100 protein-coding genes, 1 tRNA gene and 2 pseudogenes are annotated in these 95,310 nt (G+C 67.5%); 52 read left to right on the plus strand and 51 right to left on the minus strand.

The features are described 5' to 3' along the window. A partial coding sequence (locus tag A5740_RS20565) for an adenylate/guanylate cyclase domain-containing protein (RefSeq protein WP_254849269.1) occupies positions 1-1,650 on the plus strand: 1,650 nt, incomplete at its 5' end. A 5-nt stretch (positions 1,651-1,655) separates the two neighbouring features. Here the strand turns inward: A5740_RS20565 and topA are convergent. The 3 genes from topA to A5740_RS20580 all read right to left on the minus strand — a co-directional run bounded on the left by topA (position 1,656) and on the right by A5740_RS20580 (position 5,483). Further along, complete coding sequence (gene topA / locus A5740_RS20570) at positions 1,656-4,484, minus strand: type I DNA topoisomerase (protein ID WP_076197085.1); 2,829 nt, start codon at positions 4,482-4,484, stop codon at positions 1,656-1,658. Positions 4,485-4,587: 103 nt separating this feature from the next. Further along, the gene (locus A5740_RS20575) at positions 4,588-5,181 is read right to left on the minus strand and encodes a hypothetical protein (protein ID WP_076197086.1); all 594 of its coding nucleotides are present in this window, start codon (positions 5,179-5,181) and stop codon (positions 4,588-4,590) included. A gap of 98 nt (positions 5,182-5,279) precedes the next feature. After that, positions 5,280-5,483, minus strand: coding sequence for a cold-shock protein (locus A5740_RS20580; RefSeq protein ID WP_003882601.1), 204 nt, complete (start codon positions 5,481-5,483; stop codon positions 5,280-5,282). A 297-nt stretch (positions 5,484-5,780) separates the two neighbouring features. On the opposite strand from A5740_RS20580, the gene A5740_RS20585 reads away from it, so the two are divergent. Beyond that, positions 5,781-8,135 (plus strand): DEAD/DEAH box helicase, encoded by a 2,355-nt coding sequence (locus A5740_RS20585; protein ID WP_076197087.1) that lies wholly within the window; start codon positions 5,781-5,783, stop codon positions 8,133-8,135. A 277-nt stretch (positions 8,136-8,412) separates the two neighbouring features. Further along, positions 8,413-9,438, plus strand: coding sequence for a PAS domain-containing protein (locus A5740_RS20590; protein WP_076197239.1), 1,026 nt, complete (start codon positions 8,413-8,415; stop codon positions 9,436-9,438). Here the strand turns inward: A5740_RS20590 and A5740_RS29180 are convergent. The 7 genes and pseudogenes from A5740_RS29180 to ssd form a co-directional block, all read right to left on the minus strand. Continuing rightward, a complete protein-coding gene (locus tag A5740_RS29180; RefSeq protein WP_254849270.1) occupies positions 9,435-9,761 on the minus strand; it encodes an Rv3654c family TadE-like protein in 327 nt (108 codons plus the stop codon). The genes A5740_RS20590 and A5740_RS29180 overlap by 4 nt on opposite strands. Positions 9,762-9,777: 16 nt before the next feature. Next, entirely contained in the window at positions 9,778-10,044 is a 267-nt protein-coding gene (locus A5740_RS29185; protein ID WP_305800104.1) for a TadE family type IV pilus minor pilin, read from the minus strand. A 56-nt stretch (positions 10,045-10,100) separates the two neighbouring features. Next, entirely contained in the window at positions 10,101-10,304 is a 204-nt protein-coding gene (locus tag A5740_RS20600; protein WP_076197088.1) for a DUF4244 domain-containing protein, read from the minus strand. 27 nt (positions 10,305-10,331) lie between these two features. Next, the gene (locus A5740_RS20605) at positions 10,332-10,913 is read right to left on the minus strand and encodes a type II secretion system F family protein (RefSeq protein WP_076197089.1); all 582 of its coding nucleotides are present in this window, start codon (positions 10,911-10,913) and stop codon (positions 10,332-10,334) included. Then, positions 10,910-11,695, minus strand: a complete 786-nt coding sequence (locus A5740_RS29190; protein ID WP_175616308.1) for a type II secretion system F family protein — start codon at positions 11,693-11,695, stop codon at positions 10,910-10,912. The genes A5740_RS20605 and A5740_RS29190 overlap by 4 nt, the downstream gene beginning before the upstream one ends. Beyond that, a pseudogene (locus A5740_RS29195) lies at positions 11,692-12,862 on the minus strand (TadA family conjugal transfer-associated ATPase). The gene A5740_RS29190 and the pseudogene A5740_RS29195 overlap by 4 nt, the downstream one beginning before the upstream one ends. Further along, positions 12,859-13,938 carry a septum site-determining protein Ssd gene (ssd, locus tag A5740_RS20620; RefSeq protein ID WP_076197090.1) on the minus strand — a complete coding sequence of 360 codons (1,080 nt, stop codon included), beginning with the start codon at positions 13,936-13,938 and terminating at the stop codon, positions 12,859-12,861. Before ssd ends, A5740_RS29195 begins: the two are co-directional and overlap by 4 nt. Before the next feature lie 424 nt (positions 13,939-14,362). Here ssd and A5740_RS20630 point away from each other — a divergent pair, with 424 nt between their 5' ends. Then, a complete protein-coding gene (locus A5740_RS20630; protein ID WP_197508277.1) occupies positions 14,363-15,220 on the plus strand; it encodes an HAD-IB family hydrolase in 858 nt (285 codons plus the stop codon). 427 nt (positions 15,221-15,647) lie between these two features. On the opposite strand, the gene A5740_RS20635 is transcribed toward A5740_RS20630, so the two are convergent. Beyond that, the gene (locus A5740_RS20635) at positions 15,648-16,424 is read right to left on the minus strand and encodes an oxidoreductase (RefSeq protein WP_076197092.1); all 777 of its coding nucleotides are present in this window, start codon (positions 16,422-16,424) and stop codon (positions 15,648-15,650) included. A gap of 126 nt (positions 16,425-16,550) precedes the next feature. Here A5740_RS20635 and acs point away from each other — a divergent pair, with 126 nt between their 5' ends. Further along, the gene (acs, locus tag A5740_RS20640; protein ID WP_076197093.1) at positions 16,551-18,512 is read left to right on the plus strand and encodes an acetate--CoA ligase; all 1,962 of its coding nucleotides are present in this window, start codon (positions 16,551-16,553) and stop codon (positions 18,510-18,512) included. Between the two features lie 72 nt (positions 18,513-18,584). Here acs and A5740_RS20645 read toward each other — a convergent pair whose 3' ends face one another. Continuing rightward, positions 18,585-19,292 carry a S1 family peptidase gene (locus tag A5740_RS20645; RefSeq protein WP_175616304.1) on the minus strand — a complete coding sequence of 236 codons (708 nt, stop codon included), beginning with the start codon at positions 19,290-19,292 and terminating at the stop codon, positions 18,585-18,587. Between the two features lie 114 nt (positions 19,293-19,406). Here A5740_RS20645 and A5740_RS20650 point away from each other — a divergent pair, with 114 nt between their 5' ends. Together A5740_RS20650 and A5740_RS20655 are read left to right on the plus strand one after the other, a co-directional pair. Next, positions 19,407-19,913: a phage holin family protein gene (locus tag A5740_RS20650; RefSeq protein ID WP_076197243.1), complete on the plus strand. Its 507-nt coding sequence runs from the start codon at positions 19,407-19,409 to the stop codon at positions 19,911-19,913. Further along, a complete protein-coding gene (locus tag A5740_RS20655; RefSeq protein WP_076197094.1) occupies positions 19,913-20,893 on the plus strand; it encodes an alpha/beta fold hydrolase in 981 nt (326 codons plus the stop codon). Before A5740_RS20650 ends, A5740_RS20655 begins: the two co-directional genes overlap by 1 nt. On the opposite strand, the gene marP is transcribed toward A5740_RS20655, so the two are convergent. From marP to nth, 4 genes are read right to left on the minus strand one after another with little or no spacing between them, the layout of a single operon-like run. Further along, complete coding sequence (gene marP, locus A5740_RS20660; RefSeq protein WP_076197095.1) at positions 20,894-22,084, minus strand: acid resistance serine protease MarP; 1,191 nt, start codon at positions 22,082-22,084, stop codon at positions 20,894-20,896. 11 nt (positions 22,085-22,095) lie between these two features. Continuing rightward, positions 22,096-22,872 carry a CoA pyrophosphatase gene (locus tag A5740_RS20665; RefSeq protein ID WP_076197097.1) on the minus strand — a complete coding sequence of 259 codons (777 nt, stop codon included), beginning with the start codon at positions 22,870-22,872 and terminating at the stop codon, positions 22,096-22,098. Then, on the minus strand, positions 22,869-23,531 hold the full coding sequence (locus A5740_RS20670) for a TlpA disulfide reductase family protein (protein WP_076197099.1): 663 nt from the start codon (positions 23,529-23,531) through the stop codon (positions 22,869-22,871). The genes A5740_RS20665 and A5740_RS20670 overlap by 4 nt, the downstream gene beginning before the upstream one ends. A gap of 19 nt (positions 23,532-23,550) precedes the next feature. Further along, complete coding sequence (nth, locus tag A5740_RS20675) at positions 23,551-24,231, minus strand: endonuclease III (RefSeq protein WP_175616309.1); 681 nt, start codon at positions 24,229-24,231, stop codon at positions 23,551-23,553. 204 nt (positions 24,232-24,435) lie between these two features. Here nth and A5740_RS20680 point away from each other — a divergent pair, with 204 nt between their 5' ends. Together A5740_RS20680 and crp are read left to right on the plus strand one after the other, a co-directional pair. Next, positions 24,436-24,648, plus strand: a complete 213-nt coding sequence (locus A5740_RS20680; protein ID WP_254849271.1) for a hypothetical protein — start codon at positions 24,436-24,438, stop codon at positions 24,646-24,648. Positions 24,649-24,735: 87 nt separating this feature from the next. Then, on the plus strand, positions 24,736-25,410 hold the full coding sequence (gene crp, locus A5740_RS20685) for a cAMP-activated global transcriptional regulator CRP (RefSeq protein ID WP_003883807.1): 675 nt from the start codon (positions 24,736-24,738) through the stop codon (positions 25,408-25,410). A gap of 71 nt (positions 25,411-25,481) precedes the next feature. Here crp and A5740_RS20690 read toward each other — a convergent pair whose 3' ends face one another. Genes A5740_RS20690 through A5740_RS28525 form a run of 3 tightly spaced genes read right to left on the minus strand, consistent with a single transcriptional unit; the run spans position 25,482 to position 26,907 of the window. Further along, positions 25,482-26,297 (minus strand): MBL fold metallo-hydrolase, encoded by an 816-nt coding sequence (locus tag A5740_RS20690; protein WP_076197103.1) that lies wholly within the window; start codon positions 26,295-26,297, stop codon positions 25,482-25,484. Then, on the minus strand, positions 26,294-26,749 hold the full coding sequence (locus A5740_RS20695; protein WP_076197105.1) for a RidA family protein: 456 nt from the start codon (positions 26,747-26,749) through the stop codon (positions 26,294-26,296). The genes A5740_RS20690 and A5740_RS20695 overlap by 4 nt, the downstream gene beginning before the upstream one ends. Then, positions 26,746-26,907: a DUF4177 domain-containing protein gene (locus A5740_RS28525; RefSeq protein ID WP_076197247.1), complete on the minus strand. Its 162-nt coding sequence runs from the start codon at positions 26,905-26,907 to the stop codon at positions 26,746-26,748. The genes A5740_RS20695 and A5740_RS28525 overlap by 4 nt, the downstream gene beginning before the upstream one ends. Before the next feature lie 71 nt (positions 26,908-26,978). Here A5740_RS28525 and A5740_RS20705 point away from each other — a divergent pair, with 71 nt between their 5' ends. Together A5740_RS20705 and A5740_RS20710 are read left to right on the plus strand one after the other, a co-directional pair. Next, positions 26,979-28,010 (plus strand): ArsA family ATPase, encoded by a 1,032-nt coding sequence (locus tag A5740_RS20705; RefSeq protein ID WP_175616310.1) that lies wholly within the window; start codon positions 26,979-26,981, stop codon positions 28,008-28,010. Positions 28,011-28,012: 2 nt separating this feature from the next. Then, positions 28,013-29,143 carry an ArsA family ATPase gene (locus A5740_RS20710; protein ID WP_076197109.1) on the plus strand — a complete coding sequence of 377 codons (1,131 nt, stop codon included), beginning with the start codon at positions 28,013-28,015 and terminating at the stop codon, positions 29,141-29,143. 255 nt (positions 29,144-29,398) lie between these two features. On the opposite strand, the gene A5740_RS20715 is transcribed toward A5740_RS20710, so the two are convergent. After that, complete coding sequence (locus tag A5740_RS20715) at positions 29,399-29,725, minus strand: WhiB family transcriptional regulator (protein WP_067769721.1); 327 nt, start codon at positions 29,723-29,725, stop codon at positions 29,399-29,401. Positions 29,726-30,050: 325 nt separating this feature from the next. Between A5740_RS20715 and ponA2 the strand changes: the two genes are divergently transcribed. The 6 genes from ponA2 (at position 30,051) to A5740_RS20745 (ending at position 35,668) form a co-directional block, all read left to right on the plus strand. Beyond that, a complete protein-coding gene (ponA2, locus tag A5740_RS20720; protein ID WP_076197111.1) occupies positions 30,051-32,504 on the plus strand; it encodes a transglycosylase/D,D-transpeptidase PonA2 in 2,454 nt (817 codons plus the stop codon). 27 nt (positions 32,505-32,531) lie between these two features. Then, positions 32,532-33,476 carry a metallophosphoesterase gene (locus A5740_RS20725; protein WP_076197113.1) on the plus strand — a complete coding sequence of 315 codons (945 nt, stop codon included), beginning with the start codon at positions 32,532-32,534 and terminating at the stop codon, positions 33,474-33,476. A gap of 6 nt (positions 33,477-33,482) precedes the next feature. Continuing rightward, positions 33,483-34,577, plus strand: coding sequence for a PLP-dependent cysteine synthase family protein (locus A5740_RS20730; protein WP_076197115.1), 1,095 nt, complete (start codon positions 33,483-33,485; stop codon positions 34,575-34,577). Positions 34,578-34,846: 269 nt separating this feature from the next. Beyond that, positions 34,847-34,920 (plus strand) — tRNA-Pro (locus A5740_RS20735). Between the two features lie 104 nt (positions 34,921-35,024). Then, positions 35,025-35,276, plus strand: a complete 252-nt coding sequence (locus A5740_RS29200; RefSeq protein WP_076197117.1) for a type II toxin-antitoxin system Phd/YefM family antitoxin — start codon at positions 35,025-35,027, stop codon at positions 35,274-35,276. Next, on the plus strand, positions 35,273-35,668 hold the full coding sequence (locus tag A5740_RS20745; protein ID WP_217696705.1) for a PIN domain-containing protein: 396 nt from the start codon (positions 35,273-35,275) through the stop codon (positions 35,666-35,668). The genes A5740_RS29200 and A5740_RS20745 overlap by 4 nt, the downstream gene beginning before the upstream one ends. A gap of 5 nt (positions 35,669-35,673) precedes the next feature. On the opposite strand, the gene A5740_RS20750 is transcribed toward A5740_RS20745, so the two are convergent. After that, the gene (locus A5740_RS20750) at positions 35,674-36,804 is read right to left on the minus strand and encodes a serine/threonine-protein kinase (protein WP_076197121.1); all 1,131 of its coding nucleotides are present in this window, start codon (positions 36,802-36,804) and stop codon (positions 35,674-35,676) included. Between the two features lie 50 nt (positions 36,805-36,854). Beyond that, positions 36,855-38,228, minus strand: coding sequence for an aldehyde dehydrogenase family protein (locus tag A5740_RS20755; protein ID WP_254849272.1), 1,374 nt, complete (start codon positions 38,226-38,228; stop codon positions 36,855-36,857). Positions 38,229-38,304: 76 nt separating this feature from the next. Between A5740_RS20755 and A5740_RS20760 the strand changes: the two genes are divergently transcribed. Both A5740_RS20760 and A5740_RS20765 read left to right on the plus strand, forming a co-directional pair. After that, positions 38,305-39,102 (plus strand): acyl-CoA thioesterase II, encoded by a 798-nt coding sequence (locus tag A5740_RS20760; protein ID WP_076197123.1) that lies wholly within the window; start codon positions 38,305-38,307, stop codon positions 39,100-39,102. A 42-nt stretch (positions 39,103-39,144) separates the two neighbouring features. After that, positions 39,145-39,807, plus strand: coding sequence for a phosphodiesterase (locus tag A5740_RS20765; RefSeq protein WP_076197125.1), 663 nt, complete (start codon positions 39,145-39,147; stop codon positions 39,805-39,807). Positions 39,808-39,834: 27 nt separating this feature from the next. Here the strand turns inward: A5740_RS20765 and A5740_RS28810 are convergent, their stop codons facing one another. After that, on the minus strand, positions 39,835-39,972 hold the full coding sequence (locus A5740_RS28810; protein ID WP_175616306.1) for a hypothetical protein: 138 nt from the start codon (positions 39,970-39,972) through the stop codon (positions 39,835-39,837). An 80-nt stretch (positions 39,973-40,052) separates the two neighbouring features. Between A5740_RS28810 and A5740_RS20770 the strand changes: the two genes are divergently transcribed. Next, the gene (locus tag A5740_RS20770) at positions 40,053-40,637 is read left to right on the plus strand and encodes a hemerythrin domain-containing protein (RefSeq protein ID WP_076197127.1); all 585 of its coding nucleotides are present in this window, start codon (positions 40,053-40,055) and stop codon (positions 40,635-40,637) included. An 81-nt stretch (positions 40,638-40,718) separates the two neighbouring features. On the opposite strand, the gene A5740_RS20775 is transcribed toward A5740_RS20770, so the two are convergent. The 3 genes from A5740_RS20775 to A5740_RS20785 all read right to left on the minus strand — a co-directional run bounded on the left by A5740_RS20775 (position 40,719) and on the right by A5740_RS20785 (position 42,849). Next, positions 40,719-41,612, minus strand: coding sequence for a manganese catalase family protein (locus A5740_RS20775; protein WP_076197129.1), 894 nt, complete (start codon positions 41,610-41,612; stop codon positions 40,719-40,721). Positions 41,613-41,686: 74 nt separating this feature from the next. After that, entirely contained in the window at positions 41,687-42,151 is a 465-nt protein-coding gene (locus A5740_RS20780) for a GatB/YqeY domain-containing protein (protein ID WP_076197131.1), read from the minus strand. A gap of 20 nt (positions 42,152-42,171) precedes the next feature. Beyond that, entirely contained in the window at positions 42,172-42,849 is a 678-nt protein-coding gene (locus A5740_RS20785; RefSeq protein ID WP_076197251.1) for an SIMPL domain-containing protein, read from the minus strand. Positions 42,850-42,888: 39 nt separating this feature from the next. Between A5740_RS20785 and A5740_RS20790 the strand changes: the two genes are divergently transcribed. From A5740_RS20790 to A5740_RS20810, 5 genes are read left to right on the plus strand one after another with little or no spacing between them, the layout of a single operon-like run. Beyond that, positions 42,889-43,869 (plus strand): hypothetical protein, encoded by a 981-nt coding sequence (locus tag A5740_RS20790; protein WP_076197133.1) that lies wholly within the window; start codon positions 42,889-42,891, stop codon positions 43,867-43,869. Positions 43,870-43,876: 7 nt separating this feature from the next. Continuing rightward, positions 43,877-44,464 (plus strand): DUF4129 domain-containing protein, encoded by a 588-nt coding sequence (locus A5740_RS20795; RefSeq protein ID WP_076197135.1) that lies wholly within the window; start codon positions 43,877-43,879, stop codon positions 44,462-44,464. Then, positions 44,461-45,570, plus strand: coding sequence for a DUF4350 domain-containing protein (locus A5740_RS20800; RefSeq protein WP_076197137.1), 1,110 nt, complete (start codon positions 44,461-44,463; stop codon positions 45,568-45,570). Before A5740_RS20795 ends, A5740_RS20800 begins: the two co-directional genes overlap by 4 nt. A gap of 44 nt (positions 45,571-45,614) precedes the next feature. Beyond that, a complete protein-coding gene (locus A5740_RS20805) occupies positions 45,615-46,535 on the plus strand; it encodes a MoxR family ATPase (RefSeq protein WP_254849276.1) in 921 nt (306 codons plus the stop codon). After that, the gene (locus A5740_RS20810) at positions 46,535-47,857 is read left to right on the plus strand and encodes a DUF58 domain-containing protein (RefSeq protein WP_076197141.1); all 1,323 of its coding nucleotides are present in this window, start codon (positions 46,535-46,537) and stop codon (positions 47,855-47,857) included. The genes A5740_RS20805 and A5740_RS20810 overlap by 1 nt, the downstream gene beginning before the upstream one ends. A gap of 89 nt (positions 47,858-47,946) precedes the next feature. Here A5740_RS20810 and A5740_RS20815 read toward each other — a convergent pair whose 3' ends face one another. Further along, on the minus strand, positions 47,947-48,939 hold the full coding sequence (locus A5740_RS20815; protein WP_076197143.1) for a stage II sporulation protein M: 993 nt from the start codon (positions 48,937-48,939) through the stop codon (positions 47,947-47,949). Positions 48,940-48,970: 31 nt separating this feature from the next. Between A5740_RS20815 and A5740_RS20820 the strand changes: the two genes are divergently transcribed. From A5740_RS20820 to A5740_RS20850, 7 genes are all read left to right on the plus strand, one after another. Further along, complete coding sequence (locus A5740_RS20820) at positions 48,971-49,810, plus strand: RDD family protein (protein WP_076197145.1); 840 nt, start codon at positions 48,971-48,973, stop codon at positions 49,808-49,810. A 53-nt stretch (positions 49,811-49,863) separates the two neighbouring features. Continuing rightward, positions 49,864-50,448 carry a TetR/AcrR family transcriptional regulator gene (locus tag A5740_RS20825; RefSeq protein ID WP_076197147.1) on the plus strand — a complete coding sequence of 195 codons (585 nt, stop codon included), beginning with the start codon at positions 49,864-49,866 and terminating at the stop codon, positions 50,446-50,448. A gap of 24 nt (positions 50,449-50,472) precedes the next feature. After that, positions 50,473-51,981 carry an efflux MFS transporter LfrA gene (gene lfrA / locus A5740_RS20830; RefSeq protein WP_076197149.1) on the plus strand — a complete coding sequence of 503 codons (1,509 nt, stop codon included), beginning with the start codon at positions 50,473-50,475 and terminating at the stop codon, positions 51,979-51,981. Between the two features lie 67 nt (positions 51,982-52,048). Next, complete coding sequence (locus A5740_RS20835; protein WP_254849273.1) at positions 52,049-52,999, plus strand: oxygenase MpaB family protein; 951 nt, start codon at positions 52,049-52,051, stop codon at positions 52,997-52,999. A gap of 20 nt (positions 53,000-53,019) precedes the next feature. Then, positions 53,020-53,247, plus strand: coding sequence for a hypothetical protein (locus tag A5740_RS20840; RefSeq protein WP_076197151.1), 228 nt, complete (start codon positions 53,020-53,022; stop codon positions 53,245-53,247). Between the two features lie 12 nt (positions 53,248-53,259). Further along, positions 53,260-53,451 (plus strand): hypothetical protein, encoded by a 192-nt coding sequence (locus A5740_RS20845; RefSeq protein WP_076197153.1) that lies wholly within the window; start codon positions 53,260-53,262, stop codon positions 53,449-53,451. Between the two features lie 3 nt (positions 53,452-53,454). Beyond that, positions 53,455-53,673: a hypothetical protein gene (locus tag A5740_RS20850; RefSeq protein ID WP_076197155.1), complete on the plus strand. Its 219-nt coding sequence runs from the start codon at positions 53,455-53,457 to the stop codon at positions 53,671-53,673. A 76-nt stretch (positions 53,674-53,749) separates the two neighbouring features. On the opposite strand, the gene A5740_RS20855 is transcribed toward A5740_RS20850, so the two are convergent. After that, complete coding sequence (locus tag A5740_RS20855; protein WP_076197157.1) at positions 53,750-55,063, minus strand: carotenoid oxygenase family protein; 1,314 nt, start codon at positions 55,061-55,063, stop codon at positions 53,750-53,752. Positions 55,064-55,120: 57 nt separating this feature from the next. On the opposite strand from A5740_RS20855, the gene A5740_RS20860 reads away from it, so the two are divergent. From A5740_RS20860 to A5740_RS20870, 3 genes are all read left to right on the plus strand, one after another. Further along, on the plus strand, positions 55,121-55,636 hold the full coding sequence (locus A5740_RS20860) for a PadR family transcriptional regulator (protein WP_076197159.1): 516 nt from the start codon (positions 55,121-55,123) through the stop codon (positions 55,634-55,636). 70 nt (positions 55,637-55,706) lie between these two features. Then, the gene (locus A5740_RS20865) at positions 55,707-56,444 is read left to right on the plus strand and encodes a PadR family transcriptional regulator (RefSeq protein ID WP_076197161.1); all 738 of its coding nucleotides are present in this window, start codon (positions 55,707-55,709) and stop codon (positions 56,442-56,444) included. A 20-nt stretch (positions 56,445-56,464) separates the two neighbouring features. Beyond that, the gene (locus A5740_RS20870; protein WP_076197163.1) at positions 56,465-57,148 is read left to right on the plus strand and encodes a hypothetical protein; all 684 of its coding nucleotides are present in this window, start codon (positions 56,465-56,467) and stop codon (positions 57,146-57,148) included. Here A5740_RS20870 and glpK read toward each other — a convergent pair. Beyond that, positions 57,145-58,659: a glycerol kinase GlpK gene (glpK, locus tag A5740_RS20875; protein ID WP_076197165.1), complete on the minus strand. Its 1,515-nt coding sequence runs from the start codon at positions 58,657-58,659 to the stop codon at positions 57,145-57,147. The two genes, A5740_RS20870 and glpK, sit on opposite strands and share 4 nt — an antisense overlap. Positions 58,660-58,717: 58 nt before the next feature. On the opposite strand from glpK, the gene A5740_RS20880 reads away from it, so the two are divergent. From A5740_RS20880 to A5740_RS20895, 4 genes are read left to right on the plus strand one after another with little or no spacing between them, the layout of a single operon-like run. Continuing rightward, positions 58,718-59,482 carry a class I SAM-dependent methyltransferase gene (locus tag A5740_RS20880; protein ID WP_076197255.1) on the plus strand — a complete coding sequence of 255 codons (765 nt, stop codon included), beginning with the start codon at positions 58,718-58,720 and terminating at the stop codon, positions 59,480-59,482. A gap of 1 nt (position 59,483) precedes the next feature. Continuing rightward, positions 59,484-60,065, plus strand: a complete 582-nt coding sequence (locus A5740_RS20885) for a CDP-alcohol phosphatidyltransferase family protein (RefSeq protein ID WP_076197167.1) — start codon at positions 59,484-59,486, stop codon at positions 60,063-60,065. Beyond that, the gene (locus A5740_RS20890) at positions 60,065-60,970 is read left to right on the plus strand and encodes a phosphatidate cytidylyltransferase (RefSeq protein WP_076197169.1); all 906 of its coding nucleotides are present in this window, start codon (positions 60,065-60,067) and stop codon (positions 60,968-60,970) included. Before A5740_RS20885 ends, A5740_RS20890 begins: the two co-directional genes overlap by 1 nt. Positions 60,971-60,981: 11 nt before the next feature. Then, the gene (locus tag A5740_RS20895; protein ID WP_254849274.1) at positions 60,982-62,163 is read left to right on the plus strand and encodes a lysophospholipid acyltransferase family protein; all 1,182 of its coding nucleotides are present in this window, start codon (positions 60,982-60,984) and stop codon (positions 62,161-62,163) included. Here the strand turns inward: A5740_RS20895 and A5740_RS20900 are convergent. Both A5740_RS20900 and A5740_RS20905 read right to left on the minus strand, forming a co-directional pair. Continuing rightward, positions 62,135-63,289, minus strand: a complete 1,155-nt coding sequence (locus tag A5740_RS20900) for an acyltransferase (protein ID WP_076197173.1) — start codon at positions 63,287-63,289, stop codon at positions 62,135-62,137. The two genes, A5740_RS20895 and A5740_RS20900, sit on opposite strands and share 29 nt — an antisense overlap. A gap of 4 nt (positions 63,290-63,293) precedes the next feature. Next, entirely contained in the window at positions 63,294-64,091 is a 798-nt protein-coding gene (locus A5740_RS20905) for an MBL fold metallo-hydrolase (protein ID WP_076197175.1), read from the minus strand. A 77-nt stretch (positions 64,092-64,168) separates the two neighbouring features. On the opposite strand from A5740_RS20905, the gene A5740_RS20910 reads away from it, so the two are divergent. Both A5740_RS20910 and A5740_RS20915 read left to right on the plus strand, forming a co-directional pair. Beyond that, complete coding sequence (locus A5740_RS20910) at positions 64,169-65,638, plus strand: glutamate--cysteine ligase (protein ID WP_076197257.1); 1,470 nt, start codon at positions 64,169-64,171, stop codon at positions 65,636-65,638. 18 nt (positions 65,639-65,656) lie between these two features. Further along, the gene (locus tag A5740_RS20915; protein ID WP_076197177.1) at positions 65,657-66,340 is read left to right on the plus strand and encodes a class I SAM-dependent methyltransferase; all 684 of its coding nucleotides are present in this window, start codon (positions 65,657-65,659) and stop codon (positions 66,338-66,340) included. A 302-nt stretch (positions 66,341-66,642) separates the two neighbouring features. Here the strand turns inward: A5740_RS20915 and A5740_RS20920 are convergent, their stop codons facing one another. From A5740_RS20920 to A5740_RS20980, 13 genes are all read right to left on the minus strand, one after another. Then, entirely contained in the window at positions 66,643-66,822 is a 180-nt protein-coding gene (locus A5740_RS20920) for a hypothetical protein (RefSeq protein ID WP_076197179.1), read from the minus strand. 35 nt (positions 66,823-66,857) lie between these two features. Then, positions 66,858-67,973, minus strand: coding sequence for an ergothioneine biosynthesis PLP-dependent enzyme EgtE (egtE, locus tag A5740_RS20925; protein WP_076197181.1), 1,116 nt, complete (start codon positions 67,971-67,973; stop codon positions 66,858-66,860). Continuing rightward, positions 67,970-68,935, minus strand: coding sequence for an L-histidine N(alpha)-methyltransferase (egtD, locus tag A5740_RS20930; protein ID WP_076197183.1), 966 nt, complete (start codon positions 68,933-68,935; stop codon positions 67,970-67,972). Before egtD ends, egtE begins: the two co-directional genes overlap by 4 nt. Then, positions 68,932-69,636: an ergothioneine biosynthesis protein EgtC gene (gene egtC / locus A5740_RS20935; protein ID WP_076197185.1), complete on the minus strand. Its 705-nt coding sequence runs from the start codon at positions 69,634-69,636 to the stop codon at positions 68,932-68,934. Before egtC ends, egtD begins: the two co-directional genes overlap by 4 nt. Then, the gene (gene egtB / locus A5740_RS20940; RefSeq protein ID WP_371454782.1) at positions 69,636-70,940 is read right to left on the minus strand and encodes an ergothioneine biosynthesis protein EgtB; all 1,305 of its coding nucleotides are present in this window, start codon (positions 70,938-70,940) and stop codon (positions 69,636-69,638) included. Before egtB ends, egtC begins: the two co-directional genes overlap by 1 nt. Before the next feature lie 11 nt (positions 70,941-70,951). Beyond that, a complete protein-coding gene (gene egtA / locus A5740_RS20945) occupies positions 70,952-72,223 on the minus strand; it encodes an ergothioneine biosynthesis glutamate--cysteine ligase EgtA (RefSeq protein ID WP_076197189.1) in 1,272 nt (423 codons plus the stop codon). Between the two features lie 74 nt (positions 72,224-72,297). After that, complete coding sequence (locus A5740_RS20950; RefSeq protein WP_254849275.1) at positions 72,298-72,939, minus strand: sensor domain-containing protein; 642 nt, start codon at positions 72,937-72,939, stop codon at positions 72,298-72,300. A 17-nt stretch (positions 72,940-72,956) separates the two neighbouring features. After that, positions 72,957-73,478, minus strand: a complete 522-nt coding sequence (locus A5740_RS20955) for a hypothetical protein (RefSeq protein ID WP_076197193.1) — start codon at positions 73,476-73,478, stop codon at positions 72,957-72,959. Between the two features lie 123 nt (positions 73,479-73,601). Further along, a complete protein-coding gene (locus A5740_RS20960) occupies positions 73,602-74,042 on the minus strand; it encodes a Fur family transcriptional regulator (protein WP_076197195.1) in 441 nt (146 codons plus the stop codon). Between the two features lie 51 nt (positions 74,043-74,093). Beyond that, the gene (locus tag A5740_RS20965) at positions 74,094-74,558 is read right to left on the minus strand and encodes a hypothetical protein (RefSeq protein WP_076197198.1); all 465 of its coding nucleotides are present in this window, start codon (positions 74,556-74,558) and stop codon (positions 74,094-74,096) included. Positions 74,559-74,736: 178 nt separating this feature from the next. Next, entirely contained in the window at positions 74,737-75,849 is a 1,113-nt protein-coding gene (locus A5740_RS20970) for a DUF4185 domain-containing protein (RefSeq protein WP_139335263.1), read from the minus strand. Between the two features lie 6 nt (positions 75,850-75,855). After that, the gene (locus A5740_RS20975; protein ID WP_076197202.1) at positions 75,856-76,899 is read right to left on the minus strand and encodes an aspartate-semialdehyde dehydrogenase; all 1,044 of its coding nucleotides are present in this window, start codon (positions 76,897-76,899) and stop codon (positions 75,856-75,858) included. A 1-nt stretch (position 76,900) separates the two neighbouring features. Then, positions 76,901-78,166 carry an aspartate kinase gene (locus A5740_RS20980; RefSeq protein WP_076197204.1) on the minus strand — a complete coding sequence of 422 codons (1,266 nt, stop codon included), beginning with the start codon at positions 78,164-78,166 and terminating at the stop codon, positions 76,901-76,903. An 87-nt stretch (positions 78,167-78,253) separates the two neighbouring features. Here A5740_RS20980 and A5740_RS20985 point away from each other — a divergent pair, with 87 nt between their 5' ends. Both A5740_RS20985 and mgtE read left to right on the plus strand, forming a co-directional pair. Beyond that, positions 78,254-78,880: a nitroreductase family protein gene (locus tag A5740_RS20985; RefSeq protein ID WP_076197206.1), complete on the plus strand. Its 627-nt coding sequence runs from the start codon at positions 78,254-78,256 to the stop codon at positions 78,878-78,880. A 49-nt stretch (positions 78,881-78,929) separates the two neighbouring features. Further along, complete coding sequence (gene mgtE / locus A5740_RS20990) at positions 78,930-80,234, plus strand: magnesium transporter (RefSeq protein ID WP_076197207.1); 1,305 nt, start codon at positions 78,930-78,932, stop codon at positions 80,232-80,234. A 6-nt stretch (positions 80,235-80,240) separates the two neighbouring features. Here mgtE and A5740_RS20995 read toward each other — a convergent pair whose 3' ends face one another. Then, positions 80,241-80,459, minus strand: a complete 219-nt coding sequence (locus tag A5740_RS20995) for a hypothetical protein (protein WP_076197209.1) — start codon at positions 80,457-80,459, stop codon at positions 80,241-80,243. Between the two features lie 225 nt (positions 80,460-80,684). Here A5740_RS20995 and A5740_RS21000 point away from each other — a divergent pair, with 225 nt between their 5' ends. The 3 genes from A5740_RS21000 (at position 80,685) to A5740_RS21010 (ending at position 84,183) form a co-directional block, all read left to right on the plus strand. Next, the gene (locus tag A5740_RS21000) at positions 80,685-81,758 is read left to right on the plus strand and encodes a lytic transglycosylase domain-containing protein (RefSeq protein WP_139335264.1); all 1,074 of its coding nucleotides are present in this window, start codon (positions 80,685-80,687) and stop codon (positions 81,756-81,758) included. Positions 81,759-81,927: 169 nt separating this feature from the next. Next, complete coding sequence (gene leuA, locus A5740_RS21005) at positions 81,928-83,745, plus strand: 2-isopropylmalate synthase (protein WP_076197213.1); 1,818 nt, start codon at positions 81,928-81,930, stop codon at positions 83,743-83,745. Between the two features lie 51 nt (positions 83,746-83,796). Beyond that, entirely contained in the window at positions 83,797-84,183 is a 387-nt protein-coding gene (locus A5740_RS21010; RefSeq protein WP_076197215.1) for an SHOCT domain-containing protein, read from the plus strand. Between the two features lie 21 nt (positions 84,184-84,204). Here A5740_RS21010 and A5740_RS21015 read toward each other — a convergent pair whose 3' ends face one another. After that, positions 84,205-85,194: a DEDDh family exonuclease gene (locus tag A5740_RS21015; protein WP_076197217.1), complete on the minus strand. Its 990-nt coding sequence runs from the start codon at positions 85,192-85,194 to the stop codon at positions 84,205-84,207. Positions 85,195-85,268: 74 nt separating this feature from the next. Between A5740_RS21015 and A5740_RS21020 the strand changes: the two genes are divergently transcribed. The 3 genes from A5740_RS21020 to A5740_RS21030 all read left to right on the plus strand — a co-directional run bounded on the left by A5740_RS21020 (position 85,269) and on the right by A5740_RS21030 (position 89,157). Further along, complete coding sequence (locus A5740_RS21020; RefSeq protein WP_076197219.1) at positions 85,269-86,489, plus strand: Mur ligase family protein; 1,221 nt, start codon at positions 85,269-85,271, stop codon at positions 86,487-86,489. A gap of 5 nt (positions 86,490-86,494) precedes the next feature. Next, positions 86,495-87,196: a type 1 glutamine amidotransferase gene (locus A5740_RS21025; protein ID WP_076197259.1), complete on the plus strand. Its 702-nt coding sequence runs from the start codon at positions 86,495-86,497 to the stop codon at positions 87,194-87,196. Positions 87,197-87,765: 569 nt separating this feature from the next. Further along, positions 87,766-89,157: a hypothetical protein gene (locus tag A5740_RS21030; RefSeq protein WP_076197221.1), complete on the plus strand. Its 1,392-nt coding sequence runs from the start codon at positions 87,766-87,768 to the stop codon at positions 89,155-89,157. Between the two features lie 54 nt (positions 89,158-89,211). Here the strand turns inward: A5740_RS21030 and A5740_RS21035 are convergent, their stop codons facing one another. The 3 genes from A5740_RS21035 to A5740_RS21045 are packed head-to-tail and all read right to left on the minus strand — an operon-like array spanning position 89,212 to position 90,925. Continuing rightward, the gene (locus tag A5740_RS21035; RefSeq protein WP_175616314.1) at positions 89,212-89,928 is read right to left on the minus strand and encodes an MBL fold metallo-hydrolase; all 717 of its coding nucleotides are present in this window, start codon (positions 89,926-89,928) and stop codon (positions 89,212-89,214) included. Between the two features lie 53 nt (positions 89,929-89,981). After that, positions 89,982-90,593 carry a recombination mediator RecR gene (gene recR, locus A5740_RS21040; protein ID WP_076197225.1) on the minus strand — a complete coding sequence of 204 codons (612 nt, stop codon included), beginning with the start codon at positions 90,591-90,593 and terminating at the stop codon, positions 89,982-89,984. After that, positions 90,593-90,925: a YbaB/EbfC family nucleoid-associated protein gene (locus A5740_RS21045; RefSeq protein ID WP_067766127.1), complete on the minus strand. Its 333-nt coding sequence runs from the start codon at positions 90,923-90,925 to the stop codon at positions 90,593-90,595. Before A5740_RS21045 ends, recR begins: the two co-directional genes overlap by 1 nt. Positions 90,926-91,037: 112 nt before the next feature. On the opposite strand from A5740_RS21045, the gene A5740_RS21050 reads away from it, so the two are divergent. Beyond that, positions 91,038-91,793: an Rv3717 family N-acetylmuramoyl-L-alanine amidase gene (locus A5740_RS21050; RefSeq protein ID WP_371454781.1), complete on the plus strand. Its 756-nt coding sequence runs from the start codon at positions 91,038-91,040 to the stop codon at positions 91,791-91,793. Between the two features lie 22 nt (positions 91,794-91,815). Here A5740_RS21050 and A5740_RS21055 read toward each other — a convergent pair whose 3' ends face one another. After that, positions 91,816-92,256: an SRPBCC family protein gene (locus tag A5740_RS21055; RefSeq protein ID WP_076197229.1), complete on the minus strand. Its 441-nt coding sequence runs from the start codon at positions 92,254-92,256 to the stop codon at positions 91,816-91,818. 65 nt (positions 92,257-92,321) lie between these two features. On the opposite strand from A5740_RS21055, the gene A5740_RS21060 reads away from it, so the two are divergent. Continuing rightward, positions 92,322-93,713: an FAD-binding oxidoreductase gene (locus tag A5740_RS21060; protein WP_076197231.1), complete on the plus strand. Its 1,392-nt coding sequence runs from the start codon at positions 92,322-92,324 to the stop codon at positions 93,711-93,713. A 13-nt stretch (positions 93,714-93,726) separates the two neighbouring features. Next, entirely contained in the window at positions 93,727-95,040 is a 1,314-nt protein-coding gene (locus A5740_RS21065) for a class I SAM-dependent methyltransferase (RefSeq protein WP_076197233.1), read from the plus strand. Between the two features lie 45 nt (positions 95,041-95,085). Here A5740_RS21065 and A5740_RS21070 read toward each other — a convergent pair. Next, positions 95,086-95,310 (minus strand): annotated as a pseudogene (locus A5740_RS21070) (DNA polymerase III subunit gamma/tau); the annotation flags it as partial.

Here is a 95,310-nt window from a genome sequence, read left to right on the forward strand (position 1 = left end):
TCACACCGGCACCTCAACGTCCCCGCGGCCCGATACGGTAAACGGGTGACCACGCAGCCCATCCCCATCGCGCGAATCGGTGCATTCGCGCGATGGGTGGCGCGTACCCCGTGGCCGGTGTTCACGCTGGGCATGCTGCAGGCCGACATCATCGGCGCCCTGTTCGTGCTGGGCTTCCTGCGCTTCGGCTTGCCGCCGGAGGATCGCATCCAGCTCCAGGACCTTCCGGTGTTCAACCTGGCGATCTTCCTGGCTTACCTGTTCGTGTCGTTCACCGTCGGCGCCTACCTGGCCCTGCGGTTGCTGATCCCGGTGATCCGCTGGCAGCGTCGCGACACCCTGGTGTCCCAGTCCGACCCCCGCATCACCGAGCTGGCCCGGGTGCGGGCACTGAAGATGCCGTTCTACCGGACCTTGATCAGCGTCACGAACTGGTTCCTCGGCTCGATCGTGTTCATCGTGGCCAGCTGGCCGGTGGCCAGCAAGTCCGCGCCGGTCGTCCTGGTCGCCACCGCGCTGGGCGCCACGGCCACCGCGATCATCGGCTATCTGCAGTCCGAGCGGGTGCTGCGACCCGTTGCCGTGGCCGCGCTGCGCGGCGGTGTGCCGGAGAACTTCCGTGCCCCCGGCGTGATCCTGCGGCAGGTGTTGACCTGGGTGCTCTCGACGGGCGTGCCGGTGCTGGCGATCGTGCTGGCCCTGGTGGCCAGCAAGTTCTCGATCCTGACGGCATCCGCCGACCGGCTCATCACCCCGCTGTTGCTGCTGGCGATCGCCGCGCTGGTGATCGGGCTGTCCAGCACGTTGCTGGTGGCGATGTCGATCGCCGACCCGCTGCGTCAGCTGCGCTGGGCGCTGGGCGAGGTGCAGCGCGGTAACTACAACGCGCACATGCAGATCTACGACGCCAGCGAGCTGGGCCTGCTGCAGGCCGGATTCAACGACATGGTGCGCGAGCTCGCCGAGCGGCAACGGCTACGTGACCTGTTCGGCCGCTACGTGGGTGAGGATGTGGCCCGCCGCGCCCTGGAGCGCGGCACCGAGTTGGGCGGCCAGGAACGCGACGTGGCGGTGCTGTTCGTGGACCTGGTTGGGTCGACGCATCTGGCCTCGACCATTCCGGCCGCCGACGTGGTGAACCTGCTCAACGAGTTCTTCCGCGTCATCGTCGATACCGTCAACCGCCACGGCGGGTTCGTCAACAAGTTCCAGGGCGACGCGGCCCTGGCCATCTTCGGCGCCCCCATCGAGCATCCCGACGCCTCCGGCGGTGCGCTGGCGGCCTCCCGCGAGCTGCATGACGAGCTGCTGAGCGTCCTGGGAACCGACATCGAGTTCGGCATCGGGGTATCAGCCGGCCGCGCGATCGCCGGCCACATCGGTGCTCAGGCCCGCTTCGAGTACACCGTGATCGGTGACCCGGTCAACGAGGCCGCCCGGCTCACCGAGCTGGCCAAACTGGAAGAAGGCCATGTGCTGGCCTCGGCGATCGCGGTCAGCGGCGCACTCGATGCCGAGGCGTTGAGCTGGGACGTCGGCGAGATCGTCGAACTGCGCGGACGTACCGTGCCCACTCAGCTGGCCCGCCCGATGAACCTGGTCCTGCCACGGGATCTGGCGCGCGACGTCGAAAGCGACGTCTCCAGCTAGGTAGTTCAGGCCTTCTTGGCCGCAGCCTTCTTCGCCGGAGCCTTCTTGGCCGCCGTTTTCTTGGCGGCAGCCTTCTTCGCCGGGGCTTTCTTGGCGGCCTTCTTGACCGGCCCACGGGCCCGGCGATCGGCCAGCAGCTCCGAGGCCCGCTCGTCGGTGATCGACTGAACGTCATCGCCCTTGCGCAGGCTGGCGTTGGTCTCACCGTCGGTGACGTACGGGCCGAACCGGCCGTCCTTGATCACCATCGGCTTGCCCGACGCCGGGTCGGTGCCCAGCTCACGCAGCGGCGGGGCCGCGGCAGCCTGTCGGCCACGGCGTTTCGGCTCGGCGTAGATCTTCAACGCCTCGTCGAGGGTGATGGTGAACATCTGCTCTTCGGTGGCCAGCGAGCGTGAGTCGGTGCCGCGCTTCAGGTACGGGCCGTAGCGGCCGTTCTGCGCGGTGATCTCCTCGTTGTTCGACGGGTCGACCCCCACCACGCGCGGCAACGACAGCAGCTTGAGCGCATCGTCGAGCGTGACGGTCTCCAGATCCATTGTGCGCAGCAGTGATCCGGTGCGCGGCTTGGGTCCGGTCGGCTTCTTGCCCTTCTTGGCCGTCGTTCCCGCATCAGGATCTTCGGGAGGCTCGGGCAGGATCTCGGTGACGTACGGACCGAATCGTCCATCCTTCGCGACGATTTCGTGGCCGGTCGCCGGATCGACGCCCAGCACCCGACCCTCTTGCGGTGTGGCGAAAGCCTTTTCGGCCAACTCGAGGGTCAGCTCATCGGGGGTCAGCTCGTCCTTGAGGTTGGCGCGCTGGGGCTTGAGCTCCCCCGGATTGTCCGGGTCGGCGATCATCCGCTCCAGGTACGGGCCGTTGCGGCCCACCCGGACCACCACCGCGCGGCCTTCGTCATCATCAAAGAGCTTGATGGAGTTGACTTCTCGCGCATCGATGCCTTCGAGGTTTCCACCGACGAGGTGCTTGAGCCCACCGGCGCGAGCGATCGAGCCCTCGACTCCGTGCTCACCACCGAAGTAGAAGTTCGACAGCCAGTTGGTGCGCTGCTCCTGGCCGTTGGCGATCTCGTCGAGCTCGTCTTCCATGGCCGCGGTGAAGTCGTAGTCGACCAACCGGCCGAAGTGCTGCTCAAGCAGGCCGACGACGGCGAAGGCGACCCAGGACGGGACCAGCGCACTACCCTTTTTGACCACGTAACCGCGGTCCTGGATGGTCTTGATGATCGACGAGTACGTCGACGGACGGCCGATGCCGAGTTCTTCCAGCGCCTTGATCAGCGAAGCCTCGGTGTAGCGCGCCGGCGGGCTGGTGGTGTGCCCGTCGGCGGTCAGGTCGGCGGCGTCGACGCGCTGGCCCTGGGTCAGGTTCGGCAGCCGGCTCTCGGCGTCGTCAGCCTCGCCGCCGGCCTGCTCGTCGAGGCTCTCGACGTAAGCCTTGAGGAAGCCGGCGAACGTGATGGTGCGGCCCGACGCGTTGAAGACCACCTGTTCACCGCCAGCGGCGGTACCGGCGATCCGGAGCGACAGCGTGGTGCCGCGCGCGTCGGCCATCTGTGAGGCCACGGTGCGCTGCCAGATCAACTCGTAGAGCCGGAACTCGTCGGTGTCGAGCTGGGCGTGCAGCTGCCCCGGCGTCTGGAACACGTCGCCGGAGGGGCGGATCGCCTCGTGTGCCTCTTGAGCGTTCTTGACCTTGCGGGTGTACTGCCGCGGCGACGGGTGCACGTATTCGTCGCCGTAGAGCTGACGGGCCTGGTTGCGTGCGGCGTTGATGGCCGACTCGGACAGCGTCGTCGAGTCGGTACGCATGTAGGTGATGTAGCCGTTCTCGTACAGTCGCTGCGCGATGCTCATGGTGCGCTCGGAGGAAAACCGCAGTTTGCGGGCGGCTTCCTGCTGCAGCGTCGACGTCATGAAGGGCGCGTAGGGCTTGCGGGTGTACGGCTTCTGCTCGACGGAGCTGACGGCCAGCTGCGCTCCGCGCAGCCCCGCGGCCAGCGCTCCGGCGCTGGCCTCGTCGAGGACCAGCACCTCGTCGGGCTTCTTCAACTGGCCGAGCGAATCGAAGTCACGCCCGGCGGCGACCCGGCGGCCGTCGACGGTGTTGAGCTTGGCGGTGAACCTGGGCGGCGAAGCGCTGGGGTCCGACACGGATGCATCGAGCTCGGCGCTGACGTCCCAGTACCCGGCGCTGCGGAACGCCATGCGCTCCCGCTCGCGCTGCACGATGATGCGCGTGGCCACCGACTGCACCCGGCCCGCCGACAGCTTCGGCGCGACCTTCTTCCACAGCACGGGCGAAACCTCGTAGCCGTAGAGCCGGTCGAGGATGCGGCGGGTTTCCTGCGCGTCCACCAGGGCGATGTCGAGGTCGCGGGGGCTCTCCGCGGCGGCCCGGATGGCCGGTTCGGTGATCTCGTGGAACACCATCCGCTTGACCGGCACCTTGGGCTTGAGCGTCTCCAGCAGGTGCCAGGCGATCGCCTCGCCCTCGCGGTCACCGTCTGTCGCGAGGTAGAGCTCGTCGACGCCTTTGAGCAGGTCCTTGAGCTCGGTGACCGTGCTCTTCTTGTCGGGGCTGACGATGTAGAGCGGCTCGAAGTTGTCGTCGACATTCACCCCGAGGCGGGCCCAGGGTTCGGATTTGTACTTGGCGGGCACGTCGGCGGCATTGCGGGGAAGGTCGCGGATGTGCCCGCGGGAGGACTCGACAACGTAATTGGACCCGAGGTAACCGGCGATCTTGCGCGCCTTCGTCGGCGACTCGACAATCACGAGTCGCCGGACATTCCCCTTGCTTCCGCTGCCGCCATTATCGCCAGCCAACTGTGCCTACGCTCCACTTCTATAGTTGCCGCGCCACGCCCGGCAACTGACAATTTCGCATTACGCGCGAGCCTACGCAAACCGGCTCTCCGCGTGAACACCATTAAATATGCGGCCAGTGCGCCAACGCGGCGGCGTCATCCGGTGGTTCCCCGACGTTCTCTACCAGGCGAGACAGGCGTCGCCGGCCACTGATCCGCAGCGCCGGATGCGAACCTCTGGTCCCGATCAGGGTTGGTGCAATCCCCACCCGCATCATCGCCGCGGCCAGCGCCGCGTGGGTGTCGGGCGCATGCGGGTCCAGTGCAAGCAGATAGCGGTCCTCAGCCTCCGGAGTGCCCCCGGCCAGCGTCCAGGCCCGCAGCTCACGTGAGCCGGGCAACCACGTCGTGGGAACCGTCTTGACCGCCCCACGGGTCCATTGCCCAGCGATCAGCATCAATTGAGAGTCCAGTGCCGTACGCACCAGCGGGGTGTTCTCGTCGGTGCGCGCGATTTCGGGCACCAGGCCGGCTTCGGTGATCATCTCGGCCAGACCCTGCGCCCGCCACAATTCGTCGACGACCACTGAGATGCGGGCCGCCTGCTGCCCGCGGGAGCTGCCCAGCACAATCTGTCCGGGCCCGGCGAGCACCCCGGTCAGGTCCGACGCCGCGGGCGGCACCGACTCGGCCGAGAAGAAGGACAGCTGGCTCACGAATCGACACTAGGCCAGCCTGGCCCGCAAAAACGAGAACACCCCCGCGGTGTCCGGTCCGGACTCACACGGGGGTGTTCACTTTGGGTTTGTGTGGCTCAGATGGCCCGTACACCCGTGGCCTGCGGCCCCTTGGGGCTCTGGCCGACCTCGAACTCAACCTTCTGGTTCTCCTCCAGGGTGCGGAATCCGCTGCCCTGAATTTCCGTGTAGTGGACAAACACGTCGGCAGAGCCGTCCTCCGGAGCGATGAAGCCGAAGCCCTTCTCCGCGTTGAACCACTTCACAGTTCCCTGTGGCATCTTTTGTTCTTTCCTTCTCTTTCAACCGGGTGCGGTCCACCGACTTCCGGTGCACCGGGCCCGTTCCGACCGCCATCCTTCGTGGAGTCGCCCGGAACTGACCCGACCTACAACCCTCGCAGGAACCGCGATCGCAACGACGATCCTGCGAGTGCGAGTACAAACACAGAAGCTGCGACCGTGATCAGTCAACCATGTTCGGGTCGACTGCGACAGTCTTGGCGTGCGGCGCGTGGTGAACAATTTGTTTACAAATCCGGGCCGAGGTCGACGGGGTAGATCGAAGGAGGACACGCAGTGCTGGATCAGGGGTCGGATTTCGGCCGTGAGCTGCTCGCTTGCGCTGTCGAGGGCACCCCAGCCGACGAAGATCCGCTACGCCATGTCGCGGATATCCCGCCGCGGCACGGCAAACCGCGCCAATGGCCGCAATGGGCCCATCCGGAGGTGGTGCAGGCGTTGGGCGAGCGCGGTATCACCGCGCCGTGGTCGCATCAGCTCGAAACCGCCGAATTGGCCCATGCCGGACGGCATGTCGTGGTATCGACCGGAACAGCGTCGGGGAAGTCCCTGGCCTACCAGTTGCCGATCCTGTCGGCCCTGGCCCACGATCCCCGCGCCCGGGTGCTCTACCTGTCCCCGACCAAGGCACTCGGACACGATCAGCTGCGTACCGCGCAGGAGCTGAGCGAGTCCGTCGGCGCGTTGCGCGACGTGGCACCCGCGCCGTATGACGGTGACAGCGCGACGGAAGTACGCCGGTTCGCCCGGGAACGGTCACGGTGGATCTTCTCCAACCCGGACATGATCCACCTGTCACTGCTGCGCAACCATGCCCGCTGGGCGGTGTTCCTGCGCCACCTCAAGTTCATCGTCGTCGACGAATGCCATTATTACCGCGGCATTTTCGGTTCGAACGTGGCCCTCGTGCTGCGTCGGCTGCTGCGGTTGTGTGCGCGCTACTCCCCCGATGGCGTAAGCCCTACGGTCATATTCGCCAGCGCCACCACCGCCTCCCCCGCCGAGACCGCCGCGGAGCTGATCGGCCAGACGGTCGCCGAGGTGACCGAGGACGGGTCACCGCAAGGTGCGCGCACCATCGCGCTGTGGGAGCCGGCTCTGCTCGACGATCTCACGGGCGAGAACGGCGCCCCGGTGCGACGTTCGGCCGGCGCCGAAGCCGCCCGGGTGATGGCCGATCTGATGATCGAGGGGGCGCGCACGTTGACGTTCGTGCGGTCCCGCCGCGGTGCCGAGCTCACCGCGCTGGGCACCCGCGCCCGCTTGGAGGACACCGCTCCCGAGCTGGCGGATCTGGTGGCGTCCTACCGGGCCGGTTACCTGGCCGAAGATCGCCGCGAGCTGGAACATGCCCTGACCGACGGTCGCCTGCGGGGGCTGGCGACCACCAACGCGCTCGAGCTCGGCATCGACATCGCCGGCCTGGATGCGGTGGTGCTGGCCGGTTTTCCCGGCACCGTCACCTCGTTCTGGCAGCAGGCCGGACGTTCCGGCCGCCGCGGGCAGGGCGCGCTGATCGTGTTGATCGCCCGCGACGATCCGCTGGACACCTACCTGGTGCACCATCCGGCGGCCCTGTTGGACAAGCCGATCGAGCGGGTGGTCATCGACCCGACGAATCCGCATGTGCTTGGACCGCAATTGCTCTGCGCGGCAGCCGAATTGCCACTCACCGCGGCCGAGGTCCGGTTGTGGAACGCCGAGGCGGTGGCCGAGACGCTCGTCGACGACGGCCTGTTGCGCAAGCGTCCGGGCGGCTACTTTCCCGCTCCCGGCGTGGATCCGCATCCGGCCGTGGACATCCGCGGTTCCAGCGGCGGCCAGATCGCGATCCTTGAGGTCGATACCGGCCGGATGCTGGGCAGCACCGGCGCCGGCCAGGCCGCAGCGTCACTACATCCGGGCGCGGTGTATCTGCACCAGGGCGAGACCTATCTGGTGGAATCGCTGTCGTTCGAGGACGGAGTCGCGTTCGTGTCCGCCGGCGATCCCGGCTACACCACATTCGCCCGAGAACTGACCGACATCTCGGTCACCGGCCCCGGCGAGCGCCGACAGTTCGGCCCGGTCACGGTGGGTCTGGTGCCGGTGTCGGTGACCAACACCGTGGTCGGGTATCTACGGCGCCGGATGGACGGCGAGGTGATCGACTTCATCGAACTGGAGATGCCACCGAGCACGCTGGACACCATGGCCGCGATGTGCACCATCAGCCCGGAGGCGTTGCAGGACAGCGGAATCGACCCGCTGGCAGTCCCGGGAAGTCTGCATGCGGCCGAACACGCGGCGATCGGACTGTTGCCGCTGGTGGCCAGCTGCGACCGCGGCGACATCGGCGGGGTGTCCACGGCCGTCGGGCCAGTGGATGGGTTGCCGTCCATTTTCGTCTACGACGGTTATCCCGGCGGGGCCGGTTTCGCCGAGCGGGGATACCACAATCTGAGTACGTGGTGGGGTGCGACGGCCGAGGCGATCGAGGCTTGCGAGTGCCCGAACGGTTGCCCCTCGTGTGTGCAGTCACCGAAATGCGGCAACGGCAACGATCCCTTGGACAAGAGGGGCGCGGTGCGCGTATTACGTCTGGTGCTCGGCGCGCTGAGTACTTCCTCAGCGATCCCCCGACCGTGTTGACGACCGACCCCTCGACGGCCGACGACACGGATCGACAACTACGTGGCTGCAATCGGCCACGCCGAACACACAGACGTTGCGACGAACGGTCGGACAACGCGATCCGTTCCCAATCCCGGACGCCGGGCGCAGTGGCAAATTACGTGAACTCACTCATGTTTGCAACCCTCCCGATCATCCAATCCACTGCCACTCCCGGGATCCACAGTGTTCGGGCGCGGATTCCGTCGTCAATTGGCGCGATGACGAAGGTCTACCCACCGGTAAAATGCTGGCCATGACCCACGACTGGCTGCTCGTGGAGACGCTGGGTAGCGAGCCTGTGGTGGTCGCGCGAGGTCTGCAGACCAAGAACCTCGTCCCGATCAGTGTGTTCCTGCGACGAAATCCGCACCTGATGGCAATACACAGCGCGATCAGGGAAACTGTCCAAGCCGGCCAGGGCTTGACGAGCATCACAACCAAGAACGACCGCGTGATCCGCACCGAGGTGGTGCGGATGTCCGACGGGCACATCCACGGTGTACATGTGTGGATCGGGCCGATCGACGTCGATCCGCCACCACGACCGGTTCCGGGCCCGCTGCTGTGGGACCTGACCGCCGGCGTCGCCACGGACACCGCCGAGTCTCTGCGCAACAGCGGCATGGATCCGGAAACCGAACCCACGCATGACCGCGCGTTCGCCGACGATCTGCCGGCCAGAGACCTCAACGGCACTGAGGCCAAGGTGCTGGCGATGACGATCAAACCGGTGGTGGGCAACACCTTGTGCACGACCTGGGATGTCACCGACCACCGTGGAGAGCTCATCACCGTCGGCTTCGTGGCCCGGGTGACCAGCGAACCGCAGGACGACGGCTCCGAGCGCATGATCTGCCGGGCGATGAACTGGCGCAGCGAACGGGAGACCGCGTTGGTGCGTGAGGACACGTTGGCCCAGCGCATCCTCAACGGGCTGGCACAACCCGGCGTGCACCGGGTCTTGGTCGACCTCGACAACTGGAAGTTGTTGAAATGGCTCGACGAACCCGCCCCGTTCTTCGACTGGCGCAACCGCAACGGTGGGCCGGCCCGCATCCATCCCGTCGACGCGCGGCACATGGCGCGGATGACCACCGAGTTCGACACCGGCGTCACCACCGCCGTGCTGCGCATGCGCGCCGAGAATGGCAACTGGCAGCCCGTGCACATGACCGTGAACCGGATCGAGCTCGACGAGGACACCTTCGTCGGCCTGATCGCCCTTCGGCTCCCGACCGATGGCGAGGTCACCGCCGCCGACCTCGACCGGATCGACTAGTCGGCCGAGTTCACCGGTCCGGCCCGAGCCGAGGCTCTCGCCGGCCCGAATCCCCAGCGGCCGAGCCGGACCGGCACCGAGACGTCGAGCACCACGTCGAGCCCCTCGACGCGGCATCCGGCGATCACCGAGCGCATCCGTGCGGCAATCTGGCCGGCCAGCCCGCAGGCCGCCTCCGGACCGGCCGCCACCGCGCCGGCGGCACCCAGCGCGGCGAGGTCGGCTGCGGTCTGGGCCCGGTGCCGCGCCGTCACCGCCGCCCCGAGGTAGGCGCCGGCGGAGGCGAATGCGACCACGATCGCGATCATCGCTGCGGCCAGCACCGTGGCCGAGCCCCGCTCATCCGACGCCGGGCTCGGGAACCGCGACCGCCTCGGCGGACACCGTGAACCCCGGTAGCGCCGTGGTTGCGCTGACCCGGGCGACCACCATCGCGCCGTCCGGGCCGACGTGAACCACCGCGCCGGACGGGGCGATCCGTCGAGCCGCCGCAGTGGCCGTGTCGTTGTCGCCCCGGGCCGCCAACCGGGCGGCTTCCCGGGCGGCGTCGATGCATCGAATCTGCATCCCCACCGCGCTGATACCGCCCACGCACAACACCAGCATCGCCACCAGTGTCGCGATCGCAAAGGCCGCCTCGACGGTGACCGCGCCCCGGTCATCTAGACGTTGGTGTTCAGGGCCCGGCTGATGATGTTGGTCAGGGCACTGACGATCGAATCGCCGGTGACCACCGTGTACAGGATCGCCCCGAACGCGGCGGCGGCAATCGTACCGATGGCGTATTCCACAGTGGACATGCCCGATTCGTCCAGCATCACCAGCGTCGCTCTGGCGGTCAACCGCTGAATCATGTTTCCTCCCATACATTTTCCTCCCTTTGCACGACGTGCTCACAACAACCCTGAACCCAGCACGTCACCGGCCAGACCGGCGACCACGGGAATGACACCGAGACACACGAACGCCGGCAGGAAACACAGCCCCAGCGGGCCGGCGACCAGCACTGCGGCGCGTTCGGCCACCGCGTCGGCGGCGGTGGACGCGTCGTGGCGCGATTGCGCCGCCAACTCGGCGACCCCGTCGGCCAGCGCACTGCCCGAGGCCGCCGACCGTCGGGCCAGCCGCAGCAGGGCCTCGACGTTGTCGTCCCGAGGTGACGCGTCATTGCTCGGCGCCCAGGCCCGCTCCGGGTCGGCGCCGAGCGCCAACAGTTCGGCCGCCCGGCGCAACACCGGTGCCAGCGTCGGCGGTGCCGACGCGGTGGCCGCGGCCGCCGCAGTCGAGACCGCCATCCCGGCAGACAGACACGCGGCAAGGAGATCGAACGTGGAAGCAGCGGCGAGCGGATCGTCGGCCGGGCCCGGTTGCCGGCCTCCAGACGGCGCCGGGGCCGGTACCGCCCGGTTGCGTACGCGGGACGGATCCGCGCCGACCAGCAGTGCTGCGGCGAGAAACAGTGCCGCCCAGATCATCTCAACACCCGATCGGTGATCCGGTCCGACCACGTCAGACCGGCGCAGGCCAGCAGGACGCCGACGACCAGCAACCAGCCCCCGATTCCCGGGCCGCACAGGAACGCCAACGGCTTCGCACCGATCAACTGACCGAGCGCCAGCCCCGCCACCGGCAACCCGGCGAGGACCGCCGCTGTGGCCCGAGGACCCGCCATGGCGGCCTGGACATGCGCCGAGAAGCGCTCACGTTCGACGATGTCGCGCTGCGCCGTGCGCATGAGGGTGGCAATCGAGAGGCCATATGCGTGGGCCAGGCGCCAACAGGCGGCGAGCCGGTGCCAGTGCATCGGCAGTCGCGAGTCTGCCGCGGCGTCGGCCAACCCGGCCGCGACGTCAGCACCCAGTCGCGCCCTGGCCGCGACGGCACTCAAACCCTGACTCACCGGTCCAGACGCCTCGGCCGCAGCGGTGTCGAACGCGTTGACGGGATGGACGCCGGTGCGTAGCTCACCGACGAGCACGTCCAGGGCAGCCTGCAGCGCAGCCGATTCCTCCTGCCGTCGCCGTCGGGTCGACCCACGCCGGCGACGCAGCGCCACGGTGGTGGCGATCGCGGTCACGGCCAACGCGGCAGGAAACGAAACCAGCACCGCCACAACCACTCCCAGAACCGCGACCACCGGTACCGCCCGCACGCAACGGCGCTCCGCGCCCCGGTTCCGGCGGAACACCGCCGCGCGGCGGGGAGTGACCGGCCAGAGTAGAAGCGCGGCCGCCAATGCCAGGGCGCTGACCGTCATGACGACATCCGCTGCCGGAGCAACGCGTCGAGAGCGTCCGCGCCACAACCCCCACCCGTCATCGGCATGCCAGGCCGTCATCACCTCGAGGTCGTGCCGCCCAGCCCGGTGCAGGACGGCGATCTCGGCGAGCCTGCGGCGCCCGTTCCGGTCCCGGCCCACGTGCAGCAGCACCTGCACGGCGGCGGCCAACTGGCTGATCAGGGCGGCACGGTCCAGGCCGCCGAGCGCGCCGAGTGCCTCCAATCGAGCCGGCACCTCAGCCGGATTGTTGGCATGCACCGTGCCTGCACCGCCGTCGTGGCCGGTGTTGAGCGCGGCGAGCAAGTCCACGACCTCCGCCCCACGAACCTCGCCCACGACGATCCGATCCGGACGCATCCGCAGCGCCTGGCGCACCAGATCCCGCACAGTCACCTCGCCGACCCCCTCGACGTTGGCGGCCCGGGCCACGAGTCTGACCAGATGCGGGTGCGGCGGAGCCAATTCGGCTGCGTCCTCGACACACACGATGCGTTCGCACCCGTCGACGGCGCCGAGCGCGGCGGCCAACAAAGTGGTCTTGCCGCATCCGGTTCCGCCGGAGATCAGGAATGCCAACCTGGCCCGGATGATCGCCCGCAGCAGATCTGCCGCCTCCGGCGGGATCGCCCCCGACCGGATGAGGCTGTCGAGGTTCTGGGTGGCCGGGCGCAGCACCCGCAACGACAGGCAGGTGCCCGCGGACGCCACCGGAGGCAGCACTGCGTGCAGGCGCACGGTGAACGGACCGATGCCGGTGAGTTGACCGTCCACCCACGGCTGCGCCTCGTCGAGTCGGCGTCCGGCCAACAGCGCCAACCGCTGCGCCAGCCGACGGACGGCGTCCTCGTCGGTGAAACACACTGTGCTGCGGCGTAATCCGTTCCCGTCGTCCACCCACACCGCATCAGGGGCGGTCACCAGCACATCGGTGGTCGTCGGTGCGCACAGCAGCGGCTCCAGCAGGCCCGCACCGGTCAGCTCTGTTTCCAAGAGCCGCAGATTGCTCAGTACCTCGGTGTCGCCGAGCAGGCCACCGGACTCGGCCCGGATCGCCGCGGCCACCACACCAGGGCTCAGCGTGCCCCTCGATGATGTCTCGGCCACCAGGCGTTCGCGGACCCGGTCGATCAGCGAGGAACTCATGCCGCCGCCTGGGCAGGATGCCGGGCCAGGACCGAGAGCACCCGGCGAGCCGCGGATCCCAGCGGTGAGCGGGGCCGCACGCGTAACCCGCCACGCTCCAACGCCTCGGCGATACCGGCCTGGGGTCGCATCGCGGCCAGCAATGGCAGCTCCACGATGCGGGCCACCTCGGCTGCGCGTAGGCCGCCCGGCGACGGGCCCCGAACCACTACGCCCGCGTTCGGATTGCAGGCCAGCAGCCACGGGCGGGCCGCGGCCGCCGCAGTGCACGCGCGCACGTCGGCCGGTGTCACCACCACGACGAGATCAGCGGCGTCCAGAGCGGTTTCGGCCGCCGCGGTGGGTTGCCGGGGCACGTCGCAGACGACGGTGACACCGCCGCGACACCCGGCCTCGACGACTGCACCCAGCGGCCCGGCCTCGATCTCGGCGCCCGAACGCCCGCTGGCAAGCACGCTGACCCCGTTCCGGCGGGGCAGCGCGTCGCGCAACGCCGGGTAGGCCAACCGACCGCCCTGCAAGGCCAGGTCCGGCCACCGCAGCCCGGGCAGCTCCTCGCTGCCGGCCACCAGGTCGATGCCTCCGCTCCACGGGTCCGCCTCGACCAGCAGCGCTTCGGGCGCCGACTGCGCCAGCGCCACGGCGAACACCGACGCACCGGCACCTCCTCGAGCGCCCAGCACCGCCACGGCCGGACCGCGGCCGGCGTCGTCGCGGCACGCGGCCTCGGACAGGGCGGCGACCAGATCGGCATCCTCGGCCGGCAGGGTGACCAGCTGCTGCGCGCCGACCGAGATCGCGGCCTGCCAGTCTTCCGGCTGTGGTTGAGCACGGCCGACGAGGATCACCCGGGTGCGGCGGGGCAGCGCGCGGGCTGCGCAGCGCAGCGCCCCCGGGCCGTCGAGCAGCACCGCGACAGCCGCTGTCCAGGCCTTGCGACCAGAGGGTTCGTCTACCAGGACCAGACCCACGCCCGCCGCGGCGGCCACCCGGGACACGTCTTCACGCAGAAGCGGATCGCCGATGAGGGCCAGCACGGTGCCCGGTGGGCTGGTCGAGGACTTCGAGGTGGCCATGCCCCCAGCCTGTGGGCAACCACGGCCTGCACACCATCACCAATTCGCCGATTGGGGATGAACTCGACGCTGGGGATGAAACCGCGGTCCGCGAACGTACCGCGAACGGCGCACTGAAAATACGGTTCCGCAACTACAGCGGCCGAACCGGTGAGGATTCTTCCCCGGAAAAAGAGACGACCCCCGCCAGGGGGGGAGGAGGCGGAGGTCGTCGTGTATCAGCCCCGGGGGGTCGGGCTGATACACCCTCGGCATAAGCCGAGTAATGCTCACTATACACACGGAACTGCCAAAACACGCAAGGGACATCTGCGCGGGCTATCGACTGTCGCACCGGGGCCGCCACGCGAAAGAATGTGTCGTGAACTGCCATTTTGTGTCGCCGGCCGGATAGGGCGGGGCACCTGCCTCTATGCTTGCGCCTGTGACCGCAACCGATCGGGCTGCCGGGGAGTCGATCGCACAGCAATCCGCACCGCACGGTGACCGGCCGGTGCGCACCGCCGCCTTCTTCGACCTCGACAAGACCGTCATCGCAAAGTCCAGCACGCTCGCTTTCAGCAAACCTTTCTTCAATCAGGGCCTGCTGAACCGTCGCACCGTTCTCAAGTCGACTTATGCTCAGTTTCTGTTCCTGATGTCGGGCGCCGACCACGACCAGATGGACCGGATGCGCAGCTACATCACCAACATGTGCACCGGCTGGGATGTCGAACAGGTCAAGTCGATCGTCGGCGAAACACTGCACGACATCGTCGATCCCCTGGTGTTCGCCGAGGCGGCCGAACTGATCGCCGACCACAAACTGTGCGGTCGCGACGTCGTCGTGGTGTCGGCCTCGGGTGAGGAGATCGTGGCCCCGATCGCGCGGGCGCTGGGCGCGACCCATGCGATGGCCACCCGAATGGTGGTCGAAGATGGGCGCTACACCGGCGAGATCGCGTTCTACTGCTACGGCGAAGGCAAAGTCGAGGCAATTCGCGCCCTGGCCGCCCGCGAGGGCTACGCGTTGGACCACTGCTACGCCTATTCGGACTCGATCACCGACATTCCGATGCTGGAAAGCGTCGGCCATCCCACCGCCGTCAACCCCGACCGGGGGTTACGTAAAGAAGCCGCCGCCCGTGGGTGGCCGGTGCTGACGTTCAGCCGGCCGGTGTCGCTGCGGGATCGGATTCCGGCCCCGTCGGGGGCGGCGGTCGCCACCAGCGCGGCCGTCGGGATCAGCGCCCTGGCGGCCGGTGCGCTGACCTATTCACTGCTCCGGCGCTTCACTTCCTGACCTACCGCATGTAGTAGCTGAGGCCCTCGGCGTAACGATCGGAACTCGGCCCCGTTTCACCCTTGCTGTGACCGTGGTCACGTAGTACAAAGGAACCACGGAAGCTTGGATGAGGCCAAGGCTTAGCCAGAAGAGAAGGCTAAATCTCCCGAACCAGGCTCCCTAGCACGGGTCCCGGCACCCACGCGGAGCACATGCCGCGGAATAGGCAAAAGTGTTGCGGGCCTGCGTGATTGCGAGGAGCGGACGGCCACGACGGCTCTTTGGGTAGAGCTGCAGCCGAAGCGCATCGCAAGGACGCCGAGGCCACCCACGCATCCCACGTTGGCACGCTTGGTAACCGGTATCCGTGCTAGCGGGCGGCGAGCCGAACATCGTTCGGAGCGCCGCCCGCTTTCGTTTGCTGAGGGCGCGCGCTGAACCAAGTTCAGCCAGCCGCCGACTGAGCGATCTGCAACGCCTCTCGCGCCCCGCCCTTCAACGCTTCACTGCTGAACAGCAGCCAGGCCGTCAACCCGTCGTGCGTGCCGGAGGCGAATCCCCGTGCGGCAGCCCGGTACTCCCCCGACTTGCGCATCCAATACACCTCGGGCACCCCGAGGCCGTGTGGATCCAACCCGCTGGCGATCGTCACCAGGCGCGACACCGCACGCGCCACCACCCCGTCGGCGGTCCCGAACGGAGCCAGGCTGAGGAGTTCGCCGTGGGCGACGGCGGCGAGCACGGGGGCCGGAACCTTGGAGCCGCCGGCCAGGATGTCGGTCAGCAGTTCGAGGCGACGCCCCACATCGGGATCGGTTCGGGGCCGGCCCAGATGCTCGTCGTCGGCCAGATCGGCGGCGGCCAACGCGTGCAATCGGGCCAAGGCCTGCATCGGCGCCCGCTGCCACACTCCGACCAGCGCGGTGGCGCCACCCTCGAGCGCTTCGGCCACCCGGATGGCGCCCGCGGTCACCGGATCGGGCTCACCGTCGGCGGACAGCTGCACCGCCCCGCCGTCGAGGACTGCCGAGGCGCGCGCCGCGCGCAGAGCCGCCTCGGCCGCGGTCTGTGGCCAGCCCCGCAGATTGAACTTGTGCCGATGCGCCCGGCCCAGGGCATCTCGCGCCTCGTCGCTGGCCGCGGAAACACCGGGTAGGTCGACCAGTGGTGCGAGTGGATCGGTGTTTGTCGGCTCCTCGCGCGAGCGCTCGTCGGGCGTCATAGCCGAAACGCTAGCCGACCGCTGAACACGCTCCCGCCGACCGTTGGGCGCAACAACGCTGCCGCCCGGCAACCGTCTTGTGAGGTCCCAACGCCCGTGCAACGTTTGGTGACTAGGCTCACACGCATGTCTAACCCGTCAGCGACCTCTACCGAAGTCCCGTCAGCGTATCCGCCGCCTGCCGAGTTCGCGGCCAATGCCAACGCGACGGGCGAGTTGTACGCCGAGGCCGACAAGGACCGGCTGGCGTTCTGGGCCGACCAGGCCAATCGGCTGACCTGGCAGACCCCGTTCACCGAGGTGCTGGACTGGTCAGAGGCGCCGTTCGCCAAGTGGTTCGTCGGCGGCAAGCTCAACGTGGCCTACAACTGCGTCGACCGCCACGTCGACGCCGGCAACGGCGACCGGGTCGCGATCCACTGGGAAGGTGAGCCTCTCGGCGATGCCCGCGACATCACCTACGCCCAGCTCAAGGACGAGGTCTCCCAAGCTGCCAACGCGCTGACCGCGCTCGGTCTGACCGCGGGCGACCGCGTCGCCATCTACATGCCGATGGTGCCCGAGGCGATCGTGGCGATGCTGGCCTGCGCCCGCCTGGGAGCGATGCACAGTGTGGTGTTCGCCGGGTTCTCCGCTTCCGCCCTGAGGGCCCGCGTCGAGGACGCCGAGGCCAAGCTCGTCATCACCACCGACGGTCAGTACCGCCGCGGCCAGGCGGCCTCGCTGAAAGACGCGGTCGACGAAGCCGTCTCGGACCAGCCGTCGGTCGAACATGTGCTGGTGGTCCGTCGCACCGGGATCGACGTGAACTGGACCGACGGCCGTGATCTGTGGTGGCACGAGACCGTCGAGAAAGCCTCCACCGAGCACACCGCGGAAGCGTTCGACGCCGAGCAGCCACTGTTCCTGCTCTACACCTCGGGTACCACCGGCAAGCCCAAGGGCATCGTGCACACCTCGGGCGGATACCTCACCCAGTCGGCGTACACGCATTACAACGTGTTCGACCTCAAACCCGAGACCGACGTGTACTGGTGCACCGCCGACATCGGCTGGGTGACCGGGCACACCTACATCGTCTACGGGCCACTGGCCAACGGCGCCACCCAGGTGGTCTACGAGGGCACCCCGACGTCGCCGACCGAGCACCGGCACTTCGAGATCATCGAAAAGTACGGCGTCACAATCTATTACACCGCGCCCACGCTGATCCGCACCTTCATGAAGCTGGGCCGCCAGATTCCCGGCGCACACAACCTGTCGAGCCTGCGGCTGCTGGGTTCGGTCGGCGAGCCGATCAACCCCGAAGCATGGCGCTGGTACCGGGAAGTCGTCGGCGCCAACAAGACTCCGGTCGTCGACACCTGGTGGCAGACCGAGACCGGGGCCATCATGATCTCCCCGCTGCCCGGTGTCACCGCGACCAAGCCAGGGTCGGCGATGACACCGCTGCCCGGCATCTCGGCCAAGATCGTCGACGACGACGGCAACCAACTGGTGCCCGGCGCTGACGAAGCCGAGCACGTCACGGGTTACCTGGTGCTGGATCAGCCGTGGCCGGCGATGCTGCGCGGCATCTGGGGTGACCCGCAGCGGTTCACCGACACCTACTGGTCACGATTCGCCGAACAGGGCTGGTACTTCGCCGGTGACGGCGCCCGCTACGACTCGGACGGCAACATCTGGGTGCTCGGTCGCATCGACGACGTCATGAATGTCTCCGGTCACCGCATCTCGACCGCCGAGGTCGAATCGGCCCTGGTCGGACATTCCGGGGTGGCCGAGGCCGCCGTGGTCGGCGCCTCCGATGACACCACCGGACAGGCGATCTGCGCGTTCGTCATCCTCAAGGCCTCCGCGCACGGCGGGGCCGCGGACATGATCGACGAACTACGCGCACAGGTGGCCACCGAGATCTCCCCGATCGCCAAACCGCGCGAAATCCACGTGGTGCCCGAGCTGCCCAAGACCCGCAGCGGCAAGATCATGCGCCGGTTGCTGCGCGACGTGGCCGAGGGCCGCGAGCTTGGTGACACCTCGACGCTGGTCGACCCCAGCGTGTTCGAGGCGATCCGCGCCAGCAAGTAGGGCACAACTCGTCGAAAGGCCAGTTATGGCACGCGTTTCCGAAGATGGCGTGTCATAACTGGCCACTCGGGATCAGGGAATCGGGACGAAACCCGTTCCCGGCCGGTTCTTGGCGGTGATGTCGGCCAGCTGGGTGTTGAACGACATCGTCACCGCCGGCGTGTGCAGCGGCACGAACTTCACCACGCAGGTGGGCAATTCCTCGGTGTAGGCGCCGTGGAGCATGCCGACCAGCCGGTTGTTGACGGTCACGGGAGCACCTGAATCACCGGGCTGGCCGCACACCTGGTTGACGATGGTGCCCGGATCCTGGCCCGGCCCCCACGTCACACCACACGAATAACCCGTCGTGCGGCCGAGTTTGCAGGCGATCTCACCGAACACCGGATCCGGTCCGAGCCCGTCGATCTGGAAACCGTTGACGTTGTTGGTCGGGGTGACCTTCGCGGGATCGAACTGGATCACCGCGTAATCGAGCAGATCGTTACCGGCGACCATCGTGCCGAGCACCCCGGCGCCGTCAGCCCCTTCGGCCGACACCGTGGCGCCCGGGCCACCGCAGTGCGCCGAGGTGAAACCGATGAGCCGACCCGCATTGTCGTGCCCGATCGTGGTGAGCGTGCAGAACGACTCCCCGTTGACCACGATGCCCGAACCGCCGCCCAACACCACCGGCGCATCAGCACGCGCTTGACCCGCGGGAAGAACGGACGTGAGGATCGCAACCAGAGCGATGATCGATGCACCGATGAGCAACTGCCGGCGGTGTCTGCTCGTCAAGTGTCCTCCAATCGACGCGCCCGACCCGCGCAACTCAAGAATGTCGTCAGTCTACTAACACCGGGACGTCAGCCGGGATCGTTAACGGGTTCGCCGCATGGCAACATGAACGCCATGAGCACAGGCGACCGCAGGGACGGCGTTCCGACGACGGTGACCTCGATTCCGCTCGTCGACCCGCACGCCCCCAAGCCGGACCCCTCCATCGGCGATCTCGTCAAGGACGCCACCGCGCAGGTCTCCACACTGGTGCGCGCCGAGGTGGAGTTGGCGAAGGCCGAGATCACCCGGGACGTCAAGAAGGGCCTCACCGGCAGCGTGTTCTTCATCGCCGCGCTGGTGGTGCTGTTCTACTCGACGTTCTTTTTCTTCTTCTTCCTGGCCGAACTGCTCGACACGTGGCTGTGGCGCTGGGTGGCCTTCCTGATCGTCTTCGGCCTCATGGTGGTGGTCACGGGGGCGCTGGCCCTGTTCGGCTTCCTGAAGGTACGACGTATCCGGGGGCCGCGGCAGACCATCGAATCGGTCAAGGAGACCCGCGAGGCCCTGACACCCGGCCACGACAAGAGCGTCACGACGGCCGTTGCGACCAAGCCGGCCGCCGACCCGTCAGGCTGGTAATGCCTCCGCCCGACCCGTCGATCGTCAGGATCGAGGGGCCATGGCGGCATCTGCAGGTGCATGCCAACGGTATTCGCTTCCATGTGGTGGAGGGCGAGAGCTCGCAGCCCGACCATGTGACCGAGGGCGAAACCAAGGGCGAGCCTGCGACCCCGGACCGACCGCTTGTGATCCTGCTCCACGGTTTCGGCTCGTTCTGGTGGTCTTGGCGTCACCAGCTCACCGCGCTCACCGGCGCGCGGGTCGTCGCGGTCGACCTGCGCGGCTACGGGGACAGCGACAAACCACCACGCGGATACGACGGCTGGACACTGGCCGGGGACACCGCGGGATTGGTGCGGGCGCTCGGTCACAAGACCGCCACGTTGGTCGGGCATGCCGACGGCGGCCTGGTGTGTTGGGCGACGGCCGTGCTGCATCCGCGGGCGGTCAATGCGATCGCGTCGGTGAGTTCACCGCATCCGGTGGCGCTGCGAACGTCTGCGTTGACCCGTCGGGATCAGGGCCGCGCGTTGTTGCCGTCGATGCTGCGGTATCAGTTGCCGACGTGGCCCGAGCACACCCTGACCCGGCACGACGGCGCGGCGCTCGAGCAGCTGATCCGCAGCCGCGCCGGAGCCACCTGGCAGAACACCGCGGACTTCTCCGACACCATGGGTCACCTGCGTCAGGCCATTCAGATCCCGGGTGCCGCGCACTGCGCCCTGGAATACCAGCGGTGGGCGGTGCGCAGTCAGCTCCGCGGTGAGGGCCGGCGGTTCATGCGGTCGATGAAGCGTCCGGTCGGTGTGCCGGTGTTGCACATGCGCGGAGACGCCGACCCCTATGTTCTGCCCGATCCCGTGCAGCGCACGCAGCACTACGCCCCGCACGGCCGATATGTATCGATCGCGGGTGCCGGGCATTTCGGCCATGAAGAGCAACCGGAGGCGGTCAACCAGCAGCTGAACCGGTTCCTGGCGGCGCTGCGGACCGGTTGATCAGGAGTTGATGCAGGTCCCGGTGTGCACCCGTTCGGTGTTGCCGATCTTGGCCAGCTGACGCTCGACCTCCTTGGCGGTCAGCACGAACCCGGTGTCGGCGTCGTCGACGGCGGCACCGAACACGACGCCGAGCACCTTGCCCGACCGATTGATCATCGGTCCACCTGAATTGCCTTGCCGCACCGTGCCCCTGACCGTGTACACCTCACGGGTGACGGTGGTGGTCCGGTAGATGTCGGGACCGTTGAGCTCGATGATCTCGCGGACGCGGGCCGGGGTGGCCAGGAAATCTCCGCCGCCGGGATAGCCCATCACCACGGCGTCGGTGCCTTTCGGGGCGGGTTGGTCGACGAACTGCAGCGGTTGGATCGGCAGGTTCGGTACGTCGAGGATCGAGATGTCGGCGTTGGGGTCGTAGGACACCACGCCGGCGTCGTAGGTCTTGCCGTCGGCCTCGATGGTCACGCTGTCGGCACCGGCGACCACGTGGGCGTTGGACATCACCCGGTTGGGGGCGATGACGAATCCGCTGCCCTCCAACACCTTCTGGCAGCTCGGCGCGACGCCGCGGATCTTGACCACGCTGGGCCGTGTCGTCGTCACCACCGGATCGGTGGCCAGCGCCGCATCCGGGGCGTCGACGTTGACGATCGGGGTGCGCCCGAACGGTTCGAGCACATCGGGCAGGCCGGAGGTGTCCAGCAGCGCCGACAGCCGGTTGGGCACCGAGCGCAGCCAGTCCGGCGCCACCTTGTCGACCTCGGTCAGCACTCGCGAGTTCTTCACCGCGGCAGCCAGATTCGGTTGATCCGAGGAGGTCAGCAGGCTGCCCAGCAGCCATGAGGCGACCAGGACCGCGACGAGCATCAGGCTCACCCCGACCACCGAGTCGAACGCACGGAACAACCGGTTGCGGATCGTGCCGCGCACCGCCCGCCCCAACACCACACCGGCGATCTCACCGATCACCACCAGCGCCAGGATCAAGAACAGCGTGGCGAACAGCTTGGTGCGGTCACCGCTGACGTGCGGGATGACGTGCGGGGCCAGCAGCACGCCTGCCACCGCCCCGAGCACCACACCGATGAAGGACAGCAGGGAGCCGAGCGCTCCCGAGCGCCAGCCGGAGATGGCGGCGACGAACCCGATGCCGAGGATGGCGAAATCGAGCCAGACCGAAGGTGTCATCTATATCCACTTCAACTTTGGGCTTCACCGTAACCGTTGTCATGCCCGACGAGGGCCATTGCCTCGTCGAGTCCGCGGACGTCCTCGGTGTTCCACGGCTTGGCCCAGCCCGCGACGTCGAGGATCGCCGAGATGACCTGGCCGGTGAAACCCCACACCAGCATCTCGTTGAGGAGAAACGCGGGCCCGGCGAACCGGCTGGTATTGGACTCCCGGTACACCATCAGCCGGTTTTCGGGATTGGTGAAGGCCCGCACGGGAACCCGCGCGACGACGGCTGTCTCGGATTCGTTCACCACGGCGACCGGACCGGGGTCGGGTGAATAGGCGAGCACCGGGACCACGTGGAATCCCGATGGCGGGATGAACATCTTTTCCAGGGTGGCCAGCGGGTAGAGCCGGCTGGCGTCGATGCCCGTCTCCTCGGTGGCCTCTCGGAAGGCGGTACCGATCGGGCCCTGGTCGCCGGGATCGGCGGCACCGCCGGGGAATGCGGCCTGCCCGGCGTGGTGGCGCAACGTCGAGGCGCGGACCGTCACCAGCAGGTCGGCCTCATCGGGAAGACTCGAAGGTGCGCCCTCGGGCGGGCCGGAGAACAGCACCAGCACCGCGGCGTCACGGCGGGCACCGGCCTGGGCGGCCTGGTTGTTGGCTTCGACGATGGAGGCCAACACCTCCGGCGGCACCCGCCTGCGGTAGGCATCCGGCACCCGGTCGAGGTTGTCCACCAGCGGTTTGAGCCAGGCCGGGGCGACATCCGGGACCAGCCCGTCGCGCGTCGATCTCACCCCGGGTGCTCCTGTCGGCTAGAGCGGATCTTCTCGTCGACCGCCGCCGCGATCTCGTCGGCGCTGACGAAGGAGCGGGGTAGGGTCCCGGCCACGCTACCGTCCGCGCGCAGAACCACCGTCGCAGGCATGACGTTGGGCACCTTCAGTGCGGCCGCAACGAGCCGCCGGCCGTCCTGCAGTGTCGGCAGGTGCACCCCGAGTTCGGCCAACCGGAGCAACGCCGCCGTCTCGTTCTCGTCCTGGTGCACCGTCACGACCAGCACGTCGTCGCCGGCCCGCCGCTGGTATTCGGCCATCGCGGGCAGTTCGTCGGCGCAGGGGCCGCACCAGTACGCCCACAGATTGAGCACCACCGTACGTCCGGCCAGCGCCGAGGCCACGTCGACGGGCACGCCGTCGCCCGCGCAGTCGAGGGTGATGCCGCGCAACGCTTCCGGTCCCGGCCCCTTCCCCGGCCCGGGGCACGGTGACAGGTCGGCGCGGGCCCGGGGACCGGCGAGCGCCTCGGGGGTATCGGCGTCGCGGTGATCGCGGGCGGTGGACTGCCCGGCCCCGGCCGGCGGCGCCGGCTCGTCACGCAGTTCCATCCAGAACGCGGTGCCGAGCGCCACCAGGATCACCAGGACCGCCACGGTCCATCGGGTGGAACGGCTCACGAGGTCCCCATCGCGGCGGTCACAGCCCGGCCAGTGCCAGCAGATGCTCGGTCTCGGGGCCTTTGACCAGTGCTGCCGCGGTTTCCGGGTCGGTGGGGCCGAGACCGAACGACGGGCAGTCCTTGGCCAGTACGCACACCCCGCAGGCGGGTTTGCGGGCATGGCAGACCCGACGGCCGTGGAAGATCACCCGGTGGCTGAGCAGGGTCCATTCCTTGCGTTCGATGAGCTCACCGATGGCATGTTCGACCTTGACCGGGTCTTCCTCGGCGGTCCAGCGCCACCGCCGCACCAGCCGCCCGAAGTGCGTGTCGACGGTGATGCCCGGGATGTCGAAGGCGTTCCCGAGGATGACGTTGGCGGTCTTGCGTCCCACCCCGGGCAGGGTCACCAGTTCCTCGATGGTGTCGGGAACCTGCCCGTCGAAGCGCTCCACCAACTCCTGGCCCAGCCGGATCAGCGAGTTGGTCTTGTTCCGGTAGAAACCGGTCGGCCGGATCAGCTCCTCCATCTCGGTGCGGTCGGCCTGCGCGTAATCCAGCGCGGTGCGGTACTTCTTGAACAGTGCCGGCGTGGTCAGGTTGACCCGTTTGTCGGTGCTCTGCGCGCTCAGGATCGTCGCCACCGCGAGCTCCAGCGGATTGGTGAAGTCCAGTTCGCAGTAGACATGTGGAAAAGCCCGGGCCAGTTCACGATTCATCCGTCGCGCCCGACGGACCAGGCCCAGGTGGGTCTCGGTGTCCCACTTCTTGGACCGGCGGGTTTTCCCGGTCGGGGCGGCAGCCGCTGTCACGCTCGCAAGCGTACTGACCTGTTCGGCCATTCCGTGCCGTGGACCGGTGACGATTCGTGACCCCGCTGAGACCTACGGCGTGTTAACTACTGCCTTGTGTCGTGGTTGCTGGTGGCCCTCATCCCGGGCTTGCTCATGCTGGCGGCGTTCGGGCTCGACCGACTTGAATCAGGATTGGCGCGCGAACCAGCCCCCGAGATCGCCGTCGCGCGCCCCAAACCGGTGACCTTCGGGCTCGAGAGCGAAGGTTTGCCGACGCGGTACTACGAGCCGGAGATCATCAATACCGGGTTTCCGGCGTCCCGACCTGTCAATCGTGTGTAGCGTGGGCTAGTCGCGAAACCGCGTACCTCTACACTGAGCAGGCAGTATCAGTAAGAGGACAACACACCCAATAGCTTAAGGGGCAACGTGGACGAGATCCTGGCCAGGGCCGGAATCTTCCAGGGAGTCGAACCGACCGCCGTTTCGGCGCTGACGAAGCAGCTGCAGCCCGTCGACTTCCCACGCGGGCATACGGTATTCGCCGAAGGCGAGCCCGGCGACCGGCTGTACATCATCATCTCCGGCAAGGTGAAGATCGGTCGCCGTTCGCCGGACGGCCGAGAAAACCTGCTGACCATCATGGGCCCGTCGGACATGTTCGGCGAGCTGTCGATCTTCGACCCGGGGCCTCGTACCTCGAGCGCAACCACCATCACCGAGGTGCGCGCGGTGTCGATGGACCGTGACGCGCTGCGCGCATGGATCGCCGACCGGCCCGAGATCGCCGAGCAGCTGCTCCGCGTGCTCGCCCGCCGTCTGCGTCGCACCAACAACAACCTGGCCGACCTGATCTTCACCGACGTTCCCGGCCGGGTGGCCAAGCAGCTGCTGCAGCTGGCCCAGCGGTTCGGCACCCAGGAGGGCGGGGCGCTGCGCGTGACGCACGACCTCACCCAGGAGGAGATCGCCCAGCTCGTCGGCGCGTCCCGCGAGACCGTCAACAAGGCACTGGCCGATTTCGCCCATCGCGGCTGGATCCGGCTCGAGGGCAAGAGTGTGCTGATCAGCGACAGCGAACGACTCGCCCGCCGAGCGCGCTAGCTTTCCCGCCCAGCAGACGCAAAACTGCTCCTTTTCCGGTGAAAAGGAGCAGTTTTCTGTCTGCTCGCTGCTCAGGCGCGCAGGTAGTCCAGCTGGGCCTGGACCGATTTCTCGGCGGCGTCCCAGAGTTTCTGGTCGACGTCGGTGTAGACGTGCTCGACGACCTGACGGGCCGATGCCTCCTCGCCGAGTTCCCGTAGTGCCGCCCGTACCTGGTCCAACCGCTCTTCGCGGTGGGTCAGGTACATCGTGGTGACCTCACGAAGGTCGGGCAGGTCCGGGCCGTGTCCGGGTAGCACCGGGCGGGCGCCCAGGCCTTGGAGCCGGTGCAGCGACTCGAGGTAGTCACGCAGGCTGCCGTCCTCGGTGTCGATCACGGTGGTGCCGCGGCCCAACACAGTGTCGGCGGTCAGCACGGCGCCGTGGCCGTTGGCGTCGTCCAGCACGAACGACAGCGAGTCGACGGTGTGGCCCGGGGTGGCCAGCACCTTGATGCGCAGACCGGCCGCGTCGATCACCTCGCCGTCGGTCAGCGGCCCGCCCATCCCGCGCAGGAAGCCGCTGCCGACGGAACGGACGGTTGCGCCGGTGAGGTCGACGAGTTTGTCGATGCCGCCGGTGTGGTCCTCGTGTTTGTGACTGATCAACACCAATGCGACGGTCCCCAGCTCGGCGATGCGCGCGATGTGCGCCTCATCGTCGGGCCCGGGGTCGACGACGACGATCTCGTCGCTGCCGCGGCCGCGCAGCACCCAGGTGTTGGTGCCCTCCAGCGTCATCAGGCCGGGGTTGTCGCACAGCAGCACCGAGGCCGACACCGTGTCTGTTTCGACGACCGGCCTCAATTGCCCGTACGCGGGGTGCTGGAGACCCGGTGCCGCTGTCACGCTGTTTCGACGATGATCTCGACTTCGACCGGCGCGTTGCGCGGCAATTCCGACACGCCCACGGCGGACCGGGCGTGTGCGCCCGCCTCGCCGAAGATCTCCCCGAAGAGCTCAGAGGCACCGTTGACCACACCCGGCTGACCGTGGAATCCGGCGGCCGAGGCGACGAAGCCGACCACCTTGACCACCTTGACGACGGAGTCGATGCCGACCAGCGCGTGCACCGCGGCCAGGGCGTTGAGCCCGCAGACCCGGGCCAGGTCCTTGGCGTGCTCGGGGCTGATCTCGTCACCGACCTTGCCGGTGGCCAGCAGGTCACCCGCCTGGATCGGCAACTGACCGGCGGTGTAGACGAGGTTGCCGGTTCGCACCGCGGGCACGTAGGCGGCCAGCGGGGCGACCACGTCGGGCAGTTCGATGCCGAGTTCGGCCAGTCGCTGCGAATTGGTCACTTCGGTCGCTTGAGATAGGCGACGTGCTGCTCGCCTGTCGGGCCGGGCAACACGGAGACCAGTTCCCAGCCGTCCTGCCCCCACTGGTCGAGGATCTGTTTGGTGGCGTGGGTCAACAACGGCACCGTGGCGTACTCCCATTTGTTCACTTCGCTCACGCCGCCCACCTAGTTCCTTCGCTCATGGGCCTGAGCTTATCGGTCGAACGTCCAGGCTTGGTTAGCATGCACTGGTGGCAACCACTGAGAGCGGCGCCAAACATGTCGGCTGGCCGTCGCGGCTGACCAAGGCCCGACTGCACTTCGTTTCCGGCAAGGGCGGCACCGGCAAGTCCACGGTGGCCGCGGCCCTGGCCCTGGCCCTGGCTGCCGGTGGACGCAAGGTGCTCCTGGTCGAGGTCGAGGAGCGCCAAGGTATCGCGCAGCTGTTCGACGTGCCGCCATTGCCGTACGAGGAAGTCAAGGTCGCCACCGCCGACGGCGGCGGACAGGTCAACGCTCTGGCCATCGACATCGAGGCGGCGTTCCTGGAATACCTCGACATGTTCTACAACCTCGGGCTGGCCGGCCGCGCGATGCGCCGCATCGGGGCCATCGAGTTCGCCACCACCATCGCGCCCGGTCTGCGTGACGTCTTGCTCACCGGCAAGATCAAAGAGATCGTGGTGCGCACCCAGAACGATGCCAAGGGTAAGCGCGGCGTCTACGACGCGGTGGTGGTGGATTCGCCTCCGACCGGCCGCATTCCGCGGTTCCTGGATGTCACCAAGGCGGTCTCCGATCTGGCCAAGGGCGGCCCGGTGCACTCGCAGGCCGAGGGCGTCGTCAAGATCCTGCATTCCGAGCAGACCGCGATCCACCTGGTCACACTGCTGGAAGCGTTACCGATCCAGGAGACCCTGGAGGCGATCGAGGAGCTCAACGAGTTGGGTCTGCCGATCGGCAGCGTTATCGTCAACCGCAACATCCCGGCGCACCTGCCGGCCGAGGCGTTGGCCAAGGCGGCCGAGGGCGACATCGATGCCGACACGGTTCGCGCCGGATTGCAGAAGGCCGGAATCACGTTGTCCGACAACGACTTCGCCGGACTGCTCACCGAATCCATCCAACACGCCACCAGGATCGCCGCTCGGGCAGAAAGCGCCGAGCTGCTCGATGCCATCGACATTCCCCGACTGGAATTGCCCGCACTGACCGACGGCGTCGATCTCGGCAGCCTCTACGAACTCGCCGAAGCACTGGAACAGCAGGGAGTCCGATAACCATGAGCGCCCGCCCACCGGCATTGGACATGCACGCGATCCTGTCCGACACCGCCAACCGTGTCGTGGTCTGTTGCGGCGCAGGCGGAGTCGGCAAGACCACGACCGCCGCCGCGATGGCCCTGCGGGCCGCCGAATACGGGCGCACCGTCGTGGTGCTCACGATCGACCCGGCTCGTCGGCTGGCCCAGGCGCTGGGCATCAAGGATCTCGGCAACACGCCGCAGCGGGTTCCGCTGGCACCCGAGGTCACCGGTGAGCTACACGCGATGATGCTCGACATGCGCCGCACGTTCGACGAGATGGTGGTGCAGTACTCGGATCCCGGCCGTGCGGACGCCATCCTGGAGAACCAGTTCTACCAAACCGTGGCGACCTCGCTGGCCGGCACGCAGGAGTACATGGCGATGGAGAAGCTCGGCCAGCTTCTGGCCGAGGACAAGTGGGACTTGGTGGTGGTCGACACCCCGCCGTCACGCAACGCGCTGGATTTCCTCGACGCGCCGAAACGGTTGGGCAGCTTCATGGACAGCCGGTTGTGGCGCCTGCTGCTGGCGCCGGGCCGCGGCATCGGCAAGCTCGTCACCGGCGCCGTCGGGCTGGCCATGAAGGCCCTGTCGACCGTGCTCGGATCCCAAATGCTTTCTGATGCAGCTGGTTTCGTGCAGGCACTGGATGCCACTTTCGACGGGTTCCGGCAGAAGGCCGACAAGACCTACGAATTGCTCAAGCGTCGCGGAACCCAGTTCGTGGTCGTGTCCGCGGCCGAGCCCGACGCGTTGCGCGAGGCCTCCTTCTTCGTCGACCGGCTCTCGGCCGAGAACATGCCGCTGGCCGGGCTGATCCTCAACCGCACTCATCCCACGCTGTGCGACCTGCACGCCGAGAAGGCCGAGGAAGCCGCCGACGAGCTGGCAGCCGAGGATCCCGAATCGCTGACGGCGGCGGTGCTGCGTATCCACGCCGATCGCGCCCAGACCGCCAAGCGCGAAGTGCGGCTGCTGTCGCGGTTCACCGGGGCCAATCCGCATGTGGCGATCGTCGGGGTTCCGTCGCTGCCGTTCGATGTGTCCGATCTGGATGCGCTGCGGGCGATCGCCGATCAGATCACCGGGGTCGGCGCGCCCGCGTAAGAACCGTTCTCCAGATACCGGCGGATCTCGACGCGCGAACCGGTCGCCGACGCGGGCGCTGACCAAGACGATGGCGCCGGTGTAGTCCGCCGCGATTCCGGGCTCATGGAGAGTGACATCACCCAACAGGGGATCGTCGTCAGATTCGGTGGCCGCAGTCAGTGGTACCAACATCCCGGCCGCGCCAGAAATCAGCGCCGACAAGGGAACCACCACAACCGATTACATTACCGCCGCCGTACTTGCGGCATGCGGTTACACGGCGCTGCGATGTTTGCGCTGGGCGGCGAAGAACTCAGCCCACGAGTTGACCTCGGGATGCTGTTTGAGCAGGGCACGACGCTGACGTTCCGTCATCCCGCCCCAGACGCCGAACTCGACGCGGTTGTCGAGCGCGTCGGCCCCGCATTCGAGGATCACGGGGCAGTGCCGGCAGATCACCGCGGCTTTGCGTTGGGCAGCACCACGGACGAACAACTCGTCCGGATCGGCCTGGCGGCATCGCGCCTGCGAGACCCATGCGATCCGGGCTTCACCCTCGCCGCGGTGGACCAGGTTGGCAGCGGGAGCGGAAGCGTTCATTTTCTCTGCGACAGTTCGTGTACCTGACACCAGCGATCCCTTCGTTCCAGCCATCACCCCAGATGGCGGGCGTTGAACCTTCCGGTGTAGAACGCCCTTGCGATCTACGCCACACTGCGCCAGCGGGTGTTACCTGGATCGCACTGTGTGTCCAAGCTAGGTGGTCAGGCGGTATTTGTGCAACAGTTTGTGGCCGCCTTTTTTGGGACGGCCGTGCCGTCTGATCCGCCTCGGGGTGCGTCGCACCGTTTCCGCAGGCGAGCGGGATGAGCCCGGGTGCCCGCTCGCGGACAATGCCGGTGGGCAAGCTCGTTACTCTGTACGCATGCCGGAGCCGCCGACACGACCGCCCGCGCAACCACCTCAAGCGGTCACCGTCATCAAACTCGCCTGGTGCTGCTTGTTGGCCAGCGTGCTGGTGGCCGCGTTCATGTTCCCCGTGGTGGGCGGGATCGGCCTGATGTCCAACCGGGCCTCCGACGTGGTGGCCAACGGCTCGGCCGCCCTGGTCGAGGGTGACGTGCCGCAGGTCTCGACGATGGTCGACGCCAAGGGCAACACCATCGCCTGGCTGTATTCCCAGCGTCGCTTCGAGGTGCCCAGCGATCAGATCGCCAACACCATGAAGTTGGCCCTGGTCTCGATCGAGGACAAGCGGTTCGCCGAACACAACGGCGTGGACTGGCAGGGCACGCTGACGGGCCTCACCGGATACATGCGCGGCGACGCCGACACCCGCGGCGGTTCGACGATCGAGCAGCAGTACGTGAAGAACTACCAGTTGTTGGTGATCGCCCAGACCGACGCCGAGCGGCGTGCGGCGATCGAGACCACCCCGGCGCGCAAGCTGCGCGAGATCCGGATGGCCCTCACGCTGGACAAGACCTTCACCAAGCCCGAGATCCTCACCCGCTATCTCAACCTCGTCTCGTTCGGCAACGGCGCGTTCGGCGTCCAGGACGCCGCCCAGACCTATTTCGGGATCAACGCCTCGGAGCTGAACTGGCAGCAGGCCGCCCTGCTGGCCGGCATGGTGCAGTCCACCAGCGCGCTGAACCCCTACACCAACCCCGACGGCGCCCTGGCACGACGGAACCTGGTGCTGGACACCATGATCGAGAACATTCCGCAGGAGGCCCAGGCGCTGCGGGCGGCCAAGCAGCAGCCGCTGGGCGTCCTGCCGCAGCCCAACGAACTGCCGCGGGGCTGCATCGCCGCCGGTGACCGGGCCTTTTTCTGTGACTACGCGTTGGAGTACCTGGCCCGCGCGGGCCTGTCCAAGGAGCAGGTGGCCAAGGGCGGGTACCTGATCAAGACCACCCTGGAGCCGGACGTGCAGGGGTCGGTGAAGTCGGCGATCGACAGCATCGCCCGTCCCGACGCCCCCGGTATCGCCAGCGTGATGAGCGTGATCGAGCCGGGCAAGGAATCCCATCCGGTACTGGCCATGGCCAGTAACCGCACGTACGGCCTGAACACCGACGCCGGCGAAACGATGCAACCGCAGCCGTTCTCGCTCGTCGGCGATGGAGCCGGATCGATCTTCAAGATCTTCACCACGGCCGCGGCCATGGACATGGGGATGGGCATCAACACCCAGCTGCCCGTGCCCGGCTTCTTCCAGGCCAAGGGACTGGGCAGCAGCGATACTCCGGGATGCCCGAAGGAAACCTGGTGTGTGAAGAACGCCGGCGGCTACCGCGGCTCGATGAGCGTCACCGATGCCCTGGCCACTTCGCCGAACACCGCGTTCGCCAAGTTGATCTCGCAGATCGGCGTGCAACGTTCGGTGGACATGGCGGTCAAGTTGGGCCTGCGGTCCTATGCGCTGCCCGGCACCGCCCGTGACTACGACCCGGAGAGCAACGAGAGCCTGGCCGACTTCGTCAAACGGCAGAACATCGGCTCGTTCACCCTGGGCCCGATCGAGGTCAACGCGCTCGAGCTGTCCAACGTGGCGGCCACCCTGGCCTCCGGCGGGACCTGGTGCCCACCCAACCCGATCGCCCAGGTGGTCGACCGGCACGGCAACGAGGTGTCGGTGACCACCGAGACCTGCGAACAGGCGGTGCCCGAGGGCCTGGCCAACACCCTGGCCAATGCGATGAGCAAGGACGACCAGCCCGGCGGCACCGCGGCCGGGTCGGCCGGATCGGTGGGCTGGGACCTGCCGATGTCGGGTAAGACCGGAACCACCGAGGCGCACCGCTCGTCGGGCTTCCTCGGTTTCACCAACCAGTACGCGGCGGCCAACTACATCTACGACGATTCCACCAACCCCGGCGAGCTGTGCTCCTTCCCGCTGCGCCAGTGCGGCAACGGTGATTTGTACGGCGGTAACGAGCCGGCCCGCACCTGGTTCACTGCGATGAAACCGATCGCCAACAACTTCGGGCCGGTGGCCTTGCCGCCCACCGATCCGCGTTATGTCGACGGCGGTCCGGGCTCCGTCGTGCCGACCGTGATCGGGTTGGACGAGACCGCCGCCCGCCAGCGCCTGCGGGAGTCCGGTTTCCAGGTGGCCGACGGCGCAGCCTCGGTCAACAGCAGTTCGCGTTACGGCACGGTGGTCGGCACATCGCCCAGCGGGCAGACGATTCCGGGCTCGATCATCACCATCCAGATCAGCAACGGCATCCCACCGGCCCCGCCTCCGCCGCCGCCGATCGGGTTCCCGATACCCGGCGGCCCGCCGCCGGAGATCGGCCAGACCGTGGTCGAGATCCCGGGACTGCCGCCGATCACCGTGCCGGTGTTGGGACCGCCACCGCCCCCGTGACACCCGGTTCGCAGTAGGCTTGGCGGCATGTCAGTAAAGAAGGCAGCCGCCGTCACAGCGGGTTCGCTGGTCGCCGGGATCGGCTACGCATCCCTCATCGAGCGCAACGCGTTCGTGCTGCGGGAAGCGACGATGCCGGTACTGGCGCCGGGCTCGTCGCCCCTGCGGGTGCTGCATCTGTCCGATCTGCACATGCGCCCCAATCAGCGGCGCAAGCAGGCGTGGCTGCGCGATCTGGCTCGGCTCGAGCCCGACCTGGTGGTCAACACCGGTGACAACCTGGCGCATCCCAAGGCCGTACCCGCCGTCGTGCAGTCCCTCAGCGAACTGATGTCGGTGCCGGGCCTGTTCGTGTTCGGCAGCAACGACTATTTCGCGCCGCGGCTGAAGAACCCGCTGAACTACATCACCAACCCGCAGCACCGCACCCACGGTGAGCCGCTGCCGTGGCAGGATCTGCGCGCGGTCTTCACCGAGCGCGGCTGGCTGGACATGACCCACGTTCGGCGCGATGTCGAGGTCGCGGGGCTGCACATCTCGGTGGCCGGCGTCGATGATCCGCACCTCAAGCGCGACCGCTACGACACCATCGCGGGACGGGCCAACGGCGCGGCGAACCTGACGCTGGGCCTCACCCATTCCCCCGAGCCTCGGGTGCTCGACCGTTTCGCCGAGGACGGCTACCAGCTGGTGCTGGCCGGCCACACCCACGGCGGTCAGCTGTGTCTGCCGTTCTACGGGGCGATCGTGACCAACTGCGAGCTGGATCGCTCGCGCGCCAAGGGCGCTTCGAAGTGGGGTTCACACATGCAGCTGCACGTGTCGGCGGGTATCGGCACGTCGCCGTTCGCGCCGGTGCGGTTCTGCTGCCGCCCGGAAGCCACCCTGCTGACGCTCGTCGCGGCGCCGACCGGTGGCGGCCACGTCGGGACCCGGGCCGGACAGTCCTCGCCGGCCGTCTCGGCACGCTGAGCGCCGATGGCGTCCAGCGCCTCCCGGGCCCGGCCGCGCCTGTGGGTGGACAATGCGGTCCGGCTGATCGAAGCCGACGCGAAACGCAGCGCTGACACCCATCTGCTGCGGTACCCGCTGCCCACCGGGTGGCCCGATTTCGATGTGGCGCTGTATCTGAAGGACGAGTCCACCCACATCACCGGCAGCCTCAAGCACCGGCTGGCCCGCTCGCTGTTCCTCTACGGGCTGTGCAACGGGTGGATCGACGAGAACACCACGGTCATCGAGGCGTCCTCGGGGTCGACGGCGGTGTCCGAGGCCTATTTCGCCGCACTGCTGGGCCTGCCGTTCATCGCGGTGGTTCCCGCCTCGACCAGTGGTTCGAAGATCGCCCTGATCGAAGCCCAGGGCGGCCGTTGCCATTTCGTCGCCGAGTCCTCGCAGGTGTACGCCGAAGCCCAGCGGTTGGCCGAGGAGACCGGCGGGCACTATCTGGACCAGTTCACCAACGCCGAGCGGGCCACCGACTGGCGCGGCAACAACAACATCGCCGAATCGATCTACGAACAGATGCGGCTGGAACCACATCCGGTCCCGGAGTGGATCGTGGTGGGGGCGGGCACCGGTGGCACCAGTGCGACGATCGGCCGCTACATCCGCTACCGCAGACACGCCACGCAGTTGTGCGTCGTCGACCCCGAGAACTCCGCCTTCTATCCCGGCTATGCGCAGGGCCGCGACGACGTCGTCACCGGCGCGTCGTCACGGATCGAAGGGATCGGCCGCCCGCGCGTGGAGCCGTCGTTTCTGCCCGGCGTGGTCGACCGGATGATCGCCGTGCCCGACGGCGCTTCGGTGGCCGCGGCGCATCACGCCAGCCGGGTTCTCGGCCGCCGCGTGGGGCCGTCGACCGGCACCAACCTGTGGGGCGCCTTCGGACTGTTGGCGGAAATGATCGCGAACGGGCGCAGCGGGTCGGTGGTGACCCTGCTGGCCGACAGCGGCGACCGCTACTCGGACACCTACTTCGACGCCGACTGGCTGAGCGCCCAGGGGCTGCAGTTGTCGGAGTCTGCGGCGGTGCTCTCGGAGTTCGAGCGTTCCGGCAGCTGGTCGTGATCGGCCGTCAGGAACAGCCACATCGCTGCCAGGGCGAAGAAGCCCAGATAGACGGCGGCACCTAGAACGGTCATGACCTGATCAACGTCATGTGGGCCCCGGTTGCTTCCCGGCGTGCCTAGACCCTTTGCGCCGTTTTCCACACCAGGGTCGTGAAAAGTCGACGCCAACGACCCCCAGGTGGAAAACGGCGAACCCCGTGGCAGTGATGTACCGGTAGCCGTTTGGCTTTGGAGGTGCCCGGTGCGATAGGCTGTCGAAGCTTCACGCGGGGTGTGGCGCAGCTTGGTAGCGCGCTTCGTTCGGGACGAAGAGGTCGTGGGTTCGAATCCCGCCACCCCGACAGTGCAAGCAAGGCCCAGACCAGAGTAATCCGGTTTGGGCCTTGCTCGTTTCACGAACCGCGATGGTCTAGATATTGGTAGACAAACAGGTAGCATCGGCCGCATGAAGACGGTGACAGTGGGTCAGCTGCGCCAGAACCCGACAGATGTTCTGGCCGACGTCGAGGCGGGGACGACTTACGCAATCACGCGGCATAGCCATGTCATCGGTCACATCATTCCGCCCAATAAGACCCTGGATATCGCGCCGCCGAAAAAATCCGGTGCCGCACACACGCAATCGCTCGAGCGGGTTGAACTGACCTCCGCAGCATCGATCGATGATCTGATCGACGATGCCCGAGGCGATTGGTGACTTACTTCTACCTCGACTCGTCGGTCGCCGTGCGGATCCTGCTCGGGCATTCGATGCCGGCAGCCGCCTGGTTCGATACAGCAACGGGTGATCCTGAGACATCCGTCATCTCGTCGCGACTCCTACGAACGGAACTCACTCGGGTACTGCGCCGTGAGGGACTTCCAGTGCAGCGCCGCGACGCGCTGCTCGACTATGTCGGCATGCTGCCGATCAGCGACGCTCTGCTGGCCGAGGCTGAGGCCATCGTCCCGCACATCAAGACGCTTGATGCGATCCACTTGGCGTCCGTGATCCGCAGCGGTCTCGACGCGACAGTTGTCTCCCACGACGCGACGATGCTGTCGGTAGCCGGCGAACTCGGGTACGCCACACTGGATCCCTGCCGTTGAGCGGGTCAGTGCGGGTGGTTTTTCTTGCCGTGTCCCTTGTTGCCATGCCCCTTACCGTTGCCGTGATTCCCGGTGTCTTCGGGCATGGTCGGCAGCACGGTCGGGACACTCGTGGCGACCGGCACGGTCGGCTCGACAGGCGCAAGAGGTGCGACAGAGGGAGTCCCCGGAGTGACGGGGGCTCGCTGCGGTGGCGGGTCGGCGATCAGCAGAACGGCTCCGAGGATGACGGCAGCCATGACCGCGAGGGACGCGAGCGCTATCCGCAGGCGTGAGCGACGAGGCGGTAGCGGCGTAGGCAGCACCAGGGTGGCCGGCCGTGCAGACGGGGCACCACAAAGCGCGGCCCGCATGGCCATCGCGTCGGGAAAGCGGTAGGCCGGGTCGCGGGACATGGCTGTCTCCAGCACCTGGGCCAGCACCGGATCAGCGTCGGGACGCAGCATCATCAGAGGCAGGGCCGGCTCGTCGACAACCGCCCGCATCGTGGCGATCGGGTTGCCCCGGTCGAAGGGCCGGCGTCCGGTCAGCGCCTCGTAGCCCAGCACTCCGAGCGCATACAGGTCGTCGGACACCGAGGCGGGCTGCCCGGTGATCCGCTGGGGGCTCAGATAATCCGGGGTGCCGAATACGATTCCGGCCTGGGTGTGCGCGGTGCCGACGGTCTTGGCGATGCCGAAGTCGGAGAGTTTGGCGTTGCCGGTGTCGGTGATCAGAACGTTGCCCGGCTTGATGTCGCGATGCAGGATGCCTGCGCCGTGCGCGGCGGTCAACGCGCCGAGCAGGTCGGTGAGCACCCAACGCACCCGGTCGCTTGACAACGGTCCGGTCGCGATCTCGTCGGCCAGGGTCGGCCCGGGCAGCCGTTCCATCACGAGGAACGGGGTGTCGCGATGCTCGCCGGTGTCGTGCACGACGACGATGTTCGGGTGGTTCAGCGCCGCCGCGGCGCGGGCCTCGTCCTCGAACCGGCGCCGCATCACCACATCGGTGGCCAGGCCGGGATGGAGCAGTTTGATCGCCACCGGCCGCGACAGCCTGGTGTCCCAGCCATCGCGCACCTCGGCCACCCCGCCGCGACCGACAACGCCGCGTAGTTCGTAGCGGTTGGCGAGGAGGTGATCGACGCTCCCCATAGGGCGACTATTGCACACGCCCGCGTGTGAGCCGGGTTACCGCTGCTCGGTCAGTCACCGGATTGCGGCGCGGTCCAATGGACGACCTTCATCGCCGTCATCTCATCGAGCAGTTCGGGGCCGAAACCGAAACCGGATCCGCTGGCCCGTCGCGGCTCGGATGCGCCGCCGGGCGCGCCACCGAAGACGTTGTTGATCTTCACGGTGCCGACCGGAAGGGCCCGCCAGGCCTCTTGCGCGTGGCTCATGTCGTTGGTGAGCACGGTGGCGGCCAGCCCGTAACGGTCGTCGGCGGCGTCATCCACTGCGGTGGCGAAATCGGGCACCGCCCGCACCGGGGCGATCGGGCCGAACGTCTCTTCGCTCATCACGAGCATCTCGGGGGTGCACTCGGTCAGCACCGTGGGCGGATAAAAGCTGCCGGGTCCCTGCGTGGGCTCACCGCCGGCGCGCACCTGGGCGCCGCGGTCTACCGCGTCGGCGACGTGGGCGTGCACGTGTTGGCGGTGTCGCTCGTCGACCAAGGGGCCGATCCGCTCAGCCCACTCCCCCGCCTGCGCAACCAGCGCCTCGATGAACGACTCGGCCGCCGATTGGACGACGAAGATGCGCTCCACCGAGACGCAGATCTGTCCGGCGTTGGCGAAGCAGCCGAGCGCGGCCTGCTCGGCCGCCCACTGCGGGTCGACGCCGGCGTCGACGATCAACGCGTCGTTGCCTCCGTTTTCCAGCAGTGCCTTGGCCCCGCGCTGTGCGCAGGCCAGCGCGATCTCCCGGCCGGTCGCGCTGCTGCCGACATGTGCGACGACGTCGACCTCGGCGGCCGCCGCCAGTTGGGCCCCGACTGCGCCGTCCCCGTCGACGATCTCCAGCACACCGTCGGGCAGTTGGGCGGCGAGCAACTCGGCGAACCGCCGGCCGGTCTGCGGGCAACGTTCACTTGGCTTGTGCACCACGGTGTTTCCGGTCACCAACGCCGCACCGAGCAGACCGGCGGCCACCGCGACCGGATCGTTCCACGGCGTCAGCACCGCCACCACGCCGCGCGGTTGCGGAATCATCAGATCGGTGGCCGACCAACCGCCCTGCAGCGTCGAACCCCGGTGCAGCGGCCCGAGTTCGGCGTACTGACGCAGCGTGCCCACCCCGGCCTGCACACCACCGAGGGAGTCGGCCGCCGTCTTACCGGTCTCGCGTTCGTTGAGCGTGGCGAGTTCGTCGGCCGCCGCCCGCACCACCTCGGCCGCCGTGGCGACCGCAGCAGCCCGTTCGGCCGGTGCGGTCCTGGCCCATTCCGAGCGGGCATTGGCGGCGCGGGCGACCGCCCGCTCGACGGCTGCGGGTTCGGTGACGGCCACGCGGCTCACGACCTCGCCGGTGTGTGGATCGCGGACGGTGATGCGGTCACTCAATGTCGAAGTCACGGTGTGGGGCGTACCCGTTGCCGACGGTTCCAATCCCCGCCGATCCGCCCAACCAAGCGGTTGATAGCGTCGCCGGATGGCCGCGTTGAGCTGGATCGCCCAACTTCTGCAGTTTGACCGCGAGGGCGACGACTTCTGTATCCGCGAACCGCGTCGCGGCGCGGTCGAGCGGCTGTTCGGCGGCCTGATCGCGGCGCAGTCGCTGGCCGCGGCCGGCGCCACCGTCGACGACGGCAAACTGCCGCAGTCGCTGCACACCTACTTCGTCCGCGGCGGACGCTACGACGCCGAGGTCCAGTTCCACGTCGACCGCACCCGCGACGGACGCACATTCGCCACCCGCCATGTCACCGCCAGCCAGGATGGCGCGGTGATCCTGGAGATGATGGTCTCGTTCCACGAACCCGAGCCCGGGTTGGACTGGTACCCCGACGCTCCGCCCACCCTGGAGCTCGACGCGGCCGTCCCCAAATCCGAGGTGATGGATTTCGGTGACAAATTCGACCTGCGCACCATGGCCGCCGATGACTCCGAATTCGCGGTCTCGCCGTTTTGGATCCGCACCCAGCAGGAGATCGAAGACGACCCGTTGATCCGGGCCTGCACCCTGACCTTCCTGTCGGACCTCGGGCCCGTGCCGTCGGCCCTGCCGCCGACCGTCACCCTGCGCGCCGACCTGGGATTCGCCGCCAGCCTGGATCACTCGATCTGGTTTCACCGACCGTTCCGACCGCAGCACTGGCACCGCTACGAGCTGCGGCCGGCCAACCACAACGATTCCCGTGGGCTGGCCCGCGGCTCGCTCTACGACGCGGCGGGCACCCTGATCGCCAGTGTCAACCAGGAAGCACTCTGGCGAATCGCCCAGGATTAACCGGCACGTTTGCAACCGCGGCCCGGCGGGCAGTCGGTGACGATGAAGATCTCCGACGTCGCATCCTGGCCGGTCGAGCTCGGCGCCGCAGCACGGCACCGGCGCCTGTTCCACCCGAGCGGAGTATTGGCGCGCGGCACGCTCGAACGCAGCGCCCCCGAAGGCAGAGGCCTGCCGCTCTACTCGTGCGACGTGGTCGGGCGGCTGTCCAAGGGGGTGGGGACGCCGGATTCGGTGCCGGACATCGCCGGTGTGGCCTGGCGGATGCCTCCGCAGTTGTCCGGCACACCGTGGGATGTGCTGTTGGCCTCCACTTTGGCCGGCAACCGTTTTGTGTTGTGGCCGGCCAATTCGTGGTCGGGCATCACGTTCTCCAGCGTGATGCCGCTGCGGTACGAGGGCAAAGTGTGGTGGCTGCGGGCCAAGTTGCGCACCGAGTTCGACGGCGCCGGCCTGTCCCTGGACAGCGTGAGTGGCCAGCTGGAACGCGGCGGCATCGACTTCGACATCGAACAGTGCGGTGCCAGTGGCGAATTCGAGCCCCTGGCCCGGCTGTCACTTGACCAGAAGCTGCCGCACGACCGCGACGTATCCTTCGATCCGGTTCTGCACCGGGCCGCCGGGGTCACCCTCGTCCCCGATTGGCTGGCCGACGTTCGCCGCGTGGCCTACCGGAAGAGCCGGATCGGGCGGGACGCCGAATAGCACGGCATAGCCGCTCGGAGTAGCCACTCAGTCGGGAGGTTCCTGCGTGTCGTGTTTGGTGCTCTGGACGTCCGGGGTGTCCTCCGGAACCTCTTTCGTCCGATCAGGCTTGTCACCGCTGTCGTCACGGTGCTCTTCGTCGTAGATCCCCTTACCCGTTGGCATGCGCCCTCGGATACCCGGTGTCGCGCGTTTCAACCCCACCGCCACGGGTATGCGCAGCCGACCCCCGGAAGGAAATCAACATGGACGCTTTGACATTTCTCCGTCAAGACCACAAGAGCGTACTGGGCATGCTGGAGGTTCTCGATGGCGCGCCGACCGGCCCCGGCGCGCAGGAAAGTGGGTTGGCCACCATGGTGACCAACCTGATCATCGCCGAATCCCAGCATGAGGCCATCGAAGAACAGCTGTTCTGGCCGATGGTCCGCGACGTGCTCGACAACGGCGACGAACTGGCCGATGAGGCGATCGAGCAGGAAGAAGCCGGCAAGGAGTTGTTGCAGCGGCTTGAAGACGGCGAGCCCGGCGAACCCGATTATCACGACGCGCTCCGCGAATTCGTGAAAGTCGGCCGCGAGCACATCGTGTTCGAGGAGGACGTGGTGTGGCCGAAGTTCGAGGCCGCCGTCGACCGTGAAGAACGCGAGAAGCTCGGCGCCAAGCTGGAACAGGCCAAGAAGGTCGCGCCCACCCGTCCGCACCCGGACACCCCCTCGGGTGCAACCGCACAGAAGACCATGGGTGCGGCGGCCGCGATGATGGACCGAGTCCGCGACGCCGCGACCGGACGCGACGAGGACAACCCGCCCGACCCGCAGATCCAGTGAGCAGTGAGCAGTGAGCAGTGAGCATCCCCTGACGGCCCGCGTCCCGAAGGCGCCGGCCGTCAGCCATAGAATGACATCGAATTACAAAGCAGCGGAATGCTGTTCGTGGGTGAACGGCTTTTCGCAGTCCACGGCGGGGCTGCCCTCGGGGTTCTTCTTCGCGCCCTGATTCTGGCGCAACCTCCCACCGAGCCACTCCTCCTGCGGCTTGTTGACGTACTTCCACTTCATGCCCTCGGGCCACGGCCCCTGGCCCTGGTTCCACGGACCGCGCGCATCGCCGGTGCCGTTGGACATGTTGAACGCGACGTTCTGGAACCGGTCGTCGCCCGGGGCTTGCCCCGGCGGGAAGTTCACCGGTAGTTCGTTGAGCGCCGCGGTGAACTGCTGGAAGTGGGCCACTTCGCGGGTCATCAGGAACGTCAGGGTGTCCTGTACACCCGGATCGTCGGTGAACTGCTTGAGATATTCGTAGACGATCTTGGCCCGTGATTCGGCGGCCAGGTTGCTGCGCAGATCCACCGACGGATCGCCGTTGGCGTTGACGTAGGAGCCACTCCACGGCACGCCCGCCGAATTACTGACATCGGGCCCGCCGCCGGTCAACGCAAAGTACAGCGGGTTGACCGCGACGCTGTGGATGATCTGGTCCCGCCCGTCGGCGTCGCCCACCGCGGGCATCCAGTCACATCGCTCGTTGGCGATCTTCAGGTCGTCGTTGAGGCCGTCGAGCAGCATCGTGATCATCGAACCGACCATCTCCAGGTGGGACAACTCCTCGGTGGCGATGTCCATGAAGAGGTCGTACATCTTCGGGCTCTTCTCGCGCAGCACGAATGCCTGCGTGAAGTACTGCATGGCGGCCTTCAATTCGCCGTTCGCGCCGCCGAACTGCTCCTGCAGCAGGCTGGCGAAGCGTGGGTCGGGCTCGGTGACCCGAACCTCGAATTGCAGATCCTTGTTGTGGACGAACATCCCGGGTACCTCCAAAGGGCTGAAAACGGGTGGGATCGGCGGCGGGTACCCGGGCGCAGCCGTCCCAAACGTCTTCAGAGCCGGGCTTTTACCGCCGCGGAGAGCCGTGCGCCGTCGGCCTTGCCCGCGGCAATGGCCGTGGCGGCCTTCATCACCTGGCCCATCTGTCGCATCCCTGGACGTTCCCCGAGCTGCTCGGCCACCTGGGCGATCGCGGTATCAGCGACGTCGGCCAGTTCGGCGTCGGTCAGCGGAGTCGGCAGGTACTCGTCGATGACGCGGGCCTCGGCATGTTCGTTGGCCGCCAACTCACCCCGACCGTTCTGGGTGTAGATCTGCGCCGCCTCGCCGCGCTTCTTCGATTCCCGGGCCAGCACCGCGATCACCTCGGCGTCGGACAGTTCACGGGCCTGCTTGCCCGCGACTTCCTCGCTCTGGACCGCGGCCAGCACCATGCGCAGCGTGGCGGTGCGCAGCTTGTCCTGCGACTTCATCGCGTCGGTCAGATCGGCACGCAGCTTGTCCTTGAGGTCGGCCATAGCGTCAACCTACGCCGCGATCAGTTCGCGCCCGCCATGAATTTCGCATCGACAGACACCGCGACCTCGATGTCGGCCGGGGTGAAATCGAGTTCGGGTGCTCCGCCTACCCCAGCCGGGGCGGCCGCGGCCCGCAGCATCGGCGGGCCAGATGACGCCAGCGGGTTGCGGCCGAGCATGCCGGCGTCGGCGATCGTCACGGGGTGCACCGGGCCGAGATCCAATGCGTCGGCATAGCGCTGGGCGCGGGAGACCGCGTCCTGTACCGCGCGGGTGTGCACGTCGGCGACGAGTTCGTCGCGGCGCTTGACCGTCAGGGCCCACTCGATGCGCGACAACGTGAACCCGCCGGTCTCGGTGACGTGCCCGCCGACCCACCGCGACAAGGCGGTGAAGTCGCTGAACTTCACCTCCAGGCCGACGCTGGCGTGGTGCACGAGCGGCAACTGCTTGCCCTCGTTGTTCCAGGGCCGGTTGGCCCAGGTGCGGACCTGCCCGGTGGACCACCAGGTGACCGGCCCGGCAGCGGGATCGTGCAGCGGGGAGATCGAGGATTTCACGACATCCAGGTCGCGAACCAACCGCTCGTACACGGGCTCGATGGCCGGCCCCTCGTAACCGAGCATGACATGCGCCGTCGCGCGTTCAGGCGGCTGAAAAGCGGAAAACGACCCGCGCACGATGATCTCGGTCGGCATGCCCTCACCGTAGTTGCTGCCGGCAACTACGGTGAAAGGATGACGAGCGGTCAGCCACACCTTGCTCACTTTTCGGCAGGTAGCGTCATCCCGCTCCGTCCCCTGAGCCTGACCGACATCTTCAACGGTGCGGTGGCCTACGTCCGGACCAATCCGAAGGCGACGCTCGGGCTGGCCACCGTCGTCGTGCTGGCCGCGCAGATCATCACGCTCGCATTGCAAGTCGGTCCGCTGTCGGCACTCGGCGAATTCGATTCCACGCTGCAGGGCGAGCCGCCGTCGGCGGGCACGATCGCGGTCTTCGCCGGCGGAACGTTCGCCGGCATCGTCGTCACAACGCTGGCCTCGCTTCTGCTCAGCGGGATGCTCACCGTGGTGATCGGCCGCTCGGTGTTCGGCGGAACCATCACCATCGGTGAGGCCTGGCAACGGCTGCGTGGTCGGCTGCCCGCGCTCATCGGGCTGACGGTCTTGCAGGGGCTGGCGTTGGTGGTGGTCGTCGCGGCCGTGGCGGTCATGATCGCCGGTGCGGGCGCCGCCGTCGGCGCGTTGGGGGCATTCGCGGTCGGTGCGCCGCTGGTGCTCCTCACGCTCGTCGCCGTGCTCTACGTGTCGACGGTGCTGTTGTTCGCGCCTGCGGTCATCGTGTTGGAGCAACGTGGCATCGTCGCCGCGATCGGGCGGTCATTCGCGTTGGTGAAGAAGGACTTCTGGCGGGTGTTCGGTATCTGGGTGCTCGCCACGTTCGTGGCCTCGATCATCGCCTGGGGCGTGGGTGCGCCGTTCAACATCGCCGGCGAGACCATGTCTCTCGTGGCCGACGGGCCGTCATTGCCGGGGTTGGCCCTGAGCGCGGTCGGCGCGGCCATCGGACAGATCGTCACGGCGCCGTTCAGCGCGGGCGTGGTGGTGCTGCTGTATGCCGACCGCCGGTTCCGGGCCGAGGCGTTCGATCTGATGTTGCGGACCGGGGCCGTGGCGCCCGCCGAGACCGCCGATCGACTCTGGCTGCCGCGGTAGTGCTGAGGTGACGACCATCGACATCGACCGGGATGCTGCGCACGACGCCGCACAGAACGAACTGAGCAAGCCGATCTATCCGCGGGCCTCACCGACCGATCAGATCGGTGACTGGCTCAACGAGCTGCTGTACCGGATCGCCTCGGCCGGTTCCCGGATGCCCGGCGGCTGGTTCACGATCTCGGTGCTGGTGATCCTGGTCGTGGCGGCCGCCGTGGTGGCGGTGCGGATCGCCCGACGCACCATGCGTACTGACCGCAACACCGACCCCGCGCTGTTCGACAGTGCGACGCTCAGCGCCGCACAGCACCGGACGATCGCCGAACAGTTTGCCGCCCAAGGTGATTGGTCGGAAGCAATCCGGCACCGGGTCCGCGCGCTGGCCCGCAGTTTCGAAGAGACCGGGGTGCTCGACCCGGTCCCGGGCCGCACCGCGACCGAACTGGCCCGTGACGCCGCAGCGGTCCTGCCCGCCCTGTCGAGCGAACTGTATAGCGCAGCAAACACATTCAACGATGTCACCTACGGTGAACAGCCGGGAACCGAATCCGCCTACCGGGCGATCGCCACGCTGGACGAGGCCGCGGTGCGATGAAGGGACGTTTGCGCACGACGCGGTGGGTGCTGCTGGCCTTCGTCGTCATCGTCGCGGTGGCGGTCGCCACCGTCTATCTGACCGCGCCGCGCCCCGGCGGTGCGATGGATCCCGACTCCACCTCGCCGGGCGGGACGCACGCGTTGGTCAGCCTGTTGCGCGACCACAGTGTCGAGGTGATCACCGCCGCCACAGCCGAGGATGTACAACGCGCGGCCCGGCCCGGCACATTGCTGGTGGTGGCACAGACGATCTATCTGTCTAGTGCGGAAACGGTGGCGCAGCTGGCCGACGTTCCCGGTGATCTGCTGCTGGTCGCACCGACGGCGCTCACCCGCGAGAAGCTGGCCCCGCAGATCAAGCTCGACAAGCCGACGGAGTTCGGCGGCGACCAGCCGGATTGTGAACTGCCCGAGGCGAAACGCGCCGGCCGCACCCAGCTGGGCAGCACCGACACCTACACCGCCAAGGATGTCGAGCTGACGTCGTGCTACGGCGGTGCCCTGGTGCGCTACCACGACGGGGCCCGCACCGTGACGGTCGTCGGCACCGGCGACTTCATGATGAACTCGCGCCTGCTCAAGGACGGGAACGCCGCGCTGGCGATGAACCTGGCCGGTGCCGCCCCGCGGGTGATCTGGTATGCACCACAACATTTCGAGGCCGGCTCGTCAGGTGACGGCACGCTGTCGGATCTGATGCCGCCGCAGGTGCGGTGGATCGTGCTGCAACTGTGCCTGGTGGTGGCGGTACTGGCGGTGGCACAGGCGCGCCGGCTCGGTCCGCTGGTCGCCGAACCCCTGCCCGTCGTGGTCCGCGCCTCGGAGACCGTCGAGGGGCGCGGCCGGCTCTACCGGTCGCGACGCGCGCGGGACCGGGCCGCCGATGCGTTGCGCTCCGCGACGCTGGGGCGACTACTCCCCCGGCTCGGCCTCAGCGCCGGGGCCGCGCCGCCGGCTGTCGCGGCCGCCGTCGCGGCCCGCTGCGGTATCTCCGCGGCAGCTGCGGGCCCGGTGCTGTTCGGCCCGGCCCCGAGCACCGATGCCGAACTCGTCCATCTCGCACATCAACTCGACGACATCGAAAGGCAGGTCGCGCACTCGTGACTCAGCCCAGCACCGAGAACACCGACAACGCCCGCGATGCCCTGATGGCGCTGCGTGCCGAGATCGCCAAGGTGGTGGTCGGGCAGGACGCCGTGGTGAGCGGGCTGGTGGTGGCGCTGCTGTGCCGCGGCCACGTGCTGCTGGAGGGCGTGCCCGGGGTGGCCAAGACGCTGCTGGTGCGCACCCTGGCCGCCGCCTTGCAACTGGATTTCAAACGCGTGCAGTTCACCCCGGACCTGATGCCCGGCGATGTGACGGGATCGCTGGTGTACGACGCGCGTACCGCCGAGTTCGAGTTCCGTGCCGGTCCGGTGTTCGCCAACCTGTTGCTGGCCGACGAGATCAACCGCACCCCGCCGAAAACCCAAGCGGCACTTCTGGAAGCCATGGAAGAGCGGCAGGTCAGCGTCGACGGCACGCCGCGTCCACTGCCGGACCCGTTCATCGTGGCGGCCACCCAAAACCCCATCGAATACGAGGGCACCTACCAGTTGCCCGAGGCACAACTGGACCGCTTCCTGCTCAAACTCACGGTGCCGCTGCCGCCGCGGGACCAGGAGATCGCGATCTTGAGCCGGCACGCGCAGGGCTTCGACCCGCGTGACCTGTCCGCCGTGCAACCGGTGGCCGGGGCGGCGGAACTGGCAGCCGGACGCGAGGCTGTGCGCCAGGTTCTGGCCGGTGACGAGGTGCTGGGCTACATCGTCGACATCGTCGGGGCCACCCGGCATTCGCCGTCGCTGCAACTGGGCGTGTCCCCGCGCGGGGCGACCGCGCTGCTGGCCACCTCACGGTCGTGGGCCTGGCTGTCGGGCCGCAATTACGTGACGCCCGACGACGTCAAGGCGATGGCCCGCTCCACGCTGCGCCACCGGGTGGCCCTGCGTCCGGAAGCCGAGCTGGAGGGCGCCACACCCGACGGCGTGCTGGACGGCATCTTGGCTGCCGTACCGGTGCCGCGCTGATGGTTCTCACCGGCCGCGCGGCTCTGGTGGCACTGGTGTGTGTGCTGCCGATCGCGCTGGCCCCGTGGCCGGCAACGGCTTTCGTGGTGTTGGCAGCGTTGTTGGCGGCCGGGGTGGCCGCTGACGTCGCACTGGCCGGCCGTATCGGCGGGTTGCAGCTGTCCCGCGGCGGGGATGCTACGGCGCGGCTGGGTCAGACCGGGGACGCCGTCCTTGCCGTGCACAACACCGGGCGACGACGGATCCGCGGCGCGATCCGCGACGCCTGGCCACCCAGCGCCACGGCACAACCGCGCGCACACCAGGTGAACATCGGTGCGGACCAACAGGTCCGATTGGTCACCCGACTGAATCCGGTACGGCGTGGCGACCAACGCTGCGAGTTGGTCACCGTGCGTTCGATCGGCCCCCTGGGTCTGGCCGGGCGCCAACGCTCAGCGCCGCTGCCCGGGCAGGTGCGTGTCCTGCCGCCCTTCCTGTCCCGCAAGCACCTGCCCTCGCGGCTGGCCCGGCTGCGGCAGTTGGACGGCGCGATTCCGGTGCTGATCCGCGGGCAGGGCACCGAATTCGACTCGCTGCGTGAGTATGTCGTCGGCGACGACGTCCGTTCGATTGACTGGCGCGCCACGGCCCGCCGCGCCGACGTGGTGGTGCGCACCTGGCGTCCGGAACGGGATCGTCGGGTGGTGATCGTGCTGGACACCGGGCGTACCTCGGCCGGCCGCGTCGGCGTCGACCCCACGGCACGGGATCCGGGCGGCTGGCCCCGGCTGGACTGGTCGATGGACGCCGCACTGTTGCTGGCCGCGCTGGCGTCACGGGCCGGCGATCACGTCGATTTTTTGGCCATCGATCGGGTGACCCGCGCCGGGGTCTTCAATGCCTCACGCACTGAACTGCTGGCCACGCTGGTCTCGGCGATGGCGCCGCTGCAGCCGGCCTTGGTGGAATCCGATGCCACCGCGATGGTTTCGGCGATATCGCGCCGGGTGCGGGGCCGGGCACTGGTGGTGCTGCTGACAGATCTCAACGCCTCGGCACTCGACGAGGGCTTGATGACGGTGTTGCCTCAGCTGTCGTCCCGCCATCAGGTGCTGCTGGCCGCGGTATCCGATCCGCGGGTGGACCAGTTGGCGGCAGGCCGTTCCGATGCCGCGCAGGTCTATGACGCCGCCGCTGCCGAACGGGCCCGCAACGACCGTCGGGCCATCGCGTCACGGCTACGCGGGCACGGCGTCGATGTGGTCGATGCCGCGCCCGAGGATCTGGCGCCCGCCCTGGCCGACCACTATCTGGCGATGAAGGCCGCCGGCAAGCTCTAGTTCCCGTGCGCGGCCCTTGCGCGAGCAGACACAAAACTGCCCATTTTCGCGTGCGAAGAGGCAGTTTTGTGTCTGCTCGGCGAAGTAGGTCAACCCGTCGGGACCACGTCGGGGGCGTCCTCCAGGTCGCCGCTCTCCCCGGCCCGGACGGCCTTGCGGCCGAAGTGGACCACGTAGCCAAGGAACGCGGCCTCGACGGCGACGCCGATGGCGATCCGCGCCCACGTGGGCAGCGCAGAGGGCGTCACGAGGGCTTCCACCAGGCCCGAGACGAGCAGCACGACCGCCAGCCCGATCGCGGCCGCGACGACTGCCCGCCCCTGTTCGGCAAGCACCTGGGCGCGGGGCCGGTCCCCGGGGGCGATCACCGTCCAGCCCAGCCGCATCCCCACCGCCGCGGCCAAAAACACGGCGGTCAGCTCGAGCAACCCGTGCGGGGTGAGCAGACCGAGGAACAGGCCGCCCTTGCCGGCGCTGAACATCAGCCCGGCGATCATGCCGAGGTTGGCCGCGTTCTGGAACAGCACATAGGGGATGGGCAGCCCGAGCAGGATCGCGAAGGCAATGCACTGGGCAGCCACCCAGGAGTTGTTCACCCAGACCTGCAACGCGAACGATCCGGCCGGGTGCTCGCTGTAGTAGGACTCGAAATCGTGGTTGACCAATTCGTCGATCTCACTGGGGGTTCCGATGGCCGCGTGCACCTCGGGGTTTCCCGACACCCACAGCGCCAGCGCGACGGTCACGATGAAGAATGCCACCGCCGACCCGAGCCACCACCGCCAGGACCGGTAGGCCACCACCGGGAACGACACCGTCCAGAACCGGACGAACTCGCGCCACAACGGGGCGTGCGCGCCGGTCACCGCGGCGCGGGCCCGCGCCACCAGCCCGGACAGCCGCCCGATCAACACCGAGTCCTGCGAGGCCGAACGCACCATCGACAGATGCGTGGAAACCCGTTGATAGAGGTCCACGAGCTCGTCGACTTCGGCGCCGGTCAACTGTCGGCGTCGTTTTACCAACTGCTCCAACCGGTCCCAGGTGGGGCGATGGGCCACGACGAACGCATCGACATCCACCCGACCAAGCCTATCGGTAGCGTGTGGCGGTATGGTCTCGCAGCCCGCGCCGGTGGTGACCGGGGACGCCGTCGTCCTCGATGTCGCGATCGCCCAGCTGCCGGTGCGCACGCTGGCCGCCCTGATCGACATCGTGGTGATCGCGGTTGGCTATGTCATCGGCGTGGTGTTGTGGTCGATCACGCTGAGTCAACTCGACGATGCGCTGTCGGCGGCCATCCTGATCATCTTCACGGTGCTGGCCCTCGTCGGGTATCCGGTGGTGATGGAGACCGCGACGCGGGGCCGCTCGCTGGGCAAGATGGCGCTGGGGCTGCGCGTGGTGGCCTCCGACGGCGGTCCGGAACGCTTCCGCCAGGCCCTGTTTCGCGGGCTGGCCGGCTTCGTCGAGATCTGGATGCTCACCGGTGGGCCCGCGGTGATCTGCAGTCTGTTGTCGGCCAAGGGCAAGCGCCTCGGTGACATCTTCGCCGGCACCGTGGTGATCAGTGAGCGGGGACCGAAGCTGAATCCGCCGCCGGTCATGCCCCCGCCGCTGGCGTGGTGGGCGTCCTCGCTGCAACTGTCCGGCCTCGGCCCCGAACAGGCCGAACTGGCCCGGCAGTTCCTGTCCCGCTCGGCACAACTCGACCCCCGGATACGTCACGAGATGGGCCGGCGGATCTTCGCCGAAGTGGCCGCACGCATCTCACCCCCGCCGCCGCCCGGGGCGCCGCCGGAGTACGTGTTGGCCGCGGTGCTGGCCGAGCGGCACCGTCGTGCCCTGGCCCGGTTGATGCCACCAGCCCCACCGATCGCGTTCCCGGCGCCCTATTCGGGTTACCCACCATCGGCACCGCCACCGAACAGCGGGTTTGCTCCGCCGGGATAGCTGTATGGGACATCACTGTCTCATTATGGCGCAAATGTGTTAGATTTTGACGCATGACCAGTTCGGCGACGGTACACAGCGGACCGCGTGAGCGCACCCGCAAGGCGATCCTCGATGCCGCCATGACGGTGCTGGCCGACAATCCGTCGGCGTCCCTGACCGACATCGCCACCACCGCCGACGTCGGCCGCAGCACCGTGCACCGGTACTACCCGGAACGCACGGATCTGTTGCGCGCCCTGGCCCGTCACGTGCACGAGCTCAGCAATGCGGCCATCGACCGCGCCGATCCCACCCACGGGCCGGCCTATGACGCCCTCCGCCGGGTGGTGGAGAGCCAACTCGACCTCGGCCCGATCGTGCTGTTCGTCTACAGCGAGCCGTCGATCCTGGCCGACCGCGAGCTGGCGGCGCACCTGGACACCGGCGACGAGGCGATCGTCGAGGTACTCAACCGAGCCTCGGTGGACCGGCCCGAATACCCGCCGTACCCGCCCGGCTGGGCCCGGCGCGTGTTCTGGGCCCTGCTGGATGCCGGCTACGAAGCCGCCAAACAGGACGGCACACCGCGCCACCAAATCGTCGACGCCATCATGACCAGCCTCACCGCGGGCACCGTGAATCTCCCGCGCGGCTGACCCCACTTTTCTGGAGCTCCCCGAATGTCCACCCGCCTCGACGGCTCGCCGTCGGTCTCCACCCCCAAACGCGCCTGGGTGGCCCTGGCTGTCCTGGCGCTGCCCGTGCTGTTGATCGCGATCGACAACACCGTGTTGGCTTTCGCACTGCCGTCGATCGCCGAGGATTTCCGGCCCCCGGCCTCCACCCAGCTGTGGATCGTCGACGTCTACTCCCTGGTGTTGGCGGCGCTGCTGGTCGCCATGGGTGGTCTCGGTGACCGGTTCGGCCGACGCCGGCTGCTGTTGATCGGCGCCACCGGCTTCGCGGCGATGTCCGTGGCGGCCGCATTCGCGCCGAGTGCCCAGTACCTGGTGCTGGCGCGCGCCGTGCTCGGCGTGTTCGGCGCCATGTTGATGCCGTCGACGCTGTCGCTGATCCGCAACATCTTCACCGACGCGTCGGCCCGCCGGCTCGCGATCGCGATCTGGGCTTCCTGCTTCACCGCCGGATCCACCCTGGGCCCGATCGTCGGCGGGGCGCTGCTGCAACACTTCCATTGGGGCTCGGTCTTTTTGGTGGCCGTACCGATCCTGTTGCCCCTGCTGATCCTGGGCCCCAAGCTGGTGCCCGAATCGCGTGACCCCAATCCCGGTCCGCTCGATCTGGTCAGCGTGGCGTTGTCGTTCACCGCGATGCTGCCGTTCGTCTGGGCGATCAAGACCGCCGCCCATGACGGGTTGTCGGTCGTCGTCGCGGCGGCGTTCGTCGCCGGCATCGGCTCGGCCGCCCTGTTCGTTCGCCGGCAGCGGCGCAGCGCCACCCCGATGCTCGACATCGGCCTGTTCTCCTACGGCCCGTTCAGCTCGTCGATCCTGGCGAACTTCCTGTCCATCGTGGGGTTGATCGGGTTCATCTTCTTCATCTCGCAGCACCTGCAGCTGGTACTCGGACTGTCGCCGCTCACCGCGGGCCTGGTGACGCTGCCCGGCGCGGTGGTGTCGATGATTGCCGGCATCGCCGTGGTGCAGGCCGCGAAACGTTTTGCGCCGCAGACGTTGATGATCACCGGGCTGATTTTCGTGGCCGCCGGGTTCATCCTGATCCTGCTGTTCCGCCACGATCTCTCGGTGGTCGCGGTGATCGTGTCGTTCGTCGTGCTCGAACTCGGCGTCGGCATCTCCCAGACGGTATCGAACGACACCATCGTCGCCTCGGTGCCGGCCGCCAAAGCCGGTGCGGCATCAGCTGTCTCGGAGACCGCCTATGAGTTGGGCGCGGTGGTGGGCACCGCGACCCTGGGCACCATCTTCACCGCGTTCTACCGCAACAACATTGCGTTGCCGGCCGGTTTGAGCCCGACGCAGGCCGCCGACGCCGGTGAGAGCATCGGCGGGGCGGTGTCGGTGGCGGCGGACGTGCCCGCGGCCACCGCGGCCCAACTGCTGGAGTCGGCCCGCACAGCGTTCGATTCCGGCATCGCCCCGACGGCCATCATCGCCGCAGTGCTGGTGTTGGCGGCCGCCGGGATCGTGGCCGCGGCATTCCGCTGATCGACGGCAGGCGATATGATCTCCCTAATTCTGGATACGCGTGTTTCCACAATAGGGGGATGGCGGGATGACCGACGTGATCGACCAGACCAGGATGGGCCGTCGAGCCCAGCAGTATCTGCCCGATTGGCAGCACACCACACCGACGCTGACCACCGCGCAGACCCGCATCCCGATCAACACGCCGATGCGGGAGGACTCCGCCCGGTGTGACCGCACCCAAGTGCAGGACGCCTTCGACGGCTGGGCGGCAGCCGGATCGGCGGCCAATGTCGCCATGCAACTGGGCTGGCCAGAAGTTGCCTACGGCGTCATGGAGTCCAAGGTCGAGTCCGGGGCGCTGATGAAGCATCCCTGGAAACGCCTGCGCACCACCGAGCAGTACCTCGCGGTCGCGATTCTGGGGACCGACGAAGAACGCGCCGCCTACCGCAAGGCGATCGACAGCGCACACCGCATGGTGCGCAACACTGCGACCTCACCCGTGAAATACAACGCGTTCAACCCGGAGCTTCAACTGTGGGTCGCCGCCTGCCTCTACATCGGCTTCGAGGACACCCACCAACTACTCCACGGCAGGATGAACGAGGAGCAGGCCGAGCAGTTCTATCAGTCCTCCAGCACGCTGGGCACCACGTTGCAGGTGACTGCCGACATGTGGCCGGCCTCGCGCAAGGAGTTCGACCACTACTGGAACGTCGCCTGCCAGCGGGTGACGTTCGACGACGCCCAAAAGCAATTCATCAACGATCTGATCGACCTGAAGATGATCACCCCGACGCTCGGGCTGCCGCTACGAGGGCTGTTGCGGTTCCTCACGATCGGATTCCTCGCTCCGCTGTTCCGCGAAAAGCTCGGATTGGCCTGGAGCGCCAAGGATCAGCGGCGGTTCGACAACCTGTTCCTGTTCGTCGGCTTCGTCAACCGGTTCCTGCCACGGCCACTGCGGTTCTCCGCGTTCTACCTCATCATGCGCGATTTCCGGCTGCGGCTGCGCGAAAACAAGGCCCTCATCTAAGGCACAGAAGGACATTCGACATGTTGAGAACCATCGGCCGCATCCTGGATCACAAGATGAAGGTCTCCGAGTACATCGGAACCCTGATCCTCATCGGGATCCCGTACGGAATCATCGGGGTGGTGTGGACCCTGACCCACACCTCTCACCTGTCCCAGATCGACAGCGCCTGGGACCAGGTCATTTCTTTTCTGGGGTCGATCGTGTGCTGGCCCGTGCTGATCTTCGCGAACGTGACGATGACCTAGGAGGACACCCGAATGATGGTTTTGGTCCGGCTCATCGACGTCGGCATGGAGTATGTGAAGTTGTTGCTCGGACTCAACGGCGGGCCGGCGCGCCGCACCTTGGCCTGGATCTCTTTCCTGTCATTGATATGCGCGGGCGTGGCACTCATCGCGTGGGGCGTGTGGGCCATCCCGATGCTCGTCGACACCCTGAACGGACACTGAGCGATGATCGGCAAGATCCTGGACCACGAGATGAAGTTCTCCGAGTTTCTCGGGCTGCTGATCCTGATCGGGATTCCCTACTTCCTCGTCGGTGTCGGATGGACGCTCACCCACACCGCACACCTGGACGGCATCCACAGCAACACCGACAAGGTGGTCTCGTTCCTCGGCTCGATCGTGTGCTGGCCGGTGCTGCTGATCTCCAACGTGACAATGACCTGAGCGCTGCGATCACGAAAGTGACGCTATGGCCGTAGTTTTCGACGCGTAACCACCTCAGCGTCACTTTCGCCGGAGATCAGGCGCTGATCCAGTTTCCGTGGAACCCGTACGGAACGCGTTGCGGCAGTTTGATGGTCGCGACGGGCTTTCCGCTGAAGTCCGACGCATCGAGGATCACCAGATCGCTGCCGTCGCGCTCGGGGTTGTAGACGTAGCCCAGATACCAGCCGTTGCTCTCGTCGGCCGGGCCCGCCCCGGGGACGAACACCGCCTCTCCGGGTCCACCGGAGCCGAGCTCGTGACGGACACCTGCACCAGTGCGCAGGTCATAGCGGATCCAGGCTTTGTCCGCGACGGACACCGCGTACTTGGCAGGCAGACCGGCCAGCCGATCGTCGATGCGGGGGAACTCGACCCCGAGTTCGTCGAGCTGGCGTTCGCGGATGGTTCCGGCGGCCAGGTCGATCCGCCACTCCCACAGCTTGCCTTCGACATCGAAGCCACCGTCATTGCGCCACATCTCAGGGTATCGAACCGCCTGCAGCACAATCGAATTGCCGTCATCATGGGCGTTGGCGACGTGGAAAACGTAGCACGAGTCGATGTCGAACCAGCGGATCGAGGCGTCCGGATCGTCGCGACGCAGCACACCGAACCGGGCACCGTAGTCATCGCTCCAGCGGTAGGGCATGCCGCTTTCGCCCTCGGCCACCGCGACGTCCAGGTCGAACACCACCGGCAGATCCATGAAGATGACGTGGCTTGCCGTCATCGCGAAGTCGTGCATCATGGTGTGCGCCTTGACATCCACCGGTCGATTGACGATCAGGTCGCCGTTGGCGTCGGCCCGGTGGTAGGTGACGTAGGGCTCGAAGATGCTGCCGTAGGAGAAGAAGTGCAGCTCGCCGGTCGTCGGGCAGATCTTGGGATGCGCGGTCATCGAGTCGATGAGCTTGCCGCCGAAGTCGTAGGCGCCCACGGTTTCCAGGTCGTTGGTGATCTCGTAGGGCAGTGAGGACTCCACCAGCGCCAGGGTCTTGCCCGCGTGGTTGACGACGTGGGTGTTGGCGACGGAGGAGCGCAGGTTGCGGGTGCCGTCGTCGTTGTACAGCCGGAAGTCCTCGATGAAGCTGTCGGTGCACACCCAGCGGTTGCGGTACCACTTGGCCGCGCCGTTCTCGATGCGGACACCGTGGATCATTCCGTCGCCGGTGAACCAGTGCTGCCCCGCCTGGCGCGGGTTGGGCCCGTTTCGCAGGTACCAGCCGTCGAGTTCGGCGGGGATCGCGCCATCGACGGGCAGGTCGTATTCGGTGAGTTCGTCGGCGACGGGCGCGTAGTTACCGCGCCGGAAGAAGTCGGTTTGACCGATGGGCAGTGCGGAAGTCATGCATTCACGGTGACATTCCACAACTGACATGTCAATAGTGAAATGTAGGCTGCCCTCATGAGTCTGCGGATGGCGACACTTGGCCTGTTGGCACAGCACCCGGGCAGCGGGTACGACCTGCTCAAGCGGTTCGAGAAATCGATGGCCAACGTCTGGCCGGCCACCCAGAGCCAGCTGTACGGCGAGCTCAACAAGCTGGCCGACGCCGGCCTGATCGAGGTGTCGGCCATCGGACCACGCGGCCGCAAGGAGTACCGGATCACGCCCGCCGGCCGCAGCGAACTGCAGCACTGGATCACCAACCCTGCCGACGACCCACCCGAGCGCAGCGCCGCCCTGCTGCGGCTGTTCCTGCTCGGCGAAATATCCCGGGATCAGGCACTCGCCCACCTCGAGGCAGTGGCCGCGCACGCCGACGCGGAAGTCGCACGCCTCAAAGAACTGGAGGCGTCCATCCCCTGGCCCGATGCCGACGACCTCTACGGGCACGCCGTCCTGGAATACGGCCTGCGCCTCAACACCATGCAGGCCCAGTGGGCCCGGTGGCTCACGAAGACTATCGACAAACGATAGATCTCGATATATCGTTGACGCATCGGAAGCGCGGACCGCGCTCCCCTACGACAACGAAGGAGTCATTCCAATGACCAACCCATTCAACCCACCAGGCGGCTTCGGATTCGTGCCCTTCGGCCGCGAAGAAGCCCGCGCCATGTTCCGCCAGGCTCGCACCGCCCGTCGCGATCTCCGTGACCAGATGCGCGCCCAGGCCCACGCCGCCCGCGAGCAGCGCGTCGATCCCACCTGCCAGGCCGGACCCGGATTCGAACCGCGCGGCGGCTTCGGCTTCGGCTTCGGTCCGGGCCCCTTCGGCGGCGGGCCTTTCGGCGGACCTTTCGGTGGCCCGCGGGGTCGCGGCGGCCGGGGTGGCCGACGGGGCCGACGCGGTGACGTCCGTGCGGCCATCCTGACCCTGCTGGCCGAGCGGCCCATGCACGGCTATGAGATGACGCAGGAGATCGCCGCCCGCAGCAACAACCTGTGGAAGCCGAGCCCCGGCTCGGTGTACCCGACCTTGCAACTGCTGGTCGACGAGGGCCTGATCGTCCCGGCCGAAACCGAGGGCAGTAAGAAAACTTTCGAGTTGACCGCAGAAGGCCGCCAGGCCGCCGCCGAGATCGACACCCCGCCGTGGGAGCAGATCTTGGCAGATCAGGAAGACGAGACCCCCGGCCACCAGAACCTGCACGGGGCCGCTGCGCAACTGATGACGGCCGTCGGCCAGTCGGCCTATGCCGCCACCGAGGAACAGCGCCAACGCATCCTCGACATCGTCAACAACGCGCGCCGCGAGATCTACCAGGTCCTGGCCGAGGAGTGAACAGCCCGTAGGCTGCCCTCGTGGACAGTCTCGTCGCCGTCGTCGTTCCCGCGCTCGTCGCAGTATTGACCGCCGCCGGCGCCGTCATCGGACTCGAATTCCGCGATGTCGACGCCTACGAGCGCCGGCGCGGCATCTGGCAGTGGCTCCTGGTCCTGCTCGCCGCGGTCGCGACGATGGGCGCCACCGGTTCCGCGTCCGGTGTCGGCAGCCTGTGGCAGGCCGTCTTGATGGCGGTGGTCGCGGTGGCCGCCATCGTGTTCGCCCACGTGATGTGGCGGCGTCGGGTTCCCGACGCCGAACCCAGGATCCAGGCCATCGCGACGGCTGCGGCCCTCTCGGCAGTCGTGGTGGTGGTGGGCTCGACTGCCCTCATCTACGTCCAGAACACGGGCTGCCGGCAGGTCGATCCGCTGGTGCAGTCCAGCCGGGCCAGTTCGGCCTTCGTCATGCCGGCGGTCGGCCCCAACCAGGGGCCGACGGTCGGTGACTACCAGGACTGGGCCAAGATCATCCGGGAACAGGCCGACCAGGTGACCAAGGGCGAGGCCGCCCAGCACGCCCAACGACTGGCCGAGGTAGCTGAGCAGATCGCCGACTCCGTGCGCACCAACAACACGGGTCGGCACTACGAACTGTCGGTCGAGTTCTACGACGAACTCAAGCCGATCCTGACCAAATGCCAGATCCAGTTGACCGCCTAGATCTCCACCCAATCCAGCGTGCGTTCAACGGCTTTGCGCCAGCCGGCATAGCCGGACTGCCGGGCCTCGTCATCCCATTGCGGGCTCCAACGCTGGCCTTCCTGCCAGTTCGTCCGTAGATCCTCCGGGCTCTCCCAGAACCCGACCGCGAGCCCGGCCGCATAGGCCGCGCCCAGTGCGGTGGTCTCGGCCACCACCGGCTTGACCACCTCGACACCCAGCACATCGGCCTGGATCTGCATGCACAGCGTGTTGGCGGTGATGCCGCCGTCGACCTTCAAAACCTCAAGGTGCACACCGGAATCGGCCTCCATGGCCTCCACCACGTCGCGGCTCTGATAACAGATCGCCTCGAGGGTGGCGCGGGCCAGATGCGCGTTGGTGTTGTACCGGGACAGCCCGACGATGACACCCCTGGCATCGGAGCGCCAGTACGGGGCGAACAGCCCGGAGAACGCGGGCACGAAGTACACGCCGCCGTTGTCGGTGACCTGCCGGGCCAGTGCCTCGCTCTGGGCCGCACCACTGATGATGCCCAGCTGATCCCGCAGCCACTGCACCGCCGAACCGGTCACCGCGATCGAACCCTCAAGGGCATAAACCGGTTTCGCGTCTCCGAATTGATAGCACACCGTGGTCAGCAGCCCGTTGTCCGAGCGCACGATCTTCTCACCGGTGTTGAGCAGGAGGAAATTGCCGGTGCCATAAGTGTTCTTGGCCTCACCGGGTGACAGGCAGACCTGCCCCACCATGGCCGCCTGCTGGTCACCCAGGATGCCGGTCACCGGCACCTGCCCGGCCAGCGGTCCGTCGTCGCGGGTGATCCCGAACGACTCCGGATACGACGACGGCCTGATCTCGGGCAGCATCTGGCGCGGAATGTCGAAGAGCGACAACAGCTCGTCGTCCCAGTCCAGGGTTTCCAGGTTCATCAGCATGGTGCGGCTGGCGTTGGTGACGTCGGTGACGTGTAAGCCGCCGCGGTAGCCGCCGGTCAGATTCCAGGTCACCCAGCTGTCGGCGGTACCGAAGATGGCGTCACCGTTTTCCGCGTCGCGACGCACCCCGTCGACGTTCTCCAGGATCCATTGAATCTTGCCCCCGGAGAAGTACGTCGCGGGCGGCAGCCCGGCCTTGCGTCGGATCACGTCGCCGCGGCCGTCTCGGTCCAGGGCCGCCGCGATGCGGTCCGTGCGGGTGTCCTGCCAGACGATGGCGTTGTGGTACGGCCGGCCGGTGTGGCGATTCCACACCAGCGTGGTCTCGCGCTGATTGGTGATGCCCAGCGCGGCCACGTCAACGGCGGACAGGTTGGTCTTGTTCAGTGCGGTCATGATCGCCGCCGCGGTGCGTTCCCAGATCTCGACCGGGTTGTGTTCCACCCACCCGGCTTTGGGCAGGATCTGCTCGTGTTCGAGCTGATGACGTCCCACCTCGGCCCCACTGTGATCGAAGATCATGCAGCGCGTGCTGGTGGTGCCCTGGTCGATCGCGGCTACGAAGTCGGCCAACGTCTTTCCTCCATACAGGTAGAACTACTGTGCCGGGAACCTGTCGCAATCGTCCATGATGGCCTACATGGACCGCGAGCCGACCGATATCGACCGGATGCCACGGGGCGGGTTCCGGGCGTCCTGCCTGGACCGGCTGCTGGAGACCGACCGGCAGGAATATCTGGACCGCGATGATGTCGACGTGTCGGTGAAACGCCAGGTGATCGGCGCCCTGGACTGGACCGGCCGGTTTTTCAAGAACCATCAACGGTTCGCCGGGATCGCCCTCGATCTCCTCGCCGACGTGCCCGATCCACGCATCCTCGAACTGGGTGCCGGCCATGGCCGGGTGTCCCGTCAACTGCTGGCCGATCACCCGACGGCCCGGGTCACGGTCACCGACGTCGATGCCGAGTCGGTGGCCCGCATCGCCGAAGGTGACGTCGGCAGCCATCCCCGCGCCGAGGTGCGGCAGATGGACGCCACCGCGATCGACGCCGCCGACGACAGCTATGACCTGGTGCTGTTCGCACTGTCCTTTCACCATCTGCGCCCGGCCCAGGCGGCGCGGGTGTTCGCCGAGGGCACGCGGGTGGCCGAGACGCTCCTGATCATCGACCTGCCGCGGCCGCCGGCACCGCTGCACCTGCTGCGGCTCGCCACGATGTTGCCCGCCGCCCTGGTCTTGCCGTTCGCCCACGACGGGGTGATCAGTTCACTGCGCACCTACAGTCCCTCGGCCCTGCGCACCCTGGCCCGCCACGCCGACCCGTCGATCGAGGTCCAACTGCGCGGCGGCCCGAATTCGCCGCAGATCGTCATCGCTCGCAGAAGCCGTTGACATGCAAGGTCTTTACGCGCTCAAACCGTGGTACACCCGTCGCCTCGGCGGCATCGTCGACGCCGCGGTGGCGCGAGGCATCTCCCCCGACGTCTTCACCGTCGCCGGCGTGATCGCCGCGGCGGCCGCTGCCGTCGCCGTCGCCTACGGTTGGTGGCCGCTGGTGTTCGTGCTGCTGGGCGCGCGGTTGGCCGGTGCGAACCTCGACGGTGCGGTGGCCCGGGCCCGCGAGGTGAGCCGGCCGTGGGGATTCGTGCTCAACGAGATCGGTGACCGGACCTCGGACCTTCTGGTGTTCGCCGGGTTGACGGTGTGGGCCGCACGCACCGGCGGATCGGTCATCTGGGTGCTGGTGGCGGCACTGGCCGCGACCCTGCCGACGTTCGCCTCACTGGCTGCCGCGGGGGCGGGTGCGACACGGCGCAACGGCGGTCCGTTCGGCAAAACCGAGCGGTGCCTGGCGATCGTGGTGGCCTGCGCGCTACCCGCGCTGCTGGGCTGGGTGTGTGCGGTGATCGTGACGGGTTCCGCGCTGACCATGGTGACCCGACTGCTCGGTACCCACCGCGAACTGGCCGTCTGATGCTGGTCGACGAGTATCTGCGGCTGCTGCACTGGGACCGCAACCTGCCGTTGGTGATCGACTGGGGCCCGTTCGACATCCACATCGTCGGCCGGTCGGTGTTCTACCTGTGGGTCACGCTGATCATCCTGGCCCTGGCCGGCATCGCGGTATTCGCCTCCCGCAAGCGGGAATTGATCCAGAAGTGGACCACCTGGGTCCTGATCCTGCCGGTGGTCGGCATCCCGATCTGGCTGGGCCGCGGGCCGACGGCGATCCTGGCCGCGGTGCTGGCCGTCGTCGCCGTCACCGAGTATGCCCGCCTGGTCAAGCTCAACCGGGTCGACACCTCGGTGCTGCTCGGGCTGGCCGTGCTCTATCCGCTGACCGCGTGGCTGCATCCGACCTGGTTGGGTTTGGCCGCCATCGGCGTGCTGTTGTGCGCGTTGCCCGCGGTACTCGGCGGCGACGTCGCCGACGGCAGCCGCCGCGCCGCGTTCACCGGATTCGGTTCGGTGTGGATCTGTTGGTCACTGGCGCATCTGGTGATGTTGTGGGAGAACGCTTTTCTGGTCTGCTTCGCCGCTGCCGCCACCGATGTTGCCGCCTGGTGCGGCGGTAAAGGGTTGCGCCGCTTCGGCTGGGCCCGCCGGCCGCTGTCCCCGTTGAGCCCGAACAAGACCGTCGGCGGAATCGTCGGCGCGGTGCTCGGCGCGTTCCTGGTGCTGACGTTGTTGGGCACGATCTCGGTGGGCCTGCTCGTCGCGGTGGCGTTCGGCGGGGTGTTGGGCGACCTGTTGGAGTCGATGGTCAAACGCCAGGCCAACGTAAAGGACGCCGGCGACTGGCTGCCCGGGTTCGGTGGTCTGCTCGACCGCATCGACTCCCTGCTGTTGGTCCTGCCTCTGGCGTATCTGCTGTCATGAGCCCTGTCGTCATGAGCCCTGCTGTCATGAAAATGGGCAGCCGGTTCCGGCATCACCTGTGGCGCGTGGCGTGCAGCCTGTCCGGCGGCCTGACCGTCACCGGGCGCTGGCAACATCCGGGCGGCTGCATCGTCGTGGCCAATCACGGTTCGCATGCCGACACCGCCGCACTGCTGGCGGCATTGCCGCCCTCGGCGGCACCGGTGTTCGCCGCGGCCTCGGACTACTGGTTCGACGTGCCGGTGCGCCGCTTCCTGATCACCACGCTGGCCGGTGCGCTGCCCGTGCGCCGCACCGCGTCGAGCACCTACGCCGGGCTCCTTGAGGCGGTGCGGCCCGCCGTCGCGGCCGGTCGCGCCGTCGTCGTCTTCCCCGAAGGCACCCGCTCCCGAAACGGGGACATCGGCGAATTCCGGTCCGGGGCATTGCATCTCGCCCGTGATTGCGGTGTGCCGGTGATCCCCGTCGCGCTGCTGGGCACCCGCGACGTCCTGCCCAAGAACGGCGCATTCCATCCGGGGCCCATGGAAGTCCGCCTCGGCGAGCCGGTCGACCCGAACACGCTCGATGCCACCGGGCTGCGTTCGGCGGTGGTATCAGACCGCGACGCGGCCCCGGTCCGCACCCGCACCTCGCGGATCTGGGCAGCGGTGGCCCGCGTGATCGATACGCGGCTGAGCGTGCTGCTGGCGCTGCTGTGGGGTTTCGCCGAGGCGCTGAGTTGGCCGATCATCGCCGAGATGGCGTTGATCACCTTGGCTGTGGCGGTCCCGCGCCGGGTGATGCCATGGGCGCTGGCGGTGACGGCCGGGTCGGTGCTGGGCGTGGTGACCACAGCATGGTTGGCCGCTCGGGGCGTGTTGTTGCCGGCGCCGTGGACGACGGTCCGCATGGCCGCCACCGCCTATGAGCAGCTCGCCGCCGGCCCGCACGCCATGTTGAACCAGGCGCTCTCCGGTGTGCCGGTGAAGGTGTACGCCCGCGCCGCCGGACTGCACGGGATCGACCTGTGGGCCTTGGCCGGCTGGACCCTGATCGAGCGAGGGTGGCGAATCTGTCTGTGGGGGTTGGGGATCTGGTGGCTGGCCCGACTGCTGCACCCGTGGCTGCGGCGGTTCTACGGTACTTACCTGGTGCTGGTCGGCATCGGGTTCGCGGTGGCGCTCAGCGCGATCGTCGCGGCCTGGTCGTGACGTGCAACAGCCACGCGAACGGCAGCGTGGCCAGCAACGTGACGACAAACAACACCGTCGCCGAGCCGGTGTACACGTGCCACCGGAGCACGAACTCCATGACCAGATCCATCGCGACGACGTGCAACAGGAAGATCTCGTAGGAGATCTCGCCGAGCCACACCATCGGCCGGCTACCCATCACCCGGGCGTACACGCCGTTGCCGTTCAACGCCAGCGGGGCCACCACCAGGGTCGCGATGATCGCGTAGAACATGGTCTTGGCGAGGTCTTCGGTCATTCTCAGCGAGACGGCGGTGGTCACCCCCGCGATCGGGGTGGACACCACCAGATAGCAGGCCAGCGCCAGGGGTAACGCCGCCAACGCATAGCAGCGTGCGCCCGTCGTGCCCAGCACCGCGAGCATCATCCCGCCGACGAACCACACCAGATAATGCGGGAGCCACGTCCCGCCACCCACCGGAAGCCAGTCGGTGTTGTGCAACAGCAGCAGCCACACGGGGCTGACCGCGGCCAGCGCCGCCAGCCCCGACAACAGCAGCAGCGGGCGAAAACGTCTGCGGCACAGCACCGCCAACAGCAGATAGGCCAGCAGGGGCAGCACCGCATAGAACGCGACCTCCACCGCCAGGCTCCACATCTGGCTCAGCCCCTGGTGCAGATATGCCGTGAAGTAGTTGTCGCTGTAGATCTGGGTCAGGCTCAGGTTGCGCAGCAGGCCGGTCCAGGTATGTCCCGGATTCGGTTGCACCGGCCGGATTTCGTAGATGCCGTAGACCACGAGGACGGTGACGACGTAGGCGGGCATGATGCGGCGGAACCGATTTCGCGCATAGCGTCGGGTACTGGGCGCGTCTCCCTCAGAGGGTCCGGAGGCGGCCGCCTGCACCCAGGGCCGGAACAGCAGCAGCCCGGACAGCACGAAGAAGATCGCCACCCCGACCTCGAGCCGAGCGCTCATCAGACCCAGATACCCCTGCGAAAGCAGGCCGGTGCCGTACGCCGCGTGGGTGCCCATCACCGTCAACGCCGCCACTGCGCGTACGCCGGTGAGCGCGGCCACCCGGTCGGCACGCGAAACCTGTTCGAGACCGCCCTGCTCGGTGTCGTTCGACGACGACGTCACCGCGTCAGTATGCGACGGATGCACCCCGGTCCAGCTCGATGACCCGCTCCCCCAGGCCACGTCGGGCCATTTCGGCGCGGAAATCGTTCAATGACGACGCGAACACGCTGTAGTCGTCGAAGTGCACGGGGATCATCTTCGGCAGGTCCAGCAGCTCGACCAGATCGGCGCCTTGGCGCGCATCCATCGTCACGGTGAGACCGGGCAATTTCGGTCCGGCAGGCAGCCGGGTGCCGCCGAGATGCAGCACCCCGAGGTCGATCGAGGAGAACCGCACGGGGATCTCGCGTAGCTCGTCGACGAACAGCGTGTCACCCGAGATATAGAGGCGCCGGGTCGCGGCCCCATCGGTGAACTCGATCATCGACCCCATCACCGGAGGTAACAACCGATCGACCGGCGTCGGAGCATGCCGGCCCGGCAGGGACGTGACGGTCACCGTGGTCTGGCCCTTGACGATCCGATGGGATTGCCACGTCGTCAACCCGACGGCCGCCCCGAAGCCGCGGCGCGTAAGGCGTTTGGCGGCGTGCGGGGTGGTCACGATCGGCAGCGCGTGGTCCAGCTTGCGCTGCGTCACCCGGTCCCAGTGATCGCCATGCATGTGTGAGAGCAGCACCGCGTCCACCGGTGGGAGCTCCTCGATGGTCAACGCGGGTTCTTTCAACCGTTTGGAGAGCAGACCGTAGCCGAGGTAGGCGTGCTGTCCCCGGTGCAAGAAGTTCGGGTCGGTGAGCAGGGTGATGCCGTCGACCGCGATCAACGTCGTGGCGTTGCCCACGAAGGTGACGGTGATTTCCATTCCGACCGGCTACCCCGCGGTGCGGCGATTATGCGTGTTTGGTTGCGCCGGCCCCACGCGGCGTGTTGCATCGCGGTGTGGGCGAAGAGGTCAAGAACACCGAGTTCAGCCGGATGCACCGGCAGGAGTACCGGCGCAAGGTACAGCTGTGCCTCGATGTGTTCGAGACCATGCTGGCCCAGTCGAGCTTCGAGTTCGAACGACCGCTCACCGGCATGGAGATCGAGTGCAACCTCGTCGACAACGAGTACCAGCCGGCGATGTCGAACCAGGAGGTGCTGGCCGCCATCGCCGATCCGGCCTATCAGACCGAATTGGGTGCCTACAACATCGAATTCAACGTCCCGCCGCGCCCGCTGCCGGGCCGGGCCGCCCTGGACCTGGAGGAAGAGGTGCGGCTGAGCCTCAATGCCGCCGAGACCAAGGCGAACGAGGACGGCGCGCACATCGTGATGGTGGGCATCCTGCCAACGCTGATGCCCGAGCATCTTTCGAACGGCTGGATGAGCCAGTCCACGCGGTATCAGGCGCTCAACGACTCGATCTTCACCGCCCGCGGCGAGGACATGCCGATCGACATCTCCGGGCCGGAACGGCTGAGCCTGCAATCGGCGTCCATCGCCCCCGAGTCCGCGTGCACCAGCATGCAATTGCACCTGCAGGTCTCGCCCGCCGATTTCGCCCGCAACTGGAATGCCGCCCAGGTACTGGCCGGCCCGCAACTTGCGGTGGGCGCCAACTCGCCGTTCTTCTTCGGCCATCAGTTGTGGGCCGAGACCCGCATCGAGCTGTTCACGCAGGCCACCGACACCCGCCCCGACGAGCTCAAGGCCCAGGGGGTGCGGCCGCGGGTGTGGTTCGGCGAGCGGTGGATCACCTCGATCTTCGACCTGTTCGAGGAGAACGTGCGGTACTTCCCGTCGTTGCTGCCCGAGCTCTCCGACGAGGATCCGGTGGCCGAACTGGCGGCCGGCCGGGCCCCGCAACTGGCCGAACTGCGGCTCCACAACGGCACGATCTACCGGTGGAACCGACCGGTCTATGACGTGGTCAACGGACGTCCGCATCTGCGGGTGGAGAACCGGGTGCTGCCCGCCGGGCCGACCGTGGTGGACATGATGGCCAATGCCGCCTTCTACTACGGCCTGCTGCGGACCCTGTCCGAAGAGGACCGGCCACTGTGGACCAAGATGAGCTTCGCGGCGGCCCATCACAACTTCACCGCGGGCGCGCAACACGGTATCGATGCCCGGCTGTATTGGCCCGAGCTCGGCGAGGTGACGGCCGACGAACTGGTTCTGCGGCAGTTGCTGCCGTTGGCCCACGACGGGCTGCGCCGCTGGGGAGTGGCCACCGAGGTCAGCGACCGCTATCTGGGCGTCATCGAGGGCCGCGCCAAGACCGCGCGGACCGGGGCGACGTGGCAGGTGACGACGGTTCAGGAACTCCAGTCCCAGGGTCTGACGCGGCCGAAAGCACTGGCCGAGATGTTGCGTCGCTACGTCCAGCTGATGCACAGCAACGAGCCCGTCCACACCTGGGATTGAGACGCGTACTTTTGAATCATGACATCTGAACAGGTCATGGACTGGGATGGCGCATACAAGGGGGAAGCAGGTTTCGAGGGTTCGCCGCCATGGAACATCGGCGAGCCCCAGCCTGAACTCGCCGCGCTGCACCGGGCCGGGAAGTTCCGCAGCGACGTGCTCGACGCGGGTTGCGGTCACGCCGAGTTGTCACTGGCCCTGGCGTCCGACGGCTTCACGGTGGTGGGTCTCGATCTGAGCCCGACGGCGATTGCCGCCGCCAACAATGCCGCCCAGCTTCGAGGGCTCTCGACGGCCAGCTTCGCGCAGGCCGACATCACGTCGTTCACCGGTTATGACGGCCGGTTCAACACGGTGGTGGATTCGACCCTGTTCCACTCACTACCGGTCGAGGGGCGCGACGGGTACCTCCGTTCGATCCACCGGGCGTCCGCCCCGGGGGCGAGCTACTACGTGCTGGTGTTCGCCAAAGGCGCGTTCCCCGCGGAGTTGGAGACCAAGCCCAACGAGGTGACCGAAGTGGAACTGCGCGACGCGGTGTCGAAGCACTGGGAGATCGACGACATCCGGCCGGCCTTCATCCACGCCAACGCCGTCGCGCTGCCTGCCGACGCCCCGTTCGAGTTGCCCAAGCACGGTTTCGACGAGAAGGGCCGGATCAAGTTCCCGGCGTTCTTGTTGAGCGCGCACAAGGCAGAGTGACGGCCCTCCGCGGGTTGACGGGTGGTCGCCGGGGTTCGGTGACTCGGCCGGAACTTCGAACTCGGCAGTTTTCGGCGCAGTTTCGGGAGGGATATCCGACGTGCCCGGCTGCGCGCGACTTTTCAGCGACAATCGCCACACTGACGTCATTGAGCCTCACCAATCCCATTGTCGCTCGGCGATTTCGGCACTTCTGCATCACCGGCCTCATGCGCATCGTCTGTCCAGTGCCCGACTATCAGCGACTCCGTCGCTGATAGCTGGACATCTCAAATTCCGTGGCCCCTGAGGCATTTGGAGACTCAAGTGGCCTGAGTAAACTTCGGCGGTGCGCCACCGATACCCATGGTGCGGATGCGGCGATTGTCGCTGAAAAGTCGCGCGTAGGCGGGCACATCGACACCGCTTCCGGTCCGGAACACGCCGAAGGCTTTCCGTACCAGGATCGGCCGCGTCCAGAACCAGGACCAGAACCAGGTCACGTCAGGGCAGGGCAGGGCAGGGCAGGCGGCGCCGGCTATGGCACGTCGCGCAACACCGCGGCGAATTGCTCGAGATCTTCGGCCGTGGTGTCGACATGAGGTGAGACTCGCAGCACCGGCTTGGTCATCTCGAATGGTGCTCGCGCCAGTTCGCATGCCGTGGTGACGATTCCTCGTTCGGCGATCAGCCAGGCCCGCACCGAGGCCGGATCAGCGCCGTCGGTGGGTTCCAGTGTGGTGATCGCGGTAGGCTCGTCGACGCGTTCCACCACCTGCCAACCGGGCACCCCGGCCAACACCCCCCGCGTCATGCGGCCCACCTCGGCAAGCCGATCCCGGACGAGTTCCGGCCCTGCAGCGAGGTGTTCACCGAGCGCCACCGAATAGCCGATGCGGGTGGCCTCATTGTGCTCACCGTGCTCGAAACTCTGCAGCGCGGTCATCGGCACATCCCAGTCCACCGGTGGCATCCGCCGCCGCATCCGCGCAGCCAAACCCGCGTCCACCGCGAGGAACCCGACCCCGCGCGGGCCCGCCAGCCATTTACGCGACGACGAGTAGATCGCGTCGGGCCCAACCCGGCAGTCCAGATGCCCGAAGGCCTGCGCGGCATCCACGACGAGCGGCACACCCGCATCGCGGCACACCGCGACCATCTCGGCCAAGGGTTGCGCCACACCGCGGTGGCTGGCCAGCGCCGTGAAGTGCACCAATGCGGGCGGATCGGTGGCGAACAGCCGGGCGGCGTCGTCAAGGGCAACCCGGCCATCCCCGTCAACCGGCAGCGCGCGTACCTGAAAACCATTGGCCGCCATGGTCGCCAGGTTCGGACCGAACTCACCGGGCAGGCAGGCCACCGTGCGCTCACCGGACCAACTTCCGAGCAGCAGGTCCAGCGAATGATTCGACCCCGACGTGTACACCACGTGGGCGGCATCGAGTCCGCTCAGCGCCGCGACGGCGGCGCGCCCCGCGTCGAGCACGGGCGCGGCCGCCTCCGCGGCCACATACCCGCCGACCTCGGCCTCATGACGGGCGTGGACGGCAACGGCGTCGATCACGGCGAGCCTCTGCCGTGAGCAGGCGCCGCTGTCCAGGTGCAGGCCGGCGACCTTCGGCCGGGCATCCGCCCACTGCTGCGCAAGGTTCATTTCACGGCCAGTGACAGGCCGAAGTCGCCCTCGGCGTCCGTCCACCAATGCGTTTGCCGCAACCCGGCTTTCGTCAACTCATCGGCCACCCCGCCGACCCGGAACTTGCACGACACCTCGGTCAGCATCTCCTCGCCGGCCTCGAAGGCCACGTCGAGACCCAGGCCGGCGACCCGGACGTGTTGCGGTGTGCCCGCCCGCAGCCACATCTCGATGCGTTCCTCGTCGGCATTCCACTTCGCCACATGCTCGAAAGCCTCGAGCGCGAAATCTGCGTCGAGTTCGCGGTTCACCACCGACAACACGTTGCGGTTGAACGCGGCAGTGACACCGGCACTGTCGTCGTAGGCGCGGACCAACCGGCCGGCGTCCTTGACCAGGTCGGTCCCCAACAGCAGGCTGTCCCCGGGCTGCATGGCGTCGGCCAGCGCCGCGAGGAACTCCGCCCGCGGACCGGGCGTCAGGTTGCCGATCGTGGACCCGAGGAAGGCCACCAACCGTCGGCCCACCGCCGGAATCTTGCCCAGATGTTCCTCGAAATCGCCGCACACCGCGTCGATTTCGATTCCGGGATACTCTCGCCCGATCGCCTCCCCCGCCATGCGCAGCACGCCCGCGTCGACGTCGAACGGGATGAATCGGCGCAGCTGCCCACCATCCCGCATGGCATCGAGCAGCATCCGCGTCTTCTCCGAGGTGCCACTGCCCAACTCCACCAACGTGTCGGCACCGGCGGCCGCGACGATCTCCGGTGCGCGGTCGCGCAGGATCGTCGCCTCGGTGCGCGTCGGATAGTACTCAGGTAGACGGGTGATCTGATCGAACAGATCGCTACCGACGGCATCGTAGAACCACTTGGGCGGCAGGGTTTTCGGCGACCCGGTCAACCCCTCGCGCACATCCCGGCGCAACGCGTGGGCGGCCGAGTCGGCGGCCAGATAGTTGGACAGGGTGAGCGTCATACCGATCCTTTCAGAGGTGTGAGCTCGACGTCAGTGCCGGCCACGATGACCAGATGCCGGTCCGGAATGTCCGACCAGTTCGGATCGTCGTCGTACGGTTCGCTGGCGAGAACCACGCCATCCGGCAGCCGCAGCATCGACAACGTGTCCCCCCAGGTGGTGGCCACCATACGGGAACCATTGGCGGCCAGGATGTTCAGCCGCGCATTGGGGTCCAGGGCTCCGACTTCGGCCACCGTCTCACCGAGCACATCCAGGCCCCGCTGGAAGATCAGAGCAGCCAACACCGCGCTGTCCACCGTGGACTCGGCGACAGCGCTCAACGGCAGCACCGCCCGATCCACGATCCCGTTGTGCGACAACAGCCACTGACCATCGGTGAACGGTGCCGAGGCCGAGGGTTCGATCGGCATACCGATGGTGGCCGAACGCACGGCGGCGACCACGCACCCACTACTCAGCGCCGGGGCCACCGACGCGAAGGACGCATCGGTCCACAACGGCTTGTCACTGCGCCAGCGGCAGGGACGGTCCGTCGGCAAATCGGGCGAGTAAAACCCGGCACCCCAACCGTCGGCGTTCATCAAGCCGTGCTTCTGCCGCCGCGGGGCGTACGACTGCACCAGCAGGCCCTGCGGCGGGTCCAGCACCAGAGAGGCCACCGACCGCGGCGCGCCCAGCCATCCGAGATGCCGGCACATCAGCCGATTCCTCCTCGCGCAAGCGGTTCGTCGTCGACGTCCCAGGCCAGCCGCACGCCGGAAAAGATCTGACGCCGGATCGGGTGATCCCAGTTGCGGAAGCTGGGTCGCAGGATGTCGGCGGACACCGCCCACGATCCGCCCCGCAAGACGCGGTACTCGCCAGCCCCATTGCCTTCGAAGAAGGGTTCGGTGTAGCGGTCGTACACCATCGGGGTGAAGCCCGGCCAGGGGCGCAGCGGCGAGGTGGTCCACTCCCACACATCACCCAACATCTGCTCGACACCATAGGCCGACGCACCGGCCGGATAGGCACCCACGGGCGCGGGTCGACGTGCCTCGCCGCCGAGGTTGGCCAGCGCTGCGGTTGGTTCGGTTGTCCCCCAGGGGAATCGGCGTCGCGCACCCACCGCCGGATCCCACGCACAGGCCTTTTCCCATTCGACCTCGGTGGGCAGCCGGGCCCCCGCCCAGGCGGCGTACGCCTCGGCTTCGAAGAAGGTGACGTGTTGGACCGGTTCGTCGTCCGGGATGGCCTCGACGTGACCGAACCGGGTCCGCGTGCCGTCCTGCCCCCAGAATTGCGGCGCAGACAAACCCGCCTCCTGCCGATGGACCCAACCGCGCTCCGACCACCACCGCCGTTGCCGATAACCACCGTCGTCGATGAACTGTCGCCATTCACCGTTGGTCACCGGCACCCTGCCGATGCGAAACGGCGCCACGTCCACGACATGCGGCGGACGCTCGTTGTCCAGTGAATGCGGCTCGGTCAGTTCATCCACGCCGAGTACGAACGGACCACCGGGAATGAGTACGGCGGTACCGGCCAGCCCGGGCCGGCCGGCGGGCAGCGGGATTCCGTGATCGAGCAACGGCGGGCCGGCGCGCAGATTCAGTGCCTGGAGCATGGTTTCGTCGTGCTGGTTCTCGTGGCTGATCACCAGGCCGAAGTTGAAACCGGGATCGTCAGGGTCGAGAGAATCCAAGGCGTCCAAGGCCTTCGACCGCACCGTTGCGCAGTAGCTGCGGGCATCGGTGGGCGGCAGCAGGGGAAGATCGGCGCGGCTGGCCCGGGAATGCACGAAGGCGTCGTAGAGCCGGTCGACCTTCGGGGACAGCAGACCCGGGCGCGCCGACTCGCCCCCGCGCAGCAGCCACAACTCCTCCTGCTGTCCGATGTGGGCGAGGTCCCACACCAGCGGGCTCATCAGGGGGCTGTACTGGCGGTGCAGTTCGGCGTCGTCGAAATCGACCAGGCGTAGTGTGCGGTTCCGCGCCCGGGTGAGCTGCTGCGCCAGCATCTCGCGTGTGCTCAAAGCTCACCTTTCACCAGTTGGCTCATCGCAGAGGCGATCCCGTGGCCCACCACCTGGTCGGCGAAATCGTCGGCCGGGCATCGCCCCTGCCGGACCGAACGCAGCAACCGGGCCATCGATTCCGCGAGTCCGGCCGGAGCCCGCTGCGCGGCAGCCGACACACACGTGATCGCCGATTCCTGCAGGCGCCGATCGGCCAGGCCGATCCGCGCGGCCCGGTCCCAGGCAGTGGCCACCGGAGCCGTCGCCTCCGTGGCCACCACGGCGGCCTCGGGATCGTCGAGCAGGGTGGTGAGCATGAACACCACCGCCGGCCACAGGGTGTCGGGCACGCTGTCGAGATAACGGATCTCCAGCCAGCGCCGTGGCCGCACCGGAGGAAACAACGTGGTCAGGTGGTACTCGAGATCGGCTTCGGTGGGGCGTCGGCCCCCGAGGACAGCGCGTCCGTCGGCCCAATCGGCGAACGGGACCCAGTTGGTCACCGGAACGGAATCGGGGCTGTTGACCAACATCACCGGTGCACGTAGCGCATAGCGCGCCCAGTCGCTGGCCGGATCATCGCCGTCGGCACCCAGCACGGGCCCGCAGCGTGCCGAGTCGAGCTGTCCCCACACCCGCTGCCGGGACGACTTCCAGCCGGTGAACCGCCCGTTCAACATCGGCGAATTCGCTGTGACGGCAATCATCGTCGGACCGAGGGCGTGAGCCAGGCGGACCCGCTGGGCCCAGCCGTCGCGGGGGCCGGCGTCCAGGTTCACCTGCACCGAGGCGGTCGAGGTCATCATCGCCGCGCCGGCCTGGGCGGACCCGCTCGCCGCGAAGAACGTCTCCATGGCCTGATATCGCGGGCCCGGGTTGACGCGCTGGGTGGGCCGCACCGGATCGGCACCCAACAGCACCAGGCTCAGACCGTGGCGGGCGAACTGCGCGCGCAGCACGGCGCGGTCGGCCTGTAGCGCGGCAAGGGCTGCTGATGCGCCGTCGAGCGGTGGCCCGGACAGCTCGACCGCGCCGCCCGGTTCGACGGTGATCCGGCTGCCGCCCGGCATGGCCGGCGCCGAGGCGATGACTGCGGCGAGCTCCTCCCAGCCCGGGCGCCGCAACGGGTCGTCGATGTCGAAGCAGTGCGCCTCGATCTCCAGGCCGACCTGCCCGACCGGACCGTCGTCGAGGCAATGCGCTCCGATGTACGCCGCGGCGTCTTCGGCACTGGTGAACTCGACGGGAGTCAGGCCAGAGGCATCAGTCCAGACGGGTACTGCCATAGCACCACCTCCCGATCCTCACCGCTGTCAAACGGCTCGGTTGAGTTCCATCATCCAGATCGCACCGACATGTTCTACTGCCCCAGCGTGTTCTGCATGGCTCCGGCCAGGACGTTGACCGCGGGGCCGCCGTTGCCGGATTGGCACACCTTGGCTTGCAGCAGCACGTTCTCCCGTTTGCGGGTGGTGTTGAAACAACGCCGGTCGGTGCCGGCCTCCTGTTTGACCCAGTCGGCATTCGTATCGCTCGCCGAGCCGCCGGTGAACGTCCACACCTGCGTGACGAAGTTGTCCAGGTGCATCGCGGTGGTCTGCCCCGAACAGCCGTTGGTGCGGTCCACCACACGGTGGAAGGCCCGGTCGGCGGCCTCCGGCGTGGCGAATACGCCGATCGCCTGTTTCACGAAATGGGTGTCGTCGGCGGCGGCCGTCTGCGTGGTGGCGCCGTTGAACGACGCGAGATCCGGATCGTTGAACACCTCCGGCAAGCCGATGTCCGCCCAGTTGTTGCACACCGGAATGTCCACCGAGAATCCCTGGAACGGGGCGGTGAACTGGTCCTCCCACCCCATCGGGGCGCCGATGATGTTGCCCACCGAACCCTTGGGCATGACGGCATAGGACACCACACCGGGATCTGAGGGACGCGCACCGGCAGGTGCAGCCAACGCCAGCGCGAGACCGGCCAGCCCGAAACCGACAGTCAGGGCACGCATTCCCCCGATCATGCCAGTCAGTACACCGTCCGCGTGCAATAGGTCCGTGCCGGTGACGGGTACGGCCAGGCGTGGTGCCCGGTTTCGGCAGAACAGGCCGCCCCGTCCCGCACGTCGAGCCGACGGGTCACCTGCACCATGACGCCCGCGCCCCGATCGGTGCAGTTGGCCAGCTCGACCAACCCCGCCGGCAGACCCAGTTCATAGCAGTGATCGGCGACCAGATTCGGCACCAGGCACAGCCGCGCGGTCGACGGATCGGCGCCCTCGGCCGGCAGATGCTGATATTCGGCGCTCGGACAGGACCCGGTGGCGTCGGCGATGGCGCCGACGGTGTAACTCGGGTCCACACTGCAGGACACCTTCGCGGCGCGGGACACAGCAGGCGCGGCCGGCGTGGTGGCCGGGACGCTCACACAATCGCCGACCGAGAAGACCATGGCCGCACTGCGCTCCGGGGCCGAGCCACCCAAACCGCATCCGGCCGTCAGCGCCGACACTGCGAGCAGCGCGGCAACCAGGAGCCGTTTGCGGGTCATGGTTAGCGAGAATCTCACGATTCCCGTCGACTCGCCCAGGGCTTGGACACACCGGCTCGAAAAAGGCAGGCGCCCCGGTCACCAAGGGGTAGTGACCGGGGCGTCTCCGGGCTGCAGAGTTGTCTAGTGGGGCACGGGGGCACCCTGGCAATCGGCGCAGATTCCCCAGAACACCACCTCGGCCTCGTCGACCGCAAATCCGGCCAGGTCAGAAGGCTCAAGGCAGGGGGTGTCGCCGACGGCGCAGTCCACGTCGGCGACGGTGCCACACACCCGGCAGACCAGGTGGTGGTGATTGTCGCCGGCGCGGGTCTCATAGCGTGCCGAGGAACCGGCCGGTTCGATGCGGCGCACCAACCCGGCGTTCACGCAGGCCCGCAGCACGTCATAGATCGCCTGAGTGGACACCGAACTGAGGCTTTCCCGGGCCAGCCCGGCCACATCGTCGGCAGTCGAGTGCGGGTGATCGGCGAGCACCTGGAGAACCGCGACCCGCGGCGCGGTCACACGCAAGCCCGCGGCCCGCAACAGGGCCTTGGGGTCGTGTTCGTGCACCGTGGTCACGGCTCCAGTATGCGCGCTGTTTGGAGTCAATCCAAAAGAGCGGGAGTGTGATTATGGTCGCGCCGGCGGGGTCGGCGTGGCCGGTGTCTCAGGACGCTCGGGTCCGTTGCCCGGGCCAGGTCCCCAACCGGGGCCGCCTGGGCCACCCGGACCGAACGCGCCGGGACCTCCGGGTCCGTCGGGGCCGAACGGCGGCATCATGCGATGTCCGGGCCCCATCTGCCACGGACCGCCGCCGGGCCCGCCGTGGTGGAACGTCATCATTCCCCCGCGATCGTGGCCACCCTTGTGGTGATGGCCGTCGGAGTGGGCACCAAGGCAGAAGCCGATGCCGAAGACGACGGCGACGATGAAGACGATGCCGGCGGCGATGCCCACCCAGGCGAGCGTCTGGAACAGCCGGCTGGGCTTTTTCTCGACGGGCTGGGCCGCTACCGGTGCCGACGGGACGGCGACCGGCTCGGCTGCGGCCACCGGCTCGGTCGCGGGGTCGGGCGGAGGGGGTGTTTCAGTCATACCTACGAGCATGCAAGCGGCGCTGAGGTGCCGATCAAGAATTGACTATGAATCGGCTATGAAAGGCCGAGCTGCGGTCCGGTTGCCCTTTTCTGCACCATGGTCGCTCCCAGGCAAAAACCACAGCCCTGCGGTAGAAGTCGGCGCAGAGGTGTGGCGGGAAAAGCCGAAGAACGCGCTAAGACCATGGCTTGAACGGGTTCACCGCGTATTGGATCACCCGGTAGGGCGTGCCGCCGCGAGCCATGGTGTTCCACTGGCTGACGAACACCCGCACGTAATCCAGCGTGGAGCCCGGTGAGATGTAGCCACCGTAGGGCTGAGCCAGCTGGTTGATCTCCGGCGGGGGCAGCGAGTCGACCGGATCCGGCCATGCACTGGCGAACACCACCGTGGTCACCGGCGCCGCGCCCAGACCGGTCGCGTCGTAGGCAACCCGCACTTCCATGTTCCCGGTGCTGGCGTTGAAGTACGACAGCACGGGCTTGCCGTCGATCTGCCGGATGCTCATCTCCCCCACCCGGTCGGAGAACAACGCCGTCGGAGGCTTGCCCCATCCGCCGGTCGCCGACCAGCCCTGCCAGCCGGCGCGGTCGGTAAATGTCTGCGGCGTGGCCCGGTAGAGGAACGGCGGGCCGCTGCGGTCGAAGTTGTTGGTCAGGATGTAGACCCACCCGGTCGGCGAATCCGGGGCCGGGATGGGGTCGTAGTAGCCGGTGATCTGCGATTGGGCGCCGCCGGCATACTTCGCCTCCCGCACCGACCCGGGTACCGTCGGCCAATTGGGCCGAGCGGCATCGGCTTTCACCAACCGGGAGCTGTACGGCTTGAGGTTGTAGGTGGTCGTCACCATCATGTAGTTCTCGCGGTTGATCGACACCACACCGGCGGGCAACTGGGAGGAACCGGGCGGGGCCGCATCAGCCAGCAATGGTTTGTCCACCCCGCTGACGCCCCGGTAACGCACCCCGGCCGGGTCGTCGATCGAATCGGCGTCGACATGCAGGGCCACCGGCGAAAACCAGCCACCGAAACCGACGGCTTGGCCGGCGAAGCTGTCACCGCAGACCTGGAGCACGCGGCTGGGAAATTCCATGAACTCACACAAATCGGTGGCGCCGATACCGTAATCACGCGTGGGAGTACCGGTTCCGGCGCTCGGCCCGATCCGCAGCACCTGTCCGGGAGCCAGCGGGGGCACCCCCGCGTCGGCAGCCGCTCCAGGCGCCGCAATGGCATTCCAGCAGAGAAGAGCCGCGAGAACGCCTGCTGGAACGCGGTTTCGGCGCAAGGGGGTTTAGAGTTCGGCGGCCAGCAGCTCGGCGATTTGAATCGTGTTCAGCGCCGCACCTTTTCGCAGGTTGTCACCGGACACGAACAAGGCCAGGCCACGCCCCTCGGGTACACCCGGATCCTGACGAATCCGGCCGACGAGGGACTCGTCGACACCGGCGGCGGCCAACGGGGTCGGCACGTCGACCAGCTTCACGCCGGGGGCAGCAGCCAGGATTTCGGTGGCACGCTCGACCGAAAGCGGCTGGGCGAACTCGGCATTGATCGACAGCGAGTGTCCGGTGAACACCGGAACGCGCACGCACGTGCCGCTCACCAAAAGGTCGGGGATACCGAGGATCTTACGGCTTTCGTTGCGCAGCTTCTGGTCCTCGTCGGTCTCGCCGGAGCCGTCGTCGACCAGTGAGCCGGCCAGCGGCACCACGTTGAAGGCAATGGGCGCAACATATTTCACGGGCGCGGGGTAATCCAGCGCCGACCCGTCGTGCACCAGCTGCTCGGCGCCGTCGATCACGGCACGGGTCTGGGAGGCGAGTTCCTCGACCCCGGCCAGGCCACTGCCCGACACCGCCTGGTAGCTGGACACGATCAGCCGGGTCAGCCCGGCTTCCTCGTGCAACGGCTTGAGCACCGGCATGGCGGCCATGGTGGTGCAGTTCGGGTTGGCGATGATGCCCTTGGGACGCAGTCCGGCGTCGCGCTTGAAGTTCACCTCGCTGACGACCAGCGGGACCTCAGGGTCCTTGCGCCAAGCCGAGGAGTTGTCGACGACGACGGCGCCGGCCGCGGCGAACCGCGGGGCCTGTACGCGCGACATCGTCGCACCGGCGGAGAACAACGCGATGTCCAGCCCGGACGGATCGGCGGTCTCGCTGTTCTCGACCTCGATCTCCTCGCCGCGGAACGTCAGCTTCTTGCCCTCGGACCGAGCTGAGGCGAAGAAACGGACCGACCCCGAACCTTCAGCCGGGAAGCCTCTTTCCTCCAGCAGCGTGCGCATGACCTGGCCGACCTGGCCCGTCGCACCGACTACACCGATCGAAACCATCTCAGCGCCCCGTTCCGCCGTAGACGACAGCCTGATCGTCGCCACCGAGCCCGAAGGCGTCGTGCAACGCGGAGACCGCGGTGTCCAGGTCGGTGTCCTTGACCAACACCGAGATCCGGATCTCCGACGTGGAGATCAGGTCGATGTTGACCCCGGCCTCGGCGAGTGACTCACAGAACTTCGCGGTGACGCCCGGATGGCTGCGCATACCGGCGCCGACGAGCGACACCTTGCCGATGTGATCGTCGTACAGCACCTGGCTGAAGCCGATCTCGTCCTGCAGGGAGGTCAACTTCTGCACCGCGCCCGGCCCGTTGTCCATGGGGCAGGTGAAGGTGATGTCGGTCTTGCCGTCCTCCACCTTGGAGATGTTCTGCAACACCATGTCGATGTTGACGTCGGCGTCGGCGACGGCCCGGAAAACCCGGGCTGCATAGCCGGGTACGTCGGGCACTCCCACCACGGTGACCTTGGCCTCCCCGCGGTCGTGGGCTACTCCGGTCAGAAGGGCGTCTTCCATGGGGATGTCCTCGATCGATCCTTTGACGATGGTGCCGGGTTTGTCGGAGTACGACGACCGGACGTGAATCGGAACGTTGTACCGGCGGGCGTACTCCACGCAGCGCAGCATGAGCACCTTGGCCCCGCACGCCGCCATCTCCAGCATTTCCTCGAACGTGACGGTGTCGAGGTGGCGGGCGTTGGGCACGATCCGCGGGTCGGCGGTGAAAATGCCGTCGACGTCGGTGTAGATCTCGCAGACGTCGGCCGCCAGGGCGGCGGCCAGCGCGACGGCGGTGGTGTCGGAGCCGCCGCGGCCCATGGTGGTGACATCCTTACTGTCCTGGCTGACGCCCTGGAACCCGGCGACCAGCACGATGACGCCCTCGTCCAGCGCATCGCGCAGACGGCCGGGGGTGACGTCGATGATCTTGGCGTTGCCGTGGATGCCGGTGGTGACGATGCCGGCCTGCGATCCGGTGAACGAGCGGGCCTGTGCACCGAGAGACTCGATGGCCATCGCGACCAGGGCGTTGGAGATGCGCTCACCAGCGGTCAGCAGCATGTCCATCTCACGCGCGGGCGGGGCCGGGGAAACCTGACGGGCCAGGTCAAGCAGGTCGTCGGTGGTATCGCCCATCGCCGAGACCACCACGACGACGTCGTTGCCGGCCTTCTTCGTCTCGACGATGCGCTCGGCCACGCGACGGATCCGATCGGCATCCGATACCGAGGATCCGCCGTACTTCTGTACGACGAGCGCCACTGTCTAACCCTTCAGAACGCTGGAATGAGTCGAACCAAGGATAAGGGAGACGCGCACGGGATTTTCCCCGCCGGTAGCTTGGCTGGCGTGCCTGACACGCCGAACGGCCGCCTGGCCAGCACCAGCGTGCCGATCCATCCCGATCTCGCGGCCCGCTGGAGCCCCCGGGCGTTCGACCCCGACGCCGTCATCACCGCTGACCAGCTCACCGCGCTGCTGGAGGCCGGGCGCTGGGCCGCCAGCTGGGGTCATCGCCAGCCGGTGCGATTCGTGGTCGGGGTCAGAGGTGACGAGACATTCACCACACTGGCCGGCCTGCTCAAACGCGGCAACAGCTACGCACATGCCGCCTCGGCGCTGATCCTGGTGTGCGCCGACGAGGGCGAGGATGAGCGGACGGCTTTGTATGCCGCGGTCGACGCCGGAGCGGCGATCGCACAGCTGACCGTCGAGGCGGTGTCGCGCGGATTGATCGTCCACCCGATGGCCGGATTCGACGTCGACGGCACCCGGACGGCCTTCGGCATCCCCGACGGAGTGCGGCCGTTGGCCGTCGTCGCGGTCGGATCCCTGGGCGACCACACCCAGGCGGACGACGCCATCGTGGAACGGGACAGCCGGCCACGTGAGCGGTTACCGCTGGAGCAGATCGCGTTCAGCGGGCAGTGGGGCACATCGGCGTCTTTCCGGCCATCTTCTGCTCATACTGCGTAAACCTCGGAGCGCTAGGTGTGGACGCCGTCCCGGGCCGCGAAGGAGAACCATGAGCAGTACGGAAGTCGGCAAAGCCGCCATCGATGTGAGCCAGATGACCGGGTTGTCGTCCGTGGACCGACGCCAGCTCGGTGAGCTGCTCGATACCGGCGTCGATCCCGGCACTGAACTTTTGGCGATCGTCGACCCGGACCTGGCCGCCAAGGTCGTCCGATCAGTACCGGCGACGACGGGCAGCAGCCTGCTGTCCGCGCTGGATGCGCCTCACGCGACCGAGATCCTGCGCCGCCTCGACGACGACAGACGCGACGCACTGCTGGGCGCCATGGCCGCCGAGCGGGCCCGGGGGCTGCGCGGGCTGCTCTCCTGGCCCGAGGATTCCGTCGCCGCCCATATGCAGCCCGACGTGCTGACGGTTTCTCCGGCCGCGACCGTGGCGCAGGCGGTCGACCAGATCCGGGCGCATGCCGTCGAGCGGCCGAACGATTCGGCCGGTGCATATGTGTACGTCGTCGAGGCCGACAAGGTGCTGCTCGGCGCGGTACGGCTGCGCAACCTGGTGCTGACCGCCGCCGACCGGCCGGTCGCCGACCTGATCGACGACGTCGTCACCGTCGCTCCTCTGACCGACGTCGAAACCGCGGCGATGACGTTGATCGACCACAGACTCGATGAATTGCCGGTCATCGACACCGAAGGCCGACTTCTGGGCATCCTCACCGAGGACGACGCCGTCGAGATCGCCGAGGAGGAGGCGACCGAGGACGCCGAACGGCAGGGCGGTTCGGAACCGCTCGATGTGCCCTATCTGCGCGCGTCGCCGTGGCTGTTGTGGCGTAAACGCATCGTCTGGCTGCTGGTGCTCTTCGCCGCCGAGGCCTACACCGGAACGGTGCTGCGCGCGTTCGAAGAAGAGATGGAAGCCGTTGTCGCACTGGCGTTTTTCATCCCGTTGCTGATCGGGACCGGCGGTAACACCGGCACCCAGATCACCACCACCCTGGTCCGCGCGATGGGCACCGGCCAGATCCGGTTCCGCGATGTGCCGGCGATCGTCACCAAGGAGATGTCGACCGGTGCACTGATCGCGATTGCGATGGCCGCCGCGGCGATGGTGCGGGCGTGGACGTTGGGCGTCGGGCCGGAGGTCACGTTGACGGTGTGCCTGACCGTCGCGGCGATCGTGATGTGGGCGTCGTTGGTGTCATCGGTGCTGCCGCTGGCTTTGAAGAAGGTGAAGGTGGACCCGGCGGTGGTATCGGCCCCGATGATCGCCACGATCGTCGACGGCACCGGCTTGATGATCTATTTCTGGATCGCGCATCTCACGCTGCCGCAGTTGGCCGGGTTGTAGGCCGGATCACTGGTTCTGGATGATCAGCTGACGCTGCGGGCCGTGGTGGTAGTGCCAGCCGGGCTTCATGCCGGGGGCCGGGGTGGCGTAGGTGTCGGGGCTGTAGCGGTTGCCCGCGCCTTCGGGCCCCTGTGCGGCGGCCGTGCCGGCCAGGCCGAGGGCGGCTGCGCCGAGGACGCCGGCGGACAGAACGGGCACTACCAGAGCCTTGGTGAAGTTCATCATGATCGTGAATCCTTTTGTCTCAGTTGGTGATTCGGTTTCTGTTATGGCCTGTTCGGCCTCTGAGACAAGAGTGCGGCCCGGGCGACGACAAATCTGTCCGGCAACCGGATGATCAAGCTGGTGAAGATGCGTTCCCCCGATCGGTGGAAGTGCACCTCAGCCCTGGGATCGTGGCCCGGTGTGTCGGGAGTTGGCAGGCAGCGACGCGGGTGCCACTGTTGTTCCATGCGCCACCGTGCCCGTCGAGCGGTCCGCGACGCATCCGCCTGCCTCGCCGTGATCTTTCGGATGGCATTGACCAGTGCGGTCGCCGTCGCGCCCAGCCTGGTCGGCCTGGCCCAGGAGAACCGCGTGCGGGCAGCGGCTGCGGTCCTGCCATTGCCCGACCTCGCCGTCCAGCTCTGGGCAGCGAGGGCAGCGCGTCCAACTGCCGCGGCGCCGGCTACGACGGGGTCACCGCCACCCCCGGAGGTTCAGGCACCGGGGGCGGTGCACATCCCCGCGATCGCACTGGCCGCCTACCAGAACGCGGACGCCATGATGACGCAGAGCCACCCCGACTGCGGTGTTACCTGGAACTTGCTCGCCGGGATCGGGTACGTCGAGTCCACCCATGCGTTCGGCGGCGCCGCCGACGAACGCGGTGATCCCGTCAGTCCCATCTATGGCCCCGCCCTCGACGGCTCACTCCCGGGCAACGAGGTCATCGTCGCCGGCAGCTTTGGCGGCGGCACGCACTACGCCCGCGCGCTGGGGCCCATGCAGTTCCTGCCCAGCACGTGGCTGCTGCACGGCGCCGACGGCGACCGCGACGGTCAGGCCGATCCGCACAATCTCTTCGATGCCACCCTGGCCGCAGCCCGCTACCTCTGCAGCGACGGTATGGACCTGCGCGACCAGGCGCAGCTGACCGCCGCGGTGCTGCGCTACAACCACTCGATGGCCTACGTCGCCAACGTGCTGGGCTGGGCGCTGGCCTACGCCACCGGCGTGGCTCCGGTGGACCTGCCGCCGCTCACCGCGCCGCGGCCGCGAAGCGTCGCTGTTCGCGCGGTCGATGGCCCTGCCGCATCGGCTGCGGGCTCGACCGACACCGACACCGACACAGCCACCGCCACGCCGGACAAGACCGGGCGTCGAGACGCCAGCCGCGACACCGGTTCATCGAGTACCCAGCGTGGGTCTTCAGTGACGAGCAAGGGCTCCACCAACACGAGCACGAGCGGGTCCCGGCACAGCACCGGCAGCGCCACACCCAAGGTCAAGTTCGGCAACGGCCGTTCCGGCGGAGTGCGCTGACGTGGCCTCTCGCGGCATTTTGGCCAACCAGTCCCCCGGGCGTACAGTGAACGACGTGCAGCGGGTGCTCCTTCTCGGACGCCGCGACGGGGTCTGACCAGACCGGCTTCCCGTCGCGGGTTTTTTGCGATGCGCCGGTCGAGTCCCCCTGATCTCCCGGAGCAACATCATGACCAGCCCAGACGCATTTACGTCCGCCCGCACCATCAACACACCGTCCGGTGCCCCCAACCCCGGTCAGCCGGCCTGGAACACCCAACGTGGTTCCTCGATGCCGGCCGGCCGGTACCGCAGCTTCGCCGAAGAGGTCCCGGGCGGTAGCCCGGCATTCGGCACCGGCATCCCGTTCGACCGCACCTGGCCAGACCGCGTCATCGACACCGCACCCCAGTGGTGTGCGGTCGATCTGCGCGACGGCAACCAGGCCCTGATCGACCCGATGAGCCCCGCGCGCAAGCGCCGCATGTTCGACCTGCTGGTCCGGATGGGCTACAAGGAGATCGAGGTCGGCTTCCCCTCGGCCAGCCAGACCGACTACGACTTCGTCCGCGAGATCATCACCGACGGCGCCATCCCCGACGACGTCACCATCCAGGTGCTGACCCAGTGCCGGCCCGAGCTGATCGAGCGCACCTTCGAGGCCTGCGCGGGCGCCCCGCAGGTGATCGTGCACTTCTACAACTCGACGTCGATCCTGCAGCGCCGCGTGGTGTTCCGCGCCGACCGCGACGCGGTCAAGAAGATCGCCACCGACGGCGCACAGATGTGCGTCGAGGAAGCGAAGAAGTACCCCGAGACCCGGTGGCGCTTCGAGTACTCCCCCGAGTCCTACACCGGCACCGAGCTGGAGTACGCCGTCGAGGTGTGCAACGCCGTAGCTGACATCGTCAAGCCCACTCCCGAGTGGCCGCTGATCGTCAACCTGCCGGCCACCGTCGAGATGGCCACCCCGAACGTCTACGCCGACTCGATCGAGTGGATGAGCCGGCATCTGGCTCCTCGTGACTCGATCATCCTGAGCCTGCACCCGCACAACGACCGCGGAACCGGCGTTGCCGCAGCCGAATTGGGCTACCAAGCGGGTGCCGACCGGATCGAGGGCTGCCTGTTCGGCAACGGTGAGCGCACCGGCAACGTCTGCCTGGTGACGTTGGGGCTGAACATGTTCAGCCGCGGCGTGGACCCGCAGATCGACTTCTCGAACATCGACGAGATCCGTCGCACCGTCGAATACTGCAACCAGCTGCCGGTGCACGAACGTCATCCCTACGGTGGTGACCTGGTCTACACCGCGTTCTCCGGTAGCCACCAGGACGCCATCAACAAGGGCCTGGACCAGATGAAGTTCGATGCCGACGCCGCGGACAAGGATGTCGACGACATCCTGTGGCAGGTGCCCTACCTGCCCATCGACCCCAAGGACGTCGGCCGCACCTACGAGGCCGTGATCCGGGTGAACTCGCAGTCCGGCAAGGGCGGCGTGGCCTACATCATGAAGGCCGACCATGGCCTGGTGCTGCCGCGGCGGCTGCAGATCGAGTTCAGCCAGGCCATCCAGGCGATCACCGATGGCGAGGGCGGCGAGGTGTCGCCCAAGGAGATCTGGGGCGCCTTCTCCGAGGAATACCTGGCGCCGATCACCCCGCTGGAACGCATCCGCCAGAAGGTGGTGGCTTCCGAGGTCGACGGCGGCACCGACACCATCACCGCGATCGTGAAGATCGACGGTGTCGAGCGCGAGATCGTCGGCGCCGGCAACGGCCCGCTGGCGGCGTTCGTCGATGCGCTGGGGGCGATCGGTTACGACATCAACGTGCTGGACTACTCCGAGCACGCCATGTCGTCCGGCGAAGAGGCCCAGGCCGCGGCGTATGTCGAGGCCTCGATCGGCGGTAGGACCGTCTGGGGCGTCGGTATCGCGACTTCGATCACAACTGCATCACTTCGGGCGGTCGTATCTGCCGTCAACCGCGCCGCGCGTGCTTAGCTGACGTCGGCGTAGACCACTGCGCCTGACGTCAAAGGCAAGGAGCGATCCATGGACTGGGGCTCGACCTGGGATTTCCTGTGGCATTTCCTGATCATCTTCGCCTGGATCGCCTACCTGCTGGTGCTGTTCCAGATCCTCACGGACCTGTTCTGGCGTGATCACAAGACGTCGGGCTGGGCCAAGGCCGTGTGGGTGATCTTCCTGATCGTGTTCCCGTGGCTGACCGCGCTGGTCTACCTGATCGCCCGTGGCCGGGGGATGTCGGAGCGCGCGCAGGCAGCCGCACTCGCGGCCAAGAAGGAGACCGACGACTACATCCGTCAGACGGCAGGGCGGTCCCCGGCTCAGGAGATCGCCGATGCCAAGGCGTTGTTGGATGCCGGCACCATCAGCCAGGCCGAGTTCGACGGGCTGAAGGCGAAGGCGCTCAGCTAAAACACCGCGGCGAGCTGCGAATCAGAACAGCGTGTACTGATCGCTCTCGACAGGGGTGTCACAGAACTGTTCGATGTCGGTTCCACCGACGACATGGGCGAGCAGGCCCATGAACGTCTCGTCATCGAGCAGCGGCACCCCCAACTCCGCGGCCTGGTAGCCCTTGCCCTGATCGGGTGTGGACTCATTGCACAGGACCAGCGACGTCTGCGGATCGACCAGGTCGGTGTAGGCCAGGCCGGCATGAAGGATGCGCTCGACGAGCTCTTCATGGGTGCGGGCCACCTCTGCCGACAGCGCCACCCGCATACCCTGCACCAGCGGCCGCCCCGGCACGAAGGCGCCCGGGTTGGCGTACGCACACGGCAGCCGCGACGCCAGCACCTTCAACGGGCGCAGTTCCTCATGGGTGATGTGGCCGTTGGGCCAGTACCGACGGCTCACCTCCCGCAATGGCAGCCAGACTTTCCGGTCGCGGGCGCGCGCCAATGTGGGTTTGAGGATCTGCGCCAGCACCAGCGCATCGTCAAGTGCGTCGTGCGGTTTCATCTGGCTCACGCCCCAGTGCGCCGCCAGGGTCTCCAAGCGCAGATTCTCGGTACCCAACGCCAACCGGCGGGCCAGCTCGACCGTGCACATCACGCTGTCGATCGGCAGCTCTGCCCCCACCAGCTCGGCCTCGGCTGCCAGGAAGCTGTAGTCGAACCCCACGTTGTGGGCGACCAGCGTCCGTCCCCGCAGGACGTCGCTCAACTCCTCGACCACATCGCCGAAGGTCGGCTGACCTTCCAACATGTCGGCGGTCAGTCCGTGGACGTGGGTGGGCCCGGGGTCCACCCCCGGGTTCAGCAAGGTGGCGACGCTGCGCTCGACATTGCCGTCGTCGCCGACTGCCAGCGCGGCGACGCTGACGATGCGCGCCTGCCCGGGCCGGAACCCGGTCGTCTCGACGTCGACGACGGCCCAGCCCGCGCCCGGCTCGTCTGCCGGTCTGCCCCACGTGCTGCTCATGTTGGCCAGGATGGCACGTGAGCCCGACAACCTCGGTCGGCGTCACTGCGTGTCGTGCACCTAAAATCGCCGGAATGCTGACCCTTCGTGGGCGTGCCGCGCTGGCCGCCGGAGCAACCGCACGCTGGGCGTCGCGGGTCACCGGCCGTGGCGCAGGCGCGATGATCGGTGGCCTGGTGGCGATGACGCTGGACCGCTCGATCCTGCGTCAACTGGGCCAGGGCCGTCGCAGCGTCGTGGTGACCGGCACCAACGGTAAGTCGACCACCACCCGGATGACCGCGGCCGCATTGGCCACGCTCGGTGAGGTGGCCAGTAACTCCGAAGGCGCCAACATGGATGCCGGCCTGGTGGCGGCGCTGGCCGCAGCCCGCGAGGCCTCGTTGGCGGCGCTCGAGGTCGACGAGATGCACGTCCCGCACGTGTCGGACGCGGTGGACCCCTCGGTGATCGTGCTGCTGAACCTGTCGCGCGATCAGCTGGACCGGGTCGGTGAGATCAACCACATCGAACGCACGTTGCGCGGCGGGCTGGCCCGGCATCGCGACGCGGTCATCGTGGCCAACTGCGACGACGTGCTGATGACCTCGGCTGCCTACGACAGCCCCAACGTGGTGTGGGTGGCCGCCGGCGGCAGCTGGGCCGGTGATTCGGTGAGCTGTCCGCGCTCGGGCGAGATCATCGTGCGCGACGGACGTGACTGGTATTCGACAGGCAGTGACTTCAAGCGGCCCAGCCCGCAGTGGTGGTTCGACGACACCCACATCTACGGCCCGGACGGTCTGGTCCTGCCGATGACGCTTTCTCTGCCGGGGACCGTCAACCGCGGTAACGCCACCCAGGCGGTCGCCGCCGCCGTCGCGCTCGGAGCGGACCCGGCTCGCGCGGTGGCCGCGGTGTCCGGGGTTGACGAGGTCGCCGGCCGCTATCGCACGGTGCAGATCGGCTCGCACACCGCCCGAATCCTGTTGGCCAAGAATCCCGCCGGGTGGCAGGAAGCGTTGTCCATGGTCGACAAGCACGGGGCCGGGGTGGTCATCTCGGTCAACGGCCAGGTTCCCGACGGAGAGGATCTGTCGTGGTTGTGGGATGTCCGATTCGAGCACTTTGACGACACGGTCGTCGTCGCCGCCGGTGAGCGCGGCACCGATCTGGCGGTACGGCTCGGCTACGCCGGCGTCGAGCACTCGCTGGTACACGACACCGTCGCCGCGATCGAGAGCTGCCCGCCCGGGCATGTCGAGGTGATCGCCAACTACACCGCGTTCCTGCAACTGAATCGGCGGATCTCGTGAAGACTGTGCAGATTGGCCTGGTCCTGCCCGACGTGATGGGCACCTACGGAGACAGCGGCAATGCGGTGGTCCTACGAGAGCGGTTGCGGCTGCGTGGGATTGATGCCGAGATCATAGAGATCACGCTGGCCGATCCGGTGCCCGACTCGCTGGACCTCTACACCCTCGGCGGCGCCGAGGACTACGCGCAACGGCTGGCCACGAAACACCTGATCCGTTATCCCGGTCTGCAGCGGGCGGCTTCGCGGGGAGCGCCGGTACTGGCCATCTGTGCGGCCATCCAGGTGCTCGGCCACTGGTATGAGACCTCGGCCGGCGAGCGGGTGGAGGGCGTCGGACTGCTCGACGTCACCACCTCACCACAAGAGACCCGCACCATCGGCGAGGTGGCATCGAAGCCACTGCCGGCCGGGCTCACCCAACCGCTCACCGGGTTCGAAAACCACCGTGGCGGAACGGTTCTCGGTGCCGACGCCAAGCCGCTGGCCGCCGTCACCAAAGGCGCGGGCAACCGCTCGGGCGACGGCTACGACGGCGCGGTTCAAGGCAGCGTGGTCGCCACCTACCTGCACGGCCCATGCCTGGCGCGCAATCCGGAACTGGCCGACCACCTGCTCTCTCAGGTGGTGGGCGACCTGCCCGCACTCGAACTGCCCGAGGTCGATCTGCTTCGCCGCGAACGGCTCGCGGCTCCGCGCCGGGTCTAGACGCAATCCTGCACCGAAAGTGACGTCAGGGTCGCTCTCCCGGACGAGCAACGACCATGACGTCACTTTCGCCGAAATACCGGTCGACAGAAGTTCTTGAACCGTCCGCTAAGCGGACAAAGTCGGCGCCTGTGTAAACGCTGTGATTGCCCGTGGGCATTTCCCGCTGCTGTTAGGTCGACCAGCTTTCGCACGTGGTGTAGCTGTCGTCACAAATAGTCAGCTAACCGACCTGCGTCACAGGATGGTCTAGTTACCGGCCAGTATGGACTAAATGGTCGACCAAATGTACCGAGGCAAGCTAACTAACGACGGAGGCTGACACTTTCCCTCCCGGCGCCGGCCGAGTGCTTTCGGTTGCAAATATCAGATGGCTTCATACGTTTGCTGACAATGACGGGAACCGCTCGCTTGGGCCGTTTATAGCTAACTAACACCGATTGGCGATGATTCGACCCTGTCTCACCATGTGGACGATCTATGGTCTTGACGTGCACTTATGGAGTAGTTCTTTATTACTCTCAGGTAAGTTTCAGGCCTGCGGGTGTTGTTAAGCAAAGGAGAACCCCATGGAAGCTGCCGTTCGCTCATATTTGACGGCCGGTGTCGCGTTGACCGGAGCGGCAGTCATCGCCGTCAGCCCGCTCGCGCCCACCCCGACCGACATTCATCTGCCCGCCGTGCCCACATCGTCGGCAGCGGTCACCCTCAATGCACTGACCAATCCGCTGGAGGTCTGGGCCGAGACGCTGTCGACCGTCGGCACCAACCTGCAGGCACTCGGCGAGCAGCTGACGGCCAATCCGGCTCCGATCCTGCAAAAGGTCATCGACAATCAGGTCGGCAATGCGACCGTCGTCGTCGACGCAATCAAGACCTATGGCGACGCGCTCAGCACCATCCTGCAGTCGCTGCCCGAGAACCTGAAGACTGCCGGCGACCTCATCGCCAAAGGCGAGATCGTCCAGGCCATGGACGGGCTGACACAGGGACTTCTCCCGGCGATCGTCGGCCTGCTCGACCTGTCCAACAACACTTGGTCCGCGGTCAGCACGACGACGCAGAACATCCAGAACGTGATCAAAGCAATGCCGACACTCGTCCAGTCGGTCGCCCTGCCCGCACTGTTCCCGGTCCTGTCCGTGGTGAACGGATTGGCCGCCACGGCCGAGGAAGTAGTGAAGGCCGCGAACGCCAGCGATGCCGAGGGAGTCGCCAACGCCCTGATCAATGCGCCCGCCCACCTCACCGACGCGTTCCTCAACGGCAAGGGCACGATCCTCGGGTTCATCAATGTCCCCGGTGTGTTGTCGCCGACCTCGCCCTTCGGCTTCCTCGGCAGCGGACCCATCGCCTCCGCGCTCGACCTGCCTAAGACCATCGCGGACCTGCTCAAGCCAAATTCGTTGGCTCCCAAGCCCACAACCAAATCCGCCGTGGCAAGCACCGCGGCTGTCACCGCGCTGAGCACCGGCGTCTCCGCCCGTAGCGTCACGCTCAGCCTCCCGGCCGCGGGCACCACGACGGATACGACCGAGGCCGCGGGCAGCGCAGCACCTGACACCGCGGCTGCAGCGGCGGACGACACCACGACCGCTGCTGAGGCACCGGCCGATACCGTGAAAGACACTGGCACCGAAGCCGATGACAGCACCGACGCGGCCACCGAAGCCGCGGCAGGTGCCGACGATTCGACCACCGTCCAGAAGTCGCGCATCAACGCCAAGAGCACGGCGAAGTCCCTTCGCGTCGACATCAAGGATGCGGCGAAGCGGATCAGTGCGAAGTTCAGCGGCAAAGATGCCAAGAACGCAAGCAGCACGGATGGCGCGTCAACCGGTTCGAGCACGGAGTCGAGCAGTGCAGGCAGTGCCGGCAGCGCGGGCAGCTCGAAAGCTGCGGGCAAGAAGCACGCCTCCAGCAGCAAGTCTCACCGCAAGAGCCGCTCCAGCCACGACTGACCAGCTCTGACGAAAGTCGTTGGGCCCCTTCCCCGAAGGGGCCCAACGTGCGCTTCAGGGCACAGCGCGTTGGGTACCGGTGGCGAACGGGTCGACGGCCGTAGCGATGCGCGCGGCGGCATCGGCGAGAATCGGCTCACCATGACCGAAACCGGCCCGCTGCGCGCCCGTTTCGACCAGCCGCGTCACCGATTGGGCCAGCTCGGTCCGGTCGACATTGAACACCCCGAGGATCACCTGGCCGTTGAATTCCGCGACCACGTCCCCGGTCAACACCGCATCGGCAGCCGGCAGATGAAGCGCGATGCTGCCCGGGGTGTGCCCGGGCACGCCGATCACCCTTGCACCGTCGGCGAAGTCGAGCACATCGCCGTCACGAACTTCCAGGTCGACGCGGCATGACGGGCCGTGCGGTGCCGCGTCGAAGTCGGGTCGCAATGTCCGCTCGGACTCGGTGAGTACCGGTAGCGGGCCCGGCCGTTCGCCGCGCACGTAGGCCGCGTCGGCTGCACCGGCGACGACTTCGACATCGGACCAGTCGGCGATCTCGGCCGCCGCACCGCAGTGATCCTCGTGAAAATGGGTCAGCACAATGCGTTTGACGTGGATGCGCCGCAGGCCGAGATCGGTGAGAGCGTCGGCGATCAGGTCGGCACTGTCTGGCCAGCCGGTGTCGATCAGGGTGACGCCGTCGGGCTCGGTCCACAGATAACTGTTGAGCAGGTGGGCCTGACCGCCCGGGATGCGCAGCCGGTACAGCGAATCCGTCATCTGAAGTAGGTCAGGCACGGTTCGACGCTACTCGTCGGCGGGCGAGCTCGCGGTCAGGCCATCGCGCGACGGCCCGCCAAGGCCCGGCCCAGGGTGAGCTCGTCGGCGAACTCGAGGTCCCCGCCCATCGGCAATCCCGAGGCGATGCGGGTGACGGCGAGGCCCGGGATGTCGCGCAGCATCCGGACCAGGTAGGTGGCGGTCGCCTCGCCCTCGGTGTTCGGGTCGGTGGCGATGATCACCTCGGCGACGTCGACGCCATCGACGCGTTCGCCGATGCGGTTGAGCAGCTCACGGATGCGCAGCTGGTCGGGCCCGACGCCGGACAACGGATCCAGCGCCCCACCCAGCACGTGGTAGCGGCCACGGAACTCACGGGTGCGCTCGACGGCCTGCACATCCTTGGGTTCCTCGACGACGCAGACCAACGAAGCGTCGCGGCGCGGGTCCTTGCAGATCCGGCAACGTTCCTCATCGGACACATTGCCGCACACCGCGCAGAACGTGACGCCATCGCGGATCCGGCCGAGCACCGCCGTCAACCGGTCGATGTCCGGCGGTTCGACGCTGAGCAGATGAAACGCGATGCGCTGGGCGCTTTTGGGCCCGATCCCGGGTAGCTTGCCGAGTTCGTCGATCAGATCCTGAACCGGACCTTCAAACACTAGAGCCCCGGAATCCCGAGGCCACCCATGCCGCTGGCCAGCGGGCCCAGCCGGCTCTGCGCCAGAGTGGTCACCTGGTTGGACGCGTCGGCCAGGGCGCCGACGATCAGATCCTGCAGGGTCTCGGGATCGGACGGATCGATGACCTTGGGATCGATGGCGACGGCCACCACCTCACCGCTGCCCTTCACCGTGACCTGCACCAGGCCGCCACCGGCCTGGCCGTGCACCTCGGAGTTGGCCAGCGCCTCCTGCGCCTCCATGAGCTGCTGTTGCACCTGCTGCGCCTGCGCGAGCAGGGCCGACATGTCGGGCGTGCCTCCGGGTTGCATGACTGGTCCCCTTGCCGTGTTGGTTGCGTCTTGGTCTCGACTTGGTTGCTCTCGCCTGTCGGCGGCGGTTCGGACCTTCAGCCTAGTCGGCGCGCGGGCTAGCGTGGCGCCCGTGCGAGTCCCAGCCTGCGTGCGTGTCGGCGCCTCACTGCTCAGCAGCGTGTTCATCGCTGCGGCCGTCGTCGTCGCCCCGCCCGCCAACGCCGCTCCGTCCAACATCGCCGGCATGATCGTGTTCCTCGACCCAGGTCACAACGGCGCCAACGACAGCTCGATCAGCCGGCAGGTGCCCACCGGCCGCGGCGGCACCAAGGACTGCCAGGCCAGCGGCACCTCCACCGCGGACGGGTTCCCCGAACACACCTTCACCTGGGACACCACGCTGCGGGTCCGCGCCATTCTCACCCAGATGGGCGTGCGCACCGCCATGTCGCGCGGCAACGACAACGCGTTGGGCCCCTGCGTCGACGAACGTGCCTCGATGGCCAACGCGCTGCGGCCGAATGCGATCGTGTCCATCCATGGCGATGGCGGCCCGGCCAACGGCCGCGGTTTCCACGTCCTCTACTCGTCGCCGCCGCTGAACAACGTGCAGGCCGGCCCGTCGGTGCAGTTCGCCCAGACCATGCGAGATCAGCTGTCCGCGTCGGGCATCCCGCCGGCCACCTACATCGGATCCGGTGGTCTGGACGCCCGCTCCGACATCGCCGGGCTCAACCTGGCGCAGTTCCCGTCGATCCTCGTCGAGTGCGGCAACATGAAGAACCCGGTCGATTCGTCACTGATGAAGACCCCGGAAGGTCGGCAGAAGTACGCCGAGGCCATCGCCCGCGGGGTCGCGGCCTACCTGGGCAGCCAACAGCGATAGCTCCCGACCAGGTGGTCGGACGCTACGCGCCTTCCACTTCCTTCTTCAGGTTGGCCAGGACCTCGTCCTGGATCTTGCGCAGGCCCAACGGGGCGAAGGTCTTCTCGAAGAAACCCTTGATGCCGCCGGCGCCGGTCCAGCTGGTCTTGAGGTTGACCGACGATCCGGCCCCCGCCGGTGCGACGGTCCAGTTGGTCACCAGGCTGGAGTTGGCGTCCTTCTCGATGACGGTGTGTCCGGCCACGTCCACCGAGGCCTTGACGTCGCGGACCCTGGACTCGGTGGCCTGGAGCTTCCACCCGGCCACGGTGCCTGCGCCCTGACCACCCTCGAGCACCTGATAGTCGCGGTAATGCGAGGAGAGGATCTTCGGGCGCACGGTCTGATAATCCGCGATCGCGGCAAACACAGCGGCCGGCTCGGCGTTGATCAGAACCGTGCTGACCGCACTGACCTGTCCCATGGCTGAAACTCCTTCAACTCGTGTCTGCGGTCGCATTGGTGGCAACCTCCGACTAGCGTATATGTGTGTCTGTTGTTACGACTGACGCACAGGCTGCCCATGCCGCAGGTGTACAGCGGCTCCTGGACAGTTACCGCGCCATACCTCCCAATTCGACGGTGCGGCTTGCCAAGCCCACGTCGAACCTGTTCCGTGCCCGAGATCGCAGCAATACCAAGGGCCTCGACGTCTCGGGGCTGACGAATGTGATTGCCGTCGACGCCCAGGCGCGTACCGCCGACGTGGCCGGGATGTGCACGTACGAGGATCTGGTGGCTGCGACGCTGCCGCACGGCCTGGCCCCGTTGGTAGTGCCGCAGCTCAAGACCATCACGCTCGGTGGTGCGGTCACCGGACTGGGTATCGAGTCGACGTCGTTCCGCAACGGCCTGCCACACGAGTCGGTGTTGGAGATGGATATCCTCACCGGCGCAGGGGAGATCGTCACCGCGTCACCCGAGCAGCACGCCGACCTCTTTCGGACCTTCCCGAACTCCTATGGCACACTTGGTTATTCGACTCGGTTGCGGATCGAACTGGAGCCCGTCACACCCTTTGTGGCCCTGCGCCACCTGCGATTCCATTCGTTGGCCGAGCTGATGGCGGCGATGGACCGGATCATCGAGACCGGCGGACTCGACGGTGACCCGGTCGACTACCTCGACGGTGTGGTGTTCAGCGCCGACGAGAGCTACCTGTGTGTCGGCTTCAAGACGACGACGCCGGGACCGGTCAGCGATTACACCGGCCAGGACATCTACTATCGCTCGATTCAGCATCCGGACGGCGAAAAGCACGATCGGCTGACCATCCACGACTACCTGTGGCGCTGGGACACCGATTGGTTCTGGTGTTCCCGCGCCTTCGGCGCGCAGAACCCGACGATCCGCCGGTTCTGGCCACGCCGATTGCGGCGCAGCAGTTTTTACTGGAAGCTCGTCGGCTACGACCAGCGGTACAACATCGCCGACCGGATCGAGAAGCGTCACGGCCGCCCGCCGCGCGAACGGGTGGTTCAGGATATCGAGGTGCCCCTGGAGAATTGCAAACTGTTCCTGGACTGGTTCCTGACGAACGTACCGATCGAGCCGATCTGGCTGTGCCCGCTGCGGTTACGTGACGACGACCGTAATCGCGCCGGCTGGCCCCTGTATCCCCTGCGCCAGCATCACACCTACGTCAACGTCGGCTTCTGGTCCTCGGTGCCGGTCGGCCCCGAACAGGGCCACACCAACAAGCTGATCGAGGCCAAGGTCAGCGAGCTCGACGGACACAAATCGTTGTATTCCGATTCCTTCTATGCGCGTGACGAGTTCGACGAGCTGTACGGCGGCGAGACCTACAAGACCGTCAAGAAGTCCTACGACCCCGATTCCCGCCTGTTTGACCTGTATTCGAAAGCCGTCTTGCGCCGATGAACGGAGAACAGCGATGACCACCTTCAAGGAACAGTCGACACACACAACCGATCATCGGTTCAGCTTGGCCGAGATCCTGGAGATCTTTGCGTCCGGCTCGGTGCCCCTGAAATTCACTGCCTACGATGGCAGTTCGGCGGGCCCGGACAATGCCACGCTCGGTTTGGACCTCAAGACCCCGCGCGGCACCACGTATCTGGCCACCGCCCCGGGCGACCTGGGGCTGGCCCGCGCCTACGTGTCCGGCGACCTGGAACCGCACGGGGTGCACCCGGGGGATCCGTACCCGCTGCTGTGCGCGCTGGCCGACAAGATGGCGTTCAAGCGGCCGCCGGCCCGCGTGCTGGCCAACATCGTCCGCTCGATCGGCATCGAGCACCTCAAGCCGATCGCGCCGCCCCCACAGGAGGCACTGCCGCGCTGGCGCCGGATGATGGAAGGCTTGCGGCACAGCAAGACCCGGGATGCCGAAGCCATCCACCATCACTACGACGTGTCGAACACCTTCTATGAATGGGTGCTCGGTCCGTCGATGACCTACACCTGCGCGTGCTATCCGGATGCGGACGCCAGCCTGGAGCAAGCCCAGGACAACAAGTACCGGCTGGTGTTCGAGAAGCTCCGGCTGCAACCCGGGGACCGACTGCTCGACGTCGGCTGCGGCTGGGGCGGCATGGTGCGCTACGCCGCGCGCCACGGCGTCAAGGCGCTCGGGGTGACGCTGTCGAAGGAGCAGGCCCGCTGGGCGCAGGCCGCGATCGACCGGGAGGGGCTCGGCGACCTGGCCGAGGTGCGCCACGGCGATTACCGGGACGTCACCGAAACCGGCTTCGACGCCGTGTCCTCGATCGGACTGACCGAGCACATCGGGGTGCACAACTACCCGTCGTACTTCGGTTTCCTCAAGTCGAGGATGCGTCCGGGCGCGCTGCTGCTCAACCACTGCATCACCCGCCATGACAACAGGTCCGGTGCGGCCGCTGGTGGATTCATCGACCGCTACGTGTTCCCCGACGGAGAGCTCACCGGCTCCGGGCGCATCATCACCGAAGTGCAGGACGTCGGGTTGGAAGTCTTGCACGAGGAGAACCTGCGCAACCACTACGCGATGACGCTGCGCGACTGGTGCGCAAACCTCGTGGAGCACTGGGACGAGGCGGTCGCCGAGGTCGGCCTGCCCACCGCGAAGGTGTGGGGTCTGTACATGGCCGGGTCGCGGCTGGGCTTCGAGACGAATGTGGTTCAGCTGCACCAGGTCCTGGCCGTCAAGCTCGACGATCGCGGCGATGACGGCGGGCTGCCGCTGCGGCCGTGGTGGACGCCCTAGGCACGTCGGCTGCGGTAGTCATGTGGCGGTCTGGCCGAAGCCCTACTAGCTCTCGATCTTTCGCGCCCCGAGCTCGCTCTGGAGCAGTTCCAGCGCCACTTCCTCGGGGTCGCGACGAGGTCCGGCCTCACTCTGTGACGCCTCGGCGAGCATCTGCTCTTCCTCGTCCTCCGGGGACAGCGGTGCGGATTCGGGCTCCGGCTCGGGCTCGGGAATCACCCGGCCCGGCCGGCTGGGCACCCGTGGCGGGGGCTTGGCGGCCTTCGGCGG

This window comes from Mycobacterium sp. GA-1841, assembly GCF_001954135.1.
GTDB lineage: Bacteria > Actinomycetota > Actinomycetes > Mycobacteriales > Mycobacteriaceae > Mycobacterium.

Excerpts from the sequence above, each read along its gene's own strand:
- A5740_RS20580 (WP_003882601.1), bottom strand. The coding sequence starts at position 5,483 with ATGCCACAGGGAACTGTGAAGTGGTTCAACGCGGAGAAGGGCTTCGGC.
- A5740_RS20590 (WP_076197239.1), top strand. The coding sequence starts at position 8,413 with ATGACCCACGACTGGCTGCTCGTGGAGACGCTGGGTAGCGAGCCTGTG.
- A5740_RS29185 (WP_305800104.1), bottom strand. The coding sequence starts at position 10,044 with ATGCTGGTGTTGTGCGTGGGCGGTATCAGCGCGGTGGGGATGCAGATT.
- A5740_RS20600 (WP_076197088.1), bottom strand. The coding sequence starts at position 10,304 with ATGGGAGGAAACATGATTCAGCGGTTGACCGCCAGAGCGACGCTGGTG.
- A5740_RS20605 (WP_076197089.1), bottom strand. The coding sequence starts at position 10,913 with ATGATCTGGGCGGCACTGTTTCTCGCCGCAGCACTGCTGGTCGGCGCG.
- A5740_RS29190 (WP_175616308.1), bottom strand. The coding sequence starts at position 11,695 with ATGACGGTCAGCGCCCTGGCATTGGCGGCCGCGCTTCTACTCTGGCCG.
- ssd (WP_076197090.1), bottom strand. The coding sequence starts at position 13,938 with ATGGCCACCTCGAAGTCCTCGACCAGCCCACCGGGCACCGTGCTGGCC.
- A5740_RS20635 (WP_076197092.1), bottom strand. The coding sequence starts at position 16,424 with ATGACGCCCGACGAGCGCTCGCGCGAGGAGCCGACAAACACCGATCCA.
- acs (WP_076197093.1), top strand. The coding sequence starts at position 16,551 with ATGTCTAACCCGTCAGCGACCTCTACCGAAGTCCCGTCAGCGTATCCG.
- A5740_RS20650 (WP_076197243.1), top strand. The coding sequence starts at position 19,407 with ATGAGCACAGGCGACCGCAGGGACGGCGTTCCGACGACGGTGACCTCG.
- A5740_RS20655 (WP_076197094.1), top strand. The coding sequence starts at position 19,913 with ATGCCTCCGCCCGACCCGTCGATCGTCAGGATCGAGGGGCCATGGCGG.
- marP (WP_076197095.1), bottom strand. The coding sequence starts at position 22,084 with ATGACACCTTCGGTCTGGCTCGATTTCGCCATCCTCGGCATCGGGTTC.
- nth (WP_175616309.1), bottom strand. The coding sequence starts at position 24,231 with ATGAATCGTGAACTGGCCCGGGCTTTTCCACATGTCTACTGCGAACTG.
- A5740_RS20710 (WP_076197109.1), top strand. The coding sequence starts at position 28,013 with ATGAGCGCCCGCCCACCGGCATTGGACATGCACGCGATCCTGTCCGAC.
- A5740_RS20715 (WP_067769721.1), bottom strand. The coding sequence starts at position 29,725 with ATGAACGCTTCCGCTCCCGCTGCCAACCTGGTCCACCGCGGCGAGGGT.
- ponA2 (WP_076197111.1), top strand. The coding sequence starts at position 30,051 with ATGCCGGAGCCGCCGACACGACCGCCCGCGCAACCACCTCAAGCGGTC.
- A5740_RS20725 (WP_076197113.1), top strand. The coding sequence starts at position 32,532 with ATGTCAGTAAAGAAGGCAGCCGCCGTCACAGCGGGTTCGCTGGTCGCC.
- A5740_RS20730 (WP_076197115.1), top strand. The coding sequence starts at position 33,483 with ATGGCGTCCAGCGCCTCCCGGGCCCGGCCGCGCCTGTGGGTGGACAAT.
- A5740_RS29200 (WP_076197117.1), top strand. The coding sequence starts at position 35,025 with ATGAAGACGGTGACAGTGGGTCAGCTGCGCCAGAACCCGACAGATGTT.
- A5740_RS20750 (WP_076197121.1), bottom strand. The coding sequence starts at position 36,804 with ATGGGGAGCGTCGATCACCTCCTCGCCAACCGCTACGAACTACGCGGC.
- A5740_RS20760 (WP_076197123.1), top strand. The coding sequence starts at position 38,305 with ATGGCCGCGTTGAGCTGGATCGCCCAACTTCTGCAGTTTGACCGCGAG.
- A5740_RS20765 (WP_076197125.1), top strand. The coding sequence starts at position 39,145 with ATGAAGATCTCCGACGTCGCATCCTGGCCGGTCGAGCTCGGCGCCGCA.
- A5740_RS28810 (WP_175616306.1), bottom strand. The coding sequence starts at position 39,972 with ATGCCAACGGGTAAGGGGATCTACGACGAAGAGCACCGTGACGACAGC.
- A5740_RS20770 (WP_076197127.1), top strand. The coding sequence starts at position 40,053 with ATGGACGCTTTGACATTTCTCCGTCAAGACCACAAGAGCGTACTGGGC.
- A5740_RS20775 (WP_076197129.1), bottom strand. The coding sequence starts at position 41,612 with ATGTTCGTCCACAACAAGGATCTGCAATTCGAGGTTCGGGTCACCGAG.
- A5740_RS20780 (WP_076197131.1), bottom strand. The coding sequence starts at position 42,151 with ATGGCCGACCTCAAGGACAAGCTGCGTGCCGATCTGACCGACGCGATG.
- A5740_RS20785 (WP_076197251.1), bottom strand. The coding sequence starts at position 42,849 with ATGCCGACCGAGATCATCGTGCGCGGGTCGTTTTCCGCTTTTCAGCCG.
- A5740_RS20790 (WP_076197133.1), top strand. The coding sequence starts at position 42,889 with ATGACGAGCGGTCAGCCACACCTTGCTCACTTTTCGGCAGGTAGCGTC.
- A5740_RS20800 (WP_076197137.1), top strand. The coding sequence starts at position 44,461 with ATGAAGGGACGTTTGCGCACGACGCGGTGGGTGCTGCTGGCCTTCGTC.
- A5740_RS20805 (WP_254849276.1), top strand. The coding sequence starts at position 45,615 with ATGGCGCTGCGTGCCGAGATCGCCAAGGTGGTGGTCGGGCAGGACGCC.
- A5740_RS20810 (WP_076197141.1), top strand. The coding sequence starts at position 46,535 with ATGGTTCTCACCGGCCGCGCGGCTCTGGTGGCACTGGTGTGTGTGCTG.
- A5740_RS20820 (WP_076197145.1), top strand. The coding sequence starts at position 48,971 with ATGGTCTCGCAGCCCGCGCCGGTGGTGACCGGGGACGCCGTCGTCCTC.
- A5740_RS20825 (WP_076197147.1), top strand. The coding sequence starts at position 49,864 with ATGACCAGTTCGGCGACGGTACACAGCGGACCGCGTGAGCGCACCCGC.
- lfrA (WP_076197149.1), top strand. The coding sequence starts at position 50,473 with ATGTCCACCCGCCTCGACGGCTCGCCGTCGGTCTCCACCCCCAAACGC.
- A5740_RS20835 (WP_254849273.1), top strand. The coding sequence starts at position 52,049 with ATGACCGACGTGATCGACCAGACCAGGATGGGCCGTCGAGCCCAGCAG.
- A5740_RS20840 (WP_076197151.1), top strand. The coding sequence starts at position 53,020 with ATGTTGAGAACCATCGGCCGCATCCTGGATCACAAGATGAAGGTCTCC.
- A5740_RS20845 (WP_076197153.1), top strand. The coding sequence starts at position 53,260 with ATGATGGTTTTGGTCCGGCTCATCGACGTCGGCATGGAGTATGTGAAG.
- A5740_RS20850 (WP_076197155.1), top strand. The coding sequence starts at position 53,455 with ATGATCGGCAAGATCCTGGACCACGAGATGAAGTTCTCCGAGTTTCTC.
- A5740_RS20855 (WP_076197157.1), bottom strand. The coding sequence starts at position 55,063 with ATGACTTCCGCACTGCCCATCGGTCAAACCGACTTCTTCCGGCGCGGT.
- A5740_RS20860 (WP_076197159.1), top strand. The coding sequence starts at position 55,121 with ATGAGTCTGCGGATGGCGACACTTGGCCTGTTGGCACAGCACCCGGGC.
- A5740_RS20865 (WP_076197161.1), top strand. The coding sequence starts at position 55,707 with ATGACCAACCCATTCAACCCACCAGGCGGCTTCGGATTCGTGCCCTTC.
- A5740_RS20880 (WP_076197255.1), top strand. The coding sequence starts at position 58,718 with ATGGCCTACATGGACCGCGAGCCGACCGATATCGACCGGATGCCACGG.
- A5740_RS20885 (WP_076197167.1), top strand. The coding sequence starts at position 59,484 with ATGCAAGGTCTTTACGCGCTCAAACCGTGGTACACCCGTCGCCTCGGC.
- A5740_RS20890 (WP_076197169.1), top strand. The coding sequence starts at position 60,065 with ATGCTGGTCGACGAGTATCTGCGGCTGCTGCACTGGGACCGCAACCTG.
- A5740_RS20895 (WP_254849274.1), top strand. The coding sequence starts at position 60,982 with ATGAGCCCTGCTGTCATGAAAATGGGCAGCCGGTTCCGGCATCACCTG.
- A5740_RS20905 (WP_076197175.1), bottom strand. The coding sequence starts at position 64,091 with ATGGAAATCACCGTCACCTTCGTGGGCAACGCCACGACGTTGATCGCG.
- A5740_RS20915 (WP_076197177.1), top strand. The coding sequence starts at position 65,657 with ATGACATCTGAACAGGTCATGGACTGGGATGGCGCATACAAGGGGGAA.
- egtE (WP_076197181.1), bottom strand. The coding sequence starts at position 67,973 with ATGAACCTTGCGCAGCAGTGGGCGGATGCCCGGCCGAAGGTCGCCGGC.
- egtD (WP_076197183.1), bottom strand. The coding sequence starts at position 68,935 with ATGACGCTCACCCTGTCCAACTATCTGGCCGCCGACTCGGCCGCCCAC.
- egtC (WP_076197185.1), bottom strand. The coding sequence starts at position 69,636 with ATGTGCCGGCATCTCGGATGGCTGGGCGCGCCGCGGTCGGTGGCCTCT.
- egtB (WP_371454782.1), bottom strand. The coding sequence starts at position 70,940 with ATGCTGGCGCAGCAGCTCACCCGGGCGCGGAACCGCACACTACGCCTG.
- egtA (WP_076197189.1), bottom strand. The coding sequence starts at position 72,223 with ATGGCAGTACCCGTCTGGACTGATGCCTCTGGCCTGACTCCCGTCGAG.
- A5740_RS20950 (WP_254849275.1), bottom strand. The coding sequence starts at position 72,939 with ATGCGTGCCCTGACTGTCGGTTTCGGGCTGGCCGGTCTCGCGCTGGCG.
- A5740_RS20955 (WP_076197193.1), bottom strand. The coding sequence starts at position 73,478 with ATGACCCGCAAACGGCTCCTGGTTGCCGCGCTGCTCGCAGTGTCGGCG.
- A5740_RS20965 (WP_076197198.1), bottom strand. The coding sequence starts at position 74,558 with ATGACTGAAACACCCCCTCCGCCCGACCCCGCGACCGAGCCGGTGGCC.
- A5740_RS20975 (WP_076197202.1), bottom strand. The coding sequence starts at position 76,899 with ATGGTTTCGATCGGTGTAGTCGGTGCGACGGGCCAGGTCGGCCAGGTC.
- mgtE (WP_076197207.1), top strand. The coding sequence starts at position 78,930 with ATGAGCAGTACGGAAGTCGGCAAAGCCGCCATCGATGTGAGCCAGATG.
- A5740_RS20995 (WP_076197209.1), bottom strand. The coding sequence starts at position 80,459 with ATGATGAACTTCACCAAGGCTCTGGTAGTGCCCGTTCTGTCCGCCGGC.
- A5740_RS21000 (WP_139335264.1), top strand. The coding sequence starts at position 80,685 with ATGCGCCACCGTGCCCGTCGAGCGGTCCGCGACGCATCCGCCTGCCTC.
- leuA (WP_076197213.1), top strand. The coding sequence starts at position 81,928 with ATGACCAGCCCAGACGCATTTACGTCCGCCCGCACCATCAACACACCG.
- A5740_RS21010 (WP_076197215.1), top strand. The coding sequence starts at position 83,797 with ATGGACTGGGGCTCGACCTGGGATTTCCTGTGGCATTTCCTGATCATC.
- A5740_RS21015 (WP_076197217.1), bottom strand. The coding sequence starts at position 85,194 with ATGAGCAGCACGTGGGGCAGACCGGCAGACGAGCCGGGCGCGGGCTGG.
- A5740_RS21020 (WP_076197219.1), top strand. The coding sequence starts at position 85,269 with ATGCTGACCCTTCGTGGGCGTGCCGCGCTGGCCGCCGGAGCAACCGCA.
- A5740_RS21030 (WP_076197221.1), top strand. The coding sequence starts at position 87,766 with ATGGAAGCTGCCGTTCGCTCATATTTGACGGCCGGTGTCGCGTTGACC.
- A5740_RS21035 (WP_175616314.1), bottom strand. The coding sequence starts at position 89,928 with ATGACGGATTCGCTGTACCGGCTGCGCATCCCGGGCGGTCAGGCCCAC.
- A5740_RS21045 (WP_067766127.1), bottom strand. The coding sequence starts at position 90,925 with ATGCAACCCGGAGGCACGCCCGACATGTCGGCCCTGCTCGCGCAGGCG.
- A5740_RS21055 (WP_076197229.1), bottom strand. The coding sequence starts at position 92,256 with ATGGGACAGGTCAGTGCGGTCAGCACGGTTCTGATCAACGCCGAGCCG.
- A5740_RS21065 (WP_076197233.1), top strand. The coding sequence starts at position 93,727 with ATGACCACCTTCAAGGAACAGTCGACACACACAACCGATCATCGGTTC.